The 113,146-nt window shown below is 71.7% G+C and carries 107 protein-coding genes and 1 tRNA gene (2 of these 108 running past the window's edge); 41 read left to right on the forward strand and 67 right to left on the reverse strand.

Translation table 11 applies throughout. The annotated features are described in order from the left end of the window. From ACYVLJ_RS01995 to ACYVLJ_RS02010, 4 genes are all read right to left on the reverse strand, one after another. A protein-coding gene (locus ACYVLJ_RS01995) for a hypothetical protein (protein WP_460437546.1) crosses the window boundary here: on the reverse strand, positions 1-105 show its 5' portion. 321 nt of this gene lie to the left of the window's left edge; only the first 105 of its 426 coding nucleotides appear in the window; its start codon is at positions 103-105; its stop codon lies beyond the left edge, outside the window. Next, the gene (locus tag ACYVLJ_RS02000) at positions 102-1,529 is read right to left on the reverse strand and encodes an APC family permease (protein WP_460437547.1); all 1,428 of its coding nucleotides are present in this window, start codon (positions 1,527-1,529) and stop codon (positions 102-104) included. Before ACYVLJ_RS02000 ends, ACYVLJ_RS01995 begins: the two co-directional genes overlap by 4 nt. Positions 1,530-1,672: 143 nt before the next feature. After that, on the reverse strand, positions 1,673-2,146 hold the full coding sequence (locus tag ACYVLJ_RS02005) for a carboxymuconolactone decarboxylase family protein (RefSeq protein WP_451968205.1): 474 nt from the start codon (positions 2,144-2,146) through the stop codon (positions 1,673-1,675). Positions 2,147-2,222: 76 nt separating this feature from the next. After that, entirely contained in the window at positions 2,223-2,447 is a 225-nt protein-coding gene (locus ACYVLJ_RS02010) for a hypothetical protein (RefSeq protein WP_460437548.1), read from the reverse strand. A 237-nt stretch (positions 2,448-2,684) separates the two neighbouring features. Here ACYVLJ_RS02010 and ACYVLJ_RS02015 point away from each other — a divergent pair, with 237 nt between their 5' ends. Continuing rightward, positions 2,685-3,533: a DUF2382 domain-containing protein gene (locus ACYVLJ_RS02015; RefSeq protein ID WP_460437549.1), complete on the forward strand. Its 849-nt coding sequence runs from the start codon at positions 2,685-2,687 to the stop codon at positions 3,531-3,533. 46 nt (positions 3,534-3,579) lie between these two features. Here ACYVLJ_RS02015 and ACYVLJ_RS02020 read toward each other — a convergent pair whose 3' ends face one another. The 3 genes from ACYVLJ_RS02020 to ACYVLJ_RS02030 form a co-directional block, all read right to left on the reverse strand. Beyond that, on the reverse strand, positions 3,580-4,038 hold the full coding sequence (locus ACYVLJ_RS02020) for a hypothetical protein (RefSeq protein WP_460437550.1): 459 nt from the start codon (positions 4,036-4,038) through the stop codon (positions 3,580-3,582). A 99-nt stretch (positions 4,039-4,137) separates the two neighbouring features. After that, positions 4,138-6,027: an acyl-CoA dehydrogenase family protein gene (locus ACYVLJ_RS02025; protein ID WP_460437551.1), complete on the reverse strand. Its 1,890-nt coding sequence runs from the start codon at positions 6,025-6,027 to the stop codon at positions 4,138-4,140. 78 nt (positions 6,028-6,105) lie between these two features. After that, positions 6,106-7,479: a glycoside hydrolase family 28 protein gene (locus tag ACYVLJ_RS02030; RefSeq protein WP_460437552.1), complete on the reverse strand. Its 1,374-nt coding sequence runs from the start codon at positions 7,477-7,479 to the stop codon at positions 6,106-6,108. 173 nt (positions 7,480-7,652) lie between these two features. Between ACYVLJ_RS02030 and ACYVLJ_RS02035 the strand changes: the two genes are divergently transcribed. Together ACYVLJ_RS02035 and ACYVLJ_RS02040 are read left to right on the forward strand one after the other, a co-directional pair. After that, positions 7,653-8,798, forward strand: coding sequence for a DUF6745 domain-containing protein (locus ACYVLJ_RS02035; RefSeq protein ID WP_460437553.1), 1,146 nt, complete (start codon positions 7,653-7,655; stop codon positions 8,796-8,798). A 19-nt stretch (positions 8,799-8,817) separates the two neighbouring features. Next, positions 8,818-9,258, forward strand: a complete 441-nt coding sequence (locus ACYVLJ_RS02040) for a hypothetical protein (RefSeq protein ID WP_460437554.1) — start codon at positions 8,818-8,820, stop codon at positions 9,256-9,258. Positions 9,259-9,371: 113 nt separating this feature from the next. Here the strand turns inward: ACYVLJ_RS02040 and ACYVLJ_RS02045 are convergent, their stop codons facing one another. Both ACYVLJ_RS02045 and ACYVLJ_RS02050 read right to left on the reverse strand, forming a co-directional pair. After that, positions 9,372-9,929, reverse strand: coding sequence for a hypothetical protein (locus tag ACYVLJ_RS02045; RefSeq protein ID WP_451968220.1), 558 nt, complete (start codon positions 9,927-9,929; stop codon positions 9,372-9,374). Positions 9,930-10,014: 85 nt separating this feature from the next. Next, positions 10,015-11,979 (reverse strand): thioredoxin domain-containing protein, encoded by a 1,965-nt coding sequence (locus ACYVLJ_RS02050; RefSeq protein WP_460437555.1) that lies wholly within the window; start codon positions 11,977-11,979, stop codon positions 10,015-10,017. 64 nt (positions 11,980-12,043) lie between these two features. Here ACYVLJ_RS02050 and ACYVLJ_RS02055 point away from each other — a divergent pair, with 64 nt between their 5' ends. Continuing rightward, positions 12,044-13,411 (forward strand): 3' terminal RNA ribose 2'-O-methyltransferase Hen1, encoded by a 1,368-nt coding sequence (locus ACYVLJ_RS02055; RefSeq protein WP_460437556.1) that lies wholly within the window; start codon positions 12,044-12,046, stop codon positions 13,409-13,411. Next, the gene (locus tag ACYVLJ_RS02060) at positions 13,408-15,894 is read left to right on the forward strand and encodes a polynucleotide kinase-phosphatase (RefSeq protein ID WP_451968225.1); all 2,487 of its coding nucleotides are present in this window, start codon (positions 13,408-13,410) and stop codon (positions 15,892-15,894) included. Before ACYVLJ_RS02055 ends, ACYVLJ_RS02060 begins: the two co-directional genes overlap by 4 nt. Here ACYVLJ_RS02060 and ACYVLJ_RS02065 read toward each other — a convergent pair. Together ACYVLJ_RS02065 and mca are read right to left on the reverse strand one after the other, a co-directional pair. Then, positions 15,891-16,211, reverse strand: a complete 321-nt coding sequence (locus ACYVLJ_RS02065; protein ID WP_451968227.1) for a hypothetical protein — start codon at positions 16,209-16,211, stop codon at positions 15,891-15,893. The two genes, ACYVLJ_RS02060 and ACYVLJ_RS02065, sit on opposite strands and share 4 nt — an antisense overlap. Next, positions 16,208-17,110, reverse strand: a complete 903-nt coding sequence (mca, locus tag ACYVLJ_RS02070) for a mycothiol conjugate amidase Mca (RefSeq protein WP_451968229.1) — start codon at positions 17,108-17,110, stop codon at positions 16,208-16,210. The genes ACYVLJ_RS02065 and mca overlap by 4 nt, the downstream gene beginning before the upstream one ends. A 136-nt stretch (positions 17,111-17,246) precedes the next feature. Between mca and ACYVLJ_RS02075 the strand changes: the two genes are divergently transcribed. The 3 genes from ACYVLJ_RS02075 to ACYVLJ_RS02085 all read left to right on the forward strand — a co-directional run bounded on the left by ACYVLJ_RS02075 (position 17,247) and on the right by ACYVLJ_RS02085 (position 19,251). Beyond that, complete coding sequence (locus ACYVLJ_RS02075) at positions 17,247-17,690, forward strand: DUF4307 domain-containing protein (protein ID WP_451968231.1); 444 nt, start codon at positions 17,247-17,249, stop codon at positions 17,688-17,690. Between the two features lie 195 nt (positions 17,691-17,885). Further along, positions 17,886-18,389: a transcription elongation factor GreA gene (greA, locus tag ACYVLJ_RS02080; RefSeq protein WP_451968233.1), complete on the forward strand. Its 504-nt coding sequence runs from the start codon at positions 17,886-17,888 to the stop codon at positions 18,387-18,389. Between the two features lie 49 nt (positions 18,390-18,438). Continuing rightward, positions 18,439-19,251, forward strand: a complete 813-nt coding sequence (locus ACYVLJ_RS02085; RefSeq protein WP_460437557.1) for an MBL fold metallo-hydrolase — start codon at positions 18,439-18,441, stop codon at positions 19,249-19,251. Positions 19,252-19,253: 2 nt separating this feature from the next. Here the strand turns inward: ACYVLJ_RS02085 and ACYVLJ_RS02090 are convergent, their stop codons facing one another. Then, a complete protein-coding gene (locus ACYVLJ_RS02090; RefSeq protein WP_361101351.1) occupies positions 19,254-19,727 on the reverse strand; it encodes an Lrp/AsnC family transcriptional regulator in 474 nt (157 codons plus the stop codon). Between the two features lie 108 nt (positions 19,728-19,835). On the opposite strand from ACYVLJ_RS02090, the gene hppD reads away from it, so the two are divergent. The 7 genes from hppD (at position 19,836) to ACYVLJ_RS02125 (ending at position 27,631) form a co-directional block, all read left to right on the forward strand. Beyond that, positions 19,836-21,035, forward strand: a complete 1,200-nt coding sequence (gene hppD, locus ACYVLJ_RS02095) for a 4-hydroxyphenylpyruvate dioxygenase family protein (RefSeq protein WP_460437558.1) — start codon at positions 19,836-19,838, stop codon at positions 21,033-21,035. Positions 21,036-21,162: 127 nt separating this feature from the next. After that, a complete protein-coding gene (locus ACYVLJ_RS02100) occupies positions 21,163-21,717 on the forward strand; it encodes a YbaB/EbfC family nucleoid-associated protein (RefSeq protein ID WP_460437559.1) in 555 nt (184 codons plus the stop codon). A 10-nt stretch (positions 21,718-21,727) separates the two neighbouring features. Beyond that, the gene (locus ACYVLJ_RS02105) at positions 21,728-22,036 is read left to right on the forward strand and encodes a type VII secretion target (RefSeq protein ID WP_395933639.1); all 309 of its coding nucleotides are present in this window, start codon (positions 21,728-21,730) and stop codon (positions 22,034-22,036) included. Then, positions 22,036-25,851 (forward strand): WXG100 family type VII secretion target, encoded by a 3,816-nt coding sequence (locus ACYVLJ_RS02110; RefSeq protein ID WP_460437560.1) that lies wholly within the window; start codon positions 22,036-22,038, stop codon positions 25,849-25,851. Before ACYVLJ_RS02105 ends, ACYVLJ_RS02110 begins: the two co-directional genes overlap by 1 nt. Further along, positions 25,838-26,275, forward strand: coding sequence for a hypothetical protein (locus ACYVLJ_RS02115; RefSeq protein ID WP_460437561.1), 438 nt, complete (start codon positions 25,838-25,840; stop codon positions 26,273-26,275). The genes ACYVLJ_RS02110 and ACYVLJ_RS02115 overlap by 14 nt, the downstream gene beginning before the upstream one ends. Positions 26,276-26,328: 53 nt before the next feature. Then, positions 26,329-26,751 (forward strand): hypothetical protein, encoded by a 423-nt coding sequence (locus tag ACYVLJ_RS02120; protein ID WP_451968241.1) that lies wholly within the window; start codon positions 26,329-26,331, stop codon positions 26,749-26,751. A 25-nt stretch (positions 26,752-26,776) separates the two neighbouring features. Further along, positions 26,777-27,631 carry a ferredoxin gene (locus ACYVLJ_RS02125; protein WP_460437562.1) on the forward strand — a complete coding sequence of 285 codons (855 nt, stop codon included), beginning with the start codon at positions 26,777-26,779 and terminating at the stop codon, positions 27,629-27,631. Here the strand turns inward: ACYVLJ_RS02125 and ilvA are convergent. Next, positions 27,616-28,818 (reverse strand): threonine ammonia-lyase, encoded by a 1,203-nt coding sequence (gene ilvA, locus ACYVLJ_RS02130; RefSeq protein ID WP_451968244.1) that lies wholly within the window; start codon positions 28,816-28,818, stop codon positions 27,616-27,618. The genes ACYVLJ_RS02125 and ilvA overlap by 16 nt on opposite strands. Positions 28,819-28,912: 94 nt before the next feature. On the opposite strand from ilvA, the gene ACYVLJ_RS02135 reads away from it, so the two are divergent. Further along, a complete protein-coding gene (locus tag ACYVLJ_RS02135) occupies positions 28,913-29,185 on the forward strand; it encodes a hypothetical protein (protein WP_460437563.1) in 273 nt (90 codons plus the stop codon). An 81-nt stretch (positions 29,186-29,266) separates the two neighbouring features. Next, positions 29,267-29,740, forward strand: coding sequence for a pyridoxamine 5'-phosphate oxidase family protein (locus ACYVLJ_RS02140; protein WP_460437564.1), 474 nt, complete (start codon positions 29,267-29,269; stop codon positions 29,738-29,740). Positions 29,741-29,752: 12 nt separating this feature from the next. On the opposite strand, the gene ACYVLJ_RS02145 is transcribed toward ACYVLJ_RS02140, so the two are convergent. The 6 genes from ACYVLJ_RS02145 to ACYVLJ_RS02170 form a co-directional block, all read right to left on the reverse strand. Next, positions 29,753-30,910 (reverse strand): cystathionine gamma-synthase, encoded by a 1,158-nt coding sequence (locus ACYVLJ_RS02145; RefSeq protein ID WP_451968250.1) that lies wholly within the window; start codon positions 30,908-30,910, stop codon positions 29,753-29,755. 34 nt (positions 30,911-30,944) lie between these two features. Then, complete coding sequence (locus ACYVLJ_RS02150; protein WP_451968252.1) at positions 30,945-31,388, reverse strand: hypothetical protein; 444 nt, start codon at positions 31,386-31,388, stop codon at positions 30,945-30,947. Positions 31,389-31,436: 48 nt separating this feature from the next. Further along, a complete protein-coding gene (locus tag ACYVLJ_RS02155) occupies positions 31,437-31,829 on the reverse strand; it encodes a hypothetical protein (protein WP_451968254.1) in 393 nt (130 codons plus the stop codon). A gap of 404 nt (positions 31,830-32,233) precedes the next feature. Continuing rightward, entirely contained in the window at positions 32,234-33,907 is a 1,674-nt protein-coding gene (locus tag ACYVLJ_RS02160; RefSeq protein ID WP_460437565.1) for a hypothetical protein, read from the reverse strand. Between the two features lie 128 nt (positions 33,908-34,035). After that, on the reverse strand, positions 34,036-35,406 hold the full coding sequence (locus ACYVLJ_RS02165) for a cystathionine beta-synthase (protein WP_460437566.1): 1,371 nt from the start codon (positions 35,404-35,406) through the stop codon (positions 34,036-34,038). Between the two features lie 347 nt (positions 35,407-35,753). Continuing rightward, positions 35,754-36,683 carry a pentapeptide repeat-containing protein gene (locus ACYVLJ_RS02170; protein WP_460437567.1) on the reverse strand — a complete coding sequence of 310 codons (930 nt, stop codon included), beginning with the start codon at positions 36,681-36,683 and terminating at the stop codon, positions 35,754-35,756. 113 nt (positions 36,684-36,796) lie between these two features. Between ACYVLJ_RS02170 and ACYVLJ_RS02175 the strand changes: the two genes are divergently transcribed. Next, on the forward strand, positions 36,797-38,017 hold the full coding sequence (locus tag ACYVLJ_RS02175) for an acetyl-CoA C-acetyltransferase (protein WP_451968261.1): 1,221 nt from the start codon (positions 36,797-36,799) through the stop codon (positions 38,015-38,017). A gap of 71 nt (positions 38,018-38,088) precedes the next feature. Here ACYVLJ_RS02175 and ACYVLJ_RS02180 read toward each other — a convergent pair whose 3' ends face one another. The 4 genes from ACYVLJ_RS02180 to ACYVLJ_RS02195 all read right to left on the reverse strand — a co-directional run bounded on the left by ACYVLJ_RS02180 (position 38,089) and on the right by ACYVLJ_RS02195 (position 42,838). Then, the gene (locus ACYVLJ_RS02180) at positions 38,089-39,624 is read right to left on the reverse strand and encodes an efflux MFS transporter permease (RefSeq protein WP_460437568.1); all 1,536 of its coding nucleotides are present in this window, start codon (positions 39,622-39,624) and stop codon (positions 38,089-38,091) included. A gap of 66 nt (positions 39,625-39,690) precedes the next feature. After that, positions 39,691-40,959, reverse strand: coding sequence for a YeeE/YedE family protein (locus tag ACYVLJ_RS02185; protein WP_460437569.1), 1,269 nt, complete (start codon positions 40,957-40,959; stop codon positions 39,691-39,693). 149 nt (positions 40,960-41,108) lie between these two features. Next, positions 41,109-41,849, reverse strand: a complete 741-nt coding sequence (locus tag ACYVLJ_RS02190; RefSeq protein WP_460437570.1) for an LppU/SCO3897 family protein — start codon at positions 41,847-41,849, stop codon at positions 41,109-41,111. A 155-nt stretch (positions 41,850-42,004) separates the two neighbouring features. Continuing rightward, positions 42,005-42,838 carry a Bax inhibitor-1/YccA family protein gene (locus tag ACYVLJ_RS02195; protein WP_451968267.1) on the reverse strand — a complete coding sequence of 278 codons (834 nt, stop codon included), beginning with the start codon at positions 42,836-42,838 and terminating at the stop codon, positions 42,005-42,007. A 320-nt stretch (positions 42,839-43,158) separates the two neighbouring features. Here ACYVLJ_RS02195 and ACYVLJ_RS02200 point away from each other — a divergent pair, with 320 nt between their 5' ends. The 4 genes from ACYVLJ_RS02200 to ACYVLJ_RS02215 all read left to right on the forward strand — a co-directional run bounded on the left by ACYVLJ_RS02200 (position 43,159) and on the right by ACYVLJ_RS02215 (position 48,681). Beyond that, the gene (locus ACYVLJ_RS02200; RefSeq protein ID WP_460437571.1) at positions 43,159-44,619 is read left to right on the forward strand and encodes an MSCRAMM family protein; all 1,461 of its coding nucleotides are present in this window, start codon (positions 43,159-43,161) and stop codon (positions 44,617-44,619) included. Positions 44,620-44,624: 5 nt separating this feature from the next. Next, positions 44,625-45,302 carry a class F sortase gene (locus tag ACYVLJ_RS02205; protein ID WP_460437572.1) on the forward strand — a complete coding sequence of 226 codons (678 nt, stop codon included), beginning with the start codon at positions 44,625-44,627 and terminating at the stop codon, positions 45,300-45,302. Positions 45,303-45,403: 101 nt separating this feature from the next. After that, positions 45,404-47,398, forward strand: coding sequence for an SDR family oxidoreductase (locus ACYVLJ_RS02210; RefSeq protein WP_451968273.1), 1,995 nt, complete (start codon positions 45,404-45,406; stop codon positions 47,396-47,398). Positions 47,399-47,529: 131 nt separating this feature from the next. Next, complete coding sequence (locus ACYVLJ_RS02215; RefSeq protein ID WP_460437573.1) at positions 47,530-48,681, forward strand: coiled-coil domain-containing protein; 1,152 nt, start codon at positions 47,530-47,532, stop codon at positions 48,679-48,681. A gap of 60 nt (positions 48,682-48,741) precedes the next feature. Here the strand turns inward: ACYVLJ_RS02215 and ACYVLJ_RS02220 are convergent, their stop codons facing one another. From ACYVLJ_RS02220 to ACYVLJ_RS02235, 4 genes are all read right to left on the reverse strand, one after another. Further along, on the reverse strand, positions 48,742-50,067 hold the full coding sequence (locus tag ACYVLJ_RS02220) for an amidase (protein WP_460437574.1): 1,326 nt from the start codon (positions 50,065-50,067) through the stop codon (positions 48,742-48,744). Positions 50,068-50,093: 26 nt separating this feature from the next. Then, on the reverse strand, positions 50,094-50,696 hold the full coding sequence (locus ACYVLJ_RS02225; protein ID WP_460437575.1) for a helix-turn-helix transcriptional regulator: 603 nt from the start codon (positions 50,694-50,696) through the stop codon (positions 50,094-50,096). Positions 50,697-50,759: 63 nt separating this feature from the next. Beyond that, entirely contained in the window at positions 50,760-51,014 is a 255-nt protein-coding gene (locus ACYVLJ_RS02230; RefSeq protein WP_451968281.1) for a WXG100 family type VII secretion target, read from the reverse strand. Then, positions 51,011-51,268, reverse strand: a complete 258-nt coding sequence (locus ACYVLJ_RS02235) for a WXG100 family type VII secretion target (protein WP_451968283.1) — start codon at positions 51,266-51,268, stop codon at positions 51,011-51,013. The genes ACYVLJ_RS02230 and ACYVLJ_RS02235 overlap by 4 nt, the downstream gene beginning before the upstream one ends. Positions 51,269-51,497: 229 nt before the next feature. On the opposite strand from ACYVLJ_RS02235, the gene ACYVLJ_RS02240 reads away from it, so the two are divergent. Next, a complete protein-coding gene (locus ACYVLJ_RS02240; protein WP_460437576.1) occupies positions 51,498-54,698 on the forward strand; it encodes a BTAD domain-containing putative transcriptional regulator in 3,201 nt (1,066 codons plus the stop codon). Between the two features lie 220 nt (positions 54,699-54,918). Then, entirely contained in the window at positions 54,919-58,518 is a 3,600-nt protein-coding gene (locus ACYVLJ_RS02245; protein WP_460437577.1) for a BTAD domain-containing putative transcriptional regulator, read from the forward strand. 45 nt (positions 58,519-58,563) lie between these two features. Here the strand turns inward: ACYVLJ_RS02245 and ACYVLJ_RS02250 are convergent, their stop codons facing one another. Genes ACYVLJ_RS02250 through ACYVLJ_RS02270 form a run of 5 tightly spaced genes read right to left on the reverse strand, consistent with a single transcriptional unit; the run spans position 58,564 to position 63,514 of the window. Further along, positions 58,564-59,940 carry a GH1 family beta-glucosidase gene (locus ACYVLJ_RS02250; RefSeq protein WP_460437578.1) on the reverse strand — a complete coding sequence of 459 codons (1,377 nt, stop codon included), beginning with the start codon at positions 59,938-59,940 and terminating at the stop codon, positions 58,564-58,566. Continuing rightward, complete coding sequence (locus tag ACYVLJ_RS02255; protein ID WP_451968291.1) at positions 59,937-60,752, reverse strand: carbohydrate ABC transporter permease; 816 nt, start codon at positions 60,750-60,752, stop codon at positions 59,937-59,939. Before ACYVLJ_RS02255 ends, ACYVLJ_RS02250 begins: the two co-directional genes overlap by 4 nt. Then, positions 60,749-61,654, reverse strand: a complete 906-nt coding sequence (locus ACYVLJ_RS02260) for a carbohydrate ABC transporter permease (protein ID WP_451968293.1) — start codon at positions 61,652-61,654, stop codon at positions 60,749-60,751. The genes ACYVLJ_RS02255 and ACYVLJ_RS02260 overlap by 4 nt, the downstream gene beginning before the upstream one ends. Before the next feature lie 6 nt (positions 61,655-61,660). Beyond that, positions 61,661-62,920, reverse strand: a complete 1,260-nt coding sequence (locus ACYVLJ_RS02265; RefSeq protein WP_451968294.1) for an extracellular solute-binding protein — start codon at positions 62,918-62,920, stop codon at positions 61,661-61,663. A gap of 15 nt (positions 62,921-62,935) precedes the next feature. Next, on the reverse strand, positions 62,936-63,514 hold the full coding sequence (locus ACYVLJ_RS02270) for a helix-turn-helix transcriptional regulator (protein ID WP_451968296.1): 579 nt from the start codon (positions 63,512-63,514) through the stop codon (positions 62,936-62,938). Positions 63,515-63,725: 211 nt separating this feature from the next. On the opposite strand from ACYVLJ_RS02270, the gene ACYVLJ_RS02275 reads away from it, so the two are divergent. The 3 genes from ACYVLJ_RS02275 to ACYVLJ_RS02285 are packed head-to-tail and all read left to right on the forward strand — an operon-like array spanning position 63,726 to position 66,161. After that, positions 63,726-64,838: a glycoside hydrolase family 3 N-terminal domain-containing protein gene (locus ACYVLJ_RS02275; protein ID WP_460437997.1), complete on the forward strand. Its 1,113-nt coding sequence runs from the start codon at positions 63,726-63,728 to the stop codon at positions 64,836-64,838. A gap of 46 nt (positions 64,839-64,884) precedes the next feature. Continuing rightward, positions 64,885-65,754 carry an oxidoreductase gene (locus ACYVLJ_RS02280; RefSeq protein WP_451968300.1) on the forward strand — a complete coding sequence of 290 codons (870 nt, stop codon included), beginning with the start codon at positions 64,885-64,887 and terminating at the stop codon, positions 65,752-65,754. Further along, entirely contained in the window at positions 65,754-66,161 is a 408-nt protein-coding gene (locus ACYVLJ_RS02285; protein ID WP_460437579.1) for a hypothetical protein, read from the forward strand. The genes ACYVLJ_RS02280 and ACYVLJ_RS02285 overlap by 1 nt, the downstream gene beginning before the upstream one ends. Before the next feature lie 363 nt (positions 66,162-66,524). Here the strand turns inward: ACYVLJ_RS02285 and ACYVLJ_RS02290 are convergent, their stop codons facing one another. Then, the gene (locus ACYVLJ_RS02290) at positions 66,525-66,767 is read right to left on the reverse strand and encodes a hypothetical protein (protein WP_451968304.1); all 243 of its coding nucleotides are present in this window, start codon (positions 66,765-66,767) and stop codon (positions 66,525-66,527) included. A 318-nt stretch (positions 66,768-67,085) separates the two neighbouring features. Here ACYVLJ_RS02290 and ACYVLJ_RS02295 point away from each other — a divergent pair, with 318 nt between their 5' ends. Further along, positions 67,086-67,262 carry a zf-HC2 domain-containing protein gene (locus tag ACYVLJ_RS02295; protein WP_451968306.1) on the forward strand — a complete coding sequence of 59 codons (177 nt, stop codon included), beginning with the start codon at positions 67,086-67,088 and terminating at the stop codon, positions 67,260-67,262. Positions 67,263-67,597: 335 nt separating this feature from the next. Next, the gene (locus ACYVLJ_RS02300; protein WP_460437998.1) at positions 67,598-68,617 is read left to right on the forward strand and encodes a glycoside hydrolase family 19 protein; all 1,020 of its coding nucleotides are present in this window, start codon (positions 67,598-67,600) and stop codon (positions 68,615-68,617) included. Here the strand turns inward: ACYVLJ_RS02300 and ACYVLJ_RS02305 are convergent. From ACYVLJ_RS02305 to ACYVLJ_RS02325, 5 genes are all read right to left on the reverse strand, one after another. Next, on the reverse strand, positions 68,608-69,363 hold the full coding sequence (locus ACYVLJ_RS02305; RefSeq protein WP_451968308.1) for a thioesterase II family protein: 756 nt from the start codon (positions 69,361-69,363) through the stop codon (positions 68,608-68,610). The two genes, ACYVLJ_RS02300 and ACYVLJ_RS02305, sit on opposite strands and share 10 nt — an antisense overlap. A 110-nt stretch (positions 69,364-69,473) precedes the next feature. Further along, positions 69,474-70,301: a dioxygenase family protein gene (locus tag ACYVLJ_RS02310; protein WP_460437580.1), complete on the reverse strand. Its 828-nt coding sequence runs from the start codon at positions 70,299-70,301 to the stop codon at positions 69,474-69,476. A gap of 78 nt (positions 70,302-70,379) precedes the next feature. Then, positions 70,380-71,261 carry a helix-turn-helix transcriptional regulator gene (locus tag ACYVLJ_RS02315; protein WP_451968312.1) on the reverse strand — a complete coding sequence of 294 codons (882 nt, stop codon included), beginning with the start codon at positions 71,259-71,261 and terminating at the stop codon, positions 70,380-70,382. 128 nt (positions 71,262-71,389) lie between these two features. Then, a complete protein-coding gene (locus ACYVLJ_RS02320; RefSeq protein ID WP_451968314.1) occupies positions 71,390-72,517 on the reverse strand; it encodes a thioester domain-containing protein in 1,128 nt (375 codons plus the stop codon). Positions 72,518-72,738: 221 nt separating this feature from the next. Then, positions 72,739-73,365 (reverse strand): TetR/AcrR family transcriptional regulator, encoded by a 627-nt coding sequence (locus tag ACYVLJ_RS02325; protein ID WP_451968316.1) that lies wholly within the window; start codon positions 73,363-73,365, stop codon positions 72,739-72,741. Between the two features lie 58 nt (positions 73,366-73,423). On the opposite strand from ACYVLJ_RS02325, the gene ACYVLJ_RS02330 reads away from it, so the two are divergent. Further along, complete coding sequence (locus ACYVLJ_RS02330; RefSeq protein WP_451968318.1) at positions 73,424-74,632, forward strand: cytochrome P450; 1,209 nt, start codon at positions 73,424-73,426, stop codon at positions 74,630-74,632. 27 nt (positions 74,633-74,659) lie between these two features. Here the strand turns inward: ACYVLJ_RS02330 and ACYVLJ_RS02335 are convergent, their stop codons facing one another. Further along, entirely contained in the window at positions 74,660-75,430 is a 771-nt protein-coding gene (locus ACYVLJ_RS02335; protein WP_460437581.1) for a DinB family protein, read from the reverse strand. A gap of 537 nt (positions 75,431-75,967) precedes the next feature. On the opposite strand from ACYVLJ_RS02335, the gene ACYVLJ_RS02340 reads away from it, so the two are divergent. Next, the gene (locus ACYVLJ_RS02340) at positions 75,968-76,411 is read left to right on the forward strand and encodes a hypothetical protein (RefSeq protein WP_460437582.1); all 444 of its coding nucleotides are present in this window, start codon (positions 75,968-75,970) and stop codon (positions 76,409-76,411) included. Positions 76,412-76,484: 73 nt separating this feature from the next. Here the strand turns inward: ACYVLJ_RS02340 and ACYVLJ_RS02345 are convergent. The 5 genes from ACYVLJ_RS02345 to ACYVLJ_RS02365 form a co-directional block, all read right to left on the reverse strand. Then, positions 76,485-76,561, reverse strand: a tRNA-Leu gene (locus ACYVLJ_RS02345). A 24-nt stretch (positions 76,562-76,585) separates the two neighbouring features. Further along, positions 76,586-77,923, reverse strand: a complete 1,338-nt coding sequence (locus tag ACYVLJ_RS02350; protein ID WP_460437583.1) for a ricin-type beta-trefoil lectin domain protein — start codon at positions 77,921-77,923, stop codon at positions 76,586-76,588. 201 nt (positions 77,924-78,124) lie between these two features. Beyond that, positions 78,125-79,459: an NAD(P)/FAD-dependent oxidoreductase gene (locus ACYVLJ_RS02355; protein WP_451968328.1), complete on the reverse strand. Its 1,335-nt coding sequence runs from the start codon at positions 79,457-79,459 to the stop codon at positions 78,125-78,127. Between the two features lie 84 nt (positions 79,460-79,543). Further along, the gene (locus ACYVLJ_RS02360) at positions 79,544-80,227 is read right to left on the reverse strand and encodes a uracil-DNA glycosylase (RefSeq protein WP_460437584.1); all 684 of its coding nucleotides are present in this window, start codon (positions 80,225-80,227) and stop codon (positions 79,544-79,546) included. Continuing rightward, positions 80,224-80,883, reverse strand: coding sequence for an endonuclease V (locus tag ACYVLJ_RS02365; RefSeq protein ID WP_460437585.1), 660 nt, complete (start codon positions 80,881-80,883; stop codon positions 80,224-80,226). The genes ACYVLJ_RS02360 and ACYVLJ_RS02365 overlap by 4 nt, the downstream gene beginning before the upstream one ends. A gap of 31 nt (positions 80,884-80,914) precedes the next feature. Here ACYVLJ_RS02365 and ACYVLJ_RS02370 point away from each other — a divergent pair, with 31 nt between their 5' ends. Continuing rightward, positions 80,915-82,408, forward strand: a complete 1,494-nt coding sequence (locus tag ACYVLJ_RS02370) for a S10 family peptidase (protein WP_451968334.1) — start codon at positions 80,915-80,917, stop codon at positions 82,406-82,408. A 67-nt stretch (positions 82,409-82,475) separates the two neighbouring features. Here ACYVLJ_RS02370 and ACYVLJ_RS02375 read toward each other — a convergent pair whose 3' ends face one another. The 13 genes from ACYVLJ_RS02375 to ACYVLJ_RS02435 form a co-directional block, all read right to left on the reverse strand. After that, the gene (locus ACYVLJ_RS02375) at positions 82,476-83,309 is read right to left on the reverse strand and encodes a hypothetical protein (protein ID WP_460437586.1); all 834 of its coding nucleotides are present in this window, start codon (positions 83,307-83,309) and stop codon (positions 82,476-82,478) included. Positions 83,310-83,443: 134 nt separating this feature from the next. Next, positions 83,444-85,150 (reverse strand): S8 family serine peptidase, encoded by a 1,707-nt coding sequence (locus tag ACYVLJ_RS02380; protein WP_451969821.1) that lies wholly within the window; start codon positions 85,148-85,150, stop codon positions 83,444-83,446. 103 nt (positions 85,151-85,253) lie between these two features. Beyond that, positions 85,254-86,252 (reverse strand): ABC transporter ATP-binding protein, encoded by a 999-nt coding sequence (locus ACYVLJ_RS02385; protein ID WP_451968338.1) that lies wholly within the window; start codon positions 86,250-86,252, stop codon positions 85,254-85,256. Then, positions 86,245-87,240, reverse strand: coding sequence for an ABC transporter ATP-binding protein (locus ACYVLJ_RS02390; protein ID WP_460437587.1), 996 nt, complete (start codon positions 87,238-87,240; stop codon positions 86,245-86,247). The genes ACYVLJ_RS02385 and ACYVLJ_RS02390 overlap by 8 nt, the downstream gene beginning before the upstream one ends. 6 nt (positions 87,241-87,246) lie before the next feature. Beyond that, the gene (locus tag ACYVLJ_RS02395) at positions 87,247-88,200 is read right to left on the reverse strand and encodes an ABC transporter permease (RefSeq protein WP_460437588.1); all 954 of its coding nucleotides are present in this window, start codon (positions 88,198-88,200) and stop codon (positions 87,247-87,249) included. Further along, the gene (locus ACYVLJ_RS02400; protein WP_460437589.1) at positions 88,193-89,122 is read right to left on the reverse strand and encodes an ABC transporter permease; all 930 of its coding nucleotides are present in this window, start codon (positions 89,120-89,122) and stop codon (positions 88,193-88,195) included. Before ACYVLJ_RS02400 ends, ACYVLJ_RS02395 begins: the two co-directional genes overlap by 8 nt. Before the next feature lie 100 nt (positions 89,123-89,222). After that, entirely contained in the window at positions 89,223-90,809 is a 1,587-nt protein-coding gene (locus ACYVLJ_RS02405; RefSeq protein WP_460437590.1) for a peptide ABC transporter substrate-binding protein, read from the reverse strand. A gap of 351 nt (positions 90,810-91,160) precedes the next feature. Beyond that, on the reverse strand, positions 91,161-92,114 hold the full coding sequence (locus tag ACYVLJ_RS02410; RefSeq protein ID WP_451968346.1) for a Ppx/GppA phosphatase family protein: 954 nt from the start codon (positions 92,112-92,114) through the stop codon (positions 91,161-91,163). Positions 92,115-92,141: 27 nt separating this feature from the next. Continuing rightward, positions 92,142-93,311 (reverse strand): lytic transglycosylase domain-containing protein, encoded by a 1,170-nt coding sequence (locus tag ACYVLJ_RS02415; protein ID WP_460437591.1) that lies wholly within the window; start codon positions 93,309-93,311, stop codon positions 92,142-92,144. A 152-nt stretch (positions 93,312-93,463) separates the two neighbouring features. After that, positions 93,464-93,973, reverse strand: a complete 510-nt coding sequence (locus ACYVLJ_RS02420; protein ID WP_451968350.1) for a DUF501 domain-containing protein — start codon at positions 93,971-93,973, stop codon at positions 93,464-93,466. Positions 93,974-93,988: 15 nt separating this feature from the next. Beyond that, the gene (locus ACYVLJ_RS02425) at positions 93,989-94,351 is read right to left on the reverse strand and encodes an FtsB family cell division protein (RefSeq protein ID WP_451969823.1); all 363 of its coding nucleotides are present in this window, start codon (positions 94,349-94,351) and stop codon (positions 93,989-93,991) included. Positions 94,352-94,543: 192 nt separating this feature from the next. Further along, positions 94,544-95,830 (reverse strand): phosphopyruvate hydratase, encoded by a 1,287-nt coding sequence (gene eno, locus ACYVLJ_RS02430; protein WP_451968352.1) that lies wholly within the window; start codon positions 95,828-95,830, stop codon positions 94,544-94,546. A 60-nt stretch (positions 95,831-95,890) separates the two neighbouring features. Then, on the reverse strand, positions 95,891-96,352 hold the full coding sequence (locus tag ACYVLJ_RS02435) for a VOC family protein (RefSeq protein ID WP_451968354.1): 462 nt from the start codon (positions 96,350-96,352) through the stop codon (positions 95,891-95,893). Positions 96,353-96,425: 73 nt separating this feature from the next. Here ACYVLJ_RS02435 and ACYVLJ_RS02440 point away from each other — a divergent pair, with 73 nt between their 5' ends. After that, complete coding sequence (locus tag ACYVLJ_RS02440; RefSeq protein WP_451969825.1) at positions 96,426-96,830, forward strand: tetratricopeptide repeat protein; 405 nt, start codon at positions 96,426-96,428, stop codon at positions 96,828-96,830. A gap of 214 nt (positions 96,831-97,044) precedes the next feature. Here the strand turns inward: ACYVLJ_RS02440 and ACYVLJ_RS02445 are convergent, their stop codons facing one another. Further along, entirely contained in the window at positions 97,045-97,791 is a 747-nt protein-coding gene (locus tag ACYVLJ_RS02445) for a lysozyme family protein (RefSeq protein WP_451969827.1), read from the reverse strand. Between the two features lie 369 nt (positions 97,792-98,160). Between ACYVLJ_RS02445 and efeU the strand changes: the two genes are divergently transcribed. From efeU to ACYVLJ_RS02475, 6 genes are read left to right on the forward strand one after another with little or no spacing between them, the layout of a single operon-like run. Continuing rightward, entirely contained in the window at positions 98,161-99,006 is an 846-nt protein-coding gene (gene efeU / locus ACYVLJ_RS02450) for an iron uptake transporter permease EfeU (protein WP_451968356.1), read from the forward strand. Next, positions 99,003-100,148, forward strand: coding sequence for an iron uptake system protein EfeO (gene efeO, locus ACYVLJ_RS02455; RefSeq protein WP_451968358.1), 1,146 nt, complete (start codon positions 99,003-99,005; stop codon positions 100,146-100,148). The genes efeU and efeO overlap by 4 nt, the downstream gene beginning before the upstream one ends. Next, on the forward strand, positions 100,145-101,401 hold the full coding sequence (efeB, locus tag ACYVLJ_RS02460) for a Dyp-type peroxidase (RefSeq protein WP_460437592.1): 1,257 nt from the start codon (positions 100,145-100,147) through the stop codon (positions 101,399-101,401). The genes efeO and efeB overlap by 4 nt, the downstream gene beginning before the upstream one ends. A gap of 48 nt (positions 101,402-101,449) precedes the next feature. After that, a complete protein-coding gene (locus tag ACYVLJ_RS02465; protein WP_460437593.1) occupies positions 101,450-102,019 on the forward strand; it encodes a TetR/AcrR family transcriptional regulator in 570 nt (189 codons plus the stop codon). After that, a complete protein-coding gene (locus ACYVLJ_RS02470) occupies positions 102,016-103,077 on the forward strand; it encodes an SGNH/GDSL hydrolase family protein (RefSeq protein ID WP_460437594.1) in 1,062 nt (353 codons plus the stop codon). The genes ACYVLJ_RS02465 and ACYVLJ_RS02470 overlap by 4 nt, the downstream gene beginning before the upstream one ends. Positions 103,078-103,094: 17 nt before the next feature. Continuing rightward, complete coding sequence (locus tag ACYVLJ_RS02475; protein WP_451968365.1) at positions 103,095-103,505, forward strand: PPOX class F420-dependent oxidoreductase; 411 nt, start codon at positions 103,095-103,097, stop codon at positions 103,503-103,505. 36 nt (positions 103,506-103,541) lie between these two features. Here the strand turns inward: ACYVLJ_RS02475 and ACYVLJ_RS02480 are convergent, their stop codons facing one another. The 8 genes from ACYVLJ_RS02480 to ACYVLJ_RS02515 form a co-directional block, all read right to left on the reverse strand. Continuing rightward, entirely contained in the window at positions 103,542-103,946 is a 405-nt protein-coding gene (locus ACYVLJ_RS02480) for a hypothetical protein (RefSeq protein ID WP_460437595.1), read from the reverse strand. Positions 103,947-104,032: 86 nt separating this feature from the next. After that, the gene (locus ACYVLJ_RS02485) at positions 104,033-104,596 is read right to left on the reverse strand and encodes a hypothetical protein (RefSeq protein ID WP_460437596.1); all 564 of its coding nucleotides are present in this window, start codon (positions 104,594-104,596) and stop codon (positions 104,033-104,035) included. Next, a complete protein-coding gene (locus ACYVLJ_RS02490; RefSeq protein ID WP_460437597.1) occupies positions 104,593-105,942 on the reverse strand; it encodes a hypothetical protein in 1,350 nt (449 codons plus the stop codon). The genes ACYVLJ_RS02485 and ACYVLJ_RS02490 overlap by 4 nt, the downstream gene beginning before the upstream one ends. 49 nt (positions 105,943-105,991) lie before the next feature. After that, positions 105,992-106,795 carry an ABC transporter ATP-binding protein gene (locus ACYVLJ_RS02495; protein WP_460437598.1) on the reverse strand — a complete coding sequence of 268 codons (804 nt, stop codon included), beginning with the start codon at positions 106,793-106,795 and terminating at the stop codon, positions 105,992-105,994. Positions 106,796-106,805: 10 nt separating this feature from the next. Next, positions 106,806-107,612, reverse strand: a complete 807-nt coding sequence (locus ACYVLJ_RS02500; RefSeq protein WP_460437599.1) for a zf-HC2 domain-containing protein — start codon at positions 107,610-107,612, stop codon at positions 106,806-106,808. After that, complete coding sequence (locus ACYVLJ_RS02505) at positions 107,609-108,169, reverse strand: RNA polymerase sigma factor (protein WP_460437600.1); 561 nt, start codon at positions 108,167-108,169, stop codon at positions 107,609-107,611. The genes ACYVLJ_RS02500 and ACYVLJ_RS02505 overlap by 4 nt, the downstream gene beginning before the upstream one ends. 60 nt (positions 108,170-108,229) lie before the next feature. Continuing rightward, positions 108,230-109,156, reverse strand: coding sequence for a nucleoside triphosphate pyrophosphohydrolase (locus tag ACYVLJ_RS02510; protein ID WP_460437601.1), 927 nt, complete (start codon positions 109,154-109,156; stop codon positions 108,230-108,232). Continuing rightward, positions 109,153-110,178: a hypothetical protein gene (locus ACYVLJ_RS02515; protein WP_460437602.1), complete on the reverse strand. Its 1,026-nt coding sequence runs from the start codon at positions 110,176-110,178 to the stop codon at positions 109,153-109,155. Before ACYVLJ_RS02515 ends, ACYVLJ_RS02510 begins: the two co-directional genes overlap by 4 nt. Before the next feature lie 85 nt (positions 110,179-110,263). On the opposite strand from ACYVLJ_RS02515, the gene ACYVLJ_RS02520 reads away from it, so the two are divergent. Then, on the forward strand, positions 110,264-110,671 hold the full coding sequence (locus ACYVLJ_RS02520; protein ID WP_451968377.1) for a hypothetical protein: 408 nt from the start codon (positions 110,264-110,266) through the stop codon (positions 110,669-110,671). 193 nt (positions 110,672-110,864) lie between these two features. After that, positions 110,865-111,035 (forward strand): hypothetical protein, encoded by a 171-nt coding sequence (locus ACYVLJ_RS02525; RefSeq protein ID WP_460437603.1) that lies wholly within the window; start codon positions 110,865-110,867, stop codon positions 111,033-111,035. A gap of 4 nt (positions 111,036-111,039) precedes the next feature. On the opposite strand, the gene mfd is transcribed toward ACYVLJ_RS02525, so the two are convergent. Then, positions 111,040-113,146, reverse strand: partial view of a transcription-repair coupling factor gene (mfd, locus tag ACYVLJ_RS02530; RefSeq protein WP_460437999.1) — the 3' portion only. The gene runs 1,451 nt beyond the window's last position; 2,107 of the gene's 3,558 nt are visible here — the last part of the coding sequence; its start codon lies off the right edge, out of view; its stop codon occupies positions 111,040-111,042.

A 113,146-nucleotide genomic window follows, 5' to 3' on the forward strand; every position in this document is an offset into this window, starting at 1 on the left:
CCGGTCCGCCGCGGCCGAGCGCCAGGCGGCCAGGGCGACGACGACGAGGAGCACCAGGACGGCGGCAGCCACCCCGTACACGACGAACCGCTGGCGGGTGCTCACGCGGTCACCTCCGCCTGCTTCCAGGACGGCTTGCGGAACCGGTAGAACAGGATCGGGACGACGACGCCCAGCCCCAGCGCGCCGGCCGCCACCACCACGACGTAGCCGCCGGCGTTGCCGGACTCGAACTGGGACGGCGGGACGAACCCGACGACCAGGGCGGCCAGCGACGCCGTGAAACCGATGCCGCACAACGACTTCAGCATCGGCGCGCGGAAGCCCCGCGCGTGCCCGGGACTGGTGCGGCGCAACCGGACCGCGGCCACGAACATCAGCAGGTACGTGATCAGGTACACCTGGCTCGTGATCACCGAGAAGATCCAGTACGCGCTGGAGACGTCCGGGATGAACGCGTACAGCAGCGCGATCCCGGTGGTGATCAGCCCCTGCGCCACCAGGATGTTCTGCTGGACGCCGTGCTTGTTGAGCCGCTGCAGGAACGGCGGCAGGTAGCCCTCCTGGCGGGAGATCAGCAGCAGGCCCTTCGACGGGCCGGCCAGCCAGGTGAGCATGCCGCCGAGGGACGCGGCCACGAGCATGATCCCGACGACGGGGGTGAGCGCCTGCCAGCCGAACTCGGCGAACACCGCGTCGAACGCCTGCATCACGCCGGCGGTCAGCGACAGCTCTTCGCCCGGCACGACCCAGCTGATCGCCAGCGCCGGCAGGATGAAGATGACCAGGACCAGGGCCATCGCGAGGAACATCGCGCGCGGGAACTCCCGGCCGGGCCTGCGCAGGAACGACACGTGCACCGCGTTCATCTCCATGCCCGAGTACGACAGGAAGTTGTTGACGATCAGCACCAGGCTCGCCAGTCCCGTCCACGCGGGCAGGAGGTGGCCGGCGGTCATCGGCGCCGCGGACGGGTTCCCCCGGCCCAGGAACACGATCCCGAGCACCACCAGCACCGCGCCGGGGACGAGCGTCCCGACGATCAGCCCGCCGCTCGCGAGGCCGGCGACGCCCTTCGTGCCGCGGGAGGAGATCCACACCCCGGACCAGTAGGACACGACGATCACCACGGCGGTCCACACGCCGTTGCCCGCCAGCGCCGGGTCGAAGACGTAGGCGAGGGTGCTCGCGACGTACCCGAGCAGGCTCGGGTAGTAGAAGATCGTCATCGCGAACTGGCACCACACGGCCAGGAACCCGAGTGGTTTGGACAGGCCCTGCGCCACCCAGTTGTAGACGCCGCCCGGCCAGCCCGACGCGAGCTCGGCCGAGACCAGGGAGGTCGGCAGCAGGAACACGACCGCCGGGATGAGGTACAGCAGGACGCAGGCCAGGCCGTACACGGCCATCGTCGGCGACGGCCGCAGGCTGGCCACCGAGCTCGTGGTCATCAAGGCCAGTGCCACCCAGGAGATCCAGGTGGGGGCCGGGCTCGCCGGCCGGCCGGGTTGGTGCTGCTCACCGCTCATGGGCATCGCCCCCAGACAGGAGTTTCCGATGGCGCCCACAGGTTTCCGGCCCGGCGAGCGGTTCCGGCTCGCCCGTCAGGGGTGAGATCCGCACGCGAAAGGGGCCTCGCCGATTCAGCGAAGCCCCTTCCGCGGGAAAACCCTCAGCCGAACATCCCGGGCTGGTATTCGCCGGCCGGGTTCTTCGCGATCACGTTCAGCCGGTTCCACGCGTTGATCATCGCGATCAGGCACGTCAGGGCCGCGATCTGCTCCTCGTCGTAGTGCTTGCGGACCTGGGCCCAGGTGTCGTCGCTGACGCCTGTGTGGGCGTCCGCCAGACGGGTTCCTTCTTCCGTCAGCGCCAGTGCCGCGCGCTCGGCTTCCGTGAACACGACCGCTTCGCGCCACGCCGCGACCATCGCCAGGCGGACCGGGGTCTCTCCTGCCGCGGCCGCGTCCTTCGTGTGCATGTCCAGGCACATGCCGCAGCCGTTGATCTGGCTCGCGCGGATCTTCACCAGCTCCTGCGTGGCGTGCGGCAGCGACGACTCCTCGACCGGGCGCGCCGCCGCGATCAGGCGCTTGACGAACTTGCCGGCGAGCTCGTTCTCGAACATGTTGAACCGCGGTTCCATGACCGTTCCCTTCGTCGGTGTCACCGCATTGACGACGAGCGCGTCGCCGTTGTGACAGCACGGCCAGTGGCACCCGTCACACCGGCAGGACCTGCTCGGCCGCGTCGCGGGCGGCCGCCGACAGCTTCACCATGAAGCGCGCGAACTCGGCCTCCTCCGCCCGGTTGCGCGGCGGGGCCAGCGTCACCGTCACGCCGCCCAGGTGCAGCACCACCGCCGGCAGCGGGTGGTCCCAGCCGACGAACTGCATCACCACGTCCGCGTCCGCCGGGACGCGCCACATCACTTCGCACTGGTCCATGCCCTCTCCTTCCCAGCCCGGCGCGGTTACACACCTTCGCGCCATCCCCCACGCCTCCGGCCGCGCCCGGGACGCCCCCTCCGACCTGCGACGACACCCCGTACCTCGCCAGCGGGACGCGCTTCAAACCACCACTTTCCGGGGTCACCCACGGGTGCACCACGGCGGTTGCCGTGATCAACAACCCGGCCGACGGTGGCCTCACACACACCGACGCGCGAAAGGAGCAGCACCGCGATGGCCAAGACCATGCAGCCCCAGGAGCTCATCGACAGTGCCGTGGTCGACCCGGCCGGGAACAAGCTCGGGAAGGTCGGCAACGTCTACCTCGCCGACGCCACGCACCAGCCCGAGTGGATCACCGTCAAGACCGGCCTGTTCGGCACCAAGGAAAGCTTCGTCCCGCTTTCGGGCGCGCACACCGACAAGGACGGCGTGCACGTCCGGGTCGACAAGGACGCCGTCTCCGACGCGCCGCGCATCGACGCCGACGGGCACCTCTCGCCCGAGGAGAGCGCGCGGCTCTACCAGCACTACGGCCTGCCGATGCCGCGGACCTCGCCCGACGGCCGGATGGGCGACCGGACGCAAGGCCGCGACCCGGCGATGGGCGGCACCGGGAAAGGGCAGGCCGGTCGCCAGGCCGGAATGGCCGACACGGGCCAGGCCATGGCCGGCCGCGGTCATGCGGGCGCGAAGGGCAAGTCCGAACGGGACGACCAGGCCATGACGCGCTCGGAGGAGCGGCTCAACGTCGGCACCGAGCAGGTCGAGACCGGGCACGTGCGGCTGCGCAAGTACGTCGTCACCGAGGAGCAGCAGGTCACGGTCCCGGTGTCGCACGAAGAGGTGCGCATCGAGCGGGAGCCGATCAAGGACGGCGGCCGCGGCAAGGCCGAGATCGGCGAGGCCGAGCAGGACGTCGTACTGCACGCCGAAAAGCCGGTGGTGAGCAAGGAGACCGTGCCCGTCGAGCGGGCGCGGCTGCGGACCGAGACGGTCACCGACGAGGAGACCGTGTCCGGCAAGGTGCGCAAGGAGCAGTTCGAGGTCACGGACGACAACGGCAAGCACCGCCGGTCCTGACCGCCCGGAGCGGGCGGCCGGGCCCCGATCCCGGCCGCCCCCGGGTTCAGGCGGGCGCGGCCTGCAGGCGCGGCAGCCCCGCCAGCAGCCGCAGGCCCTTCTTCCGCATCGACGGCGGGATCGGCGGCATCGACAGCGTCAGCGCGCGGTCCCAGCCCTGGACGTACAGCTCGAACTTCACCAGGAAGCCGCTCGTGGGCTCGGTGATCGCCACCTGTCCCCGCGGGACGCCGAAGAGGGCCTTGCGCGGGCCGCCCGTCGAGGGGTCCGCTTCGAAGAACATCAGCTGCCGGTCGGTCAGCAGCAGGTACAGCTCGCGCTGCGTGGTGATCGAGAACAGCATGCCGCCGCTGAGGACGGCCGTGGCCAGCCCGAGGGCGACGCCTTCGCCGAAGACCTGGCGGACCGAGCCGACCTTGGCCATCGAGATCACTTCGGGCGTTTCGCCCGGTTGCATCATCGGCGCGGCGAGTTCGAGCAGGCGTCTTTCACGGCGTGAGCCCATGGCGGTTCCTTCGGGGAGCGGGAGCGGATGCGCAAGCGTAGATCACGCGAACCGCCCCCTTTCCCCGCCCCGGCAAGGGAAACCGGGCCAACCCGGCAATCAGGACTCGAGCATCGGTGCCGCCAGGAACTGCTCCGGGATGGCGAACGCGTCCACCAGCACCCGCGCGTGCGGGCGGAGCTGCGCGCACAGGTTGTTCACCGCGGACGTGACGGCCTTGCCGCGCGACGCCGTCAGGCGGCCGTGGCCCAGGAACCACGCCAGGTCCTCTTCGATCGCCGACAGCGCGTAGAGGTCGCAGACGCGCTCCAGCAGCGTGCGGGCGTCCGGGTCTTCGCACCGCTCGACGGCCGCCGCGAACGCCTCCAGGACCAGCCGCTCGACGTGGACGCGGCCCGCGCGCAGCACGTGGTCCTGCGCCGCGTTGAACACGCCGAACGGGTCCGACGCCGCCTTGCGCAGGCGCTTCGCCACCCCCTCGACAACGTGCTCTTCGCGGTCCTCGAACAGTTTCAGCTGCCACTCGCGGCGGAAGAAGACGTCCGAATCGGACCCTTCGGTGAGCGACTCGAGCGCCTTGCGCACGGACGTCCGCTCCAGGATCGTGCTGACCACCTGGTCGGTGAAGAACCGTGCGGTCGCCAGCGGCGAGAGGTCCTCGAAGTCGTGCTTGTAGCTGGTCAGCAGGCCCTTCGCGACCAGCTGCAGCAACACCGTGTTGTCGCCCTCGAACGTCGTGAAGACGTCGGTGTCGGCCTTCAGCCCGGGCAGCAGGTTCTCCGCCAGGTAGCCCGAGCCACCACAGGCTTCGCGCGCGGCCTGGATCGTCGCCGTCGCGTGCCAGGTGTTGAGCGCCTTCATCCCGGCCGCGCGGGCCTCCAGCTCGCGCTGCTCCTCCTCCGGCGCCGACGAGTCGATGTCGTGCAGCTTCGCCACCAGCTCTTCCTGGGCGAAGTGCAGCGCGTAGGTCTTCGCCAGCGCCGGCAGCAGTTTCCGCTGGTGCCCGAGGTAGTCGAGGATGACGACCTCGTCGCCGTCGGGCGTCATGAACTGACGACGCCGCTCGCCGTAGCGGATCGCGAGCGCCAGCGCGCGTTTCGTCGCGCTCCCGGCGCTTCCGCCGACGCTCACCCGGCCGCGGATCAGCGTGCCCAGCATCGTGAAGAACCGGCGGCTGTCGCTCTCGATCGGGCTCGAATACGTCCCGTCCTCCGCGACGTCGCCGAAGCGGTTCAGCAGGGCCTCGCGCGGGATGCAGACGTGGTCGAAGCTCAACCGTCCATTGTCGACGCCGTTCAGGCCCGCCTTCGGGCCGCAGTCCTCGATGGACACCCCCGGCATCGGCGCGCCGTCGGCGTCGCGGATCGGGACGAGGAACGCGTGCACACCGCGCTCCTCGGACCCGGTGACCAGCTGGGCGAACACGACCGCCATCCGGCCGTCGCGGGCCGCGTTGCCGATGTACTCCTTGGTGGCCATGGCATCCGGTGTGTGGACGACGAGGCCACCGTCCACAAAGGTCGCCGTCGTGCGCAGGTGCTGGACGTCGGAGCCGTGGCCGTGCTCGGTCATCGCGAAGCAGCCCAGCAGGTCCAGGTTCACGATCTCGCGGAGGTACCGCTCGTGGTGGCGCTCGGTGCCCAGCAGCTGGACGGCGCCGCCGAACAGTCCCCATTGGACCCCGGCCTTCACCATCAGCGACAGGTCTCCGTAGCCGAGCATCTCGAACGACGTCACCGAGCCGCCGACGTCGCCACCGCCGCCGTAGGCCGGGTCGAAGCCCAGGCCGGGCCGGTCGGTTTCGGCGAGGGCGCGCAGCTGGTCGAGCACCTGGGCGCGGTGCGCCTCGACGTCGAGGGCCACCGGGTCCCGGAACTCCGTGCCGGTCATCTGCGCGCGCACGCCGCGGCGCAGCTCGGCCCAACGGCCGTCGAGGACGGTGGTCAGCGCGTCCGGATCCACCTTCGCGGGCACTTCGGGGACGTCCACGGCTACCTCCGGATAGGACGTGCGGCAGGCTTGCTACTTGGTGGTAAGCCTGCCGCAGCCGCGCCGGTTCCGCAGGTCTCAGATCGGCTTGCCGTTCACCGTCGTGTTCGAGAACCGGGCGTTGTCCACGTATTTCAGCGTGTCGGACGTGTCCGCGACGCCGTCAAACGTGGAGTTTGCCACGCTGAAGCCGTGCACGTGGGCGTTCGCCAGCCCGCTGACGTCGAAGGTCTTGCCCGCGACCTTCGTGGTCGAGCAGTTGCTGATCGTGAACGGCCCGAAGGAGGGAGGGGTGCTCCCCGTCTGGTTGTTGTACGTCGCCGTGACGAACACGTAGTTGCGGGCGAAGGTGCCGTTGACGCTGTCGAGGTTGATGTTCTCCGAGAACCCGCCACGCAGCGTGTTCGACTTCACGTACAGCGCGAACTTCGTGTCACCCTTCACGGTGAGCTTGTACGCGTAGACGTTGCGGATCCCGCCGGTCTGCTCGCTGCCGCAGGTGATCGCGCCCCAGTTGCCGTTCATCACGCAGTTCACGACGACGAGGTTCTGGCACGGGACGTTCACGCGGCGCCCGTCGGCGTCGCGGCCGGACTTGATCGCGATGTTGTCGTCGTGCGCGCCGAGGTCGCAGTTCGCGATGACGACGTGGTCGCACGACTCCGGGTCGCAGCCGTCGGTGTTGGAGTGCGCGGTGCTGGGGTCGGTGCTGACGCCGTCGACCGTGACGTTGCGGCACAGCGTCGGGTGCAACTGCCAGAACATGGAGTTCTTCAGCGTGACGCCTTGGATCAGCACGTTTTCGCAGGCGTACGGCTCGACGAACGTCGAGCGCATGGTGTGCCCGGAACCCGGCACGACGCGCTTCTCCGGCGGGGTTCCCTTGGCCACCAGCGTTTCCAGGTACGCGCGGTCGGTGCCCTTGTTCCACGACGACGTCGCGGCGGCGTCGAGCGTGCCGCCGCCGGTGAGGCCGATGTTCTTTTCCCGGTACGCGTAGATCATCGGCGAACGGTTGACACACTCGATGCCTTCGTAGCGCGTCAGCACGTTCGGGAACTTCGAGGCGTCACCGCTGAATTTGAGCGTCGCGCCCTTTTCGAGGTGCAGGTCGACGTTGCTCTTGAGGTAGATCGCGCCGGTGAGGAAACTGCCGCCGGCCGGGACGATCACGTGCCCGCCGCCGGCCGCGTTGCAGGCGTCGACCGCTTTCCTGATCGCCGCGGTGTTGTCGGTCTTGCCGTCGTTCTTCGCGCCGTAGCCGGTGATCGGGAAGCTCCGGTCGGGGAACGCGGGGATCGTCGTGTTCGCGACGATGTCGTTCGCCGCCGGCCACGGGAGCGTGGGGACGTCGACGCGGTTCCGGCGCGCGGGCGCGGCCGGGATGCCGGGGACCAGTGAGACCGCCAGCGTGCCCTTGATCAGCTGCCGCCGGGTGAACCTGCCGTCCATGGACGCCTTCCTTCACGGGAAAGACCCTGTGCGACGGCGGAACCACGGCACGGACCGTGGGCACGACGAACTCTAGGCGCGGAAGCGGCTCCAGGTCCAGGCTTGCGCGGGCGGTGAAACTGCTGTCATGATCGGGACATGGCTATGCGAAAGGGCGTGCGCGCCCTCGTGCGGTGAGCACGCGACGGCGGGAGTCCCGCCGTTCCCCCGGACCCGGGCTGTGGTCCCGTGCCCTCGAAATCGCGAATTCCTGGCTGAGCCACGCGCTGAGCACCGAACCGGCCGACCGCCCGGCCGCCGAAGCGGCCATCTCGCGGCTTTACGAACTGGCCGGTGCGGCACCGCCGACGTTCTCGTGGGTCGCTTCACCTGCTGCGGCCGTCGAGGTGGTGCCGGTCGGGCAAGCGCTTTCCTGGGCCGGTGATCTGCCGCTCGAGGCGCGCCTGGCGACCCGCGTCCGGGCGCTTCGGGAGCGGCTCGACCAGCGGACCGGCGGCTGGCGCGACCGGTACCGGCTGCCGGACCGGCCGCCCCCGGACCCCCTGAGCGTTCCGCTGCGGGCGTTGCTGAACAACGGCTTGGGGCCGGTGCTGCAGCGGTCGATCCGGGACTCCGTCGCCGGTGCCCTGCGCGGTGGGCTCACGACACGGGCCGGGCTGCACTGGGGCGGTCAGCACGAAGCCCATTGGGTCGCCCGGTACGACCTGCACTGGCGGGTCGACGACGTGCGGTTCGACCCGGCCGACGATGGCGAACTGGAGCTGTGGGCCACGCTCGCTCGGTCCTGCGGCTGGTGGTGGCCGCGTTCGGACGTCTGCGTCGTCGCCGAACGGCCGCTGGTCCTGCGCACCGAACGCGCGGACGACGACTACGGCGGGATCCGCCTGCACCACGACAGCGGCCCCGCCGTGGCGTTCCCCGACGGCTGGACCGTGCACGCGTGGCACGGAACGCGGGTGCCGTCCTGGGTGATCTCGGACCCCACCGCGGATCGGATCGTGAACGAACGCAACGTCGAGGTGCGCCGGTGCGCGCTCGAGCACGTCGGCTGGCCGGCGTTCGTCGAGCAGGCCGGGCTGCGCCTGCTCGGCCGGGCCGGCGATCCCGGCAACCCGGGCTTCGAACTCCGGCTCTACGACGGAACCGCCCGGCACCCGGCCCGGTTGCTGCTGGTGGTCAACGGCTCCGTCGAACGCGACGGCACGCGCCGGCACTACGGACTGCGCGTGCCCGCCGACATCGACCATCCCCTCGACGCCGCCGGCTGGACGTACGGGCTCAGCGGAGCCCAGTACGCGCAGCTGCGGCGCCGGACCTGAACCCCTTGAGGTGACCCACGTGTATCTCGCTGAACTGCTCGACTCGACCGGGCTCGACGTCCTCGCCCACCTCGACCGGCAGGTCGACGTCCCGGTGATCGACGGTCTCCAGGCCCAAGGCGACCTGATCGTCATCCCGATGGAAACGACCGACGCATCTCCGCGGGGCCTGTGGCGCCCGCCGCCCGCGGACGGCATCGAACTGGTCCGCGGCGGCGACGGAACCAACCCGCACACCCTGGTCGGCTCGTGCGAGCTGACGATGGCGGTCCTCGACACCGAGCGGCTCGCGGTGGCGATCATCCGCAACGCCGCACCGGTGTACCTGGTGCACCCGGAACACGGCGCGACGGGCATCGCGCCGGGCCTCTGGCTCGTGCGTCGCCAGCGGGAGGACGGCGGGTACCGGCCTTCGGGCCCGGGGGTGCACCGGGGCGAAGCGGTGTTGATCGCCGACTGAGCGGATCAAGGCAGAGCGCGCGGGGTGCCGTCGAGGGGGCGGCACCCCGCGTGGTCGGACCGGGCCTGCGTCAGGCCCGGGCTCGGCGGCCAACGGCACCCCGCGGCTCCGGGTCAGGCCAGGTCGGGGCCCTTCGAGCGCAGGTCGTCGACCTTGCTCATCGCCTGGCGCAGGTCGCCCAGCCAGCTGTCCGCGTGCTCGCCCACCAGGCGCACCGCCCAGGCCAGGGCGTCCGAGCGCGAACGCGCCACGCCCGCGTCCACCAGGGTGTCCAGCACCAGGCGCTCCGGCTGGCGCAACCTCGTCATCACCGGGGCCGAGTGCGTCGTGAACAACACCTTCGTGCCGCCGAGGCGGGCGCCCCATGCCACTTTGCGCTGGTAGCGGTGCTCGGCCTGGCGCGCGATCTCGATGCGCTCGTCGCGCGTCTCCTCGCGGAAACGGCTGATCCGGCCGTCTTCGGCGGCCGCGCGGGCCGCGTCGTCCGCGTATTCCTCCGTCAATGGCTGCAGCTCGCCGACCACGATGATCTCCTCGCGGTCGACCGTGATCTCCGGCGCGCCGGTGAACCAGCCGTCGGGCAGGCGGCCGCCGAACCAGGCCGCCGCGTCGTCCGCCGGGGGCACCTCGGCCTGCTGCCAGCCGCGGCCTCCTCGCCATCCCCGTCCCATGTCGCACCTCCGCGATTACATGATTACATCGCTACTGACGCTACGCGGATTGCACGACAGGGGGGACCACGTTCACCCAGGGCGATCAGAGCTGGGCCGACAACGCCTCCGCGGACGTGACCGGCCGGTCGCAGACGTACCCGCGGCACACGTAGGCCGCCGCGGCGCCGTCGACCAGCGGGCGGTCCGCCAGCAGCGGCACGCCCGGCGCGTCCGGCTCGCCCGCCAGCACGATGCCGCCGCCGTGGACGCCCCGCGCCGCGGCGAGCCGCAACGCCGGGTCCGCGCCGACCACCGCGACCTGCACCGGACCGGCCTGCAGCGCCTCCGCGACCGACAGCCAGTGCCCGGCGAAGCGCGGCACCCGCGCGGCCAGCACGCCGACCCGGCGCAACGCCTGCTCCGCGGCCTCGCGGTAGCGCGACGAATCGTGCCCCGCCAGCGCCGATGCCGTCAGCAGGGCCCCCGCCAGGGCCGACGCCCCGGCCGGGCTCGCGTTGTCGCCCGGGTCGGCCGGGCGCTGGACCAGCGCCTCGGCGTCGTCGGCGGTGTCGAAGTACGCGCCGGGGACGTCCGGGGACGCGAAGTGCGTCAACGCCAGGTCGAGCAGCTTCGTCGCCTCCGTGAGCCACTTCGCGTCGCCGGTCGCCTGGTGCAGGGCCAGGAACCCGTCGGCGACGCAGGCGTAGTCCTCGAGCACCCCGGCCGACTCCCCGACGACGCCGTCGCGCGAACTGCGCCGCAACCGGCCGTCGACGACGTGCACCCGCAAGAGCAGCTCGGCCGCGTCACGCGCCCAGTCGATCCACTGTGGACGATCCAGGGCCACGCCCGCCTCGGCCAGCGCCGTGATCGCCAGGCCGTTCCAGGACGCGATGACCTTGTCGTCCCGGCCCGGCTGCGGCCGCTTCGCGCGCGCCTCCAGGAGCTTGACGCGCATCTCTTCCGGCAGGTCCCCGAACAGGCGCAGCGTCGACGCGCCGTCCTCGAACGTCCCTTCGGGAGTGACCCCGAAGAGCGAAGCCGCCGAGTCGTCGCCGAGCACTTCACGCAGCTGCGCCGGTGTCCAGACGTACGTCAGGCCTTCGACGCCGTCGGTGTCCGCGTCCAGCGAAGACGCGAAGCCGCCTTCGGGCGTCCGCAAGCTTTCGAAGAGGAACTCCGCGGTCCCGGTGGCCACGCGCAATGCCGTGGCGGAGCCCGTCCGCCGCCAGAGGTGGGCGTAGAAGCGCAGGAGCAAGGCGTTGTCGTACAACATCTTCTCGAAGTGGGGCACGATCCACGAAGCGTCGACGGAGTACCGCGCGAAGCCGCCGCCGAGCTGGTCGTAGAGGCCGCCGCGCGCCATCGCCTCGGCCGTCTTGTCCACCAGGGACAGCGCGGCCGCGGAGCCGGTGCGTTCGTGGTGGCGCAGCAGGAACTCCAGCACCATCGACGGCGGGAACTTCGGCGCGCGGCCGAACCCGCCGTTGACCGGGTCCGCCTCCTGCTGCAGCTTTTCGACCGCGCCCGCGAGCACGGCTTCGTCCACGACGGACTCCTGGAGCGGGCCGGTCTGCTCCGCGATGTGCGCGACGATCTGCTTGGCGCCGTCGACGAGCTCGGCGGGCCGCTCCTGCCACGCCTCGGAGACGGCGGCGAGCAGCTGGCCGAACGACGGCATGCCCGGCCGCGGCGCCGGCGGGTAGTAGGTGCCGCAGTGGAACGGCTCGCCGTCCGGGGTCAGGAAGCACGTCATCGGCCAGCCGCCCTGCCCGGTCATCGCCTGCGTGGCGGCCATGTAGACGGCGTCGATGTCCGGCCGTTCCTCGCGGTCGACCTTGATGTTGACGAAGTTCGCGTTCATCACGGCGGCGGTTTCGGCGTCCTCGAAGGACTCGTGCGCCATGACGTGGCACCAGTGGCACGCGGCGTAGCCCACGGAGAGCAGGATCGGCACGTTCCGCCGCTTCGCCTCGGCGAGCGCGTCGGCACCCCACTGCCACCACTCGACCGGGTTGTCCGCGTGCTGGAGCAGGTACGGGCTGGTCGCGCTCGCGAGGCGGTTCATGCCTCCAGGGTGGCACCCGCGAAAACCGGGCGCGCGGTCACCGTCCCTCGGCCACACTGAGCCGGTGCTGCTGACGATCACCACCACCCGCGCTCCCGCCACCGAGCTGGGCTTTCTCCTGCACAAGCACCCGGAGAAGGCGCAGTCGGTCGCGCTTTCCGCCGGTACCGCCCACGTCTTCTACCCGGAGGCCTCGCCCGAGCGGTGCACCGTCGCGCTGTTCGTCGAGATCGACCCCGTCGAGCTCGTCCGCGGCGGCGGGACGTCGCTGACGCAGTACGTCAACGACCGGCCGTACGCCGGAGGTTCGTACCTCGCGGTGGCGCTGCGGGCCGCGTTCACCACCGCCCTCGCGGGCCGCTGCTCGGCGCGGCCGGACCTGGTCGACGAGCCGTTCGACCTGGCGGTCCACGTGCCGTCGCTGACCGCGCGCGGTGGGGCCGAAGTCGTGCACAAGCTGTTCGAACCGCTCGGCTGGCGCGTTTCGGCGACGCCGATCCCGCTCGACCCGGAGTTCCCGCAGTGGGGCGACAGCCGCTATGTCGACTTGACGCTCACCGGGACCCACCGGGTCGCCGACGCGCTGCGCCACCTCTACGTCCTGCTGCCCGCGCTCGACGGCGGCAAGCACTACTGGGTCGGCCCGGACGAGGCCGACAAGCTGCTGCGCGCCGGCGACGGCTGGCTCGCCGCGCACCCCGAGCGGACGCTGATCACGAGCCGCTACCTCGAGCGGCGCCGCGGGATCGTGCGCTACGCGCTTTCGCGGCTGGCCGAGGCGGACGACGTCCCGGCGGACGCCGAAGCGCTCGTCACGGAGCTGCCGGACAAGCCGGAGAGCCTCGCGTCGCAGCGCCACGGCAGCGTGCTCGCCGCGTTGCGGGCCGCCGGCGCGCGGCGCGTGCTCGACCTCGGCTGCGGGAACGGCGCGCTGCTGCGCGTCCTCGAGAAGGACCGGACGTTCACCGAGATCGTCGGCGTCGACGTCGCCGCGGGCGCCCTCGACGTCGCCGAGAAACGGCTGAAGGACAACTCCCGCGTCACGCTCCGGCAGTCCGCGCTCACCTACGCCGACCCGGCGCTGGCGGGCTACGACGCCGCGGTGCTGATGGAGGTCGTCGAACACGTCGACCCGGCGCGGCTGCCCGCGCTGGAACACGCCGTGTTCGGGGTCGCGGCGCCGCGCACGGTGCTGGTCACGACGCCGAACGCGGAGTACAACCGGCTGTTCGAGTTCCTGCCGATGGGGCATTTCCGGCACGCCGACCACCGGTTCGAATGGACGCGAGCCGAGTTCCGCACCTGGGCGGACGGCGTCGCGACCCGGCGCGGCTACGAGGTCCGGTACGTGCCGATCGGACCGGTGGACCAGGAATCGGGACCGCCGACCCAGATGGCGGTCTTCACGACCAGCAAGGAGGTGGCCGCGTGAAGCTGACCGTTCCCGACATGTCGCTCGTCGTGCTCGTCGGCGCTTCCGGCTCCGGCAAGTCGACCTTCGCGCGCACGCACTTCGCGCCGACGCAGGTGCTCTCGAGCGACTTCTTCCGCGGGCTCGTCGCCGACGACGAGAACGACCAGTCGGCGTCGGCCGAGGCGTTCGACGCGCTGCACTACGTCGCGGGCAAGCGGCTCGCGGCCGGGCGGATGACCGTCATCGACGCGACGAACGTCCAGCGTGCTTCGCGGGCGAGCCTGGTGAAGCTCGCGAAGGAGCACGACGTGCTCCCGACGGCGATCGTGCTCGACCTGCCGCTGAACGTCTGCGTCGCGCGCAACGCGTCGCGGCCCGACCGCGACTTCGGCGACCACGTGATCCGGCGGCAGCGCGGCGAGCTGCAGCGCTCGCTGAAGTCGTTGGAGCGCGAGGGTTTCCGGCGCGTGCACGTGCTGCGCGGCGAGGCCGAGGTGGCCGAGGCGGAGATCGTCGTCGAGCCGCTGCGCAACGACAAGCGCGACCTGACCGGCCCGTTCGACGTGATCGGCGACGTCCACGGCTGCGCGGCCGAGCTCGAGGAGCTGCTGGCCGAACTGGGGTACGTCGACGGCGTCCACCCGGCCGGGCGGACGGCGGTGTTCGTCGGCGACCTCGTCGACCGCGGGCCGGACACCCCCGGCGTGCTGCGGCGCGTGATGGGAATGGCCGCGGCGGGCAACGCCCTGGTCGTCTGCGGGAACCACGAGCAGAAGCTGGTGCGCGCGCTGCACGGGCGGAAGGTCAACGTCGCGCACGGGCTGGCCGAGTCGCTGGAGCAGCTCGGCGCGGAGAGCGAGGAGTTCCGCCGGCAGGCGCACGAGTTCTGCGACGGGCTCATCGCGCACTACGTCCTCGACGGCGGTGACCTCGTCGTCGCGCACGCGGGGCTGCCCGAGCGCTACCACGGGCGGGCGTCCGGGCGGGTGCGCAGCATGGCGCTCTACGGCGACACCACCGGCGAGACCGACGAGTACGGCCTGCCGGTGCGGCTGCCGTGGGCACGCGACTACCGCGGGTCCGCGATGGTCCTCTACGGGCACACGCCGACGCTCGAGCCGGAGTGGGTCAACAACACGATGTGCCTCGACACCGGCGTCGTGTTCGGCGGGAAGCTGACCGCGTTGCGCTACCCCGAGCGTGAAGTCGTCTCGGTGAAGGCGCATCGCGTCTGGTACGAGCCGGCCAAGCCGCTCGATTCGTCGCGGCCGCTGGGCGGGCGCGAGCCGGCGGTGCTGGAGCTGACCGACGTCACCGGGAAGCGGATCGTGCAGACCGCGCACCACGGCCGGGTCGGCGTCTCGGCGGAGCAGTCGGCGGCGGCGCTGGAGGTGATGAGCCGGTTCGCGGTCGACCCGCGGTGGCTCGCCTACCTGCCGCCGACGATGGCGCCGTGCTCGACGTCGGCGCGGCCCGGCTACCTGGAGCACCCGGAGGAGGCGTTCGCCGAGTACCGGGCCGCCGGCGTGCAGTCGGTGCTGTGCGAAGAGAAGCACATGGGCTCGCGGGCCGTGGTGCTCGTGTGCCGGGACAGCGGCGTCTCCCGCTTCGGCATCGAGGGCGGCGGCGCGGTGTACACGCGAACCGGGCGGCCGTTCTTCCCGGCGGAGCAGAACGACGCGTTGCTCGCGGACGTGCGCTCGGCCGCGGCCGGGCTGTTCGACGAGCTGGGGTCGGACTGGCTGCTGCTCGACGCCGAACTGCTGCCGTGGAGCGCGAAGGCGGGCTCACTGATCGCGGACCAGTACGCGTCGGTCGGGGCGGCGGCCCAGGCGGTGCTGCCGGCGGCCGTCTCGGCGCTGACGACGGCGGCCGCGCGCGGCATCGACGTCTCGGACCTGGTGACGCGCACGGCTTCGCGGTCGTCCACAGTGGAGTCCTACCGGGCCGCGTACCGGCGCTACTGCTGGCCGACGGCCGGGCTGGACGGGGTGCGGCTGGCGCCGTTCCAGCTGCTGGCGTCGGAGGGGGCGGCCTACCACGACCGGCCGCACTCGTGGCACCTCGCGCGGCTGGAGAGCCTGACCGGCCCGCGGTTCCAGCGGACGCGCACGCTCGCGGTCGACCTGCTGGACGACGCGTCGGTCGCCCGTGGCGTCGCGTGGTGGGAGGAGCTGACGGCCGAAGGCGGCGAGGGCATGGTCGTCAAGCCGTCGGCGAACCTGACGCGGGGCACGCGCGGGCTGGTGCAGCCGGGGGTGAAGGTGCGCGGGCGCGAGTACCTGCGGATCATCTACGGCCCCGACTACACGCTGCCGGCGAACCTCGAGCGGCTGCGCAAGCGCGGGCTGAACCGCAAGCGCATGCTGGCGCTGCGGGAGTACGCGCTGGGCCTGGAGGCCCTGGAGCGCGTCGCGCGGGGCGAGCCGCTGTGGCGCGTGCACGAGTGCGTGTTCGCGGTGCTCGCCCTGGAGTCGGATCCGGTGGACCCGCGGCTCTAGCTGTCGGCCTTGGTGGCCGAGGAGTCCTTCGCGGGCTTCTCGGCCGCCTCGGGCTCGGCCTTCTCCGGAGCTTCGGCAGCCTCCTCGGAGGCGGGCTCGTCGAAGCTGGCCGGGACGCGCTTCAGGTGCTTCGTCATCGAGCGGACCAGGAACGCCACCGCGATGAGGAACAGGATCAGCACCAGGAAGCCGACCGGGGACGACTTGCCGAAGTCCTCCCCCTGCCCGCCGTTGTCGCCGTTGCCCGGCTGCTGCGTCAGGACCAGTGCCGACGCGGTCACCGGAAGCGCCACGCCGGCCGGCAGCGTCAGACTCATGTGTTCACCTTCTCCTCGATGCCGATGCCGGCGAACAGGTCGTCCTCCGGCAACGTGCTGTCGACCTGCGACTTGACCAGCTCGTACTCCTCGGTCGGCCAGGTCTCGCGCTGGATCTCCAACGGGACGAAGAACCAGCGGCTGTTCGGGTCGATCTGCGTGGCGTGCGCCTTCAGCGCCTCGTCCCGCACCTCGAAGTATTCACCGCACTCGACGCGGGTCGTCACCCGCTCCATCACATCGGCGCGATCCGGGTCCCACTTGGCCAGCCACTCGGTGTACGGCGACTCGAGCCCGGCCTCCTTCAGCGCGGCGTCGAACGCCACCATCCGGGCCTTCGAGAAGCCGTGCATGTAGTAGAGCTTCAGCGGCTGCCACGGCTCGCCGGCGTCGGGGAAGCGCCCGGGGTCCGGCGCCGCGTCCCACGCCGCCATCGTCACCTCGTGCGTGCGGATGTGGTCGGGGTGCGGGTAGCCGCCGTTCTCGTCGTACGTCGTGATGACGTGCGGGCGGAACTCGCGGATCACGCGCACCAGCGCCTCGGTCGACTCCTCCAGCGGCACGACCGCGAACGAGCCCTCGGGCACCGGCGGCAGCGGGTCGCCCTCCGGCAGGCCGGAGTCGACGAACCCGAGCCAGCGCTGGCTCACGCCGAGGATCTTGGCCGCGCGGGCCATCTCCTCCCGGCGGATCTCGGACATGTTCGCCAGCACCTCGGGCCGGTCCATCGCCGGGTTGAGGATGCTGCCGGCTTCACCCCCGGTGCACGTGACGACGAGAACCTCGTGCCCTTCGGCGGCGTAGCGCGCCATCGTGGCGGCACCCTTGCTCGACTCGTCGTCCGGGTGTGCGTGCACGGCCATCATGCGCAAGCGCGGCTTCGTCAGCTGGTCCACCATGCTGCGAACGACTCCTTCTCTACCCGTATTCCGCGACCCACGTGCGGGCCGCCCACCCAGCGGGCGGATACTCGAAGCCGTACCCGCCCCACCATTGTCCCCGCGGGTACGACAAGAACGAGCAGGAGGCCCCGCGTTGGCGAGCGGACCGGCGGAAACGGCAGCACCCGTGCTGCCCGAAGGCCGGTACGGCACCGCGCGGACCAAGACGCCCAAGCGCTGGCGGCGCTGGCTCTTCCTGGCCCTCGCCCTGCTGGTCAGCGGCGTGATCGCCTGGGTCGCGTACGTCAACCTCGGGTCCGCGCCGATCGACGCCGAGCGGGTCGCGTTCAGCGGAAAACCGGACAATGCGATGGAAATCACCATCAACGTCACGCGTGACGACGACGACCGGCCGGGCGTGTGCATCGTGCGCGTCCGGGACAAGACCGGCGCCGAGAGCGGCCGCAAAGAGCTCCTGATCCCCGCGGGCGCGAAGTACAGCAGGATGACGACGACGATCAAGAGCATCGGGGAGCCGGTGACGGCCGACGTGTACGGCTGCTCGTACGACGTACCACAGTATTTGTCAACCCCATAGCGGCCAACGGGGTGAACCGCGCGCCCAACGCCCACGGCGTGCGGATTTAACGGGCGTCGGCCTGTCGCGCCGTGATACTCTGATCCTTCAGCACGGCCCGAGACGGGCCGTGTTTTTCCTTTATCTCAGCCACGCGGGCACCTACGCCCGCGTGGGCCGGCTTGAACACGCAAGCCTGGCAGGCCCGACGAGGAGATGGTGACCGTGAGCGACACCAAGGTGACCTGGCTCACCCAGGATGCCTACGACCGGCTCAAGCACGAGCTCGACGAAATGATCGAGAATCGGCCGGTCATCGCCGCGCGCATCAACGACAGCCGCGAAGAAGGCGACCTCAAGGAGAACGGCGGCTACCACGCCGCCCGTGAAGAACAGGGCCAGGCCGAGGCGCGCATCCGGCACCTGCAGGAGCTGCTGCGCTCGGCCAAGGTCGGCGAAGCGCCCGCGAACGACGGCACCGCCGGCCCGGGCAAGGTCCTGACCGTGCGCTACGAGGGTGACGACGACGAGGAGAAGTTCCTCCTCGCCACCCGCGAAGAGGGCGCCGAGGGCGACCTCGACGTGTACTCCCCGGAGTCGCCGCTGGGCAAGGCCCTGCTCGGCGCCAAGGAAGGCGAGTCGCGCGAGTACGAGCTGCCCAACGGCAAGACCCAGAAGGTCACGCTCGTCAAGGCGGTTCCGTACACCGACGCCAAATAACCCCGGCTAGCGTGTCCTCCCAGGATCCACATTCTGGGAGGACATCGCCGTGAGCACCGAACCGATCTGCCAGGCCTGCGGCATGCAGTACGCCGTGGCCCGCGACGACTGCCCGGTCTGCGAGGACGAACGCCAGTACGTCCCGCAGTCCGGGCAGCAGTGGACGAACCTGGACACGCTGCGCGCGAGCGGCACGTACACGCCGCGGATCGAGGAGCAGGGCCGGGGCATCATCGGCGTGGGCTCGACCCCCGGGTTCGCGATCGGCGAACGCGCGCTGCTGGTCCAGGCGCGCTCCGGGAACTTCCTCTGGGACTGCGCCGCGTACCTCGACGACGCGCTGGTCCAGCAGGTCCGCGACTTGGGCGGGATCACCGGCATCGCGATCAGCCACCCGCACTACTACACGACGATGGTCGAGTGGGCGCACGCGTTCGACGTGCCGATCTACCTGCACGAGGGCGACCAGCAGTGGATCGGCCGGCCCGACCCGGCGGTGAAGCTGTGGTCCGGCACCACCCTCGACGTCGCCGAGGACCTGCGGCTGATCAACCTCGGCGTGCACTTCACCGGCGGCACCGTGCTGCACTGGCCGGACGGCGAGGAGGGCCAGGGCGCGCTGCTCTCCGGCGACATCGTGCAGGTGATCCCGGACCGCACGCACGTCGGCTTCATGTACAGCTACCCGAACCTGGTCCCGGAACGCCCGCACGTCGTCCGCCGCGCGGCCGAACTGCTGGCCGGCTACCGGTTCGAGGCGATCTACGGGGCCTGGTGGGACGCGATCGTCCGCACCGGCGGCTTCGAGGTCGTCCAGCGGTCGGCCGGGCGGTACCTGGCCCACGTCGCCGACGAAGGCTGACGTCAGCCCCGCGCGGTCCGCTCCAGCAGGGGGCGGACCCGCGGCGGCACCGGCGTCGACAACGCGATCGACGTCGACGTCCGGAGCACGTCCGGCACCCCGACCACCTCGTCGATCACCCGCTGCAGGTCGTCGTTGCCGCGCGCGACCATGCGGACGAACAGGTCGCCCTGCCCGGTCGTCGCGTGGACCTCGCAGACCTCGTCGATCGCCGACAGCGCTTCCGCCACCTCCGCGCGACGGCCTTGCGCGATCTCCAGCACCGCGAACGCCGTCAGGCCGTAGCCCATCGCCGCCAGGTCCAGCTCCGGCGGGAAGCCGCCGAGGATGCCGCGTTCGGTCAGGCGGTCCAGCCGGGCCTGGACCGTCCCGCGCGCCACCCCGAGCCGGCGCGCGCACTCCAGCACCCCGAGCCGCGGCGAATCGGTCAGCAACAGCAGCAGTCGCGCGTCCAGCGCATCCAGGTTCTCCGGCATGCACAGATTGTCCACGATGACCGCCGGTGTCCGGCGATGACTCGGCAGATTGCCCAGTGAAAACACCGACGATTGCGCATCTTGCCTCGAAGGGATGATCCTTCGGGTATGACCCAGACTGCCGAACCTCAGAGCGGCCTCGACGACGTCAGCTACGACCAGCTGCGTCAGCTCGTCGGGCTCGTCGACCACGACGCCTCGACCGACCCGTTCCCGGTCAAGGCCATGGACGCGGTGGTGTTCATCGCCGGCAACGCCACCCAGACCGCCTGGTACTACCAGATCGCGTTCGGGATGCAGCTCGTCGCGTACTCGGGCCCCGAGACCGGCGTCTTCGAGCGCAAGTCGTACGTCCTGAAGTCCGGCTCGGCCCGGTTCGTCATCACCGGCGGCGTGCAGCCGGACTCGCCGCTGCTGGACCACCACCGCAAGCACGGTGACGGCGTCATCGACCTGGCGCTGGAGACCACCGACGTCGACAAGTGCGTCGAGCACGCCCGCGCGCAGGGCGCGACCATCCTCGAGGAGCCGCACGACGTCTCCGACGAGCACGGCACCGTGCGCGTCGCCGCGATCGCGACCTACGGCGAAACCCGCCACTCGCTCGTCGACCGCTCGCGCTACACCGGCGTCTACCTGCCCGGCTACGAGCCGCGCGAGAGCGGCATCAAGCGGCCCGAAGGCGCGCCGAAGCGGCTGTTCCAGGCCGTCGACCACTGCGTCGGCAACGTCGAGCTCGGCAAGATGGACTACTGGGTCGACTGGTACCACCGCGTCATGGGCTTCGTGAACATGGCGGAGTTCGTCGGCGACGACATCGCGACCGAGTACTCGGCGCTGATGAGCAAGGTCGTCTCGAACGGCAACCACCGGGTCAAGTTCCCGCTGAACGAGCCCGCCGTCGCGAAGAAGAAGTCGCAGATCGACGAGTACCTCGAGTTCTACGGCGGCGCCGGCTGCCAGCACATCGCGCTGGCCACCAACGACATCATCGCGACGGTCACCGCGATGCGCGCCGCGGGCGTCGAGTTCCTCGACACCCCCGCGTCCTACTACGAGGACCCGGAACTGCGCGCCCGGATCGGCGAGGTCCGCGTCTCGATCGAGACGCTCAAGGAGCACAGCATCCTGGTCGACCGCGACGAGGACGGCTACCTGCTGCAGATCTTCACCAAGCCGATCGGCGACCGCCCGACCGTGTTCTACGAGCTGATCGAGCGCCACGGCTCGCTCGGCTTCGGCAAGGGCAACTTCAAGGCCCTGTTCGAAGCGATCGAGCGTGAGCAGGAACGCCGCGGCAACCTGTAGCTCAACCGCCGTGAAGGCCACCATGAGGGACTCGAAGTCCCCTATGGTGGCCTTCACGGCGTTTTTTGGGGGGAACCGAACGAGCCCCGGCGACGTCAGTGTGGAGACGCAGAGAGAAGGGGCCGGGATGCCGGACAGCATCGACGCCAGCGACGCGATGATCGACAACTGGACCAAGCGGCTCGAGGAGAACGCCGCCCGGTACCAGGCGCTGGCCGATCGCATGCAGGGCCAGCAGGTCACCGAACGGTCCAAGGACGGCACGGTCCAGGTGACGATCGACTCGCGCGGCCTGCTGAAGAACCTGGTCATCGCTGAAACCGCGGCCGGGAAGCGGATGGCCGAGGTGTCGGCGCAGGTGATGCAGCTGGTGCAGCGCGCGCAGGCGCGGATCCCGGAACTGCTGCAGCAGGCCATGACCGAGACGACCGGCACCGGCGACCAGGCCGCCGCGGAGATCGTCCGCGAGGCGCAGAGCACCTTCCCGGAGCCGCCGCCGGAGCCCGAACCCGCGTTCCCGGAGCCCGACCGCGTCCGCCGCTTCCTGCCGGAGGACACCGAGGAGCAGCAGCCGCGGACCCCGCCGCCGCCTCCGCCGCCTTCGCAGCAGCAGCAACCGCCGCGGCGCCGCCGTCCGGTGGACGACGATGACGACGACTTCGGCGGGCCGATTCTTTCCTGAGGGGGAACCGATGACGGATGTGGAACTCAGCACCGACCTCACCGCGCACGCGAAGCAGCTCGACGCCATCGGTGACGGGCTGCAGCAGGCCGTCGACGCGGCGAACCAGGTCAGCATGCCGACCGACGCGTACGGCATCCTCTGCCAGCCGTTCCGGATGATGCTCGACCCGGTCGAGCAGTACGGGATCGACGCGCTCAAGGACGCCGTGCAGGCGATGACCGCCGTCTCCGGCAAGGTCCGCGAAGCCGCGGCGGCGTACCACAAGTACGAAAGCGGCGTCGCCGACGACCTGAACAAGTCCGCGGGCGGTGCGTGATGCCGGACGGCAACCCGCTGGTCGCGGACGCGGAGAAGGATCCGAACGGACCGGGGCCGCTGACGGCGGGCAACAGCGGCTACGGCTGGGCGGGCGGCATCGGCATCGCCGAGTCCTCGATGGACGCGTTCAACGGGATCAAGGACGGCGACTGGGTTTCCGGCGGGCTGGGCGTGCTCAGCCTGGCCGGCGAGATCGCCGGGGCGGCGGTCGACCCGTTCGGCTACCTGATGTCGTCGGTGGCGTCGTTCCTGATGGAACACGTGCAGCCGTTGAAGGACATGCTGGATTCGGTGGCGGGCAACCCGCCGGTGATCCAGTCGTACGCGGACACGTGGGGCAACGTCTCGAAAGCGCTGGGCGAGCGCAAGACCGACTTCGACAACGCGGTCAAGAACGGCACGACGGGCTGGACCGGCGCGGGCGCCGACGCCTACCGGGCCTTTGCGGCGGAGCATTCCGAGGCGCTTTCGGGCGCGGCGACGGTGGCCGGCGCGATCAGCACGGTCACGATGATCATGGGCCAGGTCGTGTCGTTCGTGCGGGAGACCGTGCGGCAGCTCATCGCGGACCTGGTCGGCAAACTGATCTCCTGGGTGATGGAGGAGGTCTTCTCCCTCGGCTTCGGCACCCCGGTCGTCGTCGCACAGGCATCGGCCGCGATCGCCAAGTGGGGCAAGAAGATCGGCGACCTGCTCAAGAAGCTGACCGACACGATCCGCAAGGTGTCACCGCTGCTGTCGAAGCTGGTCGACATCTTCGAGAAGATCGCGAAGGTCTTCGGCAAGGTGCTGGGCAAGGTCAGCGGCCTGGACGGGCTGAAGGTCAAGGAGGGTGGCTTCGTCCACAAGATCCCCAAGGGGGAGGGTGGCGGTGTCCACGCCAGGGCCCACGGTGGGGAGGGTTCTTCCGGGGAAACGTCGGCGGGCGACGGCGGCGATCCGAGCCACGCGAACGGGGATTCGCCGAGTTCCGACCCGATGAACACGGACTCCGGGTCCCGCCGGAGTTCGAGCCGCGACGGTTCCGGGGACAGCTCGCCGTCCACGCACGCGGACGACGGCTCGCCGGACAGCAGCCCGTCGGCCGTTCGCTCGGACGGTGACGGCAGTGCGCCGCACACCCGTTCCGGGGATGGCGATCCGTCACGCGCCGCTGATAGCCCATCGCCCACCCGCGGCGGCGAGAGCGCCCCCACGCACGGCGGAGATGGCAGCCCGTCGCCCACCCGCGGCAGCGACAGCACTCCCACGCACGGCGGAGATAGCGGCCCGTCGCCCACCCGCGGCAGCGACAGCGCCCCCACGCACGGCGGAGATGGCAGCCCGTCGCCCACCCGCGGCAGCGACAGCGCCCCCACGCACGGTGGGGATGGCACCCCTTCGCGCGCCGCTGACAGCCCGTCGCACGGCGGGGAAAACGCACCTTCGCGAGCCACCGACAGCAGCCCGTCGCCCACTCGCGGAAGTGACAGCGCCCCCGCTCACGGCGGGGACAGCACTCCCTCGCGCGCCGCCGACAACGGTCCGGCGCCGAGTCGCGGCGAGGGTGGTGGTTCCTCGCCCGTCGGGCGGTCCGATGCCCCCGGCTCGCACGAAACCCCCAGCAGCGCCGCACCTCCGCGCACCGACGGTGCCACCACCGCCAGCGGCACCGCGCCGACCGCACCGCGGACCGGCGATCCCGGCACGGTTCCGTCGCCGCGTGGTGGGGACGGGGCCTCTTCCGTCCCGGCGCAGGGTGGCAGCCCGATGATGGGGGGCGGTATGCCGCCCGGCGGAACTCCCGGTGGCGGCCTCGGCGGCGGCTCCCCGCGCACCGGCGGCGGTGGCGGCTGGACCGGCACCCCCGGCAGTCCCGGCCACACCCCGGACGCACCCGGCCGCCCACGCGCAGGCAGCCCCGACGCACCCGGCCGCCCACGCACCGGCAGCCCCGACGCCCGCACCGGCGCACCCGACGCACCCGGCCGTCCACGCACCGGCGGACCCGACGCACCCGGCCGCCCACGCACCGGTGGGCCCGATCGGCCGCACACGCCGGAACCCGCCGCCCGGGGCTTCGGGCCCGGCACGCACGGCCCCGACACCCGGCCCGGCGGTCCCGGCCACACCGGTCCCGGCGGCACCCACGAGCACGGCACCCACGAAAACGGCCCCGGCCACCACGACCCGGACGGCGGCACTCCGCACCACGACTCCGAACCGCTCACCCCGGACGAGGTCAACGCGCGGCACGCGGAAAGCACGCCGTCCGGCAGTTCCTACCACGCCGGCGATCCGGACATGGGCGACCTTCCGCACCGCGTGCTGCCCGACCCGGACGGGCGCTACACCGTCGACGTGCACGTCACCCCCGATGGGCACGCGCGCATCGGTGATCGGCTCTACACGCCCGAGGAGTTCGCGGACATCCTGCGCCGCAACGGTGACTACGACGGCCGGCCGATCCGGCTCATCGGCTGTGACGCCAGCTCGAACGACTTCGCGCACCGGCTTTCGCGGGAGCTCGACACCGAGGTCATGGCGCCGACCAAGCCCGCCTGGACCGACTCGCACGGACGGGTCTTCTCCTCCGACTACGAGATCGGGCCGGACGGGAAGATGCGGCCGCGCATCCCGCCGGACGGCGAGTGGAACACCCACCACCCGGACGGCTCGTCGCACCGTGCCGGTGAAGACGGCTTCGCTCCCGACTCGCACCACGGCGACCAGCACGATGTCGACGCCGACAGTGCCCGGCACCGCGGCGACGACGACGGTTCGCCTTCGCACGCGGACGAAGATGACGACGACCTCTTCGACAGCAGTGCCTGGAACGACTACGAAGTCCCGCGCACCGACCCGAAGTTCGACGAGAAGTTCGTCGACTACGACCGGCCGGGGCACGAGCACCCGCACGACTCGCCGGAGAACCCGTACCACCGGCCGCCCGAGTCGCCGCAGGAGATCGCGTCCGGGCCGCGCGGGCGGGACCGCACCGAGCCGGGCGACTTCTCGACGCCGGTGCCGACCCACCCGAAGGTCCTCGCCGGCCACGAACTGAAGCCGAACACCGAATACCACGTGGTCAACCGGACCAGGAGCGGCGAGATCGCGTCCGAGACGCGCTTCTACACCGACGCCGAGGGCAAGATCAAGTGGGTGGAGGCCACGCCCGGCGGTGGGCGGACGGCGACCGGCGCGAAGCTGCAGGCGAACCCGGACTTCAACTACCCGCTGCTGCCCGACTGCCAGTACCGCGTCGACAACTTCAACGACCCGTCGAAGAAGCTCGACTACCACACGGACGCCCGCGGCCAGACGGAAGCGGCGACCGGCCAGCCGGAATACCGCGCGTCGAACGAGGACTACCGCGACGCCGGCGGCAAGTACACCGGCCAGGGCCGGGCCGGGCACGAAGGCCAGAACGCCTACCGGGGCGACCCGCAGCACGGCGAAGTCCGGTGGGCGGGCGGTCACCTCATCGCCACCGAGGCCGGTGGCGCGCCGGGCTACGGCAACATGCACGGGCAGATGGCCGCGTCCAACAGCGGGCACGCGCGCGACGGCTGGGATCCGCCGGAGACCTGGCGGCGGCAGGAGGAACAGCTCGCCGCGTACCACAACCCGCCCGACCGCGAGGTCGAGCTGCTGCAGGTGAGCACGCCGCGGCGGGCCGACGGACTGTCCGAAGAGGACGTCATGCGGTGGCGGGTCACCGAGGTGGACCCGGAGACGGGCCAGCGGGTTTCCCGGGTCTACGAAAGGGTGTTCGTCAACGTGCCGGAGAACATCGACCCCAACGCGACGGTGAGGCGCTATGGCGAGCCCTGACGAGCTGATCCCGGCGATCTTCACCGAGGTCGAGCGGGTGCTGCCGCCGGACTGGCGGCGCGCGACGTTCCGGGTCTGGGCGACGGTCGTCGCGTACCAGACCGAGCTGACGGTCGTCCTGGCGGACGGCAGCTCCCCCGAGGTCGCGCCGCCGGCGGTGACGAACGTGCTCGCGGCGCTGCGTGAGGCGATGTACCAGCCGGGCCGCGGCACCTGGTTCTCCGCGGTCTTCACGCTGCGCGCGGGCGAAGAGCCGGAGGCCACGTTCAACTACGACCAGGACCCGCGGTGGTTCCCGGAGCTGCCGCCGGTGGCGTTCGCGCGCGACCTCGCCGCGTTCCCGCGCGCGGACGAGTGGATCCCGGACTGGCTGCGCCGGGTGCTGGCCGACGCGGCGGCCATGGCGCCGGGTTCGGAAGACTAAGGTCGGATCGACGAATCTTCGCACCGGTGGACGAAAACGGAGGACCGGACAGCATGACGCTGACCCCCATCGAGCAGAACGAGCTGCTCGGCGAGATCTCGAAGATGCTCATCGACGCGGCGCCGCCGAACTGGCAGCGGCTGATCTTCGACTTCATGGCCGTCGGCAAGCACGTGAACGTCGGCATGGGTGCGGCGCTGGACAACGGCGCCCGGCAGTCCGTGCCCGCGCCGCGGGAGCTGTCGAAGCCGCTTTCCAAGCTGCGCCGCGGGATGTACGCCGACGGCCTCGGCACGTGGTACTCGATGGACATGGTGATCGACCGGCCCGACCGGTTCCACGCGCGCTTCAACCGGGACAACGAGCCGCCGTTCCAGACGCCGCCGGCCCCGGAGCAGTACGCGCTGGACCAGGAGCGCTTCCCGCGGACGCCGGAGAACATGCCGGAGTGGTTCCGGGCGAAGCTGCCGTCGTGAGCCGGCCGAACCGGAGGGGATGACCGTGAGCCAGCCACCGGGGCCGCCGCGCCCGGACCAGCAGCAGGAGATCGTCCGGCAGATCGGCATGGCGCTCGCCTCGCAGGCGCCGCCGGACTGGCGGCAGCTGCGCGTCGAGTACCGCGCCGCGGGCCGGCACGTCGAAGCCGACCTGCTCGTGACGGGCCCCGACGGGCTGCCCCGGCCGGCGCAGCCGCACCCGGAAGCCGTACGGCTGCTCGGGGTGCTGCGGTCGGGGATGTACCGGCCGGGCTTCGGCACCTGGCTGGGCGCGATCCTCGTCTTCGACCCCGCGCAGGCCCCGGACGTCGACTTCGTGCGGCCGGACCTCGAGCCGCCGTTCCGGCAGCGGCCGCCGGCGATCGGGTTCCAGGACGAGCTGCGGTTCTTCCCCCGTGCCGACGAGAACATCCCGGCGTGGCTGCGCGAGCGGGCCGGGATGGCCCCCGCCGCCCCGCCGGTGGCCGACGGCGAGGTCCGCACGCCGCGGATCTACGACGGCCTCGACGCGTCGGGCAAGCCGCTCGTCCGCCGTCAGCCGCTCGTCCCGGCCGAGGCCGAACGGGTCCTGGCGTACCTCGACGCGGCGCCGGTCATCCTGGCCTCACGCAGCCACGGCCCCGACGCCTTCGCCCCGGACCGCGAAGACGCCGTGCCGATGAACTTCCGCACCGACGGCGCGTGGGCCTGGCCCGGCGCGGTCGCGTACTACCTGCGCGAGCACGGCGTCCCGCCGGACCCGGACCTGGTCGCCCACATCCGGGCCCGCCGCTTCGCCGCGCCCGCGGAAGTCCCCGAACCCGCCAAGGACCTCGCCCTGGCGGCGATCACGGGAGAACAGCCTCAGACGACGGTGTAGCCGGCGTCCATGAGCGCGGCTTCGACCTCTTTGCAGTGCTCGGGTCCGCGGGTTTCCAGCGCCAGCACGACGTCCGCCTCACCGAGGTCGAGGCTGCCGGAGATCCGGGAGTGCTCGACGTCGAGGACGTTCGCGCCCAGCCCGCTCACGCACGACAGCACGCCGACCAGCGACCCCGGGCGGTCCGGGACGCGCAGGTGGAGCCGCAGGTAGCGGCCGCCGGCGGTCATGCCGTGCTGGATGATCTGCAGGAGCAGCACCGGGTCGACGTTGCCGCCCGAGAGGATCGCGACCACCGGGGGCTCGAAGACGCCGGGGTGCTGCAGCAGCGCCGCGACCGTCGCCGCGCCGGCGGGCTCGACCACCAGCTTCCGGCGCTCCAGGCACAGCAGCACCGCGCGGGAGAGGGACTCCTCGGTCACCGTCACGACGTCGTCGACCAGCGACGCGACGTGCGCGAAGCTGACGGCGCCGGGCTCGCCGACCGCGATCCCGTCGGCCATCGTCGAGGTCGAGCTCAGCCGGAACGGCGCGCCCTGGGCCAGCGACGGCGGGTACGCCGCCGCCTCCTCGGCCTGCACCCCGACGACGCGGACGTCCGGGCGCACCGCCTTCACCGCCGACGCGACCCCGCCGACCAGTCCGCCGCCGCCGGTGGCGACCAGGATCGTCTTGACGCCGGGTACCTGCTCGAGGATCTCCAGGCCGACCGTGCCCTGACCGGCGATGACGTCCGGGTGGTCGAACGGGTGGATGAACACCGCCCCGGTGCGCTCGCCGAACTCGATCGCCGCGGCGAGGGTCTCCTCCAGCAGGGCGCCGTGGAGGTGGACGTCGGCACCGTAGCCGCGGGTGGCCGCGAGCTTCGGCAGCGGCGCCCGCAGCGGCATGAAGACGGTCGACTGGGCGCCGAGCAGCGACGACGCGAGCGCGACGCCCTGCGCGTGGTTGCCGGCACTGGCGGCGACGACGCCGCGGGCGCGTTCCGCCTCGCTCAGCCCGTGGATGCGGGTGTAGGCGCCACGGATCTTGAACGACCCCGTGCGCTGCAGGTTTTCGCACTTCAGGTGCACCGGACCGCCGTGGAGCCGGCGCAGGTCGCGCGCGTGCTCCATCGGCGTCACCCGGGTCACTCCGCGTAGGAGTTCCCGGGCGGCCTGGATCCGCTCGATGGTCACGAGTTCCATGGCCGGGATGATGCCACTCAGGAACTCCACAGGTTGACCGGGCGGGTGGCCGGGTACCCTGGGCGTGTCAACGCACGGTAAACAGGGAGCAACCATGGCACGGGGGAACGACGCGGACGCCGCCCGACGGAGTCGCGCGACCCGGTCGGCCGGCCTGCTCCCGCTCGTGATCGGCGTGGCCTCGGCGGCCGCGCTCACCGGTGCCGCGTACTTCACCGTGGACAGCGCCTCGTGCGGCGCCCCGGCCCAGTACATCCGCCACGACAGCCACGTCGAGCTGGTCGGCGGCTGCGTGGACGGCTCGAAGCTGCCGGCGGCGGGCACGCCCAAGACGGGCGGCGTCGTGCACGACAACTACAACCCCTGACCAGGTGGGTTACCCCGGTGTGCCCCCGGAACAGAAAAGTGCCTTCTTCCGCGGGGTTCCCGCGTCCCCGATGATCACCTCGTGACCACCGTCCACGAGCCCGGCCGCGGTCCGGGACCCGCCAAGCCCACCGAAGACGCGCTGAGCGCACTGCTCCGTGGCCACAGCTTCGGGGCTCTGGCCACGGTCAACCGCGCCGGCTTCCCGCACCTGTCGACCGTCGCCTACGCCTGGGACCCCGGGGAGCGGGTCGTGCGGATCGGCTCGACGGCGGGCCGGGCGAAGGTCCGCCAGCTCGCCCGCGACCCGCACGCCTCGCTGTACGTCGGCAGCGACGACCACCTGGCCTTCGCCGTCGCGGAAGGCGTGGCCGAAGTGTCACCGGTGAGCGTGGTGCCGGGGGACGAGACCGGGCGGGCGCTGCTCGCGATGCAGGCGCCCTTCACCGACCCCGCGGACGAAGCCGTGTTCCTGCGGAACATGGTCGAAGACCGCCGCGTGGTGATCACGCTCCGGGTGGAGCGCCTCTACGGCGGCGGTCTCGAGGTGAGCTGACCCGGGCGAGGGTCAGCCCAGTGCTTCGAGCAGGTCCGCGACCAGGTCGCGGCCGTCCTCGATGCCGACCGACAGGCGCAGCAGGTCGGCGGGCACCTGGAGGGTCGAGCCCGCCGTGCTCGCGTGGGTCATCTTGCCCGGGTGCTCGATCAGCGACTCGATGCCGCCGAGCGACTCGGCCAGGATGAAGAGCTTGGTGCGCGACGCCACCTCGAGCGCCGCCGCCTCGCCGTCCGCGTGGCTGAACGACACCATGCCGCCGAAGCGGCGCATCTGCTTCGCCGCCGTCTCGTGGCCGGGGTGGTCCGCCAGGCCCGGGTAGTAGACCTTCGCGACCTTGGGGTGCTTGAGCAGCGCCTGCACGACCAGCTCGGCGTTGTCGCTGTGGCGCTCCATGCGCAGGGCGAGCGTCTTGATGCCGCGCAGCGTGAGCCACGCGTCGAACGGCCCCGGCACCGCGCCCGCGGCGTTGCGCAGGTAGAACAGCTGCTCGCGCAGCTCGTCCTCGTTCGTGATCACCGCGCCGCCGACGACGTCGGAGTGGCCGCCGAGGTACTTCGTCGTCGAGTGCAGGACCACGTCCGCACCCAGCGATAGCGGGTTCTGCAGGTACGGCGTCGCGAAGGTGTTGTCGACCACCAGGCGCGCGCCGGCCTCGTGCGCGACCCCGGCCAGCGCCGCGATGTCGGCGATGCCGAGCAGCGGGTTGGTCGGCGTCTCGCACCAGATCAGCTTGGTCTCGGGCCGGATGGCCGCGCGCACCTCGTCGAGGTTCGCCAGGTCGGCGACGGTGTGCTCGACGCCCCACAGGCTGAGCACCTTGTCGATCAGGCGGAACGTGCCGCCGTACGCGTCGTTGCCGAGCACGAGGTGGTCACCGGGGCGCAGGGTACTGCGCAGCACCACGTCGGAGGCCGCCATGCCGGACGCGAAGGCCAGCGCGTGCCGGCCGCCTTCCAGCGAGGCCAGCGCCTCTTCCAGCGCCGAGCGGGTCGGGTTCGCGGTGCGCGAGTACTCGTAGTCGCCCTCGCGGGTCCCGCCCACGCCGTCCTGCGCGTAGGTCGAGGTCTGGTAGATCGGCACGATGACGGCGCCGGTGCGGGGGTCGGGCTTCTGACCGGCGTGGATCGCGCGGGTCTCGAATCCCAGTACGGAGTAGTCGTCCACCATTGGCTAAGCGTACGGCGACGCCCTGACATTCCCGTCAGGTGGGATGGATCTCAGCACCACACCACCGCGCGGTGGGCGCGGACACGGAGAGCAGCAACGTCGCCAGCGCGGGCGGCACCACGAGCGCCAGCGCCGTCAGCCCGCCCATCGCGAGGTCGCCGGGGCCGCCGAAGTCGACGAAGGTGAGCCCGGCCGCGGCGAGCGCCGTGGACGTCAGGGTGGCTAGCAGGGCGGCGGTGCTGCCGGCGATGCAGCCGATCCGGCCGGCCGGCTGCCGGCGCAGCAGCAGGACACCGCCGGGAACCAGCGCGGACGCGAGCACGACGTCGACCGCGGCGTGGACGCCGACCCGGCCTGCGTCCTCCGGGAACCGCACGAGTGCGACGACGTCCAGGACCAGCCCGACGAGGTAGAGCAGCCCGCCGAGCAGAGCGAGCACCGCCGCGGCGATGGCGGTCCGGCCTTCGGTCCCGGTCATGGCCACCGAGGATACGGCCGGTCACCGTCCGTGTTCGGAGCGGCCCGGTCACCAGGTCCGCGACGAATAGGCGCCCTGGCCCGACAGCACCGGCAGCGTCGGCGTGCGGTACCTCAGGTAGCGGAACGTCGGCGGCAGGAACGCCAGCACCAGGACGAGCACTGACAGCCCGGCGAGACCGACACGGTCCACCATCGCGAAACCGCCGTGGGTGAACATCGCGTCCGTGAACCGGGCCAGCGGGACCCCCACCGAAACCGGCTCGGTCAGCAGCGCCCCCATCGCCAGCAGCGCGCCGACGCCGAGCAGGACCGCGCCCGCCGTCGCGCGGAACAGCGTCACCAGCGCCCCCAGCAACAACACCAGCCCGGCGACGAGGTAGCCGGCCAGGTCCACCAGCACCAGAGCCGGCAACGCGCCGAGGCTGAATTCGGCGGGCATGTCGAGGAAAGTGCGGACCGGTACGAATCCCGACCCGGCCGCGGCCGCGAGGCCGAGCAGCGCCGCGAGAACCGCCGTTACTCCGGATGGCCGAGCCGATGAATACGAATGCGAATGCGACACCGGGTAATGCGGACCGGTCACAACTCCCCCATCGGGCAGAACACGGGACGACGGCGCTCACCCTAGTCCGGAAACGGGAGGTGGAACGGAAAAACAACGGAATTCGGCCGGACGGCGGAACCCAAGATCATTTTTGTGCGGTAGCGGCAGAAATCCTGTCACGCGATCACCGCGACCGCGCCAACCCGTTTTTGTCCTGTTCGGACAATTGCGAATTCGGCTATAAATGCAGCGTGCCCCGGAGCCGAATGGCTCCGGGGCACGAGAAGCGGTGTACTAGTTCACCATTGCTGCTGAGGTGGCTGACCGGGCTGGCCGAAGCCCCCGCTCGGCGGGCCCTGCTGGCCCGGCGGCGGGCCGTAGCCCTGCGGCGGCTGCCCCGGCTGCTGCGGGTAGCCCTGCGGCGGCTGGCCCGGCTGGCCGTACCCGCCCGGCTGGTGCGGCTGCGGCTGCGGCGGGAAACCACCGCTCGACGGCTGCGGGAACCCGCCGCTGGACGGGTTGGGCCCGCCCGGCTGGCCGTACCCCGGCGGCGGGCCGTAACCCTGCGGGGGCTGACCCGGCTGGCCGTAGCCACCCGGCTGACCCGGCTGGCCGTAGCCACCCGGCTGACCCGGCTGGCCCGGCTGGCCGTAGCCACCCTGCTGGCCCGGCTGACCGAACTCGCCCGGCTGACCGAAGCCGCCACCCGGCTGACCCGGCTGGCCGTAGCCCGGCGGCGGACCGGGCTGCCCCGGCTGGCCGAACCCGCCCGGCTGCTGCGGACCACCGAAGCCCGGAGGCGGGCCGCCGAAGCCCTGCGGCCCGGCCGGCGCGGCGGCGCCGCCGTCGAGACCGACGAACTTCGCGGTCGCCGGCAGGAGCCCGAGCACGCCGACGATCAGGATGAGCACGCCGAGGATCAACGGCGGGAGGCCGATGCCCGTGGCGTTCTCGATGTCGGCGCCGAGTCCCTTGAGCTGGTCGAGGAAAGCGGCGTTCGGGGTGGTCCCCACGAGGAGCAGCACCGAGAAGAGCGCGACCAGCGCACCGCTCGCGGCGACCGCGATCGGCAGGATCTTCTTCAGCGACGCGGGCAGTTTCCCGGCGAGCGCGAGGCCGGCGCCGGCCGCCAGCGCGACCAGGCTGAAGACCAGCAGCAGGATCACGTAGAACCACAGCGTGCCCGGCGAGGCGGTGCCCGCCTGGTCCAGGAACTTGTTGAGCGCGTCCTCGCTCGGCGCGCCCTCCAGCCCCTTCGCGTAGTCGCTGACGTCGCCGATGTAGACGAACGTGAAGATGAGCGCGACGAGGGCGAACACCGCGACGGCACCGCCGGCGATCAAGCCGAACATGCCGGGGCCGCCGCCTGAAGCCGGCGCACCGAACTGCGGCTGCTGCGGACCACCGAACCCGGGCTGCTGCGGTCCGCCGAAGCCGGGGCCGCCGAAGCCCTGCGGGGGCTGGCCCGGCTGGCCGTAGCCCGGGGGCGGGCCGGGCTGGCCGAACCCGCCCGGCTGACCGGGCTGGCCGTAGGCCCCCTGGTCGCCCGGCTGGCCGAAGCCGCCCGGCTGCTGGCCGAACGCCGCGGCCGGGTTGTCGGCCGCGCTCGGCGGCGGGGTGTACGGGATCGCCGGCGGCTGGGAGCCCGGCGGGACCAGCTGCGTGGAGTCCGCGACCGGGGCGTCGCCGCCGCCGACCGGGTTCACCATCTGGGTCGCGTTCGCGTCGACCGGCGGGACCACCTGGGTCGCGCCCGCCCCGCCGTCACCCGGCTGGACCGGCTGGACGACCTGGGTCGGCTCCGGCGTCTCACCGAACGGCGAGCCGCCCTGGTGCGGCTGGCCCGGCTGCACGACCTGCGTCGGTTCCGGGCTGCCGAACGGGTCGTCCTGCTGCGGCTGGGGGCCACTCGGCGGGCCTTGAGGTGGCTGGCCGCCACCCCACGGCTGGTTCGGTGGCTGCGGTGCACTCATGTGGGTCTTGAACCCCCTTGACGAGGACGCGAAAGTGTTCTATTCGCGTCCACGCTATCGGATCACCCGGCAGGTCGCTCGTAACGCCCCTGCCGGGTCCGCCGATTAAGACTTTTCTGGGCAGCCGTTCACCGGCCGGCCAGAAAGCCCAGGAGGTCGTGCCGGGTGACGACCCCGGCCGGCTTGCCGTCGACCAGCACGAGCGCGCCGTCCGCGCCCTCGAGCGCGGTCATCGCGGCACCCACCTGCTCGCCGCCGCCGATGGTCGGCAGCGGCGGGGACATGTGCCGGTCGAGCCGGTCGGCGAGCTGGGCCTTGCCGGTGAACAGCGCGTCGAGCAGGTCGCGCTCGTTGACCGCGCCGACGACCTCGGCGGCCATCACCGGCGGCTCGGCGCTGACCACCGGCATCTGGCTGACGCCGAACTCCGCGAGGATCGCGATGGCTTCGGCGACCGTCTCGTTCGGGTGCGAGTGCACGAGGGCGGGCAGGTGACCGCTCTTCTTCGTGAGGACGTCCGCGACCGTCGCGCCCGAGGAGTCGGGCGGCAGGAAGCCGTAGGAGGACATCCAGGTGTCGTTGAAGACCTTCGTCAGGTAGCCGCGGCCGCCGTCGGGCAGCAGCACGACCACGACGTCGTCCTCGGTGAGCCGCTCGGCGAGCTTCAGCGCGGCGGCGACGGCCATCCCGCAGGAACCGCCGACCAGCAGGCCTTCCTCGAGCGCGAGCCGCCGGGTGATCTGGAACGAGTCGGCGTCGGAGACCGGGATGATCTCGTCGGCGATGTTCCGGTCGTAGGTGTCCGGCCAGAAGTCCTCGCCGACGCCCTCCACCAGGTACGGCCGGCCGCTGCCGCCGGAGTAGACCGAGCCCTCCGGGTCCGCGCCGACCACCTGCACGCGGCCGTCGCTGACCTCCTTGAGGTACTTGCCGGTGCCGGAGATGGTGCCGCCGGTGCCGACGCCCGCGACGAAGTGCGTGATCTTGCCTTCGGTCTGCGTCCACAGCTCCGGGCCGGTGGAGAGGTAGTGGCTCTCGGGGTTCTGCGGGTTGGCGTACTGGTTGGGCTTCCAGGCGCCGTCGATCTCGCGGACCAGGCGGTCGGAGACGTTGTAGTAGGAGTCCGGGTGCTCGGGCGCGACCGCCGTCGGGCACACCACGACGCGGGCGCCGTACGCCTTGAGCACGTTGCGCTTGTCTTCGCTGACCTTGTCCGGGCAGACGAACACGCACTGGTAGCCCTTGCGCTGCGCGACCATGGCGAGACCGACCCCGGTGTTGCCGGACGTCGGTTCCACGATCGTGCCGCCGGGGCGCAGCTCGCCGGAGCGCTCGGCCGCCTCGATCATGCGCAGCGCGATGCGGTCCTTGACCGAGCCACCCGGGTTCAGGTACTCGACCTTGGCCAGCACGAGCGGCTTGAGCCCCTTGGTCAGTGAGTTCAGCTTGACCAGCGGGGTGTTGCCCACGAGGTCTGCGATGTGCTCTGCGTACTCCACGGCGCCAGCCTAAACGGCCGACCCGTGGCCCTGTCCACTCGTGGGCGCCGGCCCGGGTGGGTCTCCGGGTGCGCGCCGGCGATGCCGGGCCGCGAGCCGCGAGGTCGGACCGCCCGGCGAAGAACCCGAAGCGGCCACCAAGCCGCGCGTCCACGCCGGTTCCGGCCCGAGGGCCGCCGCACGCCGAGCCGTCATCCCGTCCCGGAGGTGCCACCCGGTGCCGGCCGTGCTCCGACACCCCGTCCGCAGGAGCGTGGTCATCGCCGTTCACCTCCCGGTCAGGAAGGGCGATCCCGTTCCTTGACGGGACGATCTCGCCGGCTCACAGGTTGCCCCCGTTCCGGAAGTCAGCCGGGTTCTTCGTGGACGAGGGCGGCCCACTCCGGCTCGTCCGGGATCGGTTCCGCGCGCCACCCCGGCGGCCAGCGGCGGCGCGGCCCGCGGTCGGCGCGGGTGAACGCACCGGTCAGGCGCACTTCCGTGCGGCGCCCGAAGTCGACGCCGCCCGCGAACCGCGCCCCCGCGAACGATTCCCCGGTGCCTTCGAAAACCACGGACCGGAAGTCCGCCGTCTCCCGGAACTCCGCGTTCTTGAAATCGGCCTTGCCGGTGAACGTCGTGTTCCGGAACGCCGTGGCGCCGGTGAACGTGACGTCGAGGAACACCGCCGAGCGCACCCGGCAGTGCGTGAACGTCAGCTTGACCAGCGTGGCGCCGACCAGGTCGAGGTCGATGTCCGGCCAGAAGGCCGGGTCCTCGCGACGCAGGTGCAGGATCAGGATCCGCTGGGCGGTCAGCCGCACCTGCAGCTCGCCGGGCGTCTCCGGCGACTCGTCGTCCGGGTCGAAGGGCATCCGAAGGTACGCGCACAGGACGTTGACGATGGTCTGCCGCTGCGGCTCGTAGTCCTGGGCCAGGCGTTCGAGCGCGTAGAGGCCGGCGAGGCGGACCGGGGCCTTGTCGCTGCCGAGCTGGTCGGCGGCCTTGCTGTACATCTCGGTGACGCGGCGCTCGGTCGCGTCGTGGTCCTTCTGGACGAGGTCGAGCTCCGCCGAGCGCTGCCGGCGGGCGGCGAGCAGCAGCGCGGCGGCGCCCCCGGCGCCGACGACGATGTTGGCCGCGGTCCTCAGCGCGTCGAGCCGGACGGAGTCCTCGGGCCGGCCGCTGCCGAGCAGGACCAGCAGCAGCGTGGCCGCCAGCGCGGCGGTCAGCAGCAGCCCGGCGCCCCACAGGAGGATCGTCCGGGTCTTCAGCACGCGCTCGACCTCGTTCGCCACAGAGGTCGATAGTGCCAGGAGTGGCGCAGATCGCGTTCGACTTTGCCGGCGGCGTCCGGCGCGGCACTATGGTGAGCGCACGCTTAGCTCGCCGATACGAGGATGTGTCCGCCATGCCCGAAGCCGTCATCGTCTCCACCGCTCGCTCGCCGATCGGCCGCGCCGGGAAGGGTTCGCTGGTCAGCATGCGGCCCGACGACCTGACCGTGCAGATGATCCAGGCGGCGCTGGCCAAGGTGCCGCAGCTCGACCCCGCCGACATCGACGACCTGATGCTGGGCTGCGGCCTGCCGGGCGGCGAGTCCGGGTTCAACATGGGCCGCGCGGTCGCCGTCGAGCTCGGCTACGACCACCTGCCCGGCTGCACCATCACCCGCTACTGCTCGTCGAGCCTGCAGACCACGCGGATGGCGTTCCACGCGATCAAGGCGGGCGAGGGCGACGTCTTCATCTCGGCCGGCGTCGAGACCGTGTCGCGGTTCGCCAAGGGCAGCTCGGACTCGTGGCCGGACACGCACAACCCCCTGTTCGCCGACGCCGAGAAGCGCACCGTCGCGACCGCCGAGTCGGGCACCGACAGCTGGACCGACCCCCGCGAAGACGGCCTGGTCCCCGATGTCTACATCGCGATGGGCCAGACCGCGGAGAACCTGGCGCGGCTGAAGGGCGTCACGCGCGAGGACATGGACGAGTTCGGCGTCCGCTCGCAGAACCTGGCCGAGAAGGCCATCGCGGACGGCTTCTGGGCCAAGGACATCACCCCGGTGACGCTCCCGGACGGCACGGTCGTCTCGAAGGACGACGGCCCGCGCGCGGGCGTGTCCCTCGAAGGCGTCTCCGGGCTGAAGCCGGTGTTCCGCCCGGACGGCCGCGTCACGGCGGGCAACTGCTGCCCGCTCAACGACGGCGCGGCCGCGGTGGTCGTCATGTCGGACGTGAAGGCGCGCGAGCTGGGCCTGACGCCGCTGGCGCGGATCGTCTCGACGGGCGTCACGGGCCTTTCGCCGGAGATCATGGGCTACGGCCCGGTGGAGGCGTCGAAGCAGGCGCTTTCGCGCGCGGGGCTGTCGATCGGCGACATCGACCTGGTGGAGATCAACGAGGCGTTCGCGGCGCAGGTGATCCCGTCGTACCGCGACCTGGGCATCGAGCTGGACCGCCTGAACGTCAACGGCGGCGCGATCGCGGTGGGCCACCCGTTCGGCATGACGGGCGCGCGCATCACCTCGACGCTGATCAACTCCCTGCAGCACCACGACAAGCAGTTCGGCCTGGAGACGATGTGCGTCGGCGGCGGCCAGGGCATGGCGATGATCCTGGAGCGCCTTTCCTGACCCCGGCCTCGTGAGTGGTCAGGGCGGTCGGAACCGCTCTGACCACTCACGACCAGCCGTGGCAGACCCCGCTAGTGGACCATCGCCGGCGGGGCGGCCACCTCGCCGTCTTCGGAGCCGGCCGGGGTGGCCGGTTTCGTCTTGGGCAGGAACAGCGCCGGGATCACGCACAGGACCACCAGGACCAGGGACCAGACGAACGTCGTCGAGAACGCGTCCGCTGCCAGCACCGTCGCCGCCGTGTGGGACTGGGGGTTCATGATCGCCGCCGTGGCCGCGAGCTGGCCCTGGGCCGTCGGGACGCCGAACTTGCCCGCCAGCAGCGCCGCCAGGACCGTGGCCATCGCCGCCGAGCCGATCGCGCCCGCCGTCTGCTGGACGATGTTCGTCGCCGTCGAGGCCCGGGCCATGTCCTTCGGCTGCAGCGTCTGCAGGGCCGACGTCGTGATCGGCATCATCGTGCAGCCCATGCCCAGGCCCATCACGAACAGCGCCGACAGCAGCGCCCAGTACGGCGTGGTCGCCGTGACCTGCGTCAGCACCGCCATCGAGCCTATGATCAGCACCAGGCCCGGCAGCACGATCTTGCGCGCGCCCACCTTGTCGGCCAGCCGGCCGGTGACCGGCATCATCAGCATCGCGCCGAAGCCCTGGGGCGCCAGCAGAAGCCCGGCGTGCAACGTCGTTTCGCCGCGCACCAACAGGAAGTACGTCGGCAGCAGCATCATCCCGCCGAGGAAGGCGACGAAGAACAGCGACATCGTCACCATCGCCACGGCGAACGACCGGTTCTTGAACAGCCGCAGGTCCACCAGCGGGTTCGCCACGCGCAACGCGCGCAGCACGAACGCGACCAGCAGCACCAGCCCGGCCAGCGCCGGCAGCCACACCTCGACGGCGCCGACCCCGCCCGCGGACGGGATCTTCGAGACGCCGAAGATCAGCGCCGCCAGCCCCGGCGACACCATCAGCATGCCCGCGAAGTCGAAGCGCGAAGCCGCCTCCGGCTCGTCCTTCGGCAGCACCCGCCACGCCAGCAGCAGCGTGACCACGCCGATCGGCACGTTGATGAAGAAGATCCAGCGCCAGCTCACCGCGTCGACCAGCCAGCCGCCGAGGATCGGGCCGCCGATCGGGCCGAGCAGCATCGGCACGCCCAGCACCGCCATCACGCGCCCGATCCGCTGCGGGCCCGCCGCGCGGGTCAGGATCGTCATGCCGCACGGCATCAGCATGCCGCCGCCGAAGCCCTGCAGGACGCGGAAGAGGATCAGCGTCTCGATGTTCCAGGCCGCGCCCGCGAGCAGCGAACCCGCCAGGAACAACACGATCGCGACCATGTAGAGCCGCTTGGTGCCGAACCTCTCGGACGCCCAGCCGGTGACCGGGATCACGGTGGCCAGCGCCAGCAGGTAGCCCGTGGCGACCCACTGGATGACGTCGAACGACGTCGAGAACTCGATCGTCAGCTTCTGCAGCGCGACGTTGACGACCGTGGTGTCGAGGATCGCCATGATGGCGCCCAGGACGACCACGGAAGCCACCTTGAGCACCCCGGCGTCGAGCGCGTCACCGTTCGGCGCCGAGCCGGTTCTTTGCGTAGTCATAAGGAGATTTCCCCCGGTTTCGTGGATTCGTCCGCGAGCGTACCGGGGGCCTCCGACAAAAACCGCTCAGCAGATGCTGTCCGTCGGCACCGGGTTCGCCAGCCCGAACAGCGGCCGCAGCTTCACTCCGATCCACGTGCCGCCGAGCGCGAACACGCCCCACAGCCAGCCGTGCAGGCTGCCGGTCGAGATGCCGCCGAGGTACGCGCCGATGTTGCAGCCACCGGCCATGCGCGCGCCGACGCCCATCATGATCCCGCCGAGGATCGCCGCGACGGCCGTGCGCCACGGGATCGAGCTGTGGATCTTCCAGGCGCCCGCGGCCGCGGCGGCCACCGCCGCGCCGATCATGATCCCGATGTCGGTGAGGCTGTTCTTGTCCTTCCAGATCGGGCCGGCCAGCGACGTCGCGTTCGCCTTCTGCCGCCAGAACTCCCACGTCTCCGGGTGCAGTCCGAACACCTGCAGGATCTTGGCTCCCCACAGGGAAAACGCGCTCGTGACGCCCCAGATCCCGCCGGACACCAGGAACACCGCGCCCGCGAGCACACCGAGCACGACCGCACCGGTGAGCATCGGCCACGAGCCGCGGAAGATCCGCGCGATGCCGCGCGCGGTCGGCACGGCGTCCACCGGCGGCGGCGTGCGACGGCGCTGCACCACGCGGGTGACGAGCACGATCCCGGCGAGCACGGCGATCGTGATCGCCCACGAGCCGAACCAGCCGACGTGGTCGGCCAGCAGCACGCCCTTCAGCTCCGGCCACCCGCTCAGCACCGGGTACGCCCAGGTGTAGAGCACGGACCCGGCGACGAACCCGCCCAGCGTCAGGACGATCGCCGACTGGCCGGACCCGACCGCGAACAACGTGCCGGACGCGCACGCGCCGCCGAGCTGCATGCCGATCGCGAAGAGCGTCGCGCCGACGAAGAGGGCGAGGCCGAGCGGGCTGGCCGCCGGGGCGGGCTTGCTGCCGAAGAGCCCGCTGCCGGTGCCGGCGATCAGCGCGATCAGCGTCGCGGCCGTGCCGAGCAGGACGGTGTGGGCCCGCAGGCCCTGGCCGTTGCCGACGGCGATCAGCTGCCGCCACGCGGACGTGAAGCCGAACCGCGAATGGAACAACGCGAGCCCGAGGCCCAGGCCGAGCAGGAGGAGGACGCCGAACTTGGCGCCGTAGGACGCCCACACGTACCAGGTCAGGCCCACCGCGAGGACGCCGGCGACGGCCAGCGGCACGACGCGGGCGGGCTCCTCCGGCCGCGGCACGGGCGCGGCGCAGGAGGTGGGGAAGTCGAGGAACTTCTTTTCCCCGGCGGGGGATTCGGTCGTCGCCACCGGAACTCCAGGCTAGGACGGGCAGGACGACTCAAATTAGGTCCGGTGATCGCTTCGGCGCAGCCCGTCGCACAGTGTGGGACGAACGGAGCAATCCGGGTACGCCGAAGGCCCCTCCGCGAGCGCGCGAAGGGGCCTTCGAACGGGGGTTATTCGTTGGTCTTGACGCACATCGTCGTCGCCGGCTCCGGGTAGATCGCGACGCGCGTGGCGTCCGTGCCCTCGCAAGCGCTTTCGCTCGCCTGACCGGTGGCGACCTTCACGATCTCCGCGTCCTTGGTGGGGTCGGCACACGGGACCTTCTGGTAGCCCTTGGTCTTCGAGCTGAAGTTCGCCAGGCAGTCGCCCTGCTTCGCGTTGATCATCAGGCACAGCTTGTACGAGCTGCGACCGCTCACCGAGTAGGTGTCGTAGCCGGAGTCGGCGCCGCCCGGGCAGGCCTGGCTCGAGCTGTCCAGCTTGACGCCGATCTTGACGTTGGCCTTCGGGTCGGCGCAGTCGGCCTTCGCCGGGTCGTCGCCGCCCTGGACGAACTCGGTGATCGAGAGGCAGTCGCCGACGGCCGAGCTGGCCGGCGAGTTGCTGAAGGACACGATGCCCACGACGATCGCCACGATCACGACGACGCCGATGATGCCGAACCGGATGATCGCGCCGGTCTTCGACTTCTTCGGCACCGGCGGCGGACCGTACTGGCCCGGCTGCCCGGGCGGGAACTGCCCCGGCGGCGGGCCGTACGGGCCGGGCTGGCCCTGCGGCGGGGTGCCCGGCGGCGGGCCGTACGGGCCCGGCTGGCCGAACTGCTGCGGCTGACCGCCCGGAGGCGGCCCGTACGGATCGGGCTGACCCACCGGCTGCTGGCCCCCGGGGGCCGGAGGGGGAACGCTCACTGTGAACCTCACACATGTGAAATGAAGAACCGACCGGCACATCAAACACGCAGGGTGAGCATGAACGGCGGCGGGGTCCCCAAATGCATGAATTACCCACAGAAAAGGCGCCCCGTTGGTTACGGAGCGCCTTCACTGCGGGACTGTGAGCCAGGTTACTCGCGGAGGTAGGACAGCAGCCGCAGGATCTCCAGGTACAGCCAGACGAGCGTCGTCATCAGGCCGAACGCGGTGTACCAGGCCCACTTCGACGGCATGCCCTCGCGGATCATCCGGTCCGCCTGGTCGAAGTCGAGCAGGAAGCTGAACGCCGCGATGCCGATGCACAGGATGCTGAAGGCGATGGCGAGCGGGCTGCCGTCGCGCAGCGGGTTGAACCCGAAGGCGAACGAGCTGATCAGGTTGAACAGCATCAGGATCGCGACGCCGAAGACGGCCCCGACGATCCACTTGGTCAGCTTCGGCGTCACCTTGACCGCGCCGGTCTTGTAGACCACCAGCATGCCGACGAAGACACCGACGGTGCCGATGATCGCCTGCAGCGCGATGCCCGGGTAGACGACCTCGAACACGCCGCTGAGCGCGCCGAGGAAGAGCCCTTCGGCCGCCGAGTACACGAGCGTCAGCGGGCCGCTCGGCTTCCGCTTGAAGATGATCACCAGCGAGATGACGAGCCCGACGAGCAGGCCGCCGATCATCGCGCCGATCAGGGCGCCGGAGAGCCGGCCGGTCTCGGCCAGCGTGTTCTGGGCCCAGATCGCGGTGATGATGCCGACGACGAGCGCGACGGCGAGGCTCATGCCCGTCTTGATGACGACGTCGTCCACGGTCATCGGGCGGTCGCCCTCGCCGGAGGTGACCTGGCCGGGTCCGTACCCGGGCACGCCGCCCTGGGTCTGGTTGAAGCCCACCGGGGGGCCGTACTGGCCGTATGTCTGCGTTCCGCCGTGCGGCAGGTTGCGGAACGCCGGGTTGCTACTGGAACGCACCTGATCCTCCTGGATCTGCTGCTTCGTGGATCGACGCTGCATGGGGTTCAACGACCGCCGGAGCCGGGCGGTTCCCGTCGAGTAAAGACGACTTTACTCGACGGCGGGCCACTGGCCTCGGTGGACACGGTATGCGACGGAGATCACGACCGTTCGGCGACCGCCACCCGAAGGGCGGTAGACGGTCCGGGCCCGCTCGGGCCACGCTCACCAGGCGTGCACGATCGTTCACCGAACGCGTGCCGGGGAGTTGATCAATCGCGTGACCTGCGGAGACGGACCGTCGTCGCCGCACGTCCCGACGGAGGGGCCTGCACACCATGGGGTGGTCGACACATCCGCGCGCGGTTCGCCGCGTGCTCACCGGACTGATCGCCACGGTCCTGCTGGGCCTGCTCTCCGTGACGGCCGGCGCCCCCGCGGCGTCCGCCGGCGTCCAGGAGGGGATCGGCAACCGGGCCGGCGGCCAGCAGGGCACGGACAAGAAGGTCTGGCTCGGGTCCTACGTCGTCGGCGGGCAGCAGGTCTTCTGCGTGAGCTTCCTGCTGCGGGCCCCCGACACCGGCGAGGTCTACAAGCCCGGCGACGAGCTGCTGACGAAGTGGGGCACCAAGCTGCCCGCCGACCAGGCGGCGAACATCTCCTACCTGCTCCTGCGCTACGGCGACACCAAGAACCCGGACGAGGCGACCGCGCTCGCGCACCTGCTGCACTCGTGGACCGCGGCGCCGCGCACGCCGGCGGACCTGAACCCGGACCTGCCCGTCGACAAGATCGCCTACGACGCGCCCGGGCACCTCGCGTACCTGCGCGAGAACCTCGCCGGCGCCGCGAGCGCGGTCGACCGGCTGAAGGCCGAAGCGGAGGCCAACCGCGGCCCGTGGACCGCGTCGATGACCACGCCGAAGGGCGACCAGCACCTCGGCGAGCCCGCCGAGTGGACCGTCACGGTCAAGAACGCCGGGGGCAAGGGCGTCCCGGACGTCCCGGTGAAGCTGACGGCGACCGCCGCGACGCTCGGCGAAGCGGAAACCGCGGGCAGCGCGGGCAACCCGAGCCCGCAGGGCGCCGCGAAGGACGTCACCCTCAAGACGGGCGCCGACGGCACGGTGAAGGTGAAGCTGACCCCGGCCGGTGACCAGCCGAAGCTGGTGGCGTCGCTGGCCGCGCCCGCCGACCGGCCGTACGTGCGGGTGCCGGTGAACACCGGCGTCCAGCGGGTCGTCTCCACCGGCGGTGAAAAGGAACTGACCGCGCAGGGTGTCGTCAACGTCGCGAAGCCGGGCAAGGTCCAGGTGACCAAGACCGACGCGAACACCGGCAAGGGCGTCGGCGGCGCCGTCCTGCGGGTCACCGGCAAGGACAGGACCTCGCCCGCGCTCGGCCAGGACGGCAAGCCGCTCACCGGCGCCGACGGGAAGCCCGCGGTCGTCACCACCGACGGCGCGACCGGCGGCGTGACGGTCGAGAACCTGCGCGCGCCGCAGGAGATCTGCGTCGTCGAGGCCGGGCCGCCGCCGGGGTACACGAACGCCTACGACCCGCAGAACCCGCCTTCGGCGTGCGGCACGGTCAAGCCGGGCGAGACGCTCGCGCTGACCGTGGTGAACAAGCCGAACGAAGTGCCGCGCGCGATCCCGGCCGGCGACCGGCCGGTCGCGCAGGCGCGGGGCGCGGTCGAGACGAGCTACTCGGTGCCGGGCCTGGCCGGGCTCGGCCTGCTGGTGCTGCTGGGCGCCGGGCTGGTCGGCTTCGCCGCGCGGCGGGCGTCGCGGAGGTAACCGGCGTGGCAGGCAAGGGCCGGCTCGCCGCCGGCTTCGCACTCGGCGCGGCGACGGTGCTCGCCGTCCAGTTCGGCGCGTCCGTGGCCGGCTCGCCGCCGGTGAGCGTGGTGGCCGGGACGGCGCTGCCCGCCGCGCTCTCTGCACCATCGCCTTCGCCCGCCCCGCCGCCGGTGACCCCCGCGGCCCCGGCGGCGCAGACGCCGACGTCGGTCCCGCCGGCGCCGCCTCCGCCTCCGCCGCCGCAGGGGCGGGGCACCGTCCGGCTGCCCGCGGGCGGGACGGCCACGCTGGTGCGCAAGGACCTCGGCCCCGGCGGCGAGCTGCCCATCCCCGCCGACCTCGGTCAGGCCACGTGGTGGGGCGCCAGGCTCGACGCGGCGGGCGGCGCGAGCGTCTTCGCCGGGCACGTCAACTGGCGGGGCGCGACCGGGCCGTTCGCCGAGCTCTGGACCATGGACATCGGCGGCCTGGTGACCATTGTGGACAGTGCGGGCCGGACCTGGCGCTACCGGGTTTCCCAGCTGCTCACGGTGCACAAGGACGACCTGGCCGCCCGGGCCGACGACCTGTTCGGCCAGTCCGGCCCGCACCGGGTGGTCCTGGTGACGTGCGGCGGCCGCTGGGTCGGCGGCGCGGAGGGCTACGAGGAGAACCGCGTCGTCGTCGCGGACCCAGCCTAAGTTACCGGTGAGTAACTTCACGTCCCGCCACGGTGGTCAGTGACGCCCGCATGCAGCACAATGCCCAGGGTCAGGCAGCGGCGGTGAGAGGTGTGAAGACGATGGCGACGTTCTTGGTGACCGGGGCGACCGGACTGATCGGGCGCCAGTTCACCCGGCTGCTGCTCTCCCGGCCCGACGCCGACCGCGTCGCGCTGCTGGTGCGCGCATCGAGCCGGGCCAAGCTGGCCGCGCTGGTCGACCAGTGGCCGCACTCCGACCGCGTCACGCTGGTCACCGGGGACCTCGGCGAGCCGCTGCTCGGGGTGTCCGAAGCGGACCGCGAGGAGCTGCGCGGCCACGTCGACCACGTCGTGCACCTCGCCGCGCTCTACGACCTCACCGCCGACGACGAGGAAAGCATCAAGGCCAATGTGGACGGCACGCGCAGCGTCGTCGACCTCGCCGCGGACCTGCGCGCCGGCTGCCTGCACCACGTCTCTTCCGTGGCCGTCGCGGGCGACCACGAAGGCGTCTTCACCGAGGAGATGTTCGACGCCGGGCAGCGGCTCGTCACGCCGTACCACCGGACGAAGTTCGAGGCCGAGAAGATCGTCCGCGAACAGGACCGGGTGCCGTGGCGGGTGTACCGGCCCGCCGTCGTCGTCGGGAACTCCGAGACCGGCGAGATGGACAAGGTCGACGGCCCCTACTACCTCTTCCCCGCGATCAGCAGGCTCGCCGGGCTGCCGGACGTGCTGCCGATCGTCGGCCCGGACCTCGGCGACACCAACATCGTGCCGGTCGACTACGTCGCCAAGGCGCTGCTGGAGCTGGTGGTCAAGCCCGGGCTCGACGGCCGCGCGTTCCACCTGGTCAACCCCGAGCCGCAGCCGGTCGTCTCGGTCTACAACGCCTTCGCGAAGGCCGCGGGCGCGCCGACGATCACCGCGCAGCTCGGCGAAGGCCTCTCGAAGCGGATCGTCGGGCTGGTCAAGCTGACCGAGCACATCCCGGGCGTCACCATCGCGCGCGACGCCGTGCTCGAGCGCTTCGGCATCCCGCCGGTGCTGCTGGAGACGATGGCGTTCCCGTCGGTGTTCTCCTCGGCCGAGACGCGCAAGGCGCTCGCGGGCAACGTCGAGGTCCCGCGGCTGGAGGAGTACGCGCCGGCGCTGTGGCGCTACTGGCGCGAGCACCTCGACCCGTTCCGCGCGCGCAAGCACGGCCCCCGCGGCGAGCTGGACGGCCGCCGCGTGATCATCACCGGCGCGTCTTCGGGCATCGGCCGGGCGACGGCGCTGAAGGTCGCGGCCGCCGGCGGTGTCCCGCTGCTCGTGGCGCGCCGCCAGCACGAGCTCGAAGAGGTCCGCGACGAGATCGTCGCCGCCGGCGGCACCGCGTCGGTGTACCCGGCCGACCTGACCGACGAGGACTCGGTGCACAAGGCCGTCGACGCGATGCTGGCCGAGCACGGCCGGATCGACATGCTGGTCAACAACGCCGGCCGGTCGATCCGCCGGTCGATCCGGCTGTCGTACGACCGGATGCACGACTACGAGCGCGCGATGGCGATCAACTACTTCGGCGCGGTCCGGCTGATCCTCGCCGTGCTGCCGCACATGTCGGAGCGGAAGTTCGGGCACATCGTGAACGTGTCGTCGATCGGCGTCCAGGGCATCGCGCCGCGCTTCTCGGCGTACGCGGCGTCGAAGGCCGCGCTGGACTACTTCTCGCGCATCGCGGCGACCGAGACGCACGGCGACGGGATCACCTTCACCACGATCCACATGCCGCTGGTGCGCACGCCGATGATCCGCCCGACGAAGATCTACGACGCCTTCCCGACGAAGTCGCCGGAGCAGGCCGCGGACATGGTGCTGAAGGCGCTCGTCGAGCGGCCCAAGCACATCGGCACGCCCGCCGGGCAGGCGATCGGGCTGGCCTACACGCTCACGCCGGGCCTCACGGACGCGATCGCGTACCAGGGGTTCCGGATCTTCCCGGACTCGGCCGCGGCGGGCGGTTCGGGCGGGCTCAAGATCGGACGTGGCGAGAAACACCTCTCGCGCGCGGCGATGGCGTTGGCCCGGCTTTCGCGCGGCTTCCATTGGTGACCCTGCCGTTGGTGACTCTGCGTTTCCCGGGTGCGGCCGTTCCGGCGACTCGCCGCCGGAACGGCGACACGTGTTGGTGATTTGTTAAGCCGAAGGGCGTAAGCGGTGCGTGCCCGGGTACGGTCGGGCCCATGGTTCCTGAGCGCGACCCCGCCGCAAGCGCCCTCAACGGCCTCCTCCCCCTTCGTCGTGAGTACACGCAGGCCTGGCACGGCTACGACCGCAACGAGGTGCGGCAGTACCTCGACCACGTCGAGGCGCAGCTGCGCCGCGTCCTCAGCGAGCGCGACACCGCGGTGCAGCAGGCCGCGGCCGCGACCCGCGAAGCCGAGTCCGTCCGGCAGCAGGTTGCGTCCCTCGAAGCCCGCATCGAGGAGCTGAAGAAGCCGCCGGAGCGGCTCGAGGACCTCGACGAGCGGATGCAGCGCACGGTGACCCTCGCCCAGGCCCGCGCGGACGAGATCATCAAGCGCGCCGAGGCCGCCGCGGAGAAGACGTGGGCGGGCTCGACCGAGGCGTCGACGAAGCTGCGTGAGCGCTACTCGAAGCTCGTCGCGGAGCTCGACAAGCAGGCCGACCTGCTGCACTCGGAGCACGAGAAGGCGCTGTCCGAGACGCGCGCCGAGGTCCAGCGGCTCACGGTCGAAGCGGCCCAGCGGCGGGAACTGCTCGACAACGAGGCGGAGCGCAAGCGGCGGAAGCTGGAGCGCGAGTTCGAGGCGTCCCAGGCGGCCCAGAAGGCGGCGCTGGAGAAGCACGTCGCGGACCAGCGCACGGCGAGCAAGAACCAGGCCGAGCGCCGGCTCGCGGAAGCGACCGCGGAGGCCAAGCGGCGGCTCGACGAGGCGACGGCGGAGGCGAAGCGCCGCCTCGACGAGGCGACCACCCAGGCGGCCCAGCGCACGACGGCGGCGAACCGCAAGGTCGAGCGGCTGGCGGAGATCCGCGAGCAGGCCCGCAAGAGCCTGGCGCAGGCCGAGGACATCCTCAACCGCAGCGAGACGCAGCTGGCGACGCTGCCCGAGGAGGCCGTGATCCCCCAGGCGTCCAAGCTCGTGGGCGGCGACACGCCCGAATCCCAGACCACTCCGGCCGCGCCGGTGGTCCCGGTGGTGCAGCCGTCGATCCCGTCGGCGGCGAAGCCGGCGGTCAAGGCCGCGGCGCCGGCCCCCAAGCCGGCGGTCAAGCCGGGGAACTCCCACGGCCCGGCGACCAAGCCGGCCAACGGGAACGGCAACGGCGCCAAGCCGCTGTCGCCGACGGCGAGCAAGCCCGGCTCCTGAGCAGTTCGTGAAGCCCACCTTGCGAGTTCCGCAAGGTGGGCTTCACGGCGTCCGGGGGCGTCAGCCGCGGGCGGTGCGGGGCCAGGGGTTGGCCGACTCCAGCTGGGCCGCCAGGCCGAGCAGCAGCGGCTCCTCGCCCGGCCGCGCGATCAGCTGGACCGACGTCGGCAGCCCGGACCGGACCGACCGGCCGACTGGGACCGTGATCGCCGGGTAGCCGGCGAGGTTCCACTGCCCGGTGAAGCCGGCCAGGCGCGTCGACGGCAGGACGTTCGTCAGCCACCGCCGCTCGTGCCAGCGCCCCGCCTTCACCGGCCAGTGCGACAGCGTCGGCGTCATCAGGACGTCGTGCGCCGCGAAGTACTCCTCCGCGCGGGCGACCCACCGGTCGCGGGTGCTCGACCGGATCAGGCCCGCGCGCATCAGCAGCCGGCCCGCCCGCACGTGCGTGCGCGTCCGGCGCTGGAAGCGGCGGAAGTCGAAGTCGCGGGCCTGGACGGCCGGGCCCGCGCACCAGCGGGCCGTCATGCCCGCCACCATCGTCGCCGGGTAGCGCGGGGCCGACGGCGAGATCGCGTGGCCCGCCGAGGCGAGCAGGCCCGCCGCCTGGGAGACCGCCGCGACCAGTTCCTTCGGGACGGGCGTGCGCAGCAGCGGCACGGTCGTCGTCATGCCGATCCGCACGGACGACGGCGAAGGCACCGCGGCCAGGTCCGGGGCGCCGGCCAGCACCGAGAACAGCAGCGCCGCGTCGGCGACCGTCGTGGCCAGCGGGCCGTGCACCGACATGCCGAACCAGCCGCCCTCCGACAGCGGGCCCGCGCCCGGCTTCAGCCCGACCAGGCCGCACATCGCCGCCGGGAGGCGGACCGAGCCCATGCCGTCCGTGCCGTGGGCCAGCGGGACCAGCCCGGCCGCCACGGCCGCCGCGCTGCCGCCGGACGAGCCACCCGACGCGTACGTCGGGTCCCAGGGGTTGCGGGCGATGCCGTCCGGGGTGTCGCTCATCGGCCAGACGCACAGCTCCGGCACCCGCGTCAGCCCGACGAGCACCGCGCCGGCCGCGCGCAGCCGGGCCGCGACCACGCCGTCTTCCTCGAACCGCGCGGACGGCCCCGCCTCGGAACCGTGCGAGGCGAACTCGCCCGCGATCGCGGTGACGTCCTTGACGGCCACGGGCACCCCGGCCAGCGGCAGGGACGCGAGATCGGGCCGCCCGGCCACCTCGGCGGCCTCCGCCAGCGCCTCGTCGGCACGCACCCGGCGGAAGGCGCCGACGACGCCGTCCGCCGCCGCGATCCGGTCGAGGGCTTCCTTGGTCACGTCCACCGGGTCGAGCTGCCCGGCCCGGACGGACGCCGCGATCTCCGCTGCGGTCAACACCATGATCGTGACCCTAGCCGCACCAGGGGTCAGATGGCGCCCGCCCGCAGCGCGTAGGCGACGGCGTGGGCGCGGTTGTTGAGGCCACAGCGCGTCATCAGGCCGTAGAGGACGTTCTTCACGGTCCGCTCGGAGTAGCACAGCTTGGCGGCGATCTCTTCGGTCCCGAAGCCCTCGGCGACCAGCCGCAGCACGTCGCACTCGCGCGCGGCGAGCCCGGACAGCGTGAGCCCGTTCGGCTCCAGGACGTCCTTGCGCATCCGCTGGACCTGGGAGAGCAGCGCGCCCTGCAGCCGCGGCGGCAGGTTCGCCGTGCCGTCGCCCGCGGCGAGCACCGCCGTCACCAGCTCGGCGCCGCCCGTCTCGCGGCGCGGCAGGATCGCGACGACGCCGCTCTCCAGCACCGCCATCAGGTCGCTCTCGCGGAAGTGCTCGACGACCAGCACGACGTGCGACGCCTTGGCCGCGCGGATCTCCCCCAGCACCGCCTCGGTGACGTGTTCTTCCATCACCAGCAGCACGTCGGGCACGAGGTCGGTGACCCGGACGTCCGGATGGGACTGCAGGAGGGTTACCGCGCCGGCGTGCGTGATCGGGTCCGAGGCGAGGACGGCCACTTCGACGGGCTTCATGACAGCAGTGTGAACGGCGTGTCTTCACGCCTTCCCTATTCCGTCTTCACGCGCGTGAAGGAATCACCGCACCCCGCGGCCGAGCTCGCCGAACGCCGCCCGCGCCCGCGCCACGCACGCCGGCATCCGCGCGGCCGCCCGCGCCCAGTCCCGCTTCGCGCGCAGGTACTCCTCCCGCGCTTCGGCCGTCCAGCCGGCCAGCTCCGGCTCCACCGACGACTCCAGCTCGGCGAGCAGGTCGCCCAGCTCGCCGGTGATCGCCCCCATCCGGTCCAGCACCAGGTCCGCGAAGCCGAGTTCGAGCTCGTGCCGGGTCATGACCGCCGGGGCCGCGGCACCCGGCCGCCGGTCGCCTCGACCAGCCGCGCCAAGCTCGCGAGGATCACGTCGAACTCCTGCTCCCAGTCGCTCATCGCCTGGCCCAGCCGCACGGACGCCTCGCCGCGCCACGAGGCCTGGACCATCGCCATCCCGCTGTCGACAGCGCGCAGCCGGGCACCCGCCGTCTCGATGGCGTACGCGAACCGGGCGGCGGCCCGCTTCATGTCCTCCGTCGGCGCGGCTGTGGCCATTCGGGCTCCTCGGGTCTCGGGGGCGTCCCGAGGGTGGCGCACGCCGTCGGCGCGGCGGAACCCCGGCCCGTGCCCCGTTGCCCGAATGTCCGCCATCCTTGCCTGCCGGTTCACCGCGGCCGCGTATGCTCACGTCAGGCATCCGGCGCGTGACGGTTCGTCAGCGCACGAAGGGAGATCGATGTCGGCTGCGGAAGGCTCCGCACCGAGACTCCAAATGCTCGGCCCGGTGAAAGCCTGGCAGGGGGACACGGAGCTCGACCTCGGCTCCGCGCACCGTCGGACGGTTCTCGCGGCACTGGCGATGAACCCGAACCGCACGGTCTCGCGCGAGGAGCTGATCGACGCCGTCTGGGGCGAGGCGCCGCCGCAGAGCGCGCAAGGATCCATCTACACCTACGTCTCCGGCCTGCGGCGCGCCCTCGAACCCGGCCGCGCCAAGGGCGAGGGCCCGCAGCTGCTCGCGTCGATCGGGTCCGGCTATTCGCTGCGCCTCGACGCCGGCGCGATCGACGTCCACCGCTTCGAAGCGCTGCGGGAGCTGGCCCAGCGCAAGCAATCCGCCGGCGAGCTGCGGGGTGCGCGCGAAATCCTCGACGAGGCACTGGACCTCTGGCACGGCGTCCCGCTGTCCGGGCTGCCCGGGCCGTTCGCAGCGGCGCAGCGCGCCCGGCTGGCCGAGGTGCGGCTGGCGACGATCGAGCGGCGTGCCGAGATCGTGCTGGAATCGGGCGGGCACGCCGAACTCGTCGCCGAGCTGACCGCGCTGACCCGCGAACACCCCTACCGCGAAACGTTGCGCGGCTTGCTCATGCGCGCCCTGGCCCGCTCGGACCGGCGCACCGAGGCGATCGCCGTGTACACCGACGTCCGGGACAAGCTGGTCGAGTCGTCGGGCACCGAGCCGGGGCCCGCACTGCGGCGGATTTACGAGCAGCTGCTGGAAAAACCGGCCCCGAAGCCGCCGCCGGCCCCCGTGCGCGTGACACGGTTCCCCGTGACGTCACTTCCGGATCGCGCGGACGTCTTCGTCGGCCGCGAGGCCGAACTGACCCGGCTGCGCGAAGCCGTCGCCGATCTCGAGGCGGGCGCCGGCCGGTCGCTGTGGCTCGAAGGCGAACCGGGCAGCGGCCGCACCGCGCTGCTGGCCGAACTGCTCACCATGGCCCAGGACCTGAAGCCCGCCTTCGCCGCGGCGGACGCGCTCGACCAGCGGTTCGCGCTGCGGCCGTTGCTCGACGCGCTCGGCGTGCACCCGCGGGCCACCGACGAGCGCCGCGCGAACCTCGCCGCGCGGCTCGGCGAGCAGTCCGGCGAAGACCCCGTCGACGGCCTGCTCGGGCTGGTCCGCGAGCTGTGCGCGGAAGCGCCGCTGGTGCTCGCGATCGACGACCTGCACTGGGCCGACGACACCACGTTGCGCGTCTGGCGCTACCTGAGCCGGGAGACGCGGCAGCTGCCGCTGCTGCTCGTCGGCGCCTCGCGGCCCGTGCCACGGCCGGCCGCGCTCGACGAGCTGCGAGCTGAGCTCGACAACGATGTCACCGTGCTCGCCCTGCCGCCGCTGACCGAGGCCGACACGCACGAGCTGGCCACCGAGCTCGTCGGCGCGCCACCCGGGCCGGGCCTGCGGACACTCGTGTCGTACGCGTCCGGGAACCCGCGCTACGCCAGGGAAATCGTCGAGACGCTGCTGGCGCAGTCGATGATCGTGCTCGACGGCGTCCACGCGCACCTGGACGGCAACTCCTGCCAGACCATCCCGGCGCCGCTGGGGTCGCGGATCACGCTGTACCTGAGCTTCCTCTCCAGCGGCACGCGCGACACGCTGCGCTGGGCCGCGTTGCTGGGGCGGGCGTTCTCGTTGTCGGACATCGCCGTCGCCACCGAGCGGCCGCCCACGGCGCTGGTCGGCGCGGTCGACGAGGCGATCACGTCCGGCGTGCTCGTCGAGTCGGGTGACCGGCTGGCGTTCCGGCACCCGTTGCTGCGCCGCGTGCTCTACGAAAAGACGCCCGCGGCGATGCGGGTGGCGCTGCACCGGCAGCTGGCCGAGGCGTTCACCGCCGCGGGCGCGCCCGCCGACCGCGTCGCCGAGCAGCTCGCCGCCGCGCCCGCGCAGGTCGACCCGTGGGTGACCGCCTGGCTGCTGGACAACATCGGCACGGTCGCCACCGAGACCCCGCGGGTCGCCGTCGACCTGCTGCGCCACGCCGTCACGCAGGGCGCGCTGCCGCCGGACGCGCGCGAGACGCTGACCGCGACCCTGGCCCGGCTGCTGTTCTGGCTCGGCCGGGAGCCGGAGGCCGAGGCGCGCTCGGTCGTCGCGCGGACGTCGGACAGCAGGCGTGCGGCCGAAATGCGCTGGATCCTGGCGTACGTCTACTACCGCCGAGGCGACTTCGCCGAGGCGACGGCCGAGCTGAAGCGGACCCTCGACGACGCCGACGTCCCCGAGACGTGGCGCGGGCGGCACGAATCCCTGCTGGCGACGCTGGAAAAGCTCGGCGACGAGACGGACCTGGTGCCGGCCGGACTGCACCCGCTCGACGACGCGGCGCTGTCCGTGCCGACCATCGACAGCCTCGACGAAGCCGCCGAACCCCTCGACGCGGCCCGGCGGATCGCCGCCACCCGCGCGGTGCCCGGCGAGATGCACCTGGCCGGCGCGGTGCACTACTACTGGCTGGGCCGCTGGGCCGAAGCCCTCGAAGAGCTGGACGCGGTGATCCGCGATCGCGCGGAAACGACGTCGTACGTCTTGCGCAGCCCCGGCTCGCTCCTGCTCGTGCACGGCGTCGGCGCGCTGATCGCCGGGCACCGCGGCGAGCCGGCGCAGGCCCGGACCCACGTCGACCTGGCCGGGCGGCAGCACTGGCCGCAGGGGCTGGAGCCCGACGGCGGCGACTTCCTGCTCGCGGCCCGGGCCCTGCTGGCCGAGCAGGACGGCCGGCCCGAGGCCGCGCTGGCCGCGTTGCTGCCGCTGCTGGAGGAGAACTACCCGCCCGCCGCGCGGCACCAGTGGCTGCCGGACCTCGTGCGGCTCGCCGGGCAGCTCGGCGACACCGAACGCGCGCGCCAGGCGCTGCGCCTGCTGGAGACCGACGGCGAAGTCCCGCCCGCGCACGCGGCGGCGGCCGCGCACTGCCGCGGCCTGGTCACCGGCGACCCCGAACCGGTGCTGACGGCGGTCTCCCACTACCGCGTCGCGGGCCGGCTGCTCAAGCAGGCCAAGGCGAGCGAGGACGCGGCGATCCTGCTGGCCCGGACGGGCCGGCTCGACGCCGCCCGGACGGAGTTCCGGGCCGCGCTGACCGCGTACACCGGCATGGGCGCGGTGTGGGACGTCCGGCGCGCGGAGAGCCGCATGCAGCCGTTCGGCATCCGGCGCGCCAACGCGGTCCGGCCACGCGCCGCCGCCGGGGAGTAGGTCCGCCGCGGGCATATCGATCGGGTGATCGGTACTCGGCCCGCCCGAAGCCGGGATCATCCGGCCACCGCGCAACCCTTCCGGGCTTGCCACGTCAGTAAGCTGCCGGAGAAGTCGGCACCGAGAGATGTCCGCCGGGGTCCTGGGGGCCCGCCCCCGGCGGGTTCGTCCCCAGAGGGAACGGAACGGCATGCTAGGGGAAGCGGACACCAGTCTGCGAGTGGGCTTGCTCGGCCCGCTACGGGCCTGGCGCGGGGCGGCCGAAATCGGCCTCGGCCCCGCTCGTCAGCGTGCCATCTTCGCCGTGCTCGCGGTCAACGCCGGCCGTCCGGTCCCGCGGGCCGAGCTGATCGCCGGGGTCTGGGGCGACGCCGCGCCCGCGAGCGTCGAGGGCAGCGTCCACACGTACGTCTCGGGGCTGCGGCGGGCGCTCGAACCGGACCGGTCGCGCTGGTCGGCCGCCAGCGTCCTGGTGTCGGACCCCGCCGGGTACTCATTGCTGCTCGGTGAAGACGCCCTCGACGCGGCCGTCTTCGAACGGCATCGCGAAAGCGCGCAGCTGCTCCTCGACCGGGGGGACCCACGGGCGGCCGTCACCGAGCTCGACGCCGCCCTCGCGCTCTGGCAGGGCGAAGCGCTTTCCGGCGTCCCCGGCGAGTTCGCCGAGCGGCACCGCGAATACCTCGCCGAGCTGCGGCTCAACACGCTCGAGCGGCGCGCGCAGGCGCTGCTGGCCCTCGGCGGGCACCTCGACCTCGCGCCGGAGCTGGCGGTGCTCGCCGGCGAACACCCGTTGCGGGAGTCACTGCGCGAGTCGCTCATGGTCGCCCTCTACCGCAGCGGCCGGCCCGCCGACGCGCTCGACGTCTTCCGCGACGCCCGCGCCACCCTCGTCGACGAGCTGGGCGTCGAACCCGGCCCGGCGCTCCAGCGGCTCCACCAGCAGATCCTCGCCCAGGACCCGGCGCTCGACGCGCCCGCGGCGCCGGTCGAGGTCACCGGGCACCGGCTCTTCGGCCGCGAAGCCGAGACGGCGAAGCTCGCCGAGCTCGTCGCCGACGTCCGGGCCGGGCGCGGCCGGGCCGTGTGGATCGAAGGCGAGGCCGGGATCGGCAAGTCCGAGCTGCTCGCCAGCTCGCTGCCGGACGGCCCCGGTTTCCAGCGGCTCGCGGCCGCGGCCGACGAGCTGAGCACCCGGTTCCCGCTGCAGGTGATGCTGGAGTGCCTGGCGATCGACGCGCATTCGGCCGACCCGCGGCGCGCACGGGTCGCGAACGAGCTCGCCGGCGAAGGCCCGGTCCGGCGCAGCTGGGGCCCGGCCGACCCGGTGCTCGGCGCCGTCGACCGGCTGCTGGCCCTGGTCGACGAGCTGTGCGCGGACTCGCCGCAGGTGCTCGTGCTCGACGACCTGCAGTGGGCCGACGAGGCGTCCGTGCTGGTCTGGCACCGCCTGTGCGCGGCGACCCGGCAGCTGCCGCTGCTGCTGGTGGCCGCGACCCGGCCGGCGCCGGACCGCGCCGAGCTCGCCCAGCTGCGTCGCGGCGTCCAGGCGCGCGACGGCGTCGTGCTCGACCTCGGGCCGTTGACCGGCGAGGACGTCGAGCGGCTGATCGAGGACCGGATCGGCGCGGCCCCCGGGCCGGGACTGCGCGAGCTGGCCGCCCGTGGTGCGGGAAACCCGTTGTACGTCAAGGAAATGGTCGACGTCCTGGTGCAGGCCGGGGCCGTCGAGCTGAGTGGCGGCCAGGCCGACGTCGACGAGCGCGAGGAGTTCGAGGCGCCGCGCTCGCTGGTCGCCGCGGTGGACCGGCGGCTCGACTTCCTCCCCGCGCGGACGCAGGAAGTGCTGCGCTGGGGCGCGCTGCTGGGCATGGAGTTCGCGGTCGGGGACATCGCCGCGGTGCTCGGCACGCGGCCGTCGGACCTGCTGGAGCCGCTGGAAGAAGCCGTCGCGGCGAACGTCCTGATCGACACCGGGACGCAGCTGGCGTTCCGGCATCCCCTGCTCCGGCAAGCGCTTTACGACCGGCTGCTCGCCGGGACGCGCGCGGCGCTGCACCGCCAGGCCGCCGAGGCGCTCGCCGGGATCGGCGCGCCGGTCAAGCGCGTCGCCGAGCAGCTGGTGGCCGCACCGGCCACTGTGGACGAATGGGTGCTGGACTGGCTGACGGGCCACCACGCGGCCGTGTCGAACCGGGCGCCGCTGATCGCCGTCGAGCTGCTGGAGCGGGCGCTGGCCACGTGCCCCAGCGACGATCCGCGCCGCGAAATCCTGCTGGTGGCACTGGTCAAGGTGCTGTTCCGGCTGGAGCGCAACCCGGAAAGCCTGGCGCAGCAGGCCCTCGAAGTCGCCACCGACCCCGACTCCGTCGAGGAGGTGCGGCACGTGCTCGCGGCCCTGAAGCACCGCCGCGGCGACACCGAGGGCGCGGTCGCGACGCTCGGCGCGTCACCCGACGACCCGGCCGTGCCGGAGCTCTGGCGGGTGCGGCACCGGCAGCTGCTGGCGAACTTCCGCCGGGGCGACCTGTCCGATTTGGACACCGCGGAGAAGGCGGCGCACGAGACGAAAGCGCTCGCCGGCGGCGACCGGTACCTGACCGCGCACGCGCTGCAGACGTTGTGGCTGGTCGATTCCGTGCGCCGCGAGCACGACTCCGCGCTCGCGCACATCGACGCGGCGATCGACGCGGTCGGCGACGAACACGAGCTGGCCGACCTGCACCTCGACCTGCTCGACAACCGCGTCTTCACGCTGCAGAACCTCGACCGGCTCGCCGAGGCGAACGAGGCCCTGCGCGCGGCGGGCGAAGTCGCGGCGCGGCACGCGATGCCCGTCGGCCTGCAGGTGTCGGTCGCGGTCCACCGGTACTGGGAGGGCCGCTGGGACGAGGCGCTGGTCGAGCTGGACACCGTCACCGAGGACGGCCCGGCGATCACGTTCTACGGCCTGCGCGAGCCCGGCCCGGCGGCGCTGCTGCTGCACGGCGTCGCGGCGCTGATCGCGGGCCGCCGTGACGACCGCGCGCAGGCGGCGGCCCACCTCGACGCGGCGGAGGAGTACGCCCCGGCGACCGGCGCCGAGCGCGAGAGCTTCGACTTCCTGCTGGTCGCGGACGCCCTCGCCGCGGAGCAGCGCGGCGACCGGGCCCGCGCGATGACCGTCCTCGAACCGATCCTCAACCCGACGTACGCGCAGATGATGCTGCGGCACCAGTGGCTGCCGACGTTCGTCCGCCTGGCGATGGAGCAGGACGACCGCGTCCGCGCCGGCCGGGCGTTGGCGGTGTGCGAAGAGGAAGCGGCGAAGGAGCGACGGCCGGCCCGGGCGCACGCGGCGGCGTCGTGGTGCCGCGGGCTGATCGAGGAGGACCCGGCCGCGGTCCTGGCGACGGCGGAGCACTTCCGGGCGGTCGGCCGTCGCCCGGAGCTGGCGACGGCGTTGGAAGACGCGGCGGTCCTGCTCGCTCGAGCGGGTCGTTTGGACGCGGCCCACGCGGCGTTCGAGGAGGCCGCGGAGCTGTACACGGCGTTGGGAGCCCGCTGGGACCTGCGCCGGGCGGAGACCCGGCTGCGCCGGCTGGGGGTCCGCCGCGGCGCGATGTTCGCCGCGATCCGCCCCGGCCACGGCTGGGAGTCCCTGACACCGATCGAGGTCCGGATCGCGAGCCTGGTCGCCGAGGGCCGGTCCAACCCGGACATCGCGACGGAGCTGTCCCTCCCCCGCCGGACGGTGCAGGCCCACGTGGCCCGCCTGCTGGGCAAACTGGAAACACCGTCCCGCTCGGGCGTCGCCGACGCCTTCCGCCGACGCCCCTGACCCGTGTCGACCCTCGAATCACGCGTGATTGGGGGGTCGACACGGCTAGTCCGGAAGGGCGTTGGCCTTCGCGATCCGGCCCAGGAAGCGGCCCGAGTCCTTGACCGTGCGTTCCTGGGTTTCGAAGTCCACGTGCACGAGGCCGAAGCGTTGCGAATAGCCCATCGCCCACTCGAAGTTGTCCAGCAGTGACCAGGCGAAGTACCCGCGGACGTCCGCGCCGCCGCGAATCGCGTCGTGGACCGCGTGCAGGTGCTCGAGGAAGTAGTTCACGCGGGCGGCGTCGTGCACCCGGCCGGCCACCACGGTGTCCACAAAGGACGCGCCGTTCTCGGCCACCACCAGCGGCAGCCTGCCGGACCGCGTGGAAATCCAGTCGAGCAGCGAAGTGAGCGTCGAGGGCGACTGCTCCCACCCGAACGCCGTCAGCGGCGGCGGAGCGGGCAGGACGTCCAGCCCCCGCAACCCCGGCAGCGGGCAGTTGCTCGGCCCGAGCGGGTCCTCGAGCGGCGTGACGCGCGCGGGCGCGTAGTAGTTGACGCCCAGCCAGTCGATCGCCGCCGCGATGGTGTCCGTGTCGCCGTCGCGCACCGAGGCCGCGAACCGGCCGCCGTGGTGCGCGACGTCGGCCACGATGTCCGAGGGGTAGCCGCGGCCCAGCACCGGGTCGAGGAAGAACCGGTTGTGGATCCCGTCGAACTTCCGCGCCGCCTCCTCGTGCGCCGGCGACGTGCCGTCCGCCAGCGCCGGGGCGAAGTTCAGCGCCAGCGAGAACTCGTGCCCCGGCCGGGCCTGCTCGGTCAGCGCCCGCGTCGCCAGGCCGTGCCCGAGCAGCAGGTGGTGCGCCGCGACCAGGGCCGTGTCGTAGTCCTGGACCCCCGGTGCGTGCACCCCGCTGCCGTACCCGAGGAACGCCGCGCAGAACGGCTCGTTGATCGTCGTCCACTGGTTGACGCGGTCGCCGAGGGCGTCGTGGACCACCGCCGCGTACTCGGCGAACCGGTACGCCGTGTCGCGGGCCGGCCAGCCGCCTTCGTCCTCCAGCGCCTGCGGCAGGTCCCAGTGGTACAGCGTCAGCACCGGCACGACGTCGCGGCGCAGCAGCTCGTCCACCAGCCGGTCGTAGAACGCGAGCCCGGCCGCCGACGCCGTCCGCCCGTCCGGCATCACCCGCGGCCACGCCACCGAGAACCGGTACGCGCCGAGGCCCAGGTCCGCGAGCAGCCCGACGTCCGAGGCGTAGCGGTGGTAGTGGTCGCAGGCGACCTCGCCGGACGCGCCGTCCTGCACGTTGCCCGGCACCGCCGCGAAGGTGTCCCAAATGGACGGTCCGCGGCCACCTTCCCGCACCCCGCCCTCGACCTGGTAGGACGCGGTCGCCGCGCCCCACAGGAAGCCCGCCGGAAACGAAAGCTCGGTCATACTGGCGCTCCTCTCAGGATCCCCCGGACGATGTGGCGGCCCAGCACCAGGAACAGCGCGATCACGGGCAGCACGCCCACGGTCGCGCCGGTGAGCATGAGCGCGTAGTCGGTGTAGTACCCGCTGGCCAGCTGGGACAGGGCGACCTGCACCGTCGGGGTTTCGTTCGGGTCGAGGACCACCAGCGGCCAGAAGTAGTCGTTCCAGGTGGCCATGAACGTGAGCATCGCGAGCACCGCGGCCGCCGGGCGCAGCGAGGGCACCGCGACGTGCCAGTACGTGCGCAGGATCGACGCGCCGTCGACGGTCGCGGCGTCGACGAGGTCCGCGTCGATCGCGTTCTCGCACGCCTGGCGCATCCAGAACACGCTGAACGCGCTGAGCAGCCCGGGCACGATCACCGCCTCCAGCCGCCCGTACCAGCCGAGGTCGCCGACCACCAGGTACAGCGGGATGACGCCGAGCTGGGCCGGCACCATCGCCGAGCCGACGACGAGCAGGAACAGCGTGTTGCGGCCGGGGAACCGCAGCCGCGCGAACGCGAACCCGGCCAGGCTCGCCAGCACGACGTTGGACACCATCACGGTGCCCGCGACGATCAGTGAGTTCCCGATGGCGAGCCAGAAGTCGACGGTGTCGAACACGCGGCGCACGTTCTCGAAGAGGTGCCCGCCCGGCAGCAGCAGCGGAGACGTCTCGCCGATCGCCGAGTTGTCCCTTGTGGACACCACGAACGACCAGTACAGCGGGAAGATCGACGCGCCGAGCACGCCGACGAGCACGACGTAGACCCAGCCGCCGGGGCGCTTCACGCGGCCCTCACGAACCGGCGCACCAGCCGGTAGTTGACCAGCGCGAACAGCGCGCAGATCACGAACATCACCCACGTCAGCGCGGCCGCGTAACCGGCGTCGAAGTGCGTGAAACCCTTCTCGTACAGGTACATCACGAGGGTCTGGAACTGGCGGTCGTTGCCGCCGGTCCCGCCGGACCCGCCGGCGTCGAACAGCTGCGGCTCGGCGAACAGCTGCAGGCCGTTGACCGTGCCGGCGATCGCGGTGAAGGCCAGCGCGGGCCGGATGCCCGGCACGGTGACCGACCAGAACGTCCGCCACCGCGAAGCGCCGTCCAGCGCCGCGGCCTCGTAGAGGTCGCCGGGCACGGCCTGCATCGCGGCCAGGTAGATCAGCGCGTTGTAGCCCGTCCAGCGCCAGAGCACCATCGACGCCACCGCGAAGTGCGACGTCCAGGTCTTCGCCTGCCAGTTCACCGGCGCGACGCCGAACCAGCCGAGGACTTCGTTGACGACGCCGTAGTCGCGGCTGAACAGCTGCCCGAACACGAGGCCGACCGCGACGACGGACACGACGTTCGGCAGCAGGATCCCGGTGCGCCACCAGGTCGCGCCGCGCAGCGGCCGGTCGAGCAGGGCCGCGATGCCCAGCGCCAGCAGGAACTCCGGGACGGCCGCCATCAGGAAGATGCCGACGGTGTTGCCGAGCGCGTTGTAGAAGCGCGGGTCGGTGAGCAGCTCGCCGTAGTTCGCGAGGCCGAGGTAGCCCTGGTCGCCCTCGAGGAGGTTCCAGTGCCGCAGCGACACCCACGCGGTGTACAGCAGCGGGAACGCGCCGAAGACGACGAACAGCCCGAAGAACGGCGCGACGAGCAGCAACGGCGTGACCTTGCGGTCGAAGCGGGCGAGCCGGTGGTGCACGCGTGGCTACTTCAGGACGGCTTGCGCCTGCTGGACGGCTTCCGCCCAGGCCTGGTCGACGCTCTGGTCGGTCTTGTCCTCGATCCGGCCGAGCGCGCGGCCGAACTCGGGCCGGACGTCGGCGTCGCGCAGGCCGCGGTAGTTGGGCCGCAGCTTGTCGGCCGACGCGGCGAAGATCCGGCCGATCGGCGCGTCCCCGAAGTACGGGTCGGTGTGCGCGACGACCTGCGGGTCCGTGTACACCGACGGCTCGCTGGGCAGGATGCCGTCGGAGAGGAAGAGCTTCTTCTGCTGTTCCGGCGCGGTCAGCCAGCGCGCGAGCTCGTACGCCTCTTTCGGGTGCTCGCTCTGCTTCGGCACGGTCAGGAACGAGCCGCCCTGGTTGCCGCTGCTGCCGGGCACGGTCGTGACGTCCCACTTGCCCTTGGTCGCGTCGCCGCCGGCTTCCTTGATCTGGCTGAGCATCCAGGCCGGGCAGGCGACCGTCGCGAAGCTGCCCTGCTTGATGGCGACGTTCCAGGCCTGCGTGAACGTCGTCGCGGCCGCCGTCTGGCCCTTCGCGGCGATGCCGCCGGCGAGGTAGAAGGCGGTGCGCACGCTGGGGTTGCGGTCGGCGATGAAGGAGTCGTCGGCCGCGGAGAAGTAGTTCTCGGGCGACTGGTTGAGCATCGCCGTGTAGACCGTCCCCGCCGAGTCGGCGAACTTCACGTTCGGCGTCTTCTCGGTGAAGCGCTCGGCCGTGGCCGCGTAGGCGTTCCAGTCCGGCATCAGCTTCGCGACTTCGTCGCGGTCGGCCGGCAGGCCCGCGGCCTGGAACAGGTCGCGGCGGTAGCAGAGGGCGAGACTGCCCATGTCGGTGCCGAGGCCCAGCACGAACGCGCCGTCGGTGCCCTGCGCCCACTTCCAGGGCGCCCACTGCTTTTCGAGGTCGCGCGCGCCGTACTGGGCGAGGTCGACGAACTTGTCCTTCGCCTTGCGGTACTGCGGGATGTACTGCTCTTCGATGGCGACGACGTCGGCGGCGCCGTGCCCGGTGGCGAGCTGCGTCGCGAGACCCTTGTGGTGGGTGTCGAAGTCGGTGACGCGGTTCTGCACCGTGATGTCCGGGTGCAGCTTCTGGTACTCCGCGATCAGGGGTGCGTAGCCGAATTCGCCGAAGGTGGCGATGGTGAGCTTCGTCTTGCCACCGGCGTCACTCGGGCTGCAGGCGGCGAGCAGGACCAACGCGGCGGCCACGGCGGCCGTCCGGCGGGTGAGCGTTCGCACAGGCGTGAGCTTCCCTCAGATCACACCGGCCCGCACGGCATAGGCGACCGCGTGCGGCCGGTTGCGCAGGTTGAGCCGGTTGGTCATGGCGTAGATGACGTTCTTCACGGTCCGCTCCGAGTAGCAGAGCTTGCCCGCGATCTCGGCAGTGTCCCAGCCTTCCGCCATCAAGCGAAGCACATCCACCTCGCGCGGCGTCAGCGACGCCCCCGCGCCCTCGCGGGCCAGCGCTTCGACCTGGTCGCGCAGCGGCGCCGTGCGCCCGCGCGCGGCGGCGAGCACGCTGTCGGTGAGCCGGTCGAGCGCGGTCCGCGGCAGCACCACGGAGACGTGGCAGTCGGCCAGCAGGCTCAGGTGCCCCTCGTCGACGTGCGCGGCGACGAGCACGATCGCGGCGGGCGACTCGGTGGCGGCGGCCCGCAACGCGGCGACGACGTCGCGGTCGACCTGCCCGACGGCGAACACCAGCACCGACGCCTCGGCGCGGCGCGCACGCGGGACGACCAGCAGCTCCGGCCGCGACTTCAGGTGGTTGGTCAGCCCCGTGAGCGCGATCGGGTCCGACGCCCACGCGGTCACTCGCACCTGGTCCATCGAGGCCCCTCCCCACTGTCCGTGTCCTGGTGGTGTCAGTCTGCTGAGGCCGCCTTCACGAATTCTCTAGCTCGCGTGGAGCCATTCTTCACGCCGTGAAGTCGGCCCGTCGTCTACCGTCGAGGCGCAAGCGAAACGCGTGAAGGGACCGATGAACCGCCGAAGTCCAGCCACCTCCGGGGTGGCGCTGTGCACCGTCCTCGCATCCCTCATGGTCACGGGCTGCCAATCGGCGTCCGTGCCGGGTTCGGCGGTTCCGTCGGCGCCGTCGCCCCGGGCCCTCCCGGCTTCGACGCCCGCGCCGGCCCCGACGTCCGGCTTGGCCCGGCCCGGTGACTGCGCGTCCCTGGTGCGCGGCCTCGATGTCCGCCGCCAGGTCGCGCAGCTGGTCGTCGTGGGGGTGTCGGGCGACAACCCGGGCGCCGCGGTGTCGCTGGTGCGCGACAACCAGGTCGGCGGGATCTTCATCGGCGGTAACGCAACAGCGTTGTTGAAAGAGCGTGCCCTGGACGCCGTCCAGGCCGCGGCCCAGCTCCCGGTCGCGGTTTCGGTCGACGAGGAGGGCGGCCGCGTCCAGCGCATCGACGACCTCGACGGCGACATCCCGTCCGCGCGCGAGATGGCCGCGACGAAGTCGCCGGCCGAGGTCCGCACGCTGGCCGCCGACCGCGGCCGCCAGCTGCGCGCCCGCGGCGTGACCGTCGACTTCGCCCCGGACACCGACGTCACGGACGCCCCGGACGACGACGTCATCGGCGACCGCTCCTTCAGCCCCGACCCGGTGCGCGTGAAGACGTACGCCACGGCGTTCGCCGCGGGCCTGCGCGACGCGGGCGTCCACCCGGTGCTGAAGCACTTCCCGGGCCACGGTCACGGCTCGGGCGACTCCCACCAGGGCACGGTCGTGACGCCGCCTCTCGCGCAGCTGCGAGCCGTCGACCTGGTGCCGTACCGCGACCTCGCGGACTACGGGCCGGTGTCGGTCATGGTCGGCCACCTCGACGTGCCCGACCTGACCAACGGCGTCCCGGCGTCGGTGTCGCCGGCCGCGTACCAGCTGCTGCGCGGCGAATTCGGGTTCACCGGCCCGGTCGTGACCGACGACCTCGGGGCGATGAAGGCGATCACGGCGCAGTACCCGCTGCCGGACGCGGTTCTGAAGGCCCTGCAGGCCGGTGCGGACGAGGCGCTGTGGTCCTCGGGCGGCCGGGTGGACGAGGTGCTGAACCGGCTCGTGCGGGCCGTCCAGTCCGGGGAGCTGCCGAAGGCCCGCGTGCAGGAGTCGGTGACGCGGGTGCTGCGCAGCAAGGGCGCGTGCGGCTGATCCTCCCTAAACTCCTCGGCGGAACGCCACCTACCTGAGGAGCGGAATGGCAAACCTGGGCGGCACTTTCAGCCTCGGCGGGGAAGTCCCCGTGACCCGGATGGGGTACGGGGCCATGCAGCTGGCCGGCCCCGGTGTCTGGGGCCCGCCGCGCGACCACGACACCGCTGTCGCCGTGCTGCGCGAAGCCGTCGAAAGCGGTGTCACCCACATCGACACCAGCGACTACTACGGCCCGCACACCGTCAACGCGCTGATCAAGGAGGCCCTTCACCCGTACCCGGAGGCGCTGACGATCGTGACGAAGGTCGGCGCGCGGCGGACGCCGGACAAGGCGTGGCCACCCGCGTTGTCCGCCGGCGAGCTGACCGAGGCCGTGCACGACAACCTGCGCAACCTCGGTGTCGAGGCCATCGACGTGGTGAACCTGCGCCTGGGCAACGCCGCCGGCGACTACCCGGTGCGGATGTCGCTCGCCGAGCCGTTCGGGGTGCTCGCCGACCTGCGGCAGCAGGGCCTGATCAGGCACTTGGGCGTCAGCCACGTCACCGCGGAGCAGCTCGACGAGGCGAAGGCGATCGCACCCGTCGTCTGCGTCCAGAACCAGTACAACCTGGCGCACCGCGAAAACGACGACCTCGTCGACAAGTGCGCCGCCGAGGGCATCGCGTTCGTGCCGTACTTCCCGCTCGGCGGGTTCAGCCCGCTGCAGTCGGGCATCCTCGACGAGTGCGCCGCCCGCCTCGGCGCGACGCCGATGCAGGTCGCGCTGGCCTGGCTGCTGCGGCGGTCGGCGTCGATGCTGCTCATCCCGGGCACGTCGTCGCTGGAGCACCTGCGCGAGAACCTCGCCGCGGCTTCGCTCGAGCTGCCGGCGGACGTCCTGGCCGACCTCGACCGGATCGGGGCCGCCTGATGGCCGAGTGGGGCGACCTGGTCGCGTACATCAGGCAGGAATACCGCGTGGTGCGCGACGATCCCGACGAGATCCGCATCCGGCTGATCTTCGGCGACGACCCCGACACCGAGCAGCGGGCGCAGGTCGTGGTCATCGCGCGCGAGATCCTCGACCAGCGCGAGGACTGGGTCCAGATCGCGACGCCGTTCGCCCGCCACGACGAGGTCGACCTCCTCGACGTGCTGACCGAGGTGGGCAACTCGACCGTCGTCGGCGGCCTCGCGGTGATGGGCGACCACCTCGTGCTGCGCCACTCGCTGCCGCTGATCAACCTGGACATCAACGAGTTCATCGACCCGCTCGAGCTGGTGGCGGGCGCGGCCGAGCAGCTGGAACAGCAGTTCACCGGCCGCGACGACTACTGAGCGGGACCACTGCCCAGGCAGAGGCCGCCGAGCAGGGCGACGCCCAGGGTGCCGCCGTGCACCGCGTCGAGCAGCCCGGCGGCCGACCCCTGTCTCGTGCGGCCGGACGCGGTGCAGCCGCAACGGGACGAGGAACGTCAGCCCGGGTCGTCACCGCGGCCGCGACCCGCTGACCTGCGGGTGAGTGCCCGCGCCGGGTACCCGACGCGGTCCGCCCGCCAGCGGGCCGCAGGTGCTCGCCCAGGCCAAAGCCATCGCGGCCCAGCGGGCGGCGAGCCCACGCCAAAGCCGCCGCGCGCACCCAACGGCGCCCGGCCGCCCGCGGGGGGCCGGGGCGGCGGTGGCCGCCCCGGCCGCACTCGATCAGCGTGCCTGCGGAATTCGCACTCTCACGGCCGGCGTCTGCAGGATCCGCTGCAGCCGGGCGCGGCCCAGCCGGTGGAGCATCTCCCCCAGCTCCTCCGGCGCGATACTGCCTTCGAGGTCCAGCCGCGTCAGTTTGACGACGCGGTCGATCTCCGCGGCCGGGAGCCGTCCCGCGAACTCCCCGGCCAGCCAGACCCCGACCTCGTCCACGACGTCAGCCGGCCGGCTCCTAACGGTCATCGCTCGCTCTCCTCGTTTCGGGTCGCCTTCACCCAGGTCGGGGCCGGAAAATCCCGGTCCGACGCAGGTCCGACGAAGTGACTCGCGAGCCATGACGCCGAATCGCGGAAATCGGTGGCACAAACGCTTTCCGTGTCCGGTCCGGTGAAATCCGTGACCGTTCCGTGTCACTCACATGGGCTGTTCGCCGCCGCAAGTTGTCGGCCGATCGGGTGGAAAACGGGGGAACCTCGCCCGTGCCGCGTACGGGACAGGACGCTGGAGACGTCCGGTAGTGCGGGCGTTCCCTTGCGGGACGCGGAAACGGAGACGCGATCCATGGCCCGGTACGACCGGACCGACCTCGGGGCGTACAGCCTGGGGTTGCTCGAAGCCGCGGAGGCGGCACGGGTGGAGCGGCACCTCGCGGCGTGCTCGGACTGCCGCCAGGAGGTCCGCGAGTTCGAGGCCGTCCGCTCGATGCTCGACCACCTCGGCCGCGCCGAGTCCACTTAGGACCACGAAGACCTGCGGTTTTCCAGGTATTGCCCGCGCGCAGGCACGAAAACCGGCGTAAAGCCGGGACGCGCGCGGCGAATCCGGAGTGCGGCGCAGGCGGTTCAACCCGGGAGACGAACGCGCACACCCTCTGCCCGGATCACCCGGTTTCTTGACTGGACTAGACCAATCTGCTCTAGTGACCGGTGTCACCCTCGTCCCGGCCGGATGAGCACACCCCCTCCGACACCGGGCGCCCCGCGCCCGGGCTCCGTCGTGGCCGAAGGAGTGAGCCAGTCTTGAGAAGACGTCTTGTCGCGGTCCTGTCCGCATTCGCCGCCGTCGCCGGGCTCGTGCTCGGCGTGCCCGCCGCGACCGGCCAGGCCCCGCAGGCCGCGGCCGCCGCCTGCAGCGCGCCGAACTGGGTCGCGGGTCAGTGGTACGACGTGGGCGCGATCGTGCGCTACACCAACGGCGGCTACTACCGCGCCAAGAACGCCAACCCGGGCTACGACCCGGTCATCAGCACCTGGTACTGGGAGCCCTACAGCTGCGACACCGGGGGCGGCGGCACCTCCTGCAGCTACCCGAACTGGGTCGCCGGGCAGTGGTACGACGTCGGCGCCATCGTCCGCTACACCAACGGCGGCTACTACCGCGCCAAGAACGCCAACCCGGGCTACGACCCGGTCATCAGCACCTGGTACTGGGAGCCCTACACCTGCGGTGGCGGCACCGACCCCGGCAACCCCGGCGCGTTCGTCGTCAGCGAAGGCCAGTTCAACCAGATCTTCCCCGGCCGCAACAGCTTCTACACCTACAGCGGCCTGACCGCGGCCCTGTCGGCCTACCCCGGGTTCGCGACCACCGGCAGCGACACCGTGAAGAAACAGGAGGCCGCGGCGTTCCTCGCGAACGTCGACCACGAAACCGGCGGGCTCGTCTACATCGTCGAGCAGAACACGGCCAACTACCCGCACTACTGCGACTGGGGCCAGTCCTACGGCTGCCCGGCGGGCCAAGCGGCGTACTACGGCCGCGGGCCGATCCAGCTGAGCTGGAACTTCAACTACAAGGCCGCGGGTGACGCCCTCGGCATCGACCTGCTGGGCAACCCCTGGCAGGTCGAGCAGAACGCGGCCGTCGCGTGGAAGACCGGGCTCTGGTACTGGAACACCCAGAGCGGCCCCGGCACGATGACCCCGCACAACGCGATGGTCAACGGCCGCGGCTTCGGCGAGACCATCCGCAGCATCAACGGCTCGATCGAGTGCAACGGCGGCAACCCCGCCCAGGTCGAGAGCCGCGTTTCGAAGTACCGCCAGATCAGCGCCGTCCTCGGCGTCGACCCCGGCGCGAACCTCTACTGCTGACGTGCCGCGAGCGGCTCGCCCGTCCACCGGGCGAGCCGCTCGCCGAGCAGGCGGCCCACCGCGGCCGGCTGGTCGTTCAGGTAGAAGTGCCCGCCCGGGAACGTCACCAGGTCGAACCCGCCGGACGTGAACGGCGCCCACCGCCGCGCCTCCGCCTCGTCGATCCGCGGGTCGCGGTCGCCGATGAGCGCGACGACCGGGCAGCTCACGTCGGGCCCGGGCCGGTAGTGGTAGGCCGCCGCGGCCCGGTAGTCGTTGCGCAGCACCGGCAGCATCATGCTGACGAGCGGCTCGTCCTCCAGCACCCGCGTGTCGGTGCCGCCGAGCCGCAGGAGGTCGGCGAGCAGCTCGTCGTCGGTCCGCTCCTGGACCGGCCCCGGCGGTGGCGGCACCCGGCGCCCGGACACGAACAAGCCCAGCAGCGGGGCCTCGAACCGCCGCGCCACCTCGAACGCCAGGCTGCCACCCATGCTGTGCCCGAAGAACGCCACCGGTCCGGCGGGCTCGGCGGCGAGCACCTCCGCCACCCGGTCGGCGAGCACGAACAGGTCGTCCACCAGGGGTTCGGCGTGCCGGTCCTGCCGGCCCGGGTACTGCACCGCCAGCACGTCGACCGCGGGGGTCAGCGCGGCCGAAAGCGCGTGGTAGGAGCTCGCCGCACCGCCGGCGTGCGGGAAGCACACGAGCCGCGGCGCGCCGGGTGCGGCGGGGTGGAAGCGCCGGAGCCACAGTCGGGAACGCGTCATACCGGCGAATGTCCCAGACCGGACGGGCCCGGGTCGTCGCCTATCGTGCGGAAGCCGGGCGGGTCCCGGCGCCCGGGCCCGGACCCGCCCGTTCCTCCCTCCTCAGGGGGTCACTCGGCCCGCCACAGCGCGGGGACGGCCGGGGGTTCCCAGCCCGCCTGGGCCGTGTGCCCCTGCAGGCAGACGTAGCTCTTGCCGCCGTAGGTGACCCGGGCGCCGGCCGCGTACGTGGTGCCCGCCGCCCAGGTGGTGCCCCCGGGCGGGGTGGACGTCGGGGGCGTCGAAGTCGGAGGCGTGGACGTCGGCGGGGTCTGCGGGACGTTCAGCACGAAGTCGAAGGCCGCCTCCTTCGCCGGGCCGTTGTCCCGCACGGTCATCAGCAGCCGCGCGTCGAAGAGCGAGTCGGTGTTGTTGCGCGGCTCGTTCGGGAAGTAGAGCTGTGTGGTCAGGATCGGCCGACCCGGGGCCTGGACCTTGACGTGGATGTGCCGGGTCCGGCCGGGGTAGAGCCCGGGCACGATCGTCGTCAGCGTGAAGGCGCCTTGGGCGTTCGTGTACTGGTGGCCGCGGAAGGCGAAGCCGGCGCTGTCGTACGCGCCGTTGACGTCGGCCTGCCAGAAGTCCAGGAGCGCGCGGGTCACCGGCTGGCAGGCGAGCCCGAAGACGTAACCGGTCACGGTGAGGCGCGTGCCCGGCGTGCCGGGCGTGGTGAGGTCGGTGCGCTCGGGCGAGTCGGGTTTGAAGTAGGGACCCTCGATCTGGTCGGGCGTCGGGTCGTCGCCGTCGTGGCAGGACGGCGTCAGGTCCGGGGCCTGGCCGCCCGCGGCCGTGGTCCGGGCGAGCGCCGGGCCGCCGATCAGCGCGACCGGCGCGGCGACGCCCGCGGCCAGCGCGGCGCGCAGCACCGTCTTGCGGGTGAGCTTGCTGTCTTCGTCCATGCCTGCTCCTCGTGGGGGCGTCGGGAATCCCCTCGAACGTAGGCAGCGCACCGGGTGGGCGGCGATGGACTGGACCGGTCAGTCGTGGTGATTCTCCCCGGCGCGCCGGAAGTCGCCGGGGCTCAGCCCGGTCTCCCGGCGGAAGAACCGGCAGAAGTAGGCGGGGTCGGCGAACCCCACGCGGCTCGCGACCTGCCGCACGGTGAGGTCCGTGCGGAGCAGGAACCGCTGGGCCTCCCGGGTCCGCGCCTCGCGCAGCAGCTGCGCGGCGGTGCGCCCGGTCGCGGCCTTCACCGCCTCGGTGAGGTGGTCCGGGGTGACGCCCAGGCGTGCGGCGTGCGCGGTCACCGACCACAGCCCGAGGTCGGCGCGGCCGGCCAGCCGGGCGAACTCCGCCGCGACGGCCCCGGCGGGCGCGGGCGGCGGCGCTCCCAGCAGCCGTCCGGCCCGCGCGACGAGGACGTGCACGAGCGCCCGCAGCACCGACTCCTCGCCGTGGCGGTGCTCCTCGACGAGGTCCGCGATCAGCCGCGTGACGCCGGCGTCGGCGGACGCGTCGAGCTCGAGCCACGGCCGTTCGCTCAAGCGCCGCAGCTGTTCGCGGTCGCCGGGGTGGTCGAGGAGGAACTCGTCGGTGAACACGACGACGTGCCCGGTGAGGCCGCGCACCCCCGCCCACTGGTGCACCTGCCCGGGCGCGATGACGCCGAAGTGCGGCGGCCGCAGCGGCCGGCGCGTCAGGTCGACGACGTGCGCGCCGGTGCCGCCGGTGACGTGGACGAGCTCGTGGAAGGTGTGCCGGTGCGGGAACTCCGCGCGTGACAGGGGCCCGATCTCGTCGAACGTGCCGACCGCGAACGGCGGCGCGTGCGGGGCGGGCACCTCCAGCCGGTGCATCGGCAGCTCCCCGGCCCGCGGTGGCGGGCAGGGCGTCCCGGGCGGAACAGTGGTACCGCGCATGGCCGAAAAGTCTAGACCAATTAACGCGTGGTTCGCCGCTTTTGCCCCGTTGGCCCCACGACGATGGTCGGGTGCGAAAACGGGGCCGGTCCACAGTGGACCGGCCCCGTTCGCGGGTGCAGCGTCGCTTACGCGCGGCTGCGGCGCCGGTTCAGCAGCAGCACCAGCGCGCCGCCGCCGAGCAGCAGGCCGCCGATGGTGAACGGAACCGCGGCGTCGACACCGGTGTTGGCGAGCTCGCCGCCACCGCCGGTCGAGCCGGCCGGGGTGCTCGGCGCGGTGGTGCTCGGGGCCGTGCCGGCCTCGGTCCACTTCGCGGCCGCCTTGGCGGTCACCGCGGTCTTCTCCGAGTCGGCGACGATCAGCGACTGCGCCGGCTGCTTGTCGTAGTCCTCGGCGACGAACAGGCGGCCGGTGTCGAGCTGGCCGCTGACCTTGAGCGAGAACGAGCCGTTGCCCGGCTTGGCGTCCTTCGGGACGTCGACGAACAGCTTGCTGCCGTCCTTGACGTCGGTGGCCTTCAGCTCCTTGCCGTCGGCGTCGGTGATCTTGACGCCCTCGGGCAGCTCGCTGGTGAGCGAGGTGACCGAGCCGGTGGTCGCGACGTCGAACGGGCCGATCCGGGTGCCGGCGGCGCCTTCGGTCTTCTGGGCGGCGATGTTCAGCGTCGGCTTCGGCTGCGCGCTGATACCGGTGTTGTCCTTGCCGGTCAGGTAGTCGTACAGCGCGGCGACGTCCGCGCCGGCGGCCTTGTCGCCGTCGCCGAGCGGGTTGCCGTGGTCGAGGTTCTTGCCGTCGCTGTAGTGCCACACGGCGGCCTGCGTCGCGGCGATGGCTTCGCGGTCGCTCAGCTTGACGCCGCCCGCCTTGGCGCCGAGCGCGTCGAGGCCGACACCCGGGTAGCCGTGGTGCAGCACCCAGTTGATCTTGTCGCGGTTGTCGTTGAACGGCGACTTCGCGTCCGGGTACTTGTTCCACGGGCGCTCGACCATGTCGACGTCGTTGCGCATGCGGACGGTGATCTGCACGCAGTAGAGCTTGAGGGCGCTGCCGTCGGACAGCTTGAACCCGAACAGCTCGGTGGCCGCGTGACCGCCGCCTTCGAGGTTGACCGAGTAGCCGTAGGTGCCGTGGTCGCTGACGCGGCCGCGCGCGGCGCCGTCGTCCGCGAGCGCCGAAGGGGCACCGATCATGACCGCGGCGGCCGCGGCGACGACCGCGATCCCGCCCCGCACGAGAGTGGACCTGACCTGCATAAATCTCCTATCCGAGCCCGAACCACGACGTTGGGGTCGCGTGGGACTGCCAATCCCCGACCACACGACCGCCGATTCGGGTGAGTGATCACCCGGTCAAGCGAGACCGGAGCTTACACGGAGCCCACACGTGCTACACAGGGTGTCCCTGTTATCTCGAATGGGTGAGAAACCTGCCTAAAACGGTCAGCGGAAAAAGCGCAGGTCGCGATTAAATCGGTTCAAGATTCAAGCACTTCGGCGGGCCCGGAACGGAGCCCCGCCGCCATCCGGCCGATGACCCCCGCGTACTCCGCCTTCAGGCGGGGTTTGTCCACATCGGACGCCTCGGCCAGCGCCATCCCGGCCGTGCCGACCATGCCGAACACCAGCCGCGTCGTCGTCTCCAGCGGCTGCTCGTCGATGTCGCCGCCGTCGACGAGGGCCTTGATCAGCTGCTCGACGAGGCCGTAGGCGTACTGCTCCTCGGCCGCCTGCCAGCGCACCCAGCCGAGCGCGAGCGGCGCTTCCTGCCAGACGAGCTTGCCGTAGACGGGGTCGCAGCAGCGGTCGAGGAACGCGTCGAGGGCCGAGAACGCCGCCGACCACGGGTCCGCCGCCCGGGCCGCCGCGTTCGCGGACAGTTCCATCGCGTCCGTCTCGAGCTGCTGGAAGACGGCTTCGAACAACGCCTTCTTGCTGGCGAAGTGGTGGTAGATCGCGCCGCGCGTGGCCTGGATGTCGGCGGCGATGTCTTCGAGGGCCGTGCCGGCGAAGCCGTTCTCGGCGAACCGGCGGGTGGCCGCCGCCAGCAACGCGGCGCGGGTGGCCTCGGAGTACTGCTCCCGCCGGCTCTTGACCGTCGACATGCGCACAGCATAGGACATACACTGCGTATGTCACAGACGTCGTGTAGGTGGGGTACCCATGACCGTGTCCGAGGAACTGCTGTTCAACCCGTTCGCGCCCGGCTTCTTCGAAAACCCGTACGAGCAGTACAAGATGCTGCGCGACGAAGACCCGGTGCAGGACCACCCGCTGGGGTTCTGGTTCGTCTCGCGCTACGAGGACGTGTCGGCGCTCCTTCGCGCCGGGTTGTCCGTGGACGTCACCAACCTGGCGGAGTCCCCGTTCGAGTTCTCCGGCGTCGACGAGGACGCGGGCGCGCTCAACCGCTCGATGCTCGACCGCGACCCGCCCGACCACACGCGGCTGCGTTCGCTGGTGACGAAGGTGTTCACCCGCCGCGCGATCGCCGCGCTGGAGCCGAAGATCGCCGGGCTCGTCGACGAAGCACTGGACCGGATGGCCGACAAGGGCGAGTCCGACCTCGTCGAGGAACTGGCGTTCCCGCTGCCGTTCGCGGTGATCTCGGAGATGCTCGGCATGCCGCCGACCGACCACTCGCGGGTCCGCGAACTGAGCGGCACCCTGGTGCGCTCGCTGGAGATCGTCGCCGACGAGGAGACGGCCCGCGCCATCATGGCGGCGGACGCCGAGCTGACGGCGATCACCCGCGAAGTGATCGCGTGGAAGCGCGACCACCCGGCGGACGACCTGCTGACGGCGTTGATCCAGGCGGAGCACGACGGCCAGGTCCTGGACGGCGACGAGCTGGTGGCCCAGGTGGTCCTGCTGTACGTGGCCGGCCACGAGACGACCGTCAACCTGATCGCGAACGGCGTGAACGCGTTGCTGCGCAACCCTTCGCAGCTGTCGCTGCTTCGCGAGCGGCCCGACCTGGCGGCGAACGCGGTGGAGGAGTTCCTGCGGCACGACTCCCCCGTGCAGCAGACCCGCCGCGTCACGACGTCCCCGCACACGGTGGCGGGCAAGGAGATCCCGGCGGGCACGTTCGTCCTGGCCTGCCTCGGCTCGGCCAACCGCGACGAGCGGTTCTTCGGCCCCGACGCGGCGGAACTGCGCCTGGACCGCCCCGAAGCGCGTCACCAGGTTTCGTTCGGCGCGGGCCCGCACCACTGCCTGGGCGCGGCGTTGGCCCGGCTGGAAGGCCAGGTCGCGGTCGGCCGGCTCGTGCAGCGGTTCCCCGACCTGGGGTTCGCCGGGGAGCTGACGTGGAACGGCCGGATCAACCTCCGCGGGCCGGCGAAGTTCCCGGTCACCGTGCGCGCCTGAGGCGCTCCCGCCATTGCGGCTCAGATGTCATCGGCGCGGTTCAGGCACACCTGCTTCAAGCACCGCGAGGTCACGCACCGCATAACGGTGGTGCTCGGCCTCCTCCTTCAGCACCACCTTGAGGCACCGACGCACGAGGTACTCCTGATCGGGATACATCTCGGCCGGCTTGCGACCGCACACCCGGTCAAGCTCGTCGACGGTCAGCCCGCCGACGAACCGCCGCATCGCGGCCATCCGGGCGAGCCTCGGCGCAAGCACGTCCTCCAGCGCCGGAGTGGCGTCAAGGGTGAGGCCGAGTTTCGCGGCCTCCTCCGGCGGCGTCCCTCCGGCCGGGAAGCCGAGCGGGTGGTAGGGCGCGTCCTCCTCGAGCACGGCGCTTCCGAACCAGGCGTCGCAGGCGAACAGAAGATGCCGCTGCGTCTCGACGAAGGACCACTCGCCGTCGACCCGCTCGTGCAGTTCGGCCTCGGGCAGCCGCCGCGCCCGCTCGAGCGTCGCGCTCCACATGGCTTCGACCGCGCCCCAAGCAGCGCGGTAGTCCTCGGGAGAAGAGGCATCCCGCGCCAGCGCCCGCGCGGGCTCCCGGGCGTCGAGCTCAGCCTCGACATAGGCGGTCACGTCGACGTCATTGACGACAACGCGCCCGAAGTCACCACCGAGGTAGACATCGCTGCCGTAGCAGTCGACGATCTTCAGGCCGTCCACCTCGCAATCGCGGATCTCGAGGCCGGCGAGGTCGCACAGGTGGACACGAGCACCGCGGAACTGGTCGCTCTGGACGTATTCGGTAGCCATCCCAGCAGTCTCACGTATCTGCCTCGTCCGCGCGGCGTTTTGCCGCAACCCGTCCTCACTTGCGGCGCCCGTCAAAGCCCTCCCGGCGGCATGCCACTCACGGGGGTGATCTGCGTTGACTCACAAGGACGAATTACAACGCGGGGCGTGATCTCAGCTGCGCGGTCTGAACCGGATCAGCCGAGTGACCGGGCCGAACACGCTTCCTAGCGTGGAATCGTGGCAGCTCACCGGCGACTTCCCCGTAACCAATACCTCTGTGCGACGTGCGGACAGCCCCATATTTACGGGTCCCAGCGGGGACGCGAATGCGGGCAAACTCCGAGCCGGCCCGCCCGCTCCGGAAGGTCCAGCTCCGGCCGCGCGCCGGTGCACCGCCCAAGCTGGACCACACCGTCGTCAGCGCAGAACGCGACACCTCGAGTACCCACACCGCCCGCTCGGACGCCCCGGCCACAACGCGCGGCCACCCCCGAACCGGACCGGAGAAGCGAACGCCGCCAGCGCGCCAAGGAGTCGCTGAGCCGGGATCCGTCGGTGATCACCGGTGATGCGGTGGCGTTCGTCTTCGACGAGAACGGTTTCTACGTCCGGCTGGCGAACCGCGTGCTCGAGAAGTCGCGCTGGCGCATGCCGATCCGTCGACGCAACCATGGTCTCTGCATCTGTCTCGACGACTCGGCGAAGAGTCTGGACCCCGGCACGTACGCCAAGCTCACCCAGCTGCCGGTTCGAGCGGGCCTGCTTCGTCTGGGCTTCCCGCCGGTCCTCGCCGAAGTTCTGAGCGCCACGACGGCGTTCGGCGTCAAGCAGATCCTCGGCGCGCTGCCCCAAGCCCAGCTCGCCAAGACCCTTCGGGTCATGATCCCGCTGGTCTGCCCCGACCTGGACGTCTGCCCAGCGCGCGTCGAGGTCTTGAAAACCTACGCCGCCCCAGCCCTGGGCGCGGAGCTGAAGACGCTCGTTGCCGGGCTGCGTTGATCGATCGCCGCGCCTGGCCCTCGATGACCAGCGTGCCGGTCAGACGGGGCCGATCAGGCGATGATGGTCTGCGTGGTGCCCCCGACGGGACTCGAACCCGCACTGAATCGATTTTAAGTCGACTGCCTCTGCCGGTTGGGCTACGGGGGCACCGCACACTCTAGGTTATGGACCTCAGTGCAGCGTCCACGACTGGTTCGCGCTGCCCGTGCACGTCCAGATCTGCAAGGGGGTTCCGTCCGCCGAACTGGGGCCCGTTGCGTCCAGGCACTTGCCTGATGCCGGGTTCACCAGCTGGTTCGACGACGAGTGCGTCCACTGCTGGGCGCCCGTTCCGTTGCAGTCGTACAGCTGGACCTTCGTGCCGTTCGCCGTGCCGGCCGCCGTCACGTCCAGGCACTTGCCCAGCGCTTGCAGCGTGCCCGATGTCGATGTCCACTGCTGGGCGTTCGTCCCGTTGCAGGTGTACAGGTCGATCGTCGTGCCGTTCGCCGGTGACGCGCCCGCTACGTCGACGCACTTGCCGCCGTAGCCCGTGATCGTGCCGGCGCCCGAGGGCGGGGGCGTTGTCGTGCCGCCGCCGGTGATCGCGTTGAAGATGCGTGAGTACGCGTAGCCCGTTGCGCGGTCGTAGTCCTGGAGCTCCCAGAACGACAGCTCCGCGACGCCGTTCTGGGCGGCGAACGTCTCCAGCTGCTGGGCGTCCGACTGGCTGAACTGGGCGCCGTCGTCGTTGCGGCCGGCGATCGGGGTCAGGCCCATCATCGCGTACGCCGCCGACGTCGAGATCCCGTACAGGCTCGCCAGCTGCGACGCCGAGGCGCGCGCCGCCGAGAGGGCGTCGCCCAGGACCGGCTGGCCGTCGTAGAAGTCCATCACCATCAGGTTGACCACGCTCACCTTGACGCCCTTGTTCTTGGCGTCGCGCAACAGGTCCTGCTCGTTCGACGGGATGCCCGTCGGGTCGACCGCCAGCGTGTAGTCCACCTGGACCGCCGGGTTCTGCTGCTGCAGCGCGGCCAGCGCGGAGTTGCGGCGCTGGTTGGACGCCGTGTCGTTCAGGACGCCGCCCTCGATGTCGAAGTCGAGGCGGGGCGTGCCGTACGTGGTGACGACGTTCGCGTACGCCGCCGTCAGGCTCGACGTGTTCGTGCAGGTCTGGGCCAGCTCACCGCCTTCGGCGCCGCCGAACGACGGGATGACGTTGCCGCCCGCCACCTGCAGCGAGCTGATCTGGGACCTGAACGAGCCGACGCCGGTGCCGTTCGCCTCCCACACCGGCGTGCAGCCGGACTGCGGGGTCAGGAACGCCAGCGTGTAGAACTTCGTGCCGGTGGCGCTCAGGTCGGCGGCCAGCTGGCCGGCGTCGGCGTCGCTGATCTGCAGGTACGGCGCCGCGTAGTGGGCGGGGAACGCGGCGCCCGCCGCGGCGGCGGTCGAGGGGGTCGTGGCGAGGACGGCGGCACTCACGAACGCGGGCAAAGCCGCTGCGAGGGCACGGGAAATGCGCATGGGAGCTCCCGGAGGGGACTGTGGGGAGGAGCGGGGGCGGACTTATTCCGCGTTGTGAAGAAAGGGTTTACCCGCTCATCGGCCCAGTTGTCCAGACCATGTCGCTCACCGGCACACAGCCGGTCATCCGCCGCCAAAACGCCCCAACAGCAGCAAAAAGCCCCCGGCCGAAACCGGCCGGGGGCGTTCAGCGAACGGAGGTCAGGACTTCGAGACGCGCGCGAACTCGTCCTTCGGGTTGTTGATCTGGCCCAGCGAAATGACCTCACGCCGGAACAGGCCGCCCAGGATCCAGTCGAACAGGATGCGGATCTTGCGGTTCCAGGTCGGCATCGCCTTGAGGTGGTAGGCGCGGTGGAACAGCCAGGCCGGGAAGCCCTTGATCTTCAGGTTCAGCGCGTCGGCGACGCCCTTGTGCAGGCCGAGGCTGGCGACCGCGCCGAGGTTCTTGTGGTAGTAGTCCTTCGGCTTGCCGCCGCGGATCACCTTGATGATGTTCTTCGCCAGCAGCGTCGCCTGGCGGACCGCGTGCTGGGCGTTCGGCGGGCACGTCGCCGTCGGGTCCTCTTCGGTGCGCGAGAGGTCCGGGATCGCCGCGTTGTCGCCCGCGGTCCACACGTCCGGGTGGCCGACGACCTGCATCGCCGCCGTCGCCTCGACGCGGCCGCGCTTGTCGAGCGGGAGGTCCGAGTCGGCGAGCACCGGGTTGGCCTTCACGCCGGCGGTCCAGATCAGCGTGTCGGTGTCGAACTCCGTGCCGTCCGAGAGCACGACGTGGCCGTTCTCGAACGACTTCGCCGCGGTCGAGAGGTACACCTCGATGCCGCGCTTCTCCAGCTGCTCGACCGTGTACACGCCGAGGGTCTCGCGGACCTCGGGCAGGATGCGCCCGGCGGCCTCGACGAGCACCCAGCGGACGTCGGAAGGCTGGATGTTCGGGTAGTAGTTCTCCACCGCGAAGCGGGTCATGTCCTCGAGCTCGGCCAGCGCCTCGATGCCGGCGAACCCGCCGCCGACGACGGTGAACGTCAGCAGGCGCTTGCGCAGCTCGGGGTCGAGCGTGCTGGCCGCCTCGTCGAGCTTCGTCATGATGTGGTTGCGGAGGTAGATCGCCTCGCCGATGGTCTTGAAGGCGATGCCCTGCTCGACCAGGCCCGGGATCGGCAGGATGCGCGCGACGGCGCCGAGCGCGACGACGAGGACGTCGTAGCCGAGCTGCTCGATGTGGCCGTCGGCCGCCTCGACCGTGACGGACTTCTTCTCGTTCTCGATCTTGGTGACGCGCGCGGTCAGCACGTGGCAGCGCTTGAGAACGCGCCGCAGCGGCACGACCACGTGCCGGGGCTCGATCGCGCCGGCCGCGGCCTCCGGGAGGAACGGCGCGTAGGTCATGTGGGGCTGCGGGTCAACGACGGTCACGGAGGCCTCGTTGGCCCGGAGCATCTTCTGGAGGCCGTACGCCGTGTAGAGCCCGACGTACCCACCACCGAGGACGAGGATCCGAGTCGGTTCCGACTTCGACTTCGCAGCAGCCATGTCCTCATGGTGACACCTTCGCGGGCGGCTCGCTCGGGGACCCCATCCGGCTGTGACCAGCGTCGCGGCCGTTTCCGTAACGATTCAGTCCGACGCTGTCACCGAGGTCGCCGCCCGGAACACCCCGGCCACCATGGCGTGGGTCACGCGGCGAGTCTGGACATTGCGCGGCGACACGTGATAACAGCCGAAAAGGCGCAGGTCGTCCAGTTCCACGACCGCTCCGTGCGCGAAGGCCGGGCGCGGCTGCGGCACCGGCCAGCCGGCCGCGGCGAGCACGGGCAGTAACGCCTGCCAGCCGAACGCCCCGAGCACCACGATCGCGCGCAGTGTCGGACGTAACAGTGTCAGCTCTTCGGCGAGCCACGGGCGGCAGGTGTCGCGCTCGGCCGGCGTCGGCTTGTTGTCCGGCGGCGCGCACCGCACCGGTGAGACGAGCCGGGTGCCGTACAGCTCGAGGCCGTCGCCGAGCCGCTCCGACGTCGGCTGCGACGCGAGCCCGACCTCGTGCAGGACGCGGAAGAGGAAGTCGCCGGACGGGTCGCCGGTGAACATCCGGCCGGTGCGGTTCGCGCCGTGCGCCGAGGGCGCCAGGCCGACGACCGCGAGCGACGCGTCCGGCGGGCCGAAGCCCGGCACCGGCCGCGCCCAGTACTCCTCGCCGCGGAACGCCGCCTTCGTGCCCACGACGCCTTCGCGCCAGGTCACCAGCCGCGGGCAGGCGCGGCACCCGGCCACGGCGGCGTCCAGCTCGGCCAGTGACCTCATCGCAGCGCCGCCCGGCACAGCCGGTCGGCCCGGCGCGTCGTCTCGGGGAGGCGGTAGCGCGGGGTCAGCGCCAGGGTCAGCCGGCACGCGTGCGCCAGGCCGATCCGGTGCCCGGCCGAGACGTACACCGGCTTGACGCCGTCCTGGGTCCGCAGCACCGAGCCGACGACCTCGCCCGCGTCGACCAGCGGCGCCGACGAGCCGCGCGCCGCCCCCGGGGCGTCGTGCGTGCCGACGAACCGGGTCTTGCCGACGCCGAACGCGCGCAGCCCGGTGAGCACCCCGAGGTGGCAAGCCAGGCCGAAGCGGCGCGGGTGGGCGAGGCCGTGGCCGTCGCAGACCAGGACGTCCGGCTCGCGGTCCAGGCGCTCGAGCGCGGCCAGCAGCGGCGGCAGCTCGCGGAAGGCGAACAGGCCGGGTTCGTACGGGAAGACGGCCCTCGCGCGGTGCGTCCGCTCCTCGACGACCGTCAGCCCGGCCGTCTCGAGCGTGACGGCCGCCGCGGCGATCACGCCGTCCTCGTCGTAGGCGACGTCGAGGCCGGTCACCGTCGGCGGCAGCTCGGGGCCGTCGTCGGTCAGGTCCACCCGGCCGCGCAGGCGCTCCTGCACGGCGAGCGCCTGCTCCGCCGTCGCCGGCCAGTCCCCGGTGTGCACCAAGTCACCCTGCCACAACTAGGTTGGGGCCATGGCGGACACGACCCCCGAAGAGGCCCCCGAGAAGAAGGCCGAGGACACCACCGAGGTCCCGGCCGAGCCGACCGACGACATCGTCACGACCCAGCACACCATCACCGTGAAGCGCAAGAAGCTCGCGTACACGGCGAAGGCGGGCCGGATCGTGCTCCGCAAGGAGGTCGTCAAGGACGGCAAGTCGGAGGGCTTCAAGGCGAAGGCGGAGGTGTTCGTCACCTCCTACACCCTCGACGACGCCGACCCGGGCTCGCGGCCGGTGACGTTCGCCTTCAACGGCGGCCCCGGCTCGTCGAGCATCTGGCTGCACATGGGCCTGCTGGGCCCGCGCCGGGTGCTCTCGGGCGACGTCGACGACCTGGTGCCGCCGCCGTACGGGCTGGCCGACAACCCCGAGACGCTGCTCGCGCACAGCGACCTGGTGTTCATCGACCCGGTGTCCACCGGCTACTCGCGCGCGGCCGAGGGCGGCGAGACGAAGGACTTCCACGGCTTCAAGGGCGACATCGAGTCGGTCGGCGAGGTCATCCGGCTGTGGGTGTCGCGGCACGAGCGCTGGCTGTCGCCGAAGTTCCTGGCCGGCGAGTCGTACGGCACGCTGCGCGCCGCCGGGCTGGCCGCGCACCTGCAGGAGCGGCACGGGCTGTACCTCAACGGCCTGCTGCTGATCTCGTCGGTGCTCGACCTCGGCACGCTGCGGTTCACCGAGGGCAACGACCTGCCGTACTCGCTGTACGTGCCGACGTACGCGGCGATCGCGCACTACCACGGCCTGCACGGCGAGCGCCCGCTCGACGACGTCCTCGCCGACGCCGAGGACTTCGCGGCCAAGGAGCTGCCGTGGGCCCTCTCGCGCGGCGCGCGGCTGTCCACTCAGGACCGGGCGGACGCGGTGGCCACGCTGGCGTCGCTGACCGGGCTCACCGAGTCCTATGTGGACCGGGTGAACCTGCGGATCGAGCACGTCCGGTTCTTCACCGAGCTGCTGCGCGACCGCGGCCTGACGGTCGGCCGGATGGACGGCCGGTTCACGACGTGGGAGCCGGACGGCGGCCGCGAGCACATGAGCGACGACCCGTCGATCTCCCGTGTGGTCGGCGCGTACGCGGCGGCGTTCAACCACTACGTGCGGGCCGAGCTCGGGTACGAGAACGACCTGCCCTACGAGATCATCCACGAGGACACGTTCAAGGCGTGGTCGTACTCGGACTTCGAGGGCCGCTCGGTGTCGGTGGTGGACTCGGTGAGCGCCGCGATGCGCGCGAACCCGCACCTGCAGGTCCACGTGGCGTTCGGCCACTACGACGGCGCGACGGCGTACTTCGCGGCCGAGCACGTGCTGGCCCACCTGCAGATCCCCGAGGAGCTGCGCGACAACATCGACACGGCGTACTACCCGGCGGGGCACATGATGTACGTCCACGAGCCGACCCGGGTGCAGCAGTCGAAGGACCTGGCGAAGTTCGTCAAGAAGGCGTCGAACCGCTGAGGTCCGCCGGTCCCCGGGGGTCAGGCCGGCGCCCGGGGACCGGTGACGTGCGTTCGACGGCGGTCGGTCACCGGCCGTAGCAGCCCGGCGGCAGGCGCCGGTAGCGGCGGCGGACCAGCAGCCAGCCGGTCAGCTGCAGGACACCGACCGTCACGAGGTAGGCCAGCGCCAGCCCGCCGAGCCAGCCGGGCGTCGCCCAGTCGACCACGAAGACCGGCATCGCCAAGAACGCGTACAGGAAGCTCGGCGCGAACCGGTACGCGTCCTCCGCCCGCAGCACCTCGTCGACCCGCAGGGACGCGGCGTCCTCCGCGATGACCGGGCCGCGCAGCACCCGGCCGAGCACGAGCGCGGTCGCGCCGGCCCCGGCCGCCAACGCGACCGTGTGCACCCCGGCCTCCACCGACGGCGAGTACCAGTGCTTCCAGGTGAACTGCGGCTCGGTGACGAACGCCGCCGCGCACAGCACCGCGCCGCCGGCGAACGTGAGGGCCGTCGAGACGAGGTACCACCAGCCGACCTGCGTCACGGCCGTCCGCAGCGGGAGCGGTGCGCCGCCGGCCAGGCTCTCGGCGAGCCGTTCCCGGCGCTGCGCCGTCCGCCAGCGCAGCACCTGGTAGGCCGCGAAGATCACGGCGTAGGCGGCGGTCCGCCCGGGCAGTTCCACCGTGGTGAACGCGATTCCGGCGAACAACCACACGAACGCCACGCCGAGCGTGTAGGCGGGGATCCCCCGCCCCGCGGCACCGCGGCCGCCGATGCGCAGGGCCAGCAGCCGGGTCGGCAGCCACACGCTCACCCCGCGCCGGGCCAGCCACATCCGCGCGCGGCCCACCTCGAGCACCGTCGGCTCGCCCGGCAGCCTCGGATCCACCGGCAACGCCGGTTCACGCACCACCACCGGAACCTCCCCCTGTGCCCGGTACCACGCCGACCGCCCCGGGAAGGTTGTCTCCCGGCGCGGGCTTCGGAGAGCCTTCCCCCACCACGGAAAAACGGCCCACCCCCGCACGGAGGTGGGCCGTTCCGCGAACACTACTTCAGGTACTGCGCCCCGTGGGTCACCGCCGAGTAGGCGTCGACCGCGCCGTGGCCGTAGAAGCCGTTGAACGACGCGTCGCCGGTGCACGTTGCCGTGAACGTCGCGTCGCGGCCTTCCTTCAGGTAGTCCACCGTGCGCGGGACCGGGCAGGCGATCTTCGACGCCGTGCCCTCCAGCACGCGCTGGACCGCGTCGGGCGAGAGGCCGAAGTCGCCGTGCGACGGCTTGCCGTACTGCGAAACGATCAGCGCCGCCACGCCGGTCGCGTGCGGGGTCGCCATCGACGTGCCCTGCAGCCACTGGTAGTAGCCGACGCGGCCGTCGGGCGCCGTCGCCTTCTGGATGCCCGCCGTCGTGCCCGCCGCGGTGATGTTCCCGTCGGCGTCGATGTTCCCGGCCGCCACCCCCACGTTCTTCGGGTACGTCGAAAGGATCTCGTTCTGCAGCGTGCGGAACCACGGAGTGCCGAAGCCGTCGCGGAAGTAGCCGCCCGGCGCGGAAACCGAGATCTGCTCGGTGCCGTAGTTCGAGTAGTCCGCCTTCGCCTGCGACGGCCCGAACGCGCTCACGCCGATCGTGTGCGGGCCCTCGACCGGCAGGTTCAGGCAGGTCGCGTTGTCGACGGTACGCGGGTGCGTGCTGGAGCTCGGGTAGTCCGGGCTGGTGGTGTCCGGCTGCGGGGCGCCCAGGTCGGTGTGCTGGTTCCCCAGCGCGACGACCGAGGTGACCCCCTTGCGGTAGGCGTAGTTCAGCGCGCGGGTCGTGGCCTCGATGATCGTGCGCTGCTCGGCCTGCTCGGCGGCCGAGTCCGCCGGGTTGGCGGTGCAGTTGTACAGCCACGGGTCGGTGTAGAAGGACATGTTGACCACGTCGATGCCCGCGTCGCCGGCGTAGGTCAGCGCGTCCACGGTCGGCTGCAGGAAGAAGAACCCGGAGTCCTGGCCGGCGCGGACGTTCACCAGCGTCACGTTCGGCGCGACGCCGGAGACACCGAAGTCGTTCAACGCGGCGCCGATGGTGCCCGCCACGTGCGTCCCGTGGCCGTTGTCGTCGTGGTCGACCGGGTCCACGCAGCCGCGGAACTCGCAGGGCCCGTCGACGACGGTGCCGTTGACGTCGGTGGGGATGTCCTTGGTGAAGTTGCGCGAGTCGGCGTAGTCGAAGTTCGGGGCGATGTCGGGGTGCGTGCCGTCGACGCCGGTGTCGATGATGCCGACCTTGACGCGCTTGTCGCCGCGCTGCACCGTGTGCGCGAGGTCGGCGCGGACGGCCTGCTGCCCCCAGAGCTGGCTGTCTAGCGGGTCGGTCTTGATCGGCTGGGGCTTCTTCGCGGCGGCCTTCGGAGCCGCGGCGGCGGTGCCCTGGCCCTCCTTCTCGACGGCGTCCGGCTTGGTCTTCGGGGCGCCGTCCTTGGGCGCCTTGCCGATCACGCGTTCCTTCGCGGCGCCGAACACGGCCCGGTTCGCGTTGACGCGCTCGGCGAAGCCGGTGGCCGGGGCGCTGGCCTTGATCAGGCCGACGGCGGTGTTCGTCTCCAGCACGGTGCCGCCCGCGGCCTTGATGGCCTGCTGGGTGGCGCCGATGCTCTGGACGTCCTTGGCGAGCACGGTGAACTCGGTCGCCGGGCCGGACAGGGCGGGCTGCGCCGACGCGACCGGGACCGCGACGGCCGAGATCGCCCCGAACAGCGGGACGGCCATGGCCGCGGCGAGAAGCCTGGGTCTCTTCACGATTCTCCTCCTCGGGAAAGCGGTTCCTGCACCGTATAGATCGGACATTGCACTTACAACGGCAGAAAGTACGTTATGGAACAACCGACTTCTGCTCCGCGAAGTGACAAGCTGACAAGTGGCCGTCCGTCCTCGGCACCAGTTCCGGCACCTCGGTGGCGCACTTGTCCTGCGCCTTCCAGCAGCGCGTGCGGAACCGGCACCCGGACGGGGGATCCAGGGGACTCGGCACGTCCCCGGTCAGCCGGATCACCTGCCGCTGGCCGCGCACCGCCGGGTCGGCCACCGGCACCGCCGACAGCAGCGCCTGGGTGTACGGGTGGGACGGTCGTTCGTAGATCTCCTCGTCCGTACCGATTTCGACGATCTTGCCGAGGTACATCACCGCGACCCGGTTGGACAGGTGCCGCACCACGGACAGGTCGTGGGCGATGAACACGTAGGACAGCCCGAACTCGGTCTGCAGGTCGCCGAGCAGGTTCATCACCTGCGCCTGGATCGAGACGTCCAACGCGGACACCGGCTCGTCGCAGATGATCACCTTGGGCCGCAGCGCGAGCGCCCGCGCGATGCCGATGCGCTGGCGCTGGCCGCCGGAGAACTGGTGCGGGTAGCGGTTGAGGTGCTCGGGGTTGAGCCCGACGACCTCCAGCAGCTCCTGCACCTTCGCCGCGCGCGAACCCTTCGGCGCGACGTCGGGGTGGATCTCGAACGGCTCGCCGACGATGTCGCCGACGGTCATCCGCGGGTTCAGCGACGTGTACGGGTCCTGCAGCACGATCTGGATTTCGCGGCGCAGCTTCCGCAGTTCGGTGCCCTTCATCGAAAAGATGTCGCGGCCTTCGAACGTCGCGCTGCCCGCGGTCGGTTCCTCCAGGCGCATCAGCACCTGGGCCAAAGTGGACTTCCCGCAGCCGGACTCGCCGACGACGCCGAGGGTCTCGCCCGGCATCAGGTCGAACGAGACGCCGTCGACCGCCTTGACCTGGCCGATCGTGCGCTTGAACAGGATTCCGGTGCGGACCGGGAAGTACTTCTTGAGGTCGGTGACCGACAGGATGGGGTCAGGCACGGGAGTTCACCACCTCTTCGGCGAAGTGGCACGCGCTCGTCCGGCCGAAGCCGATCCCGCGCGGTGGCGGCACTTCTTCGGAACAACGGGCTTCGGCTCGCTTGCACCGCGGGTGGAACGGGCAGCCCGGCGGGATGTCGAGCAGGCTCGGCGGCAGGCCCTTGATGGTTTCGAGGGTCTGTCCCTTGAGGTCGAGCCGGGGCAGGGAGTCCATCAGGGCGGCGGTGTACGGGTGGGCCGGCGCGCGGAACAGCTCGACGACGTCGGCCTGTTCGACGATCCGGCCCGCGTACATCACGGCGATCCGGTCGGCGACCTCGGCGACGACACCCAGGTCGTGCGTGATGAGCACGAGCCCCATCTTGCGCTCGGCCTGGATCTCGGCCAGCAGGTCCATGATCTGGGCCTGCACGGTGACGTCGAGCGCGGTGGTCGGCTCGTCGGCGATGAGCAGGTCCGGGTCCAGCGCCAGGGACATCGCGATCATCGCGCGCTGGCGCATGCCGCCGGAGAACTGGTGCGGGTAGTCCTTGATCCGGCGTTCGGCGGCCGGGATGCGGACGGTGTCGAGCAGCTCGATCGCGCGCTTCCGGGCGTCCTTTTTGGATATCCCGAGCCGCACCCGCAGCTGTTCCTCGATCTGGAAGCCGACGGTGAACACCGGGTTCAACGCGGACAGCGCGTCCTGGAAGATCATCGCGATCTCACTGCCGCGCACCTCGCGGCGGCGTTCGTCGGACGCGGTCAGCAGGTCCTCGCCGCGCCAGCGCACCGCGCCGCCGGTGATCACACCCGGCGGCATGTCGAGGATACCCATCACGGTCTGCGCGGTGACGCTCTTGCCGGAGCCGGATTCGCCCAGCACGGCCAGGGTTTCGCCCGCGTGCACCGCGTAGCCGACGCCGTTGAGCACGTTCGCGACGCCGTCGGACGTCCGGAACTCGACGTGCAGGTCTTCGACTTCGAGGAGGAGTTCGTGGTCGGACAAGGAGATCTACCTCGACTTCGGATCGAGCGCGTCGCGGATGCCGTCGCCCAGCATCACGAAGGCCAGCACGGTCAGGGTGACGAAGGCACCGGGGAACAGCAGCATGTGCGGGTCGTTCCGGAAGTAGTCCCGCGAGTCGCTGATCATCACGCCCCACGAGATGACGGGCGGGCGCACGCCGATCCCGAGGTAGGCGAGCGTCGCCTCGGCGCCGATGAACGCGCCGAGCGCGATGGTCGCGTACACCAGCACCGGCGCGAGGGTGTTCGGCAGCAGGTGGCGGAAGATGATCCGCGGCGTGCTCGCGCCGAGGCCGCGGGCGGCCTTGACGTAGTCGAGCTGCTTGGCCACCAGCGTCGCCGACCGCATGATCCGCATCGCCACCGGCCAGCTCAGCACCGCGATCGAGCAGACCACCTGGACGATGATCGTGACCGCGCCCGGGTTCGAGCCGGGCGCGTTGAACGTCGTCAGGATGACGATCGCGCCGAGCACGAACGGCAGGCCCGCGAAGATGTCGCCGAAGCGCGAAAGGATGCTGTCGACGAACCGGCCGTAGTAGCCGGCGAGGATGCCGATCACCGAGCCGATCAGGACCGTCAGCAGCGTCGCGAACACCCCGACCAGCAGGGACGCGCGGGTGCCGTAGATCGTCCGGGCGTAGACGTCGGCGCCCTGGTTGTCGTAGCCGAACCAGGCGTCCGCCGACGGGCCTTCGTTGGCGTGGGACAGGTCGCTGAAGCCGGCGTCGCGCGAGCTGAACAGCCCCGGCGCGATCCCGATCAGCACGATCAGCACGATGATCACCGCCGAAGCGACGAACGCCGGCTTGCGCCGCAGCTGACGCCACGCGTCGCTCCACAGGCTGCGGGGCTTCTGCGGGCCGGTGGCGGAGTCGTCGACGCGGGACAGCTCGGCCGCGTCGGCCCCGCCGCCGCCCACCAGGTTCGGGTCAGTCATAGCGGATCCTCGGGTCGAGAACGGCGTAGAGCAGGTCGACGATCAGGCTCATCAGCAGGTACACCAGCACCAGCAGGACGACGACGCCGACGACGGTCGCGCTCTCCCGGTTCTGGATCCCGCGGAAGATGAGCCCGCCCAGGCCGTTGATGTTGAACACGCCTTCGGTGACGATCGCGCCGCCCATCAGCGCGCCCAGGTCGGTGCCGAGGAAGGTGAGCACCGGGATCACCGAGTTGCGCAGCAGGTGGACGCCGACGACGCGGCTCTGCGGCTGGCCCTTCGCGATCGCCGTCCGCACGTAGTCGGCGTGGCGGTTTTCGGCGATGCTCGTTCTCGACAGCCGGGCGACGTAGGCCATGGACAGGCTGCCGAGCGCGATGCCGGGCACGATGAGCTCGCCGATGCCCGGGTCGTCCGACACGCTCGCCTCGATCAGGCCGAGGCCGTTGCTGCCCAGCGCGAGCTGCAGCACGATCGCCGTGACGAACACCGGCAGCGAGATCAGGAAGGTGGTCGAGACCAGCACCAGGTTGTCGAGGAAACCCTTGCCGCGCAGGCCGGTCAGCACGCCGGCGGTGAGGCCGATGACCGCCTCGATGACCACCGCGATCACGGCCAGGCGCAGCGTGATCGGGTACGACGTCGCGATCAGCTCGCCGACGGAAGTGCCGTTGAAGGTCTCGCCCCAGTCGCCGGTGAACAGGCTCCCGAGGTACTTGAAGTACTGGACGAAGATGTTGTCGTTCAGGTGGAACTTCTCGGTCATCTGGGCGATGTAGGCCTGCGGGCAGGCGGCCTGGCCGCACTTGCCCGAGAACGGGTCACCGGGCACCGCCCAGACCAGGACGTAGATGAGGAAGGTGGTGCCGAAGAACACCGGGACCAGCTGGAGCAGCCGTCGCAGAACATAGCGGATCATGACGTTCCTAGTGCGCGCCGGCCGTCGTGGGTGGTCAGGGCGGTGGGAACCGCCCTAGCCACCCACGACGGCGTGGTGGTGGGTACGGCCGGTCAGCGCGTCACTTCTTGAGGACCTCGATGGACGGGTAGTCCGGCATGCGCCGGAAGTCCAGCGCGGCCGACTTGAGGTTCTTCGACTTCGCCGCGACGCCCTTCTCGTCCCACACCGGGATCGACGGCAGGTCCTTCGCGACCAGGTCCTCGGCCTGCTGGTACAGCTTGACCGCGGCGTCCTTGTCGGCCGTCGCGTCGGCCTGCGCGAGGATCGCGTCGACCTGCGGGTTCGAGTAGCTGGAGTCGTTCGAGGACCCGCCGGTCTTGTAGATCGGGTTGAGGAAGTCCTCGATGGACGGGTAGTCCGCGGACCAGTCCGACCGGCCCATGCCGGTCAGCTTCTTGCCCGTGACGATGCTGCGCCACTGGCCGAAGTCGGTGGCCGGCACGAAGTCGCACTCGACGCCGAGGGTGTTCTTGATGCTGTTGCACGCCGCGGTCAGCGGTTCCTTGCGGCCACCGTCCGCGTTGGACGCGATGGTCAGCTTGCCCTTGAAGCCGGACTTCGCGAAGGCCTCCTTGGCCGCCGCCGGGTCGAACTTGCAGAACTGGCAGACGCCGGAGCGCGCACCGGTGATGCCCTGGGCGACGTAGCCGTCGAGCGGGACGTAGGTGTCGTTCATGACGGTCTTGGTGATCTGCGCGCGGTCGATCGCCATCGAGATGGCCTTGCGCAACTCGAGGTTGTTGTACCCCTGGACGTAGTACGGCACGGCGATGGTGCTGACGCCGAGCAGGTGGCCGGTGACGAGCCGGTCGCCGAGGTCGTTCTTGTACTTGCCGCCCGCGACCGCCGACGGCGGCAGCGCCTCCATGAAGTCCAGCCGCCCGCTCAGCAGGTCCTGGTAGGCGGTCTCCTGGCTGGAGTAGATCTTGATGTCGAGGTCCTTGAAGTGGACCTTGTCGTCACCCTTGTAGTCGTCGAAGCGGGTGAGCTTGATGTCCTGGTTCGGCGTCCGCGAGACGAACTTCATCGGGCCGTTGCCGATCGGGTGCTGCTCGAAGGCCTTGGGGTCCTTGAAGAACGAGTCCGGCAGCGGCGCGAACGCCTGGTAGCCGACCTTGATGTCGAACACCGAGAACGGCGCGTCGAGCGTCACCTGGAACTCGTAGTCGCCCTTGGCGACCAGGCCGGACATCTTGTCCACGGCGGGCTTGGCGTTCTCGTCCGTGGGGTGGACGTCCTTGTAGCCCTGGATGTTCGAGAAGAAGTCGGTGTTGAGCTGGCCGTTCGGCCCGTAGGCGCCGTAGTTCCAGGCGTCGATGAAGTTGTGCGCCTTCACCTCGGTGCCGTCGTGGAACTTCCAGCCCTGCTTGATCTTGATGTCGTACACCTTGGAGTCGGTCGTGGTGATCGACTCGGCCATCAGGTTGAACGGCTTGGCGTCCGCGCCCTTGAAGCCGACCAGCGTGGCGAACATCGGCTGGATCGCCTTGGTGCCGCCGAGGTCGTTGATGTTCGTCGGGACCAGCGCGTTCTGCGGTTCGGTGCCGTAGACGCTGACCGTGCCGTCCGGGTCCGCCTGGCCCGCCCCCGTGGAACTGCCCGACCCGCCACCGCACGCGGCGAGCACGAGTGCCAGCGAAGTCATCACCACCGTGGGTCCCCAGAGCCTGCGCGAACGACGCATGATCCCCTCCATATCCGGTGTGTCCGAAAGGTGAGACGCACGCTATCGGGGGGCGGGAAGCCGATCACAGGACTGCGGTGTTGCAAATGTGTGACGACCGTCGGGACCACCTGGTTGGAGCACAACCAAGGTAGGAAACCGGGTACTCCGGACGGCCCAGCGCGGACTGCAGGTCATCGCGCGCTCACCCACGGTTCCGTTGCGCCACAAGCCCTTTGGGGCGGCCGAACGGTCGGTCAGGTCGCGGACGGTGTCCGGTCGGGCCGGGTTCGGCGCGATCCCGTCGAGGGAGCCGGGCCCGGACCACGGCGGTCAGGCCAGGGCCAGTGCGATGCCGTCGAGGATGTCGTGCTCGCTGACGACCAGCTCGGTCGGGCCGCCGCGGGCGGCCAGCTGCTCGGCCAGGGTCTGGACCACCACCGCGCCGCCGCCGATCACGTCGACCCGGCCCGGGTGGATCACCGGGTTCGCCGCGCGCGCCGCGTGGTCCTCGGCCAGCAGGCGCGTCGCCAGCCGGTCGATGTCCGCGGCGCCCAATGTGGACAGGTGGACCCGCTCGGGGTCGTACTCCGGCAGTTCCTGGGCGATCGCCGAGAGCGTGGTCACCGTGCCGGCGACGCCCACCCAGGTGCGGGCGCGGGCGACGTCGACGACGTCGAACGCCTCGGTCAGCACCTTGCCGGCCAGGTCGCGGGCGGCGGCGATCTCGTCGGCCGTCGGCGGGTCGCTCTTCAGCGCGCGCTCGGTGATCCGCACGCAGCCGATGTCCACGGACTTCGCGGCGAGCACCTCCGCCTGCCGGCCGTCCCAGGTGCCCAGGACCAGCTCGGTCGAGCCGCCGCCGACGTCGCAGACGACGAACGGGCCGTCGTCCGGGTCCTGCTCCCCGACCGCGCCGGTGAAGGACAGGCGCGCCTCCTCGTCACCGCTGATCACCTCGGCCTCGACGCCGAGCGTCTCGCGCGTCATGCGGAAGAACTCGTCGCGGTTCTTGGCGTCGCGGGTCGCGGAGGTGGCGACCATCCGCACCTTCTCGACGCCCTTGCGCCGCGCGGCGATCGTGTAGTCGGCCAGCGCCGCGCGGGTCCGCTCGAGAGCCTCGGGGGCCAGCTCGCCGGTGGCGTCGACGCCTTGGCCGAGCCGGACGATCCGCATCTCGCGGTGCAGGTCGCGCAGGTCGACCGTGCCGTCGTGGCGCGGCGTCAGCTCGGCGACGAGCAGGCGGATGGAGTTGGTCCCACAGTCGATCGCGGCAACACGAGGCATGCGATCACCCTAACCGGCGCGGCGCGCTCAGCTGGTCGGCGGACCCACGGTGGTCGTCGTCGGGGTGGTCGACGTGCTGACCGAGGTGACCGTCTCCCCGCAGGTCGGGTCCGGCGGCGTGGTCGGGGTGGTCGTCTTCTCCGTGGTCGTCGTGGTCGGAGTCGTGGACGGCGGCGGGGTCGTCGTCGTGGTGACGCTCGTGATCGTCGTCTCGATCACCTTCGTGGTCGGCGGCGCGCACACCGGCTTCGACGTCGTCGGCGGCAAGGCCGTGGTCGGCGGTGGGCCGGCCGGCGTCGTCGTCGGGGTCGGCGGGGGCGGGATCGCCGGCGGTGCGGGCATCGCCGCCGCGTTCGGCGCGCCGATCGGGACCGTGCTGTCCGGGACCTGCATGATCCCGTTGCGGTAGGCCTCGGCCCACAGGACCACGGTGTTCACGTAGGTGTCGGAGTTGTTGTAGCGGTAGATCGCGCCGCGCAGCTGGTCGGGCTTCGCCAGGTCGAACCCGCCGGAGCAGAGGTACCGGCCGGTGGCGAGCGCCGCGTCGAAGATGTTGTTCGGGTCGGACTTGCCGTCGCCGTTGCCGTCGGAGGCGTACGCCCGCCAGGTCGCCGGGATGAACTGCGTCGGGCCGACCGCGCGGTCCCAGACCGGGTCGGTGTCGAGGACGCCGTGGTCGGTGTCGGGGATCGCGGCGAACCCGCCCTGGCCGTTGAGCTCGGGGCCGAGGATCGGCTCGCGGGTGGTGCCGTTCGCGTCGACGTACCCGCCGCGGGCGTGGTTGGACTCGATCCGGCCGATGCTGGCGATCAGGGCCCAGTCGATGTGGCACGCGGGCAGTTCGCGGCCGAGGATGTCGGCGGCGTTCTTGTACGCGGCGAGGGCGGTGGCGGGGATGCCGAGGGGGCCGTCGGGGAGTTCGTAGGCCGGGAGCGGCAGCGGGGTGGGGGCGCCGGGGAGGGTGCCGTCGACGGCGACCTGCTGAATGGCGGCGTGGCCGGGGTCGTAGCCCTGGCCGAGCGCGACGTCGCGGGTGTGGTCACCGCTGCCGCCGAGCCACGCGAGGGTGACGCCGCCGGCGACGAGCGCCGGGACCACCGCGAAGATGCCGGTCATCAAGGGGTAGGCGGTGCGGTGGCGGAGCCCGAATCTTCGGGTGTGGCTCCCGACTGCGTCAGGCAGTCGCCGCACGCGCATCGCTCGAAACCCTCCTGGCCGCCTTGTCCCACCCGCCCTCGGTGACAGCCTGCCGTACCCGGGGCGTGGTTTCACCCCTTCGGGAGTCTGGATCTCGCCGGACGGGGCTTTTCGCTCACCCAGCCCAGTTATCTGTTGACGACGCGCGAGCGTTACTCGGCACAGTCTCCCGTGGGCCACCCGTTCGCCTTAAGCAGCTCGAGCGTCTCGTCACCGAACGGGTTCACCCCCGGACCGACGGCGAGCGCGTGCGCGACGTGCACGTGCAGGCACTTGACGCGGCCGGGCATGCCCCCGGCGGTGACCTGGTGGCCGAGCGGCTCGATCGCGTCGCGCTCGGCGAGGTACGTCTCGTGCGTGCGCTGGTAGTGCGCGGCCAGCTCGGGATCGGTGGTGAGCCGCTCGGTCATCTCCTTCATGATCCCGGACGCCTCGATCGTGCCGATCATCGAGTTCAGCTTCGGGCAGGTCAGGTAGTAGAGCGTCGGGAACGGCGTCCCGTTCTCCAGCCGCGGGCTGGTCTGCACCACCGACGGGTGCCCGCTCGGGCACCGGGCGGCGACGGCCCGCAGCGCGCGCGGCGGCCGTCCGAGCTGCTCCGCGATGATCTCGCGGTCGGCTTCGGTGACGGGCTCGAACCGGTGCTGCTGCGTGCTGTTCACGCGCACCAGGTTAGTTCAGCCGCCCGAGACCTGGTTCCAGAGGTTCTCGTACCAGGAGCCGGCCGCGGCCGGCTGCTGCCCCTGCTGCGGGGCCGCGTCGGGCGCCTTGTCCTCGGGCAGCTGGACGATGTAGGGCGTCTCGCCCGGCTTGACGTAGCGCAGCCGCCGCCGGGCTTCGGCCTCGATCTGCGCCGGGTCGCTCAGCTCCGCCTTGCGACCCTGGAGCTGGGCGACCGTCTGCTGCAGCTGCGCCTGCTGGGCCTGCTGGTCGCGGATTTCGGTGCGCTGGGCGAGGTAGGTGCGCAGGGGCACGGCGATGGTGAACGCCAGCGCGCACACCACGATCGCCACCACCGCCGCCCGGCGGGTGGTGGACATGCCGAGCACCTTCGCCGCCCCGGACGCGCGCTTCGCCGCCAGGCTCCGGCGCAGCCGGGCCCGGGTCGTCTCGACGTCGCCGGTGCGGCGCCCCGCCTGGGGGCGGCGGGCCGGCGCGGGCCGGTTGGCCCGCGAAGCCCCGCCGCCGCTCCGGCGGTTGCGCGTCGTCCTCCCCCGATCCGCCACCGGCGATCAGCCCTCGGCGCTGAACCGCGGGAAGGCCAGCTCGCCGGCGTAGCGGGCGGCGTCACCGAGGGTCTCCTCGATGCGCAGCAGCTGGTTGTACTTGGCGATGCGCTCGCCGCGGGCCGGCGCACCGGTCTTGATCTGGCCGACGCCGGTGGCGACCGCCAGGTCCGCGATGAACGTGTCCTCGGTCTCGCCGGAGCGGTGGCTCATCATCGACTTGTAGCCGAACGACGTGGCCAGCGAGATCGCGTCGAGCGTCTCGGACAGGGTGCCGATCTGGTTGACCTTCACCAGCAGCGCGTTCGCGGCGCGGCGGGTGATGCCCTCCTCGAGGCGGTCCGGGTTGGTGACGAACAGGTCGTCGCCGACGATCTGGACCTTCTCGCCGATCTCGGCGGTCAGCGTGACCCAGCCGTCCCAGTCGTCCTCGCTCAGCGGGTCCTCGATGGACACGAGCGGGTAGTCGCGCAGCAGCTCGGCGTAGTACGCCGACATCTGCTCGGCGCTCTTCTTGCTGCCCTCGAAGGTGTACGCGCCGTCGGCGAAGAACTCGGTCGCGGCGACGTCCAGCGCGAGCGCGACGTCGCGGCCCGGGGCGTACCCGGCCTTCTCGATGGCCTGCAGGATCAGGTCGAGCGCTTCGCGGTTGTTCGCCAGGTTCGGCGCGAAGCCGCCTTCGTCGCCCAGGCCGGTCGACAGGCCGCGGCCCTTCAGGACCGACTTCAGCGAGTGGTAGACCTCGGCGCCCCAGCGCAGGGCCTCGCGGAAGGTCTCGGCGCCGATCGGCGCGATCATGAACTCCTGGACGTCGACGTTGCTGTCGGCGTGCGAACCACCGTTGAGGATGTTCAGCATCGGCACGGGCAGCACGTGCGCGTTCGGCCCGCCCAGGTAGCGGAAGAGCTCCAGCTCGGCCGACTCGGCGGCGGCCTTCGCGACGGCCAGCGAGACGCCGAGGATGGCGTTCGCGCCGAGGCGGGACTTCGCCGGCGTGCCGTCGAGGTCGACCAGCTTCTGGTCGACGATCCGCTGGTCGACGGCCTCGATGCCGACCATCTCCGGGCCGATCTCGTCGAGCACCGCGGCGACCGCGCGCTCGACGCCCTTGCCGTTGTAGCGGCCGGTGTCGCCGTCGCGCAGCTCGACCGCCTCGTGTTCGCCGGTCGACGCCCCCGACGGGACGGCGGCCCGAGCCAGGGTGCCGTCGTCGAGAGCCACCTCCACCTCGACCGTCGGGTTGCCACGCGAGTCCAGAATCTCGCGCGCGCCTACCTGCTCGATGAGAGCCACGCCATGCTCCTCGGTGCGTCTTGCCTGCGATGACGCACCCAGCCTAGCCGTCGTGGCTGTTCACCCGTTGGAGGACTCACCGCCCGCGCGGACCGCCTGCCAGCCCGGCGGCAGCTCGACGTCGTCGGACGTCTGCTGCCAGAACGTCCAGCTGTTCCCGCCGAGATCGCCGACGGTGTAGACGCGGGCGCCGTAGGGCTGGTCCTGCGGCGGGTCGAGCTCGGTGTCGTCCCCGAGCGCGGCGACGACCCCTTCGTAGTGAGCGTCGACGTCGTCGACGTAGACGATGTTCAGCTGGCCGACCGGGCCGTCCACGCCCTTGGCCTGCCAGTACTCCGCGCCGACGCCCGCGATCTGGATCCGCGCGTCGCCCACGCACAGCGTCGCCTGGAACACCTCGCCGGCCCCGTCGCTGAACCGGACCTCCTCGGTGAACCCGAAGACCCTGGTCAGCCAGGCGAGCGCCTCGGTGGCGTCGGCGTAGTAGAGGTAGGGCGCCAGGCCCCGGTACGGGCTGCTCATGGCGGCACAGTCCATCACGTCCCGATCGGCGGCGTGTGCAACCCCCTCTTCCCGAGGTAACGTGGGAATGACCATGACGGACGCCGCAGCTGCTTCGCAGCCTCCCGAGGAGTCGCGGTTCCACGCCTTCCGCCAGGCCGAAGACCTGGTCGGCCGCCGCCGTCCGCTGGACGCGCTGAAGGCGTTGCAACCCCTGCTGGAGTCCGAAACGGACAAGCCGTCGGTGCACCTGCTCGCCGGCCGCGCGTACTTCCACTCCGCCCAGCTGCGCCGCGCCGAACAGGCGTTCACGCGCGTGCTTGAGCTGGACCCGACCGACCACTACGCCCGGTTCATCCTGGGCCGGACGCTGCAGCGGCTCGGCCGGTTCGTCGAGGCGCTGGCGCAGATGCGGATGGCCTCGGCGATGAACCCGGTGCCCGAGTACCTCGAGGCGATCAGCGAGGTCAAGGCGCACATCGCGCTGCGCGAGCCCTGAGGCCAGGGCCGAACGGCCCCCGCGGCCTCGGACTTTCGGCTGATGAGGCCGGGCCCCTCGGCCGATCCGCGGGACCCCCGGTTCCGGCGAAGCTGGTTCCAGACCGAACCAGGGAGGAACCGGAAATGTCGATCTTCGCCACGCTGGGTGCCTACGCGGGGTTGCTGCTGCTGGTGATCGTGGCCGTCACGCCGCTGTTCGCCGACCGGGAGCTCTAAGGCGCGACACTGGCTTCCGCGTAGGCGTCCGCCGCGCTGAAGACGTCCTGGCCGTACGTCACGCCTTGGTTGTAGAACAGGATCGCCCGCCACCAGCCGGCCGGGGTGCCCAGGTCGTCGCCGCCCGAGCAGAGGTAGCGGGCCGCCGTGAAGGCCGCGTCGTCGATGTTCTGGGGGTCGGGCGCGCCGCCGTCGCCGTTCGCGCGCTCCTGGTACTTCTTCCACGTCGCCGGCTGGAACTGCATCGGGCCGATCGCGTGGTCCCACGACTTGTCGCCGTCGAGCTTGCCGCCGTCGGTGTCGTGCACCGCCGGGACGCCCGGCGAGCCGTCCAGGGGCGGGCCGACCACCGGTTTCGCGACGCGGCCGTTCGCGGTGATCGCCGAAAGGTCGAACCCCGTGCGTTCCGCCTCGACCCGGCCGATGCCCGCGAGCGTCGCCCACGAGAGGTGGCACGTCGGCTTCTGGCGCTGCATCCACATTTCCGCCCGGCCGTACGCGGAAAGCACGCGCGCCGGGAGGTGCGTCTTGCCCGCGACGCGCGTCGCCCACGCGTCCAGCTCGGCCTGGTCGGACACCTCCGGCCGGTCGACCGGGGCGGCGAGCCCGGCGCGCGGCGATTCGGCGCCGGGCTGCGGGCGCTGCTCCGGGATCGGCAACGCCGGTTGCGCCGGCGGGGGCGCGGCGGGGGTGTCCGGGTTCCGGACACCGATCGTGACGACGAGGACCACGCCGGTCACCACCAGCGCGACCGTCAGGGCCACCCGGCCGAGATAGCGCCGCGGCGGACCGCCCGGGGGCGAGTGCGGAGGCGTGACGGTCGGCTGAGCGGTATCGGCCACCCGATCAGGTTACGGAGGCACTCAAGGGGGTCCCCCGACAGCCTGACCAGGCAAGCGGAGGGTAAAAACAGGTCCGCTGCCAGCGACGTCACAGAATTCGTTATCGAGTCGACGCGCAAGGCCCTGACCTGCGGTTACCCTAACCTAACTTCAGCGTCGCGCCCTGTTTGTCCGATTGCATCGTTTCGAGCCGGGCCGGGTCCGCTGGACTTACAGGTGAGCCTTACCTAAAAACTTCCTGGAGCCAGAAAAACTCAGGGAGGCGGACCGGTGTTGTTCTCGAGCGCGCTGATCGGGCTGCGCGAAGGCCTGGAGGCCGCACTGGTCGTCAGCATCCTGGTCGCGTTCCTGGTCAAGACGGACCGGCGGCACGCGCTGCGCTGGGTGTGGCCCGGCGTCGGTGCCGCGGTGCTGCTGTCGGTCGCGGTCGGCGCGATCCTCACCTACACGACCGCCCAGCTGTCGTTCGAGCACCAGGAGCTGCTCGGCGGGAGCCTGTCGATCGTGGCGGTCGTGTTCGTCACCGCGATGATCTTCTGGATGCGCAAGGCGTCGAAGAGCATCGCCGCCGAGCTGCGCGGGAAGATGGACGACGCGCTGGACGTCGGCCCGCTGGCCGTGCTGCTGCTGTCGTTCCTCGCGGTCGGGCGCGAAGGGCTGGAGACCGCGGTGTTCTTCTACTCCGCCGTCCAGACCGCGCAGTCGGACACCGTGCAGCCGCTGATCGGCTTCGCCATCGGCATCGCCGCGGCCGTCGTGCTCGCCTGGCTGCTCTACAAGGGCGCGGTCCGGTTCAACCTGGGCAAGTTCTTCACGATCACCGGCGTCCTGCTCGTGTTCGTCGCCGCGGGGGTGCTCGGCTACGGCCTGCACGACCTGCAGGAAGCCGCCTTCCTGCCGGGTATCGGCACGCTCGCGTTCGACGCGTCGAACGCGCTGCCGGAGACGTCCTGGTACGGCGCGCTGCTCAAGGGGATCTTCAACTATTCGCAGCAGACGACCGTGCTGCAGGCCGTCGCGTGGGTCGCCTACGTCGTCGTCGTGCTCCCGCTGTTCCTCAAGCCCAGCAAGAAGACCGCGCCGGCGCCCGCCGCCGCGGCCGCCTCGAAGGAGTGACCGTGCGCAAGACCACCCCGCTGGCCGTCCTGGCCGGTGCCACCGCCCTGGTGGCGCTGTCCGCCTGCGACAGCAAGAGCGACACCGCCGGTGCCGCGGCGGCCGGCGGCCCGATCAAGGTGTCGGCGTCCGACACCGCGTGCGAGGTCTCCGCGAACACGGCGGGCGCGGGCAACCTGACCTTCGAGATCACGAACAAGGGCACCAAGGTCACCGAGTTCTACCTCTACGCCGAGGGCGACCGGATCATGGGCGAGGTCGAGAACATCGCGCCCGGGCTGAACCGGCGGCTGATCGTCGAGGTCGCCGACGCGGGCAAGTACCAGACCGCGTGCAAGCCGGGCATGGCCGGCGACGGCATCCGCGGCGACTTCACCGTCACCGGCGGCGCGCCGAAACAGGGCGACGCGAACGCGCAGAAGGCCCAGGCGACCAAGAGCTACAACGACTACATCGCGAACAACACCGCGGCCCTCGAGGAGGAGACCGGCAAGTTCGTCGGCCTCGTCAAGGCGGGCAAGGTCGACGAGGCGAAGGCCGCGTACGCGCGCACCCGCGTCTACTACGAGCGCATCGAGCCGGTGGCCGAGAAGTTCGGCGACCTCGACCCGGCCATCGACGTCCGCGAGGCCGACCTCGAGCCGGGCCAGCAGTTCACCGGGTTCCACCGGCTGGAGAAGGACCTGTTCAAGACCGGCCTGCAGCCCGACAGCCCGCAGATCGCGGACAAGCTGCTGACCGACGTCAAGGACCTGGTCGCGAAGACCAAGACGCTGCAGCTGACCGCGCTCGACCTCGCGAACGGCGCGAAGGGCCTGCTCGACGAGGTCGCCACCAAGAAGATCGCCGGCGAGGAGGAGATCTTCTCGCACACCGACCTCTGGGACTTCCAGGCCAATCTGGACGGCTCCAAGGGCGCGATCACGTCGCTGCGGCCGATCCTGCAGGCGAAGGACGCCGCCCTGGTGTCCACTTTGGACAAGGAGTTCGCGAACGTCCAGGGCCTGCTCGACAAGCAGCGCGCGGGTGACGGCTTCAAGTCCTACACGGACCTTTCCCAGGACCAGGTCAAGGAGTTCGCCTCGGCCGTCGACGCGCTGAGCGAACCGCTGAGCAAGGTTGCGGAGGTCGTCTCGAAGTGACGTCGACAGAGGGCACCCGGGTTTCGCGGCGGAAGCTCTTCGGCCTGGCGGGCGCGGGGGTCGCGCTCGCCGGCGCGGGGGCCGCCGCCGGCATCGGGATCGACAAGGCGACGGGCAGCGCCGAGGCCGCGGTGAACATCGTCGGCTTCGACGGCGAGCACCAGGCCGGCATCGTCACGCCGGCCCAGGCGAACCTGCACTTCGCGGCCCTCGACGTCATCACGAAGGACCGCGAGAAGCTGCGGCAGCTGCTGAAGACGTGGACCGACGCGGCCCGCCGGATGACGGCGGGCCAGGAGGTCGTGGCGGACGGCGCGATCGGCGGCGGCGAGTACGCGCCGCCCGGCGACACCGGCGAGGCGCTCGACCTGCCGGCGTCGAACCTGACGCTGACCATCGGCTTCGGGCCGTCGCTGTTCGACGGCCGGTTCGGCCTCGCGGCGAAGCGGCCGCCGCAGCTGATCGACCTGCCGTTGTTCCCGAAGGACAAGCTCGACCCGGCCCGCAGCGGCGGCGACCTGTGCATCCAGGCCTGCGCGGACGACCCGCAGGTGGCGGTGCACGCGGTCCGCAACCTGGTGCGGCTCGGCTTCGGCGTCACCGAGGTCCGCTGGTCGCAGCTCGGCTTCGGCCGCAGCTCGTCGACGTCGCGGGCGCAGGCGACGCCGCGGAACCTGTTCGGCTTCAAGGACGGCACGAACAACGTCAAGTCCGAGGACACCGACATCCTGCGCGACCAGGTGTGGGCCGAGCCCGGCGACGGCCAGGCCTGGATGGCCGGCGGCTCGTACCTGGTGGCGCGCCGGATCCGGATGCACATCGAGACGTGGGACCGCGAAACCCTCGACGGCCAGGAGAAGATCATCGGCCGCACGAAGGGCACCGGGGCCCCGCTGGGCCAGACCGCGGAGTTCGACGAGCTGGACCTCGACGTCGGCGGCGCGGGCGGCGAGAAGGTGATCCCGGAGGACGCGCACGTCCGGCTGGCCTCGCACCAGGCGCTCAACGGCGTGCGGATCCTGCGCCGCGGCTACAACTTCGTCGACGGTTCGGACGGCGTCGGGCACCTCGAGGCGGGGTTGTTCTTCCTGGCGTTCAACCGCGACACCCGCAAGCAGTACGTGCCGATGCAGCAGGCGCTGTCGTCGAAGGACGCGATGATGGAGTACGTCCAGCACACCGGCTCGGCGCACTTCGCGATCCCCCCGGGCGTCTCGAAAACCGCCTCCTGGGGCGACGCCCTGTTTGCCTAAGAGTTTTAGGCTGAGCTACACTCCTTTTAGGCAATAAGGAGTGTAGCTATGGTTCGTGCCGGACTCACCACCGAACGCGTGGTGCTCGCCGGAGCCGAACTCGCCGACGAGATCGGGTTCGACGCGGTGACGCCGTCGGAGCTGGCGCGGCGGTTCGACGTCAAGGTCGCCAGCCTGTATTCGCACGTCAAGAACGCGCACGACCTGCGGACGCGGATCGCGCTGCTGGCGCTCGACGAGCTCGCCGAGCGGGCCGCCGCCGCGCTGGCCGGGCGGTCCGGGCGGGCGGCGCTCGTCGCGTACGCCGATGTCCAGCGCGACTACGCCCGGGCACACCCCGGGCGGTTCGCCGCGGCGCAGCTGCGGCTGGACCCCGAGACCGCGGCGGCGAGCGCCGGCGTGCGGCACGCGCAGCTGATGCGCGCGATCCTGCGCGGCTACGACGTGACCGGGCCCGACCAGACGCACGCCGTCCGGCTGCTCGGCAGCTTCGTCCGCGGGTTCGTCGCCCTCGAAGCCGACGGCGGCTTCGACCACAGCTCGCCGCCGCCGGGCGAAAGCTGGACCCGCCTCCTCGACGTCCTCGACTCCCTTCTCCGCGATTGGCCACAGCCTTGATCACCACCCCCCTGACCGGCCTCGTCCACGGCGCCCTCGAACTCGAAGCGACCCCGCGCGGCCTGGTCCCGCACCGGCTGCCGGCCCGCGCGCGGGCCCAGAACACCGACCCGCGGCTCGCGATGGCCGAGGCGCAACCCGCGGGCGTGCGCGTGCGGTTCCGCACGACGGCCCGCCTGGTCGAACTCGAGACGCTGGCGACCAAGGTCGAGTACCCGGGCGCGCCGCCGCGGCCCGACGGCGTGTACGACCTGCTGCTCGACGGCAAGCTCGCCGCACAGGCGACCGTGCCCGCCGGCGTGCGGTTCGCGGACCTGCCCGGGCACGACAAGGACGTCGAGATCTGGTTACCGCACAACGAACTCACGACGTTGGTCGCGCTGCGCACGGACGCGCCGGTCACGCCCGTGCCGCCGTCCGGGCGGGTGTGGCTGCACCACGGCAGCTCGATCAGCCAGGGCTCGAACGCGCTGAGCCCGTCCACGACGTGGACCGCGCTGACCGCGGTGGCCGCCGGGGTGGAGCTGGTGAACCTGGGCTTCAGCGGCAACGCGCTGCTGGACCCGTTCACCGCCCGCGCGCTGCGGGACACCCCGGCCGACGTCGTCAGCGTCAAGCTCGGCATCAACGTGGTCAACGCGGACCTGATGCGGCTGCGCGCGTTCGGCCCGGCGGTGCACGGGTTCCTCGACACGATCCGCGAGGGCCACCCGTCGGCGCCGCTGCTGGTCGTCTCGCCGCTGTACTGCCCGATCCACGAGCGGACGCCCGGGCCCGGCGACTTCGACCACGAGGCGCTGGCGGCGGGGGTCGTGCGGTTCCGGGCCACCGGCGTCCCTGGTGACGACAAGCTGACGCTGGAGGTGATCCGCGACGCGCTGGCGGAAATCGTGGCGCAGCGCGAAGATCCCGCGTTGCACTACGTGGACGGGCTGTCGTTGTACGGACCCGCCGACTACGCGGAGTTCCCCCTGCCGGATGAGCTGCACCCGGACGGCCCCGCCCACGAACGCATCGCGGCGCGGTTCGCGCCACTGCTTGACTTCAACCTCGCTTGAAGTTGAAGGCTGGGACCATGTTCACCGAAGCAGAGCTCGCGTACCTCGAGGCCCAGCCCCTCGGCCGGCTGGCGACCCAGCAGCCGAACGGCACCCTGCAGGTCAGCCCGGTCGGCTTCCGGTACCACCCGGAGGCGAAGGCCATCGACGTCACCGGGCACAACCTGGCCGGGAGCAAGAAGTTCCGCAACGTCCGCGCGAACGGCCGCGTCGCGTTCGTCGTCGACGACCTGCCGTCGACGAACCCGTGGCGCGTCCGGTGCCTGGAGATCCGCGGCCGCGCGGAGGCCCTGACGGGGGTCAACGAGGCCGACGGCCACTTCGACGACGCCGTGATCCGCATCCACCCCGAGCGGATCATCGCGTTCGGGGTGGAGGACTGGGACCGCGAGCCGCTGGAGCTGGAGGCCAACATCCGCAACGTCTGACGCGGTGGGGCGCCGGCCGGCGCCCCACCGCCGGCGTCACTCGGCGACGCAGCCGGTCCGGGTGCAGCCGCGCTGGCCCAGCTTGTGGTTGGAGCCGTCGTACAGGCTGATGTGGATGAGCTGCACGCCACCGACCTTGTCGATGGTGTGCCCGTGGGAGATGGGCGCAGTGGTTCCCGCGGCCGCGGTAGTGCACTTGACCGGGCTGGCGTCGGTGCCGTTGACCCCCCACGAGCAGACTTCGCGGACGCCACCGCCGGCGTGAAGACTGCCGGTGACCGTCGCCGAACGCCCGTCACCCCAGGAGATCGTGCCCGCCGCCACGGTCGCCGTGTACTCGATCCGCCACGACGTCGTGGTCGCCGCGTCGGCCGCGGTGGCGCCGGCGGCGAGGCCGCCGACGACCAGCCCGGTGGCCAGGACGGTCTTGAAGATGCGCATGGAGGTTCCTTCCCCTGAAGACGCGGCCGGTCACGGCGACCGGCCGCGTACTCCACGCGCGGGGGCGGGGTTCGGTTGAGCCGGGTTCAGCGGCGCCCGCCCCGGACCGTGTACGCGGCCACGCCGGTGACGGCCAGGACCACCGCCGTGGCCGTCGCCACCGGCGTTCCCGCCGGCTGGAGCATCCAGGCCGCGATCTCACTGGCCGTCGAGCCGTCGTTCCGGACGAACAGGGCCACCGCCGACCAGGCGACCGGGAGCGTCCAGCCGAACTGGCCGCCGGCCGTCGTCGCGGCCAGGCCCGCCAGGCCCAGCAGGCCCGCCGTGTCGCGGAGGATGATCGGCGGCCCGACACCCGGCGGGCCCAGCCGCTGGACCGCCAGCACCGCGCCCGCCGCGGCCAGGCCGATCAGGACGAGGTGCGCGAAGCGACGGGAAGGCCACGGGAGCGCCGCAGTGCGGTCGAGGTCCGGGTCCTGGCCGGTCAGGCCGGTCGCCGCCGCCGCGATCGACGCCGTCAGGGCCAGCAGCGCCGTCGGGGCCGCCCAGGCGTCGCGGGCCAGCAGCCACACCAGCGCCGTGCTCACCACCAGCGCGGTGAACGCGGCCGGCAGCCGCCGCGAGCGCGCGTACAGGACCGCCCACCTCACGGCGACACCAGCTTCGCGAGCGGATCGCCCTGGCAGGTCAGCAGCACCTGCCGGGCCGCCGCGACGCGGGCGAGCTGGACGTCCGCGGGCAGCGCGTGGAACGTCGCCCACAGCCGATCGACCGTGCCGCGCTGGTCCGAGAGCCAGCTTCCGTTGTACTCCGGCAGCTTCCGCACTTCGCCGGTGAAGTACGCGGCCGTGATCATGCGTGCGGCCTGGTCCGGGAGGTCGGCCGTGCTCGGCCGGTCGCACGACGGCAGCCCGGCACCGGCCAGCACCGCGAGCCGCAGCGTGGGCGCGTCCGCCGTCAGGAGGGCGTCGTTGCGCTGGAAGTCCAGGTAGACGACCTCCGCGGCCCGCCGGGGCGGCTGGTCGGGGACCGAAGGCGCGGTCTGCTCCTCGATCCGCGTCGGCGCGCCGGGGAGTTTTGCCAGCAGCGCCAACGCTTCCCGGCCCGGTCCGGCCAGTGCGGCCAAGCGGCCGGCGTGCAGCCGGCTGAGGCAGATCGGCCCCTCGCACACCTTCTCGGCGGCGAAGCCGTCCGTGGTGTGGACCTCCGCCTGCGTGGCCGGGAACAGCGGCACCGCGATGGCGGCGCCCGCCACCACCGGCAGCAGCGCCAGCAGCCGGGCCCGCACGGATTCCGCCGCCAGCACCAGGAACCCGGTCGCGGCGAGGCCGAGGAACCAGACGGCCTGCCCGGCGTCGAGCGACGCCGTGGTCGTCACCAGCGTGCCCCGCGGCTCGGCGAGCGCCGGTGCCAGCAGCCCGGCCCGCACGGACAGCACCGAGTACACGCCCGGTTCGAGCGCCATCCAGCAGAGCACGGAGAGGACCAGCGTCACGACGGCCAGCCCCGGCGCGGTCAGCGGGTGCGGCAGCAGCCGTCCGACGGCCAGTCCCACCCAGCTCCCGGCGACGACGCCGAGCAGCCCGACGGCCAGCACGGGCACGAACCCCGCCGAGAAGAACCCGCCGTGGACCAGGACTTCGACCGCACCGACGGCGAAGACCAGCAGGAACCCGAGCGCACTCAGCCCGCCGACGGCCCCGGCCAGCCTCGCCGCCCGGTGCCGGCCCGGCCGAGAAGTGGTGCCGAGCAGCTCGACCATGCCCGAGCGGCTGTCTCGCATGCCCTGGATCGCGCCGGCGCCGACCACGATGGGCCACAGGAACTGCAGGAGGTACCGCACCCACAGGGCGGTGGTCGTCGCGTGCGCGGTCCACGGCGCGGGCACCTTCCACCACGGCCCGGAGAGCAGGAAGAGAAACCCGAGCGCGACGGCGAGGACCGCGAGACCCGCCCAGGGCGCGATGGACCGCCGGAGTTCGATGCGCAGGATCATCGGACGCCCCCAGGGCGGCTCGGCACCCGCGCAGTGCGCCGGCTCGTCATCACCACGCCCCCTTGCCCGGTTCGTGGTTCAGCAGCGCCGAATACCCTCGCTCGATCGGGCTGTCCCCCACGTGCTCCGCCGTCCCCGCGGCCGCCAGCTCGCCGGGAGTTCCCTGGAACACGAGCTTCCCCTCGGCGAACAGCACCACGTCCGTGCACGCCGTCGCGACGTCTTCCACCAGGTGCGTCGAGATCAGGACGCACGAGTCGTGGCCGAGCTCCTGCACCAGCTCGCGGAACCGGACGCGCTGCGCCGGGTCGAGGCCGGCCGTCGGCTCGTCCAGCAGGAGGATGTCCGGGTCGTTGACGATCGCCTGGGCGATGCCCACCCGCCGGATCATGCCGCCCGACAACGTCTTCATGCGGTCGTCCGCCCGGTCCGCCAGGCCCACCCGCTCGATCGCCCGCTGGACCGCTCCGGGGACGTCCTCTTTAGACATCTCCTTCAGCCACGCCATGTACTCGACGAACTCGCGGACCGTGAACCGCTTGTAATAGCCGAAGTTCTGCGGCAGGTAACCGATCCGGCGGCGCAGGCCGCGCTGGCCCGTGCGTCCCCCGGCCGGCGCGCCGAGCAGCGACAGCCGGCCTTCCGCCGGCCGGAGCACCGTCGCCAGCGCCCGGATCAGCGTCGTCTTGCCCGCGCCGTTGGGCCCGAGCAAGCCGTGCACCCCCTTGCCGAGCGACAGGTCCAGCCCGTCCACGGCCATCTTCCGCCGCCCCACCCGCACCTTCAGCCCCTCCGCCCGGATCTCCCAGGCGTAGGTCGTCGGCGCCACCTCGGCGGCTCCCACAGCCCGCATGTCTTCCTCCCTAGTGGTACGCGCCGAGCCGGGTGAACGCCGCCTTGTGCAGGACGACGACCACCGAGGTCAGCGCGAAGATCCCGGCCCAGACCGGCAGCGCGCCGGTGCCGAGCGCGAACGTCTTTCCCGGGACCGCGAACGTCGGCAGCACGACGATCGCGACCCACAGCGCGATCAGCGCGTACGCCGCGCGGCTGATCCCGATCAGCCCGCCGAGGGCGAGCGTTCCCGTGGTGAACGCCAGGCTCGGCAGCAGCCAGAGCGCCGGCGCGGTGCCGGTGAGCCAGCCGGCCACCCCGAGCACCGGCAGGACGACGGCGAGCACCGCCACCGTCCGCCGGACGACCAGGTAGAGCCCGGCCCGCGGCGTCGCGGCGACGACTTCGTACGCGGGGTCGAGCCCCCGGGCCCACGACGCCGCCACCCCGAACACCGGCAGCACCGGCGCGAAGAGCTGCACCCCCGTCACGTCGAACACCGAATTCCAGACCTGGTCGAGCACCACGGCGAGCAGCGTGACCAGCCCGATCATCGCCAGCCACGGCACCGTCGCCGGCGTGACCCAAGTGACGAGCCACCGGTGCCGCCGCGGCCGCGGCCCGGGCGCGTGGAACGGCTCGCCCGGGAGCTCGATCTCGACCCGCAGCCGGTTCCAGACGACGTCGACCACCGGCTGGACGGGCGCCACCTCGGCGAGCCGCGCCCGGCACCCCGGGCAGGTCTCGAGGTGCGCTTCGAGGCCCCAAAGCTGGTCGCCCGGGAGGTCGTCGCCCGCCGCGTACCCGGCGATGAGCCGGTCCGACGCATGGTTCATGACAGTGCCTCCCGCAACGCGATCCGCGCCCGGCGGGCACGCGTCTTGACGGTTCCTTCCGGCAGGCCGAGCAGGACGGCCGTCTCGCGGACGCTCAGCCCGTCGAGCACCATCGCCTGCAGCACCGCCCGCAGCTCCGGCGCGAGGTCGCGCAGCGCGTCCCCGACGTCGTCGCCCATCGTCACCGCCAGTGCGACGTCCTCCGCCGCCGGCACCGGCGCGACGTCGAAGGCCGCCACCGGCGGCGGCTGCGCGTGGTGCGCGCGGCGGCGGAACGCGTCGACCAGCCGGCGCGCCGCGATCGTCCACACCCAGCCGACCGCGCTGCCGCCGGTCGCGGCCCCCGCGAACGAGCCGGCCGCGCGCCAGACGGCCAGGTACGTCTCCTGCATGACTTCGGCGACGACCTGCTCGTCCGCGCACCGGCGGCGCAGGCGCACGGCGAGCCAGGGCGACGTGCGGCGGTAGAGCTCCTCGAACGCCGCGCGGTCGCCCTTCGCCGTGCGCCGGACGAGGTGCTCCTCGTCGGCGCCTTCGGGTGGCTGCTGTCGGCTCACACCAGGCAAGACGCCGGGTGATCGGAAACGGTTCTCACCCGAATGTGTGCTGCGTCACACTCAGTTCGACGGCCAGAACTTCCGCCAGCCGTCGGCCTCCAGGGTCGTCGGCTCCAGCCCGGCGTCGCGGGCGGCCTGCTCGGCGGCCCGGACGTCGGCCGCGAACTGCTTCGCCAGCGCCCGCAGCTCGCCTTCCGGGTCGACGCCCGCGCGGCGCGCCGTCGCGGCGATGCGGAACAGCTGGGCGGCGGCGCCGGTACCGGCCGGGAACAGGTCGAGCGGGATGCCCGCGCGCCCGGAACGCTGCCCGAGCTTGCCGGCGAGCGCCACCGCGGGCTGGCCGAGCGCGACGCCGTCCACAATGGACAAACGGCGTTTCTCCTGCTGCTTCAGCTCTTCCCACTTGACGTTCTGGTGCTCGACCGTGTGCACCCGGTCGGCGTCGGTGAACACGTGCGGGTGCCGGCCGACCAGCTTCTCGACGAGCCCGCCGGCGACGTCGTCGATGTCGAACGGGTTGTCGGCGTCTTCCGCGGCGAGCCGGGCGTGGAAGAGCACCTGGAGCAGGACGTCGCCGAGCTCTTCGCGCAGCGCTTCCCGGTCGCCCGACTCGATGGCGTCGAGCAGCTCGTAGGTTTCTTCGACCAGGTACTGCCGCAGGGATTCGTGCGTCTGGGCCGCGTCCCACGGGCAACCACCGGGCGAGCGGAGGCGGTCCATGACGTCGGCGGCCTCGACGAGCGCCGGCGCCGGCGTCTCGATGACCTCGGCACCGGTCGCGATGAGCAGGGACGCCGCGGGCTCGTCCCGGGATCCGGCGAGCAGCACGATGTCCTTCAGCGAAAGGGCCTCCGTGACGGCCGGGACACCGAACACGCTCGCGTCGACGTCGGTCGCCGCGTACACGGCGGTGGAGTCACGGAGGATCTTGAGCGCCGCGGCGGGCAACGTCGCCCCACAGACGACTACGACGACGCCCGTGCTCACTGCTTCGCGGGTGCGGCACCGCTCAAGGGCAGCACCGCGCCCTTGGTGGCGTCCTGGTTCGGCACGAGGTTCATGCCCACAACATCCCACACGCCGTACCGGGGGTTGACGCGCAGCCCGGCGTCCGGCAGGTAGGCCTGCAGGAAGCGGGTGCCGATCGAGGTCAGCTGCTGGTCGGTGGGCTTCTGCGCTTCCTGGTCGGCCGGGACGGGCTTGTCGGTACCGCGGGCGCGGACGACGAAGATGTACCAGTCGGGCTTCGACGGCATCCGCGCCTGGAACGCGACGACGCTGTTCGCCGGGGACCCGAAGAGCGGGGTCTGCGCGAGCGCGAGGTACTGCGCGGCGCCGAAGAGCTCGGTCATGCCCGCGTCCGAGAAGCCGCCGGCGCCGGGCGCGCCGGTCTGCTGCGCCTGCTGGGCTTCCTGGCCGGCCTGCTGGATCGTGCCCTGGATCTTGCCCGGGTCGGCCGCGAACTGCTTCGCGAGGTCGAGCGCGCGGGCACGCGCCTCCGGGTCGGTGTCGCTCGTCGCGCTGATGCCGACGTAGTCCGCGCTGACCGACAGCTTCGGCAGGTACTTCTGGGCGATCTGCATCTCGAGGACGACGTCGCTCGCGACCTCGTTGCGGTCGCGCAGCTTCGAGACGATCTGCGTGACCGCGACGCCGTCGCCCTGCCCGGTGTCACCAACCGGCGTGGCGTTCTCCTGCGCGGCCAGGCCGGCGATCTTCGCCTGGTCGGCGACGAGGCCTTCCTTCTGCGCGGCACGCAAGGTCAGCTCGTGGAGGACCGTCTGCCGGACGATCTCACGGCCGAGCAGGTCGAGCTTGTGCTCACGGGCGAGCTTCTGCGCGTACGGCTGCTCGCGGACGGCCTGGTCGATCATCGACTGGACCTGGTCGAGCCCCACCGACCGGTCGCCGACGATGACCGCGCTGCCGACCTGGCTGGGGCCCGAACCGCACCCGGCGAGCAGAAGAGCACCGGCAACGACCGCGACCAGCGCGCGAGGGCGCCCCATGATCCGCATCACAGCGCATACCCTCTCACACCATCGCACCCGAAACGCAACACCCATGGGATGTCGCCGGCGGTAATGTCGACTTATGGACCACTGGCTGACCATCGAGGTGTTCGACGGTGAGCACTCGGCCACGAAGTGGCGGCTCGCCTACGGTGACGCGCTCACCGAAGCCGCGTTGACGAACGGCGCGGAGCAGTGGGTCTGGCACGAACACCGGTGGGGTGTGGTGCTGGAGATCGAATTCACGGCGGAGGCCTGGCGGGACGCGTTCCGGACGCTGCCGGTCGTGACGGCGGCGCTGGACGCGGTGCCCGACCCGGCGCGCGGCCTGCTCGTGTACCCGGGACGCGGCGGCGGTGCGGGATCCCGGATGCCGCGGAAGCCCCGGCCGTTGCCGATGGCCGGGGCGGGCGCCGTTCCGGTGCCGGTGGAGTCGGTGAAGATGGGGCTGGCGGAGGCTTTGCCGCCGATGTTCAGCGAAGTCGGCTGAGCGCAGCACGACCGCCGTTTCGCGTGCCGTCGTGCCTTGAGGACAGGGGCAGCCGACGGTACGGGTCGGCATCGACGGGTTCGCCAATGCGAACCTGCTGCAAACCAGCACCGCGTGGCGCATCACGCTCACCGACGACACCACCGGCGAAGCCTTCCGCGGCGCCCTCGACCACGCCGGCCCGGACGCGTCGGTGGAGTGGATCGAGGACACGCCCGCGGTCGGCGGCGCCACGGCCGACGGCGCCAATCCCGGCCTCACCGCGAACGACAAGATCTCGCTGGTGCAGAACGGCGTCACCTACTCGACGCCCTCCGGCCCCTCCGGCGGCAACGCGTTCTCGGTCTCCTGCACCGGGCCGTGACCGTCTAGCTCACCGCCGCCGGCTTCTTCGTGAGCTGCGTGAGCAGCTTCGTGCACCAGTCCAGCAGTTCCTCGTCCCGCAGGGTGGGGGCGCCCATGCGGCCTCCCGCGGGGCCCTCCGTCGGCTTCGGGACCGAGACCGTGTTCGTCACGGCCTTGAACATCGCCTTCGGGTACAGCCGCTTCAAGCGGACCATCTGCGAATCGGCCAGGGGCAGCGGGGCGAAGCGGATCGTGGTGCCCTGGACCGCCACCTCCGTCACGCCCGCCTCGCGGCACGTGTGCCGGAACCGCGCCACCGCCAGCAGGCGGTTCACCGGTGCCGGCGGCTGGCCGTAGCGGTCGATCAGCTCTTCGCGGACCGCGTCCAGGCCCTCGGTGTCCGGCGCCGCCGCGATCTTGCGGTACGCCTCCAGCCGTAGCCGCTCGCCCGGGACGTAGTCGTGCGGGATGTGCGCGTCGATCGGGAGGTCGACGCGGACCTCCGCGAGCTCCTCGTCCTCCGCCGGCTCCGCGCCCGCGTGGCGGCGGAACGCGTCCACCGCTTCGCCGACCAACCGCACGTACAGGTCGAACCCGACGCCCGCGATGTGCCCGGACTGCTCCGCGCCCAGGATGTTGCCCGCGCCGCGGATCTCGAGGTCCTTCATCGCGACCGCCATGCCCGCGCCCAGCTCGGTGTTCTGGGCGATCGTGGCCAGCCGGTCGTGCGCCGTCTCCGTCAGCGGCGCCTCCGGCGGGTACAGGAAGTACGCGTACCCGCGCTCCCGCCCTCGCCCGACGCGGCCGCGAAGCTGGTGCAGCTGGGCCAGACCGAGCAGGTCACCGCGCTCGACGAGCAGCGTGTTCGCGTTCGAGATGTCCAGGCCGGTCTCGACGATCGTGGTGCACACCAGGACGTCGTACTCGTTCTCCCAGAAGCCCTGGATGATCTTTTCGAGCTTTTCCTCGTTCATCTGGCCGTGCGCGGTGACGACCCGCGCCTCCGGCACCAGCTCCCGGATCCGCCGCGCCGCCTTCTCGATCGAGGAGACGCGGTTGTGGACGTAGAAGACCTGGCCGTCGCGCAGCAGTTCACGGCGGATCGCCGCGCCGACCTGCTTGTCGTCGTACGCGCCGACGTACGTCAGGATCGGGTGCCGGTCCTCCGGCGGGGTCAGGATCGTCGACATCTCGCGGATGCCCGCCAGGGACATCTCCAGCGTCCGCGGGATCGGCGTCGCCGACATCGTGAGCACGTCGACGTGCGTGCGCAGCGCCTTGATGTGCTCCTTGTGCTCGACGCCGAACCGCTGCTCCTCGTCGACGATCACGAGGCCGAGGTCCTTGTAGCGGATGCCCGTCTGCAGCAGCCGGTGCGTGCCGATCACGATGTCGACCTCGCCGCCGGCGAGCTGCTCGAGGATCGCGTCCGACTCCGCCTTGTTCGTGAAGCGGGACAAGCCCTTGATCGTCACCGGGAACGAGCGCATCCGCTCGTGGAAGGTGTTCAGGTGCTGCTGGGCGAGCAGCGTCGTCGGGACCAGCACGGCGACCTGCTTGCCGTCCTGCACCGCCTTGAACGCGGCCCGGACGGCGATCTCCGTCTTGCCGTAGCCGACGTCGCCGCAGATGACGCGGTCCATCGGGACGCCGCGTTCCATGTCCGCCTTGACCTCGTCGATCGCGGCGAGCTGGTCGTTCGTCTCCGTGAACGGGAACGCGTCTTCCAGCTCGTGCTGCCAGGGCGTGTCCGGGCCGAAGGCGTGCCCGGGCGCGGCTTGACGCGCGGCGTAGAGCTGGACCAGCTCGGCCGCGATCTCCTTGACCGCCTTCTTGGCCTTGGCCTTGGTGTTCTTCCAGTCGGAGCCGCCGAGCTTGTTGAGCGTGGGCAGCTCGCCGCCGACGTAGCGGGAGACCTCGTCGAGCTGGTCGGTGGGCACGAACAGCCGGTCACCCGGGTGGCCGCGCTTGGACGACGCGTACTCGAGCAGCAGGTACTCGCGCGTCGCGCCGGCGACCGTCCGCTGGACCATCTCGACGAACCGGCCGATGCCGTGCTGGTCGTGCACGACGTAGTCGCCCGCCTTGAGCGCCAGCGGGTCGACCGCGTTGCGCCGCCGGGACGGCATC

It is taken from the genome of Amycolatopsis stemonae (assembly GCF_054781455.1).

Coding starts and splice junctions, on each gene's coding strand:
- ACYVLJ_RS02330 (WP_451968318.1), top strand. CDS start 73,424: ATGACCGTGTCCGAGGAACTGCTGTTCAACCCGTTCGCGCCCGGCTTC.
- ACYVLJ_RS02145 (WP_451968250.1), bottom strand. CDS start 30,910: ATGGTGGACGACTACTCCGTACTGGGATTCGAGACCCGCGCGATCCAC.
- ACYVLJ_RS02285 (WP_460437579.1), top strand. CDS start 65,754: ATGGCCGAGTGGGGCGACCTGGTCGCGTACATCAGGCAGGAATACCGC.
- ACYVLJ_RS02105 (WP_395933639.1), top strand. CDS start 21,728: ATGACGGATGTGGAACTCAGCACCGACCTCACCGCGCACGCGAAGCAG.
- ACYVLJ_RS02305 (WP_451968308.1), bottom strand. CDS start 69,363: ATGACGCGTTCCCGACTGTGGCTCCGGCGCTTCCACCCCGCCGCACCC.
- ACYVLJ_RS02120 (WP_451968241.1), top strand. CDS start 26,329: ATGACGCTGACCCCCATCGAGCAGAACGAGCTGCTCGGCGAGATCTCG.
- greA (WP_451968233.1), top strand. CDS start 17,886: ATGGTGACCGTGAGCGACACCAAGGTGACCTGGCTCACCCAGGATGCC.
- ACYVLJ_RS02150 (WP_451968252.1), bottom strand. CDS start 31,388: ATGACCGGGACCGAAGGCCGGACCGCCATCGCCGCGGCGGTGCTCGCT.
- ACYVLJ_RS02065 (WP_451968227.1), bottom strand. CDS start 16,211: ATGAGTCTGACGCTGCCGGCCGGCGTGGCGCTTCCGGTGACCGCGTCG.
- ACYVLJ_RS02275 (WP_460437997.1), top strand. CDS start 63,726: ATGGTCACGGGCTGCCAATCGGCGTCCGTGCCGGGTTCGGCGGTTCCG.
- ACYVLJ_RS02020 (WP_460437550.1), bottom strand. CDS start 4,038: ATGGGCTCACGCCGTGAAAGACGCCTGCTCGAACTCGCCGCGCCGATG.
- ACYVLJ_RS02010 (WP_460437548.1), bottom strand. CDS start 2,447: ATGGACCAGTGCGAAGTGATGTGGCGCGTCCCGGCGGACGCGGACGTG.
- ACYVLJ_RS02270 (WP_451968296.1), bottom strand. CDS start 63,514: ATGGACCAGGTGCGAGTGACCGCGTGGGCGTCGGACCCGATCGCGCTC.
- ACYVLJ_RS02520 (WP_451968377.1), top strand. CDS start 110,264: ATGGACCACTGGCTGACCATCGAGGTGTTCGACGGTGAGCACTCGGCC.
- ACYVLJ_RS02110 (WP_460437560.1), top strand. CDS start 22,036: ATGCCGGACGGCAACCCGCTGGTCGCGGACGCGGAGAAGGATCCGAAC.
- ACYVLJ_RS02425 (WP_451969823.1), bottom strand. CDS start 94,351: ATGTCCACCACCCGCCGGGCGGCGGTGGTGGCGATCGTGGTGTGCGCG.
- ACYVLJ_RS02220 (WP_460437574.1), bottom strand. CDS start 50,067: ATGGTGTTGACCGCAGCGGAGATCGCGGCGTCCGTCCGGGCCGGGCAG.
- ACYVLJ_RS02440 (WP_451969825.1), top strand. CDS start 96,426: ATGACGGACGCCGCAGCTGCTTCGCAGCCTCCCGAGGAGTCGCGGTTC.
- ACYVLJ_RS02400 (WP_460437589.1), bottom strand. CDS start 89,122: ATGATCCGCTATGTTCTGCGACGGCTGCTCCAGCTGGTCCCGGTGTTC.
- ACYVLJ_RS02325 (WP_451968316.1), bottom strand. CDS start 73,365: ATGTCGACGGTCAAGAGCCGGCGGGAGCAGTACTCCGAGGCCACCCGC.
- ACYVLJ_RS02175 (WP_451968261.1), top strand. CDS start 36,797: ATGCCCGAAGCCGTCATCGTCTCCACCGCTCGCTCGCCGATCGGCCGC.
- ACYVLJ_RS02200 (WP_460437571.1), top strand. CDS start 43,159: ATGGGGTGGTCGACACATCCGCGCGCGGTTCGCCGCGTGCTCACCGGA.
- ACYVLJ_RS02310 (WP_460437580.1), bottom strand. CDS start 70,301: ATGGACGAAGACAGCAAGCTCACCCGCAAGACGGTGCTGCGCGCCGCG.
- ACYVLJ_RS02500 (WP_460437599.1), bottom strand. CDS start 107,612: ATGAACCATGCGTCGGACCGGCTCATCGCCGGGTACGCGGCGGGCGAC.
- ilvA (WP_451968244.1), bottom strand. CDS start 28,818: ATGGAACTCGTGACCATCGAGCGGATCCAGGCCGCCCGGGAACTCCTA.
- ACYVLJ_RS02415 (WP_460437591.1), bottom strand. CDS start 93,311: ATGCGCGTGCGGCGACTGCCTGACGCAGTCGGGAGCCACACCCGAAGA.
- ACYVLJ_RS02280 (WP_451968300.1), top strand. CDS start 64,885: ATGGCAAACCTGGGCGGCACTTTCAGCCTCGGCGGGGAAGTCCCCGTG.
- ACYVLJ_RS02295 (WP_451968306.1), top strand. CDS start 67,086: ATGGCCCGGTACGACCGGACCGACCTCGGGGCGTACAGCCTGGGGTTG.
- ACYVLJ_RS02315 (WP_451968312.1), bottom strand. CDS start 71,261: ATGCGCGGTACCACTGTTCCGCCCGGGACGCCCTGCCCGCCACCGCGG.
- ACYVLJ_RS02180 (WP_460437568.1), bottom strand. CDS start 39,624: ATGACTACGCAAAGAACCGGCTCGGCGCCGAACGGTGACGCGCTCGAC.
- hppD (WP_460437558.1), top strand. CDS start 19,836: ATGACCCAGACTGCCGAACCTCAGAGCGGCCTCGACGACGTCAGCTAC.
- ACYVLJ_RS02090 (WP_361101351.1), bottom strand. CDS start 19,727: ATGCCGGAGAACCTGGATGCGCTGGACGCGCGACTGCTGCTGTTGCTG.
- ACYVLJ_RS02480 (WP_460437595.1), bottom strand. CDS start 103,946: ATGCGCATCTTCAAGACCGTCCTGGCCACCGGGCTGGTCGTCGGCGGC.
- ACYVLJ_RS02380 (WP_451969821.1), bottom strand. CDS start 85,150: ATGGCCGTCCCGCTGTTCGGGGCGATCTCGGCCGTCGCGGTCCCGGTC.
- ACYVLJ_RS02235 (WP_451968283.1), bottom strand. CDS start 51,268: ATGGCCACAGCCGCGCCGACGGAGGACATGAAGCGGGCCGCCGCCCGG.
- ACYVLJ_RS02135 (WP_460437563.1), top strand. CDS start 28,913: ATGGCACGGGGGAACGACGCGGACGCCGCCCGACGGAGTCGCGCGACC.
- ACYVLJ_RS02395 (WP_460437588.1), bottom strand. CDS start 88,200: ATGACTGACCCGAACCTGGTGGGCGGCGGCGGGGCCGACGCGGCCGAG.
- ACYVLJ_RS02290 (WP_451968304.1), bottom strand. CDS start 66,767: ATGACCGTTAGGAGCCGGCCGGCTGACGTCGTGGACGAGGTCGGGGTC.
- ACYVLJ_RS02490 (WP_460437597.1), bottom strand. CDS start 105,942: ATGATCCTGCGCATCGAACTCCGGCGGTCCATCGCGCCCTGGGCGGGT.
- ACYVLJ_RS02155 (WP_451968254.1), bottom strand. CDS start 31,829: ATGCCCGCCGAATTCAGCCTCGGCGCGTTGCCGGCTCTGGTGCTGGTG.
- ACYVLJ_RS02465 (WP_460437593.1), top strand. CDS start 101,450: ATGGTTCGTGCCGGACTCACCACCGAACGCGTGGTGCTCGCCGGAGCC.
- ACYVLJ_RS02335 (WP_460437581.1), bottom strand. CDS start 75,430: ATGGCTACCGAATACGTCCAGAGCGACCAGTTCCGCGGTGCTCGTGTC.
- ACYVLJ_RS02405 (WP_460437590.1), bottom strand. CDS start 90,809: ATGACTTCGCTGGCACTCGTGCTCGCCGCGTGCGGTGGCGGGTCGGGC.
- ACYVLJ_RS02515 (WP_460437602.1), bottom strand. CDS start 110,178: ATGGGGCGCCCTCGCGCGCTGGTCGCGGTCGTTGCCGGTGCTCTTCTG.
- ACYVLJ_RS02495 (WP_460437598.1), bottom strand. CDS start 106,795: ATGCGGGCTGTGGGAGCCGCCGAGGTGGCGCCGACGACCTACGCCTGG.
- ACYVLJ_RS02360 (WP_460437584.1), bottom strand. CDS start 80,227: ATGAGGTCACTGGCCGAGCTGGACGCCGCCGTGGCCGGGTGCCGCGCC.
- ACYVLJ_RS02045 (WP_451968220.1), bottom strand. CDS start 9,929: ATGGGACGGGGATGGCGAGGAGGCCGCGGCTGGCAGCAGGCCGAGGTG.
- ACYVLJ_RS02215 (WP_460437573.1), top strand. CDS start 47,530: ATGGTTCCTGAGCGCGACCCCGCCGCAAGCGCCCTCAACGGCCTCCTC.
- ACYVLJ_RS02225 (WP_460437575.1), bottom strand. CDS start 50,696: ATGAAGCCCGTCGAAGTGGCCGTCCTCGCCTCGGACCCGATCACGCAC.
- ACYVLJ_RS02320 (WP_451968314.1), bottom strand. CDS start 72,517: ATGCAGGTCAGGTCCACTCTCGTGCGGGGCGGGATCGCGGTCGTCGCC.
- ACYVLJ_RS02000 (WP_460437547.1), bottom strand. CDS start 1,529: ATGAGCGGTGAGCAGCACCAACCCGGCCGGCCGGCGAGCCCGGCCCCC.
- ACYVLJ_RS02015 (WP_460437549.1), top strand. CDS start 2,685: ATGGCCAAGACCATGCAGCCCCAGGAGCTCATCGACAGTGCCGTGGTC.
- ACYVLJ_RS02350 (WP_460437583.1), bottom strand. CDS start 77,923: ATGCGCATTTCCCGTGCCCTCGCAGCGGCTTTGCCCGCGTTCGTGAGT.
- ACYVLJ_RS02030 (WP_460437552.1), bottom strand. CDS start 7,479: ATGGACGGCAGGTTCACCCGGCGGCAGCTGATCAAGGGCACGCTGGCG.
- ACYVLJ_RS02115 (WP_460437561.1), top strand. CDS start 25,838: ATGGCGAGCCCTGACGAGCTGATCCCGGCGATCTTCACCGAGGTCGAG.
- ACYVLJ_RS02050 (WP_460437555.1), bottom strand. CDS start 11,979: ATGAACCGCCTCGCGAGCGCGACCAGCCCGTACCTGCTCCAGCACGCG.
- ACYVLJ_RS02370 (WP_451968334.1), top strand. CDS start 80,915: ATGGCGGACACGACCCCCGAAGAGGCCCCCGAGAAGAAGGCCGAGGAC.
- ACYVLJ_RS02475 (WP_451968365.1), top strand. CDS start 103,095: ATGTTCACCGAAGCAGAGCTCGCGTACCTCGAGGCCCAGCCCCTCGGC.
- ACYVLJ_RS02355 (WP_451968328.1), bottom strand. CDS start 79,459: ATGGCTGCTGCGAAGTCGAAGTCGGAACCGACTCGGATCCTCGTCCTC.
- ACYVLJ_RS02100 (WP_460437559.1), top strand. CDS start 21,163: ATGCCGGACAGCATCGACGCCAGCGACGCGATGATCGACAACTGGACC.
- ACYVLJ_RS02160 (WP_460437565.1), bottom strand. CDS start 33,907: ATGAGTGCACCGCAGCCACCGAACCAGCCGTGGGGTGGCGGCCAGCCA.
- ACYVLJ_RS02250 (WP_460437578.1), bottom strand. CDS start 59,940: ATGACCGAGCTTTCGTTTCCGGCGGGCTTCCTGTGGGGCGCGGCGACC.
- mca (WP_451968229.1), bottom strand. CDS start 17,110: ATGGTGGACCAGCTGACGAAGCCGCGCTTGCGCATGATGGCCGTGCAC.
- ACYVLJ_RS02435 (WP_451968354.1), bottom strand. CDS start 96,352: ATGAGCAGCCCGTACCGGGGCCTGGCGCCCTACCTCTACTACGCCGAC.
- ACYVLJ_RS02210 (WP_451968273.1), top strand. CDS start 45,404: ATGGCGACGTTCTTGGTGACCGGGGCGACCGGACTGATCGGGCGCCAG.
- ACYVLJ_RS02230 (WP_451968281.1), bottom strand. CDS start 51,014: ATGACCCGGCACGAGCTCGAACTCGGCTTCGCGGACCTGGTGCTGGAC.
- ACYVLJ_RS02005 (WP_451968205.1), bottom strand. CDS start 2,146: ATGGAACCGCGGTTCAACATGTTCGAGAACGAGCTCGCCGGCAAGTTC.
- ACYVLJ_RS02410 (WP_451968346.1), bottom strand. CDS start 92,114: ATGCCTCGTGTTGCCGCGATCGACTGTGGGACCAACTCCATCCGCCTG.